105 protein-coding genes (2 of these 105 cut by a window edge) are annotated in these 115,343 nt (G+C 47.1%); 64 read left to right on the top strand and 41 right to left on the bottom strand.

All coding sequences use genetic code 11. The annotated features are described in order from the left end of the window. Nucleotides 1-926, bottom strand: partial view of a hypothetical protein gene (locus MKY66_RS28405; RefSeq protein WP_076216787.1) — the 5' portion only. It extends 367 nt beyond the left edge of the window; only the first 926 of its 1,293 coding nucleotides appear in the window; its start codon is at nt 924-926; its stop codon lies off the left edge, out of view. A 383-nt stretch (nt 927-1,309) separates the two neighbouring features. Here MKY66_RS28405 and MKY66_RS28400 point away from each other — a divergent pair, with 383 nt between their 5' ends. The 4 genes from MKY66_RS28400 to cydC are packed head-to-tail and all read left to right on the top strand — an operon-like array spanning nt 1,310 to nt 7,582. Continuing rightward, nucleotides 1,310-2,725 (top strand): cytochrome ubiquinol oxidase subunit I, encoded by a 1,416-nt coding sequence (locus tag MKY66_RS28400; RefSeq protein ID WP_076216786.1) that lies wholly within the window; start codon nt 1,310-1,312, stop codon nt 2,723-2,725. Continuing rightward, on the top strand, nt 2,670-3,725 hold the full coding sequence (gene cydB, locus MKY66_RS28395; RefSeq protein ID WP_244898245.1) for a cytochrome d ubiquinol oxidase subunit II: 1,056 nt from the start codon (nt 2,670-2,672) through the stop codon (nt 3,723-3,725). Before MKY66_RS28400 ends, cydB begins: the two co-directional genes overlap by 56 nt. Before the next feature lies 1 nt (nt 3,726). Then, nucleotides 3,727-5,643: a thiol reductant ABC exporter subunit CydD gene (gene cydD / locus MKY66_RS28390; protein ID WP_076216785.1), complete on the top strand. Its 1,917-nt coding sequence runs from the start codon at nt 3,727-3,729 to the stop codon at nt 5,641-5,643. Nucleotide 5,644: 1 nt separating this feature from the next. Continuing rightward, nucleotides 5,645-7,582 carry a thiol reductant ABC exporter subunit CydC gene (gene cydC / locus MKY66_RS28385; RefSeq protein WP_083657394.1) on the top strand — a complete coding sequence of 646 codons (1,938 nt, stop codon included), beginning with the start codon at nt 5,645-5,647 and terminating at the stop codon, nt 7,580-7,582. A 394-nt stretch (nt 7,583-7,976) separates the two neighbouring features. Here the strand turns inward: cydC and MKY66_RS28380 are convergent, their stop codons facing one another. Further along, on the bottom strand, nt 7,977-9,008 hold the full coding sequence (locus MKY66_RS28380; RefSeq protein ID WP_076216818.1) for a LacI family DNA-binding transcriptional regulator: 1,032 nt from the start codon (nt 9,006-9,008) through the stop codon (nt 7,977-7,979). 490 nt (nt 9,009-9,498) lie between these two features. On the opposite strand from MKY66_RS28380, the gene MKY66_RS28375 reads away from it, so the two are divergent. From MKY66_RS28375 to MKY66_RS28350, 6 genes are all read left to right on the top strand, one after another. Further along, nucleotides 9,499-10,842, top strand: coding sequence for an extracellular solute-binding protein (locus MKY66_RS28375; RefSeq protein WP_076216784.1), 1,344 nt, complete (start codon nt 9,499-9,501; stop codon nt 10,840-10,842). Between the two features lie 138 nt (nt 10,843-10,980). Continuing rightward, nucleotides 10,981-11,874, top strand: a complete 894-nt coding sequence (locus MKY66_RS28370; RefSeq protein ID WP_076216783.1) for a sugar ABC transporter permease — start codon at nt 10,981-10,983, stop codon at nt 11,872-11,874. Further along, entirely contained in the window at nt 11,874-12,692 is an 819-nt protein-coding gene (locus tag MKY66_RS28365; protein ID WP_076216782.1) for a carbohydrate ABC transporter permease, read from the top strand. The genes MKY66_RS28370 and MKY66_RS28365 overlap by 1 nt, the downstream gene beginning before the upstream one ends. 153 nt (nt 12,693-12,845) lie before the next feature. Beyond that, nucleotides 12,846-13,535, top strand: a complete 690-nt coding sequence (locus MKY66_RS28360; RefSeq protein WP_339180709.1) for a helix-turn-helix domain-containing protein — start codon at nt 12,846-12,848, stop codon at nt 13,533-13,535. Nucleotides 13,536-13,663: 128 nt separating this feature from the next. Continuing rightward, nucleotides 13,664-13,900 (top strand): IS3 family transposase, encoded by a 237-nt coding sequence (locus MKY66_RS28355; protein ID WP_339806508.1) that lies wholly within the window; start codon nt 13,664-13,666, stop codon nt 13,898-13,900. Next, nucleotides 13,872-14,411, top strand: a complete 540-nt coding sequence (locus MKY66_RS28350) for an IS3 family transposase (RefSeq protein ID WP_339806506.1) — start codon at nt 13,872-13,874, stop codon at nt 14,409-14,411. The genes MKY66_RS28355 and MKY66_RS28350 overlap by 29 nt, the downstream gene beginning before the upstream one ends. A 134-nt stretch (nt 14,412-14,545) precedes the next feature. On the opposite strand, the gene MKY66_RS28345 is transcribed toward MKY66_RS28350, so the two are convergent. From MKY66_RS28345 to MKY66_RS28335, 3 genes are all read right to left on the bottom strand, one after another. Further along, nucleotides 14,546-15,505, bottom strand: coding sequence for an MraY family glycosyltransferase (locus MKY66_RS28345; RefSeq protein ID WP_036613004.1), 960 nt, complete (start codon nt 15,503-15,505; stop codon nt 14,546-14,548). Nucleotides 15,506-15,623: 118 nt separating this feature from the next. Next, the gene (locus MKY66_RS28340) at nt 15,624-16,439 is read right to left on the bottom strand and encodes a hypothetical protein (protein ID WP_076209650.1); all 816 of its coding nucleotides are present in this window, start codon (nt 16,437-16,439) and stop codon (nt 15,624-15,626) included. A 68-nt stretch (nt 16,440-16,507) separates the two neighbouring features. Next, nucleotides 16,508-16,825, bottom strand: coding sequence for a metalloregulator ArsR/SmtB family transcription factor (locus MKY66_RS28335; RefSeq protein ID WP_076209651.1), 318 nt, complete (start codon nt 16,823-16,825; stop codon nt 16,508-16,510). 162 nt (nt 16,826-16,987) lie between these two features. Here MKY66_RS28335 and MKY66_RS28330 point away from each other — a divergent pair, with 162 nt between their 5' ends. Both MKY66_RS28330 and MKY66_RS28325 read left to right on the top strand, forming a co-directional pair. Further along, on the top strand, nt 16,988-17,368 hold the full coding sequence (locus tag MKY66_RS28330; protein WP_076209652.1) for a nuclear transport factor 2 family protein: 381 nt from the start codon (nt 16,988-16,990) through the stop codon (nt 17,366-17,368). A 138-nt stretch (nt 17,369-17,506) separates the two neighbouring features. Further along, nucleotides 17,507-17,764 carry a hypothetical protein gene (locus MKY66_RS28325; protein WP_339806504.1) on the top strand — a complete coding sequence of 86 codons (258 nt, stop codon included), beginning with the start codon at nt 17,507-17,509 and terminating at the stop codon, nt 17,762-17,764. Between the two features lie 387 nt (nt 17,765-18,151). Here MKY66_RS28325 and gntK read toward each other — a convergent pair whose 3' ends face one another. From gntK to MKY66_RS28305, 4 genes are all read right to left on the bottom strand, one after another. Continuing rightward, complete coding sequence (gene gntK, locus MKY66_RS28320) at nt 18,152-19,702, bottom strand: gluconokinase (protein ID WP_076209654.1); 1,551 nt, start codon at nt 19,700-19,702, stop codon at nt 18,152-18,154. 265 nt (nt 19,703-19,967) lie between these two features. Continuing rightward, complete coding sequence (locus tag MKY66_RS28315) at nt 19,968-20,795, bottom strand: carbohydrate ABC transporter permease (RefSeq protein WP_036612996.1); 828 nt, start codon at nt 20,793-20,795, stop codon at nt 19,968-19,970. A gap of 20 nt (nt 20,796-20,815) precedes the next feature. Continuing rightward, nucleotides 20,816-21,694: a sugar ABC transporter permease gene (locus MKY66_RS28310; protein WP_143760291.1), complete on the bottom strand. Its 879-nt coding sequence runs from the start codon at nt 21,692-21,694 to the stop codon at nt 20,816-20,818. A 116-nt stretch (nt 21,695-21,810) separates the two neighbouring features. Continuing rightward, nucleotides 21,811-23,046 carry an ABC transporter substrate-binding protein gene (locus MKY66_RS28305; protein WP_305956051.1) on the bottom strand — a complete coding sequence of 412 codons (1,236 nt, stop codon included), beginning with the start codon at nt 23,044-23,046 and terminating at the stop codon, nt 21,811-21,813. A gap of 362 nt (nt 23,047-23,408) precedes the next feature. Between MKY66_RS28305 and MKY66_RS28300 the strand changes: the two genes are divergently transcribed. From MKY66_RS28300 to MKY66_RS28280, 5 genes are all read left to right on the top strand, one after another. Beyond that, nucleotides 23,409-24,176 (top strand): GTP cyclohydrolase II, encoded by a 768-nt coding sequence (locus tag MKY66_RS28300; protein WP_076209656.1) that lies wholly within the window; start codon nt 23,409-23,411, stop codon nt 24,174-24,176. Nucleotides 24,177-24,367: 191 nt separating this feature from the next. After that, a complete protein-coding gene (locus tag MKY66_RS28295; protein ID WP_076209657.1) occupies nt 24,368-24,937 on the top strand; it encodes a glycerol-3-phosphate responsive antiterminator in 570 nt (189 codons plus the stop codon). 28 nt (nt 24,938-24,965) lie between these two features. After that, complete coding sequence (gene glpK / locus MKY66_RS28290; RefSeq protein WP_076209658.1) at nt 24,966-26,453, top strand: glycerol kinase GlpK; 1,488 nt, start codon at nt 24,966-24,968, stop codon at nt 26,451-26,453. 399 nt (nt 26,454-26,852) lie between these two features. Further along, a complete protein-coding gene (locus tag MKY66_RS28285) occupies nt 26,853-28,511 on the top strand; it encodes an FAD-dependent oxidoreductase (RefSeq protein WP_076209659.1) in 1,659 nt (552 codons plus the stop codon). A 68-nt stretch (nt 28,512-28,579) separates the two neighbouring features. After that, on the top strand, nt 28,580-29,584 hold the full coding sequence (locus MKY66_RS28280; protein ID WP_076209660.1) for a Gfo/Idh/MocA family oxidoreductase: 1,005 nt from the start codon (nt 28,580-28,582) through the stop codon (nt 29,582-29,584). Between the two features lie 104 nt (nt 29,585-29,688). Here MKY66_RS28280 and MKY66_RS28275 read toward each other — a convergent pair whose 3' ends face one another. Continuing rightward, nucleotides 29,689-29,988 carry a helix-turn-helix domain-containing protein gene (locus MKY66_RS28275; protein WP_026081419.1) on the bottom strand — a complete coding sequence of 100 codons (300 nt, stop codon included), beginning with the start codon at nt 29,986-29,988 and terminating at the stop codon, nt 29,689-29,691. A 422-nt stretch (nt 29,989-30,410) separates the two neighbouring features. Here MKY66_RS28275 and MKY66_RS28270 point away from each other — a divergent pair, with 422 nt between their 5' ends. Continuing rightward, a complete protein-coding gene (locus tag MKY66_RS28270) occupies nt 30,411-30,791 on the top strand; it encodes a DoxX family protein (protein WP_076209661.1) in 381 nt (126 codons plus the stop codon). Between the two features lie 47 nt (nt 30,792-30,838). Here the strand turns inward: MKY66_RS28270 and MKY66_RS28265 are convergent, their stop codons facing one another. From MKY66_RS28265 to MKY66_RS28245, 5 genes are all read right to left on the bottom strand, one after another. Beyond that, entirely contained in the window at nt 30,839-31,678 is an 840-nt protein-coding gene (locus tag MKY66_RS28265) for a DNA alkylation repair protein (protein WP_256704152.1), read from the bottom strand. Between the two features lie 77 nt (nt 31,679-31,755). After that, complete coding sequence (locus MKY66_RS28260; RefSeq protein ID WP_076209662.1) at nt 31,756-32,451, bottom strand: Crp/Fnr family transcriptional regulator; 696 nt, start codon at nt 32,449-32,451, stop codon at nt 31,756-31,758. 126 nt (nt 32,452-32,577) lie between these two features. Further along, nucleotides 32,578-33,096: an AbrB/MazE/SpoVT family DNA-binding domain-containing protein gene (locus MKY66_RS28255; protein WP_076209663.1), complete on the bottom strand. Its 519-nt coding sequence runs from the start codon at nt 33,094-33,096 to the stop codon at nt 32,578-32,580. Between the two features lie 104 nt (nt 33,097-33,200). Further along, nucleotides 33,201-33,881, bottom strand: coding sequence for an LrgB family protein (locus tag MKY66_RS28250; protein WP_076209664.1), 681 nt, complete (start codon nt 33,879-33,881; stop codon nt 33,201-33,203). Next, nucleotides 33,878-34,249, bottom strand: coding sequence for a CidA/LrgA family holin-like protein (locus MKY66_RS28245; protein WP_017691758.1), 372 nt, complete (start codon nt 34,247-34,249; stop codon nt 33,878-33,880). The genes MKY66_RS28250 and MKY66_RS28245 overlap by 4 nt, the downstream gene beginning before the upstream one ends. A gap of 161 nt (nt 34,250-34,410) precedes the next feature. On the opposite strand from MKY66_RS28245, the gene MKY66_RS28240 reads away from it, so the two are divergent. The 5 genes from MKY66_RS28240 to MKY66_RS28220 all read left to right on the top strand — a co-directional run bounded on the left by MKY66_RS28240 (nt 34,411) and on the right by MKY66_RS28220 (nt 38,442). Then, nucleotides 34,411-35,295: a LysR family transcriptional regulator gene (locus MKY66_RS28240; RefSeq protein WP_047840818.1), complete on the top strand. Its 885-nt coding sequence runs from the start codon at nt 34,411-34,413 to the stop codon at nt 35,293-35,295. A 112-nt stretch (nt 35,296-35,407) separates the two neighbouring features. Next, the gene (locus MKY66_RS28235; RefSeq protein ID WP_076209665.1) at nt 35,408-36,265 is read left to right on the top strand and encodes a carbon-nitrogen hydrolase family protein; all 858 of its coding nucleotides are present in this window, start codon (nt 35,408-35,410) and stop codon (nt 36,263-36,265) included. Nucleotides 36,266-36,337: 72 nt separating this feature from the next. Further along, entirely contained in the window at nt 36,338-37,012 is a 675-nt protein-coding gene (locus MKY66_RS28230) for a GNAT family N-acetyltransferase (RefSeq protein WP_076209666.1), read from the top strand. Between the two features lie 44 nt (nt 37,013-37,056). After that, the gene (locus tag MKY66_RS28225; RefSeq protein WP_076209667.1) at nt 37,057-37,728 is read left to right on the top strand and encodes a GNAT family acetyltransferase; all 672 of its coding nucleotides are present in this window, start codon (nt 37,057-37,059) and stop codon (nt 37,726-37,728) included. Nucleotides 37,729-37,881: 153 nt separating this feature from the next. Then, nucleotides 37,882-38,442 carry a hypothetical protein gene (locus MKY66_RS28220; protein ID WP_076209668.1) on the top strand — a complete coding sequence of 187 codons (561 nt, stop codon included), beginning with the start codon at nt 37,882-37,884 and terminating at the stop codon, nt 38,440-38,442. A gap of 96 nt (nt 38,443-38,538) precedes the next feature. Here the strand turns inward: MKY66_RS28220 and MKY66_RS28215 are convergent, their stop codons facing one another. Then, nucleotides 38,539-40,521, bottom strand: coding sequence for an LTA synthase family protein (locus MKY66_RS28215; protein WP_256704153.1), 1,983 nt, complete (start codon nt 40,519-40,521; stop codon nt 38,539-38,541). 171 nt (nt 40,522-40,692) lie between these two features. Then, complete coding sequence (locus MKY66_RS28210) at nt 40,693-41,190, bottom strand: antibiotic biosynthesis monooxygenase (protein ID WP_076209669.1); 498 nt, start codon at nt 41,188-41,190, stop codon at nt 40,693-40,695. 136 nt (nt 41,191-41,326) lie between these two features. Here MKY66_RS28210 and MKY66_RS28205 point away from each other — a divergent pair, with 136 nt between their 5' ends. From MKY66_RS28205 to MKY66_RS28195, 3 genes are all read left to right on the top strand, one after another. Further along, entirely contained in the window at nt 41,327-43,636 is a 2,310-nt protein-coding gene (locus MKY66_RS28205; protein WP_076209670.1) for an ATP-dependent DNA helicase, read from the top strand. Between the two features lie 204 nt (nt 43,637-43,840). Next, nucleotides 43,841-45,322, top strand: coding sequence for an alpha-amylase (locus MKY66_RS28200; RefSeq protein ID WP_076209671.1), 1,482 nt, complete (start codon nt 43,841-43,843; stop codon nt 45,320-45,322). A gap of 397 nt (nt 45,323-45,719) precedes the next feature. Beyond that, nucleotides 45,720-46,352, top strand: a complete 633-nt coding sequence (locus MKY66_RS28195; protein WP_076209672.1) for a hypothetical protein — start codon at nt 45,720-45,722, stop codon at nt 46,350-46,352. 182 nt (nt 46,353-46,534) lie between these two features. Here the strand turns inward: MKY66_RS28195 and MKY66_RS28190 are convergent, their stop codons facing one another. Continuing rightward, the gene (locus MKY66_RS28190; protein ID WP_076209673.1) at nt 46,535-47,278 is read right to left on the bottom strand and encodes an MBL fold metallo-hydrolase; all 744 of its coding nucleotides are present in this window, start codon (nt 47,276-47,278) and stop codon (nt 46,535-46,537) included. Between the two features lie 203 nt (nt 47,279-47,481). On the opposite strand from MKY66_RS28190, the gene uxaC reads away from it, so the two are divergent. The 5 genes from uxaC to MKY66_RS28165 all read left to right on the top strand — a co-directional run bounded on the left by uxaC (nt 47,482) and on the right by MKY66_RS28165 (nt 54,350). Beyond that, a complete protein-coding gene (gene uxaC, locus MKY66_RS28185; RefSeq protein ID WP_076209674.1) occupies nt 47,482-48,924 on the top strand; it encodes a glucuronate isomerase in 1,443 nt (480 codons plus the stop codon). A gap of 402 nt (nt 48,925-49,326) precedes the next feature. Further along, nucleotides 49,327-49,869 carry a MarR family transcriptional regulator gene (locus tag MKY66_RS28180; RefSeq protein ID WP_076209675.1) on the top strand — a complete coding sequence of 181 codons (543 nt, stop codon included), beginning with the start codon at nt 49,327-49,329 and terminating at the stop codon, nt 49,867-49,869. Continuing rightward, a complete protein-coding gene (locus MKY66_RS28175; RefSeq protein WP_076209676.1) occupies nt 49,866-51,593 on the top strand; it encodes an ABC transporter ATP-binding protein in 1,728 nt (575 codons plus the stop codon). Before MKY66_RS28180 ends, MKY66_RS28175 begins: the two co-directional genes overlap by 4 nt. Further along, nucleotides 51,590-53,470 (top strand): ABC transporter ATP-binding protein, encoded by a 1,881-nt coding sequence (locus MKY66_RS28170; RefSeq protein WP_076209677.1) that lies wholly within the window; start codon nt 51,590-51,592, stop codon nt 53,468-53,470. Before MKY66_RS28175 ends, MKY66_RS28170 begins: the two co-directional genes overlap by 4 nt. A 361-nt stretch (nt 53,471-53,831) precedes the next feature. Next, on the top strand, nt 53,832-54,350 hold the full coding sequence (locus MKY66_RS28165; RefSeq protein WP_076209678.1) for a hypothetical protein: 519 nt from the start codon (nt 53,832-53,834) through the stop codon (nt 54,348-54,350). 57 nt (nt 54,351-54,407) lie between these two features. On the opposite strand, the gene MKY66_RS28160 is transcribed toward MKY66_RS28165, so the two are convergent. Then, nucleotides 54,408-55,001 carry a hypothetical protein gene (locus MKY66_RS28160; protein WP_076209679.1) on the bottom strand — a complete coding sequence of 198 codons (594 nt, stop codon included), beginning with the start codon at nt 54,999-55,001 and terminating at the stop codon, nt 54,408-54,410. A gap of 316 nt (nt 55,002-55,317) precedes the next feature. On the opposite strand from MKY66_RS28160, the gene MKY66_RS28155 reads away from it, so the two are divergent. Next, a complete protein-coding gene (locus MKY66_RS28155; protein ID WP_076209680.1) occupies nt 55,318-56,214 on the top strand; it encodes a diacylglycerol kinase family protein in 897 nt (298 codons plus the stop codon). Between the two features lie 40 nt (nt 56,215-56,254). Here the strand turns inward: MKY66_RS28155 and MKY66_RS28150 are convergent, their stop codons facing one another. Further along, the gene (locus MKY66_RS28150) at nt 56,255-56,845 is read right to left on the bottom strand and encodes a GNAT family protein (RefSeq protein WP_076209681.1); all 591 of its coding nucleotides are present in this window, start codon (nt 56,843-56,845) and stop codon (nt 56,255-56,257) included. Nucleotides 56,846-57,173: 328 nt separating this feature from the next. Between MKY66_RS28150 and MKY66_RS28145 the strand changes: the two genes are divergently transcribed. Further along, nucleotides 57,174-57,971 carry a hypothetical protein gene (locus MKY66_RS28145; protein ID WP_076209682.1) on the top strand — a complete coding sequence of 266 codons (798 nt, stop codon included), beginning with the start codon at nt 57,174-57,176 and terminating at the stop codon, nt 57,969-57,971. A gap of 157 nt (nt 57,972-58,128) precedes the next feature. On the opposite strand, the gene MKY66_RS28140 is transcribed toward MKY66_RS28145, so the two are convergent. Next, nucleotides 58,129-58,755 (bottom strand): TetR/AcrR family transcriptional regulator, encoded by a 627-nt coding sequence (locus MKY66_RS28140; protein WP_076209683.1) that lies wholly within the window; start codon nt 58,753-58,755, stop codon nt 58,129-58,131. Between the two features lie 178 nt (nt 58,756-58,933). Between MKY66_RS28140 and MKY66_RS28135 the strand changes: the two genes are divergently transcribed. Together MKY66_RS28135 and MKY66_RS28130 are read left to right on the top strand one after the other, a co-directional pair. Further along, nucleotides 58,934-61,165, top strand: coding sequence for an MMPL family transporter (locus MKY66_RS28135; protein ID WP_076209684.1), 2,232 nt, complete (start codon nt 58,934-58,936; stop codon nt 61,163-61,165). Nucleotides 61,166-61,433: 268 nt separating this feature from the next. Further along, nucleotides 61,434-62,387 carry a nucleoside hydrolase gene (locus MKY66_RS28130; RefSeq protein ID WP_017691781.1) on the top strand — a complete coding sequence of 318 codons (954 nt, stop codon included), beginning with the start codon at nt 61,434-61,436 and terminating at the stop codon, nt 62,385-62,387. 239 nt (nt 62,388-62,626) lie between these two features. Here the strand turns inward: MKY66_RS28130 and MKY66_RS28125 are convergent, their stop codons facing one another. From MKY66_RS28125 to MKY66_RS28115, 3 genes are all read right to left on the bottom strand, one after another. Then, complete coding sequence (locus MKY66_RS28125) at nt 62,627-64,345, bottom strand: methyl-accepting chemotaxis protein (protein ID WP_076209685.1); 1,719 nt, start codon at nt 64,343-64,345, stop codon at nt 62,627-62,629. A gap of 274 nt (nt 64,346-64,619) precedes the next feature. After that, nucleotides 64,620-64,787, bottom strand: a complete 168-nt coding sequence (locus MKY66_RS28120; protein ID WP_339806490.1) for a DUF3105 domain-containing protein — start codon at nt 64,785-64,787, stop codon at nt 64,620-64,622. Nucleotides 64,788-64,885: 98 nt separating this feature from the next. Further along, nucleotides 64,886-65,803 (bottom strand): hypothetical protein, encoded by a 918-nt coding sequence (locus MKY66_RS28115; protein ID WP_076209686.1) that lies wholly within the window; start codon nt 65,801-65,803, stop codon nt 64,886-64,888. A gap of 374 nt (nt 65,804-66,177) precedes the next feature. Between MKY66_RS28115 and MKY66_RS28110 the strand changes: the two genes are divergently transcribed. The 8 genes from MKY66_RS28110 (at nt 66,178) to MKY66_RS28075 (ending at nt 74,885) form a co-directional block, all read left to right on the top strand. Continuing rightward, complete coding sequence (locus tag MKY66_RS28110) at nt 66,178-66,522, top strand: Na-translocating system protein MpsC family protein (protein ID WP_017691786.1); 345 nt, start codon at nt 66,178-66,180, stop codon at nt 66,520-66,522. A 249-nt stretch (nt 66,523-66,771) separates the two neighbouring features. Further along, complete coding sequence (locus MKY66_RS28105; RefSeq protein WP_076209880.1) at nt 66,772-67,842, top strand: ABC transporter substrate-binding protein; 1,071 nt, start codon at nt 66,772-66,774, stop codon at nt 67,840-67,842. 305 nt (nt 67,843-68,147) lie between these two features. Next, entirely contained in the window at nt 68,148-69,086 is a 939-nt protein-coding gene (locus MKY66_RS28100) for a nucleoside hydrolase (protein WP_076209688.1), read from the top strand. 220 nt (nt 69,087-69,306) lie between these two features. After that, nucleotides 69,307-70,128: an ABC transporter permease gene (locus tag MKY66_RS28095; RefSeq protein ID WP_036612869.1), complete on the top strand. Its 822-nt coding sequence runs from the start codon at nt 69,307-69,309 to the stop codon at nt 70,126-70,128. A gap of 4 nt (nt 70,129-70,132) precedes the next feature. Next, complete coding sequence (locus MKY66_RS28090) at nt 70,133-70,924, top strand: ABC transporter permease (RefSeq protein ID WP_017691790.1); 792 nt, start codon at nt 70,133-70,135, stop codon at nt 70,922-70,924. Nucleotides 70,925-70,942: 18 nt separating this feature from the next. Continuing rightward, the gene (locus MKY66_RS28085) at nt 70,943-72,001 is read left to right on the top strand and encodes an ABC transporter ATP-binding protein (RefSeq protein WP_076209689.1); all 1,059 of its coding nucleotides are present in this window, start codon (nt 70,943-70,945) and stop codon (nt 71,999-72,001) included. A 176-nt stretch (nt 72,002-72,177) separates the two neighbouring features. After that, a complete protein-coding gene (locus MKY66_RS28080; protein WP_076209690.1) occupies nt 72,178-73,920 on the top strand; it encodes an adenine deaminase C-terminal domain-containing protein in 1,743 nt (580 codons plus the stop codon). A 227-nt stretch (nt 73,921-74,147) separates the two neighbouring features. Continuing rightward, nucleotides 74,148-74,885 (top strand): HAD family hydrolase, encoded by a 738-nt coding sequence (locus MKY66_RS28075; protein WP_076209691.1) that lies wholly within the window; start codon nt 74,148-74,150, stop codon nt 74,883-74,885. Between the two features lie 70 nt (nt 74,886-74,955). Here MKY66_RS28075 and MKY66_RS28070 read toward each other — a convergent pair whose 3' ends face one another. Continuing rightward, entirely contained in the window at nt 74,956-75,306 is a 351-nt protein-coding gene (locus tag MKY66_RS28070; protein WP_076209692.1) for a cupin, read from the bottom strand. A gap of 360 nt (nt 75,307-75,666) precedes the next feature. Between MKY66_RS28070 and MKY66_RS28065 the strand changes: the two genes are divergently transcribed. Together MKY66_RS28065 and MKY66_RS28060 are read left to right on the top strand one after the other, a co-directional pair. Continuing rightward, nucleotides 75,667-76,146: a Dps family protein gene (locus MKY66_RS28065; RefSeq protein ID WP_179088500.1), complete on the top strand. Its 480-nt coding sequence runs from the start codon at nt 75,667-75,669 to the stop codon at nt 76,144-76,146. Nucleotides 76,147-76,273: 127 nt separating this feature from the next. Next, nucleotides 76,274-77,485 carry a nitric oxide synthase oxygenase gene (locus tag MKY66_RS28060; protein ID WP_076209693.1) on the top strand — a complete coding sequence of 404 codons (1,212 nt, stop codon included), beginning with the start codon at nt 76,274-76,276 and terminating at the stop codon, nt 77,483-77,485. Between the two features lie 49 nt (nt 77,486-77,534). Here MKY66_RS28060 and MKY66_RS28055 read toward each other — a convergent pair whose 3' ends face one another. Continuing rightward, nucleotides 77,535-78,893 (bottom strand): MFS transporter, encoded by a 1,359-nt coding sequence (locus MKY66_RS28055; protein WP_076209694.1) that lies wholly within the window; start codon nt 78,891-78,893, stop codon nt 77,535-77,537. 255 nt (nt 78,894-79,148) lie between these two features. On the opposite strand from MKY66_RS28055, the gene MKY66_RS28050 reads away from it, so the two are divergent. From MKY66_RS28050 to MKY66_RS28035, 4 genes are read left to right on the top strand one after another with little or no spacing between them, the layout of a single operon-like run. After that, nucleotides 79,149-80,258: an ABC transporter ATP-binding protein gene (locus tag MKY66_RS28050; RefSeq protein ID WP_036612848.1), complete on the top strand. Its 1,110-nt coding sequence runs from the start codon at nt 79,149-79,151 to the stop codon at nt 80,256-80,258. Continuing rightward, nucleotides 80,248-81,081, top strand: coding sequence for an ABC transporter permease (locus tag MKY66_RS28045; RefSeq protein WP_017691799.1), 834 nt, complete (start codon nt 80,248-80,250; stop codon nt 81,079-81,081). The genes MKY66_RS28050 and MKY66_RS28045 overlap by 11 nt, the downstream gene beginning before the upstream one ends. Next, on the top strand, nt 81,056-81,865 hold the full coding sequence (locus MKY66_RS28040; RefSeq protein WP_062836831.1) for an ABC transporter permease: 810 nt from the start codon (nt 81,056-81,058) through the stop codon (nt 81,863-81,865). The genes MKY66_RS28045 and MKY66_RS28040 overlap by 26 nt, the downstream gene beginning before the upstream one ends. Beyond that, on the top strand, nt 81,862-82,935 hold the full coding sequence (locus tag MKY66_RS28035; RefSeq protein WP_076209695.1) for an ABC transporter substrate-binding protein: 1,074 nt from the start codon (nt 81,862-81,864) through the stop codon (nt 82,933-82,935). The genes MKY66_RS28040 and MKY66_RS28035 overlap by 4 nt, the downstream gene beginning before the upstream one ends. A gap of 326 nt (nt 82,936-83,261) precedes the next feature. Here MKY66_RS28035 and MKY66_RS28030 read toward each other — a convergent pair whose 3' ends face one another. The 6 genes from MKY66_RS28030 to MKY66_RS28005 all read right to left on the bottom strand — a co-directional run bounded on the left by MKY66_RS28030 (nt 83,262) and on the right by MKY66_RS28005 (nt 88,691). Beyond that, the gene (locus MKY66_RS28030) at nt 83,262-83,762 is read right to left on the bottom strand and encodes a hypothetical protein (protein WP_036667859.1); all 501 of its coding nucleotides are present in this window, start codon (nt 83,760-83,762) and stop codon (nt 83,262-83,264) included. A gap of 251 nt (nt 83,763-84,013) precedes the next feature. Further along, on the bottom strand, nt 84,014-84,994 hold the full coding sequence (locus MKY66_RS28025; RefSeq protein WP_143760284.1) for an Abi family protein: 981 nt from the start codon (nt 84,992-84,994) through the stop codon (nt 84,014-84,016). 88 nt (nt 84,995-85,082) lie between these two features. Continuing rightward, complete coding sequence (locus MKY66_RS28020) at nt 85,083-86,084, bottom strand: cation diffusion facilitator family transporter (RefSeq protein WP_100528301.1); 1,002 nt, start codon at nt 86,082-86,084, stop codon at nt 85,083-85,085. 246 nt (nt 86,085-86,330) lie between these two features. Continuing rightward, on the bottom strand, nt 86,331-86,825 hold the full coding sequence (locus tag MKY66_RS28015; protein ID WP_256704154.1) for an SMI1/KNR4 family protein: 495 nt from the start codon (nt 86,823-86,825) through the stop codon (nt 86,331-86,333). Nucleotides 86,826-87,246: 421 nt separating this feature from the next. Continuing rightward, nucleotides 87,247-88,017: a class III extradiol ring-cleavage dioxygenase gene (locus tag MKY66_RS28010; protein WP_076209696.1), complete on the bottom strand. Its 771-nt coding sequence runs from the start codon at nt 88,015-88,017 to the stop codon at nt 87,247-87,249. After that, on the bottom strand, nt 88,017-88,691 hold the full coding sequence (locus MKY66_RS28005; protein WP_076209697.1) for an alpha/beta hydrolase-fold protein: 675 nt from the start codon (nt 88,689-88,691) through the stop codon (nt 88,017-88,019). The genes MKY66_RS28010 and MKY66_RS28005 overlap by 1 nt, the downstream gene beginning before the upstream one ends. 229 nt (nt 88,692-88,920) lie before the next feature. Between MKY66_RS28005 and MKY66_RS28000 the strand changes: the two genes are divergently transcribed. Continuing rightward, nucleotides 88,921-89,286, top strand: a complete 366-nt coding sequence (locus MKY66_RS28000; RefSeq protein WP_076209698.1) for a glyoxalase superfamily protein — start codon at nt 88,921-88,923, stop codon at nt 89,284-89,286. A 67-nt stretch (nt 89,287-89,353) separates the two neighbouring features. Next, the gene (locus MKY66_RS27995) at nt 89,354-89,893 is read left to right on the top strand and encodes an XRE family transcriptional regulator (RefSeq protein WP_076209699.1); all 540 of its coding nucleotides are present in this window, start codon (nt 89,354-89,356) and stop codon (nt 89,891-89,893) included. A gap of 292 nt (nt 89,894-90,185) precedes the next feature. Here the strand turns inward: MKY66_RS27995 and MKY66_RS27990 are convergent, their stop codons facing one another. From MKY66_RS27990 to MKY66_RS27970, 5 genes are all read right to left on the bottom strand, one after another. After that, nucleotides 90,186-90,905, bottom strand: coding sequence for a 3-ketoacyl-ACP reductase (locus MKY66_RS27990; protein ID WP_076209700.1), 720 nt, complete (start codon nt 90,903-90,905; stop codon nt 90,186-90,188). A 77-nt stretch (nt 90,906-90,982) separates the two neighbouring features. Then, nucleotides 90,983-91,882, bottom strand: a complete 900-nt coding sequence (locus MKY66_RS27985) for a DUF4097 family beta strand repeat-containing protein (RefSeq protein ID WP_076209701.1) — start codon at nt 91,880-91,882, stop codon at nt 90,983-90,985. Beyond that, on the bottom strand, nt 91,879-92,472 hold the full coding sequence (locus tag MKY66_RS27980; protein WP_076209702.1) for a DUF1700 domain-containing protein: 594 nt from the start codon (nt 92,470-92,472) through the stop codon (nt 91,879-91,881). Before MKY66_RS27980 ends, MKY66_RS27985 begins: the two co-directional genes overlap by 4 nt. Then, nucleotides 92,465-92,794, bottom strand: a complete 330-nt coding sequence (locus tag MKY66_RS27975; protein WP_036667851.1) for a PadR family transcriptional regulator — start codon at nt 92,792-92,794, stop codon at nt 92,465-92,467. The genes MKY66_RS27980 and MKY66_RS27975 overlap by 8 nt, the downstream gene beginning before the upstream one ends. Before the next feature lie 298 nt (nt 92,795-93,092). After that, nucleotides 93,093-94,637: an FAD-dependent oxidoreductase gene (locus MKY66_RS27970; RefSeq protein ID WP_076209703.1), complete on the bottom strand. Its 1,545-nt coding sequence runs from the start codon at nt 94,635-94,637 to the stop codon at nt 93,093-93,095. A 369-nt stretch (nt 94,638-95,006) separates the two neighbouring features. Here MKY66_RS27970 and MKY66_RS27965 point away from each other — a divergent pair, with 369 nt between their 5' ends. Beyond that, nucleotides 95,007-97,829, top strand: a complete 2,823-nt coding sequence (locus MKY66_RS27965) for a glycoside hydrolase family 3 C-terminal domain-containing protein (RefSeq protein WP_076209704.1) — start codon at nt 95,007-95,009, stop codon at nt 97,827-97,829. 152 nt (nt 97,830-97,981) lie between these two features. Here the strand turns inward: MKY66_RS27965 and MKY66_RS27960 are convergent, their stop codons facing one another. The 3 genes from MKY66_RS27960 to MKY66_RS27950 all read right to left on the bottom strand — a co-directional run bounded on the left by MKY66_RS27960 (nt 97,982) and on the right by MKY66_RS27950 (nt 101,505). Beyond that, nucleotides 97,982-98,821 carry a methyl-accepting chemotaxis protein gene (locus tag MKY66_RS27960; protein WP_076209705.1) on the bottom strand — a complete coding sequence of 280 codons (840 nt, stop codon included), beginning with the start codon at nt 98,819-98,821 and terminating at the stop codon, nt 97,982-97,984. A gap of 216 nt (nt 98,822-99,037) precedes the next feature. Further along, nucleotides 99,038-99,547: an anaerobic ribonucleoside-triphosphate reductase activating protein gene (gene nrdG / locus MKY66_RS27955; protein WP_076209706.1), complete on the bottom strand. Its 510-nt coding sequence runs from the start codon at nt 99,545-99,547 to the stop codon at nt 99,038-99,040. Then, a complete protein-coding gene (locus MKY66_RS27950) occupies nt 99,544-101,505 on the bottom strand; it encodes an anaerobic ribonucleoside triphosphate reductase (RefSeq protein ID WP_076209707.1) in 1,962 nt (653 codons plus the stop codon). The genes nrdG and MKY66_RS27950 overlap by 4 nt, the downstream gene beginning before the upstream one ends. 481 nt (nt 101,506-101,986) lie before the next feature. Between MKY66_RS27950 and MKY66_RS27945 the strand changes: the two genes are divergently transcribed. After that, on the top strand, nt 101,987-103,624 hold the full coding sequence (locus MKY66_RS27945; RefSeq protein WP_076209708.1) for a histidine kinase dimerization/phospho-acceptor domain-containing protein: 1,638 nt from the start codon (nt 101,987-101,989) through the stop codon (nt 103,622-103,624). Nucleotides 103,625-103,780: 156 nt separating this feature from the next. After that, nucleotides 103,781-104,719, top strand: a complete 939-nt coding sequence (locus tag MKY66_RS27940) for an aldo/keto reductase family protein (protein WP_076209709.1) — start codon at nt 103,781-103,783, stop codon at nt 104,717-104,719. Nucleotides 104,720-104,862: 143 nt separating this feature from the next. On the opposite strand, the gene MKY66_RS27935 is transcribed toward MKY66_RS27940, so the two are convergent. Further along, nucleotides 104,863-105,975: a diguanylate cyclase gene (locus MKY66_RS27935; protein ID WP_076209710.1), complete on the bottom strand. Its 1,113-nt coding sequence runs from the start codon at nt 105,973-105,975 to the stop codon at nt 104,863-104,865. Nucleotides 105,976-106,247: 272 nt separating this feature from the next. Here MKY66_RS27935 and MKY66_RS27930 point away from each other — a divergent pair, with 272 nt between their 5' ends. The 10 genes from MKY66_RS27930 to MKY66_RS27885 form a co-directional block, all read left to right on the top strand. Continuing rightward, nucleotides 106,248-106,643, top strand: a complete 396-nt coding sequence (locus MKY66_RS27930) for a transcriptional repressor (protein ID WP_036612807.1) — start codon at nt 106,248-106,250, stop codon at nt 106,641-106,643. Then, the gene (locus MKY66_RS27925; RefSeq protein ID WP_036612804.1) at nt 106,619-107,425 is read left to right on the top strand and encodes a winged-helix domain-containing protein; all 807 of its coding nucleotides are present in this window, start codon (nt 106,619-106,621) and stop codon (nt 107,423-107,425) included. The genes MKY66_RS27930 and MKY66_RS27925 overlap by 25 nt, the downstream gene beginning before the upstream one ends. A gap of 274 nt (nt 107,426-107,699) precedes the next feature. Continuing rightward, on the top strand, nt 107,700-109,163 hold the full coding sequence (locus MKY66_RS27920) for a catalase (RefSeq protein ID WP_076209711.1): 1,464 nt from the start codon (nt 107,700-107,702) through the stop codon (nt 109,161-109,163). Nucleotides 109,164-109,372: 209 nt separating this feature from the next. Beyond that, the gene (locus MKY66_RS27915) at nt 109,373-109,789 is read left to right on the top strand and encodes a BlaI/MecI/CopY family transcriptional regulator (protein WP_076209712.1); all 417 of its coding nucleotides are present in this window, start codon (nt 109,373-109,375) and stop codon (nt 109,787-109,789) included. 25 nt (nt 109,790-109,814) lie between these two features. Further along, nucleotides 109,815-110,651 carry a M56 family metallopeptidase gene (locus MKY66_RS27910; RefSeq protein ID WP_339806473.1) on the top strand — a complete coding sequence of 279 codons (837 nt, stop codon included), beginning with the start codon at nt 109,815-109,817 and terminating at the stop codon, nt 110,649-110,651. 49 nt (nt 110,652-110,700) lie between these two features. Further along, nucleotides 110,701-111,114, top strand: a complete 414-nt coding sequence (locus MKY66_RS27905; protein ID WP_076209884.1) for a DoxX family protein — start codon at nt 110,701-110,703, stop codon at nt 111,112-111,114. A 303-nt stretch (nt 111,115-111,417) separates the two neighbouring features. Then, a complete protein-coding gene (locus MKY66_RS27900; protein WP_076209714.1) occupies nt 111,418-112,119 on the top strand; it encodes a pirin family protein in 702 nt (233 codons plus the stop codon). A 44-nt stretch (nt 112,120-112,163) separates the two neighbouring features. Continuing rightward, nucleotides 112,164-112,499 carry a hypothetical protein gene (locus MKY66_RS27895; RefSeq protein ID WP_076209715.1) on the top strand — a complete coding sequence of 112 codons (336 nt, stop codon included), beginning with the start codon at nt 112,164-112,166 and terminating at the stop codon, nt 112,497-112,499. A gap of 174 nt (nt 112,500-112,673) precedes the next feature. Then, nucleotides 112,674-114,266, top strand: a complete 1,593-nt coding sequence (locus tag MKY66_RS27890; protein ID WP_076209716.1) for a spore germination protein — start codon at nt 112,674-112,676, stop codon at nt 114,264-114,266. A 4-nt stretch (nt 114,267-114,270) separates the two neighbouring features. After that, nucleotides 114,271-115,343, top strand: the 5' portion of a protein-coding gene (locus MKY66_RS27885) for a Ger(x)C family spore germination protein (protein WP_076209717.1). The gene runs 127 nt beyond the window's last position; only the first 1,073 of its 1,200 coding nucleotides appear in the window; its start codon is at nt 114,271-114,273; its stop codon lies beyond the right edge, outside the window.

Below are 115,343 nucleotides of genomic sequence, written 5' to 3'. Positions count from 1 at the left end.
TCAAACCAGCGACATAACTGTTCATAATGATGCCGTTCTTGTTCATCTGCTGCACTAATTCCGTACACCCGCAGGGCGTCCTCCAACTGTCCAGCCCGGGCATGAATGGCAGACAGGAATCGATAATGGGAGATTACACAATCACTGCGACCATTCATGACCGCATGGGTGAAGGACTCTTGCAACGAATGGACGGCCCGCGGATCTTCAAGCAAGTACTCATAGGCTGCCAGCAAAAAGGATATCGTCTCATGTGCACCTGCTTTGGCTCGGAGCTGTCGGTAGAAGTCGGCACGTACACTGCATTGAAGCAGGGTGACGCTATCCGGAGTGCCTGACAGGATCTGCCACAGCGCATGCAGGAAGAGCAGTTCGTAGTCCCGGAGGGGGACTTCGAGATCATCCTTTTGCATCGTCCCCGCAGGTGCAGGGTCCTCTCCGCCCAGCCAGATGGCACGTACGCCTTGGAATAACAGCTTCATATATCGTGTTTCGGAGGATGTGCCTACCAGATCGGCGATGCCGACCAGTTTGGAAATACTGCTCTCCCATAGCGGAGATTCTGCTTCGTTTCCAGCAGGCTCAGGGAGCAGGGCAATACATAGCTCAGGCTCCAGCGAAGCCGTAGCCATTAGCCAGTAGGGATGGGCGACTACGGCTACGGTGCGAGGTTCCAGCAATAGCTGCTCGGCCTCAGGGAGGGAGATGACGGTAATGACCGGAGGTACATCTTCTGTTTGCGTCAGGCTGCTGACATAGTAGACCTCTCCCTCAATCGACAGCAGTGCAGCAATATCGGGATAGGGAAAGGATGACCAGCCTCCTTTGCGAGGGAAGAGAACATATCGGACAGGGGGCTGTGTTGTACTGGCCTTATCCAGGCTGGCTTCGGCGTCTTCACCTGGTAATGGCGCAGGTTTTTCCATGAATAGTTCACCTCACCTTGACTGTAATATGGTGCGTCATTCACTCTGCATGTACTTCATGCTTTCACTTCATATGTAAAGCTCTCACGGTACTTCGCATGATATGCCTGAGACTAACATATGGGCATTCCGTCCCAAACATGAGTATCTTCCATGAATAGATGCAGTTGGCATGCTGTGATAATAGGCTGAATTTTATCTTTTGTGTGACCAGGATCACTTTTTTTTGCTCTAGAGACGAAGATTGTGATAATTATCACATGTATAAAATAGGTAATCTGGCACAATACGTTCATCAACGTATTTGGCGGACAGACAGCGAAGGTGCAGCTTCAATGCCAAATACGCATACTGCGAAGTGAACAGAAAGAAGGGGTAACGGTATGGATCCGATTATGTTATCGCGTATCCAATATGCACTTACAACGATTTTCCATTTCTTTTTTGTCCCGCTATCCATCGGTCTTGTACTGTTGGTTGCAATCATGGAGACGTTGTACGTTGTTAAGGGTAAGGAGATCTACAAAACGATGGCCAAGTTCTGGGGCAAACTGTTCCTGATTAACTTTGCTGTCGGGGTTGTCACAGGTATTCTGCAAGAATTCCAGTTCGGCATGAACTGGTCCGAGTACTCGCGGTTTGTGGGGGACGTGTTTGGTGCGCCACTGGCTGTTGAAGCGTTACTCGCGTTTTTTATGGAGTCTACATTTATTGGGTTGTGGATATTCGGATGGGATCGTTTATCCAAAAAAGTGCATCTGGCCTGCATCTGGCTGGTGTTTGTCGGCACATTCCTGTCCGCGCTGTGGATTCTGGCAGCCAATTCATTTATGCAGCATCCTGTCGGGTTTGAGATCAACAACGGCCGAGCCGAGATGAATGATTTCTTTGCACTTATCACGAATGGTCAGCTTCTCGTCGAGTTCCCACATACAATCTTTGGGGCATTGATGACAGGGGCCTTCGTCGTAACCGGAATCAGTGCCTACAAATTGATGAAAAAGCAGGATGTGGAGATCTTCCGCAAATCGTTTAATATTGCGATCATTATCGCGCTTGTTTCTTCATTCGGCGTCGCATTCTCGGGTCACTTCCAGGCGCAATATTTGGTGGAGACACAGCCGATGAAGATGGCAGCCAGTGAGGGCACATGGACAACGACAGAAGATCCGGCACCATGGACGGTGGTTGCCTTTATCGATCCGGATAAACAGGAGAGTACGGGTGAGATCAAAATCCCTGGATTGCTCAGTTATCTGTCCTACAGCAAGTTCTCCGGTAGTGTCAAAGGCATGAAGGAGCTTCAAGCTGAGTATGAACAGACGTATGGACCGGGGGACTACATCCCGCCGGTACGGACAACATTCTGGAGTTTCCGCATTATGATCGCAGCGGGTGGTTTAATGATTGCATTGGCGCTATACGGTACGTTCCTAGCCATGCGTAAGAAGCTGGAGGTCGCTGGAAAGTGGTTTATGTGTCTGATGGTGTTCGCCATATCTTTGCCGTTTATCGCCAATACGTCAGGTTGGATTATGACCGAGGTAGGAAGACAGCCATGGACAGTATTTGGCTATATGACAACCGAAGCCGGGGTCTCGCCGAACGTATCCGCAGGAATGATCCTGTTCTCGACCATCGCTTTTACCGCTGCGTATACGGTTCTCGGAATCGTGATGGTATACCTGTTCGTACGTGAGATCAAAGCAGGACCATTTGCGGTCGAGAAACCAGAAGATCACGATGAATCGGCCGATCCGTTCGGCGTGGATGGAGGTTATTCCGTTGTCACTAAGTGAGTTGTGGTTTTTGCTGATTGCCGTATTGTTTGTTGGTTTCTTCTTTTTGGAAGGTTTTGATTTTGGTGTGGGGATGTCTACAGGTATTATTGCCAAAACGGACCGCGAACGTCGGACTCTGATCAACTCGATCGGTCCGTTCTGGGATGGTAATGAAGTATGGCTGATTACGGCGGGGGGAGCAATGTTTGCTGCCTTCCCACACTGGTATGCCACGTTGTTCAGTGGTTTTTACCTGCCACTTGTGGTGGTGTTGCTGGCCTTGATTGGCCGCGGAGTGGCTTTCGAATTCCGCAGTAAAATGAAACAGCAGCGTTGGCGCAAAACATGGGACATCATCATTGTGGTCTCCAGCGCGCTTTTACCGTTCCTGTTCGGGGTTGTTTTTGCCACTTTGATGAAAGGTCTGCCCATTGATGGGGAGATGCAGTTGCGTGCTGGATTCCTCGATATTGTTAATCCGTACACCGTGATTGGTGGCTTGAGCGTAACCCTGCTGTGTCTGGTTCATGGATTGCTGTTTGCATCACTACGAACAGTAGGTGATCTCAGAGAGCGTGCCTTGAAGACAGCGCAAAAATTGATGCTGCCGCTGGCTGCACTGCTCGCCGTTTACGCGTTAATGACGTATTTCATGACGGATGTGTTCGCCGTACGCGGCTGGGCTCTTTGGATCATGGTTGTACTTGGCGCAGTTTCGCTTGCACTTGCGGCATACTTTGTTCGTCAGAAGCGTGAAGGCTGGGCTTTTGGTATGACTGGAGCAGTGATTGCAATTGCCTTTGCCTCGGTCTTTATCGGACTGTTCCCAAGAGTGATGGTGAGTTCCTTTGGGGCGGCGTATGACCTGACTGTATACAATGCCGCATCGGGTGCGTATTCATTGAAAGTAATGACCATTGTAGCTTGCACATTGCTGCCGTTTGTTCTTGGCTATCAGATCTGGAGTTATTATATCTTCCGCAAACGTCTGAACGAGCAGCACCACCTGGAGTACTGATATGGGACGGGGACTGATGAAGCTGCCGGGCATCCGGCCGGTACTTGCGCTGGCCTCAGCGCTGGTGATGCTACAGGCGATGACGATCATTATGCAAGCCAAATGGCTGGCACAGGCCATCACGGCATTGTTTGAAGGTTCATCCGTAACGGAGCAGTATCCTGTACTGCTGCTGTTCCTGGCTTCTTTTGCCGCCCGCTACGCCCTATCCTTTTGGTTACAACTCGTGACTTCACGATATGCGGAGAAGACAGGGACTGATCTGCGCAGACAGATGGTGGAGCAGTGGTTCAGACTTGGGCCGCGTTATGCCAAGACGGAAGGCACAGGCCATCTGGTTACACTGGCACGTGAGGGAACAGCACAATACAAGACGTATCTCGAACTATTCATTCCTCGCATGCTGGGCATAGGATTCACACCGATCGTCGTTTTGCTGTATGTATTCAAGCTGGATCTGATGTCCGGGGTTATTCTGATGCTGACACTACCAATCCTGATCGTGTTCATGATTCTGATTGGCCTCGCAGCGCAGCGTAAGATAGACAGACAATTCAGATCCTACAAAGCACTCGCTAACCATTTTGTTGATACCCTGCGTGGGCTGGAGACGCTAAAGACATTGGGACAGAGCAAAACACATGAAGGGTCCATTCTGCGGGTCAGTCAGCGGTACCGGAAGGCAACGATGTCTACCCTGCGCATGGCCTTTCTTTCTTCGTTTGCCCTCGACTTCTTTACGATGTTGTCCGTTGCTTCCGTGGCGGTTGGTCTGGGATTACGTCTGACGGAGGGACATATGCTGCTTGGCCCTGCGTTGATGGTACTGATTCTGGCACCCGAATATTTCCTGCCTGTACGTATGCTCGGCGCTGATTATCATGCCACATTGGACGGTAAGGAAGCAGGAGCAGCCATTAACCAGGTGATTGAACGGGGGAAAGCTGCTGAACAGAAACAAAAAGAAGCCTATGCAAATGTTGTTGCACATCCGGTTACGGCAGAGGACGAGGCTGGATCTACACCATCATTATCTTTGGGTAAAAGGAAAGCTGCTACTTCGACCATACGCGTCGTGTTGAAAGATAAAACGGCTGCGGGGCATCGTGCTCCTGATCCTGCTTCTGTTTCTACTACTCCTGAGCTTGTTTCTTCCTCTTCCTCAGTGTTCTCTTGGAATGAGAATAGCAGATTGGCTCTAACGGATGTACAGGTACGGCATGATGATGAAGGTCCTTATTCGCTAAAGGATGTCACATTTCAGATCACGGGTCTTGGCAAAATCGGTATTATTGGCGCCAGCGGAGCAGGCAAATCGACGTTGATTGACGTATTGGCTGGATTTCAGCTGCCTACTTCAGGCCAAGTATTAGCCAACGGACAGCCTGTGACACAGGATATGCTTGAATCCTGGCGAAGACAGACGGCAGCTATCCCGCAGCATCCGTATATTTTCAGTGGAAGCCTGGCCGATAACGTTCGTTTCTATATGCCGGAGGCATCGGATGCGGAAGTGGCGAAGGCCATTAGCGCTGCCGGATTAACCAAGATACTGTCCTCATTATCCGGTGGACTGCATGAGCCCATTGGCGCTGGTGGCAGACAGCTCAGTGGTGGGCAGGAGCAACGGGTGGCGCTGGCAAGAGCTTTGCTTAGTAAACGAAACATCCTGTTGCTTGATGAACCGACAGCACATCTGGATGTGGAAACAGAGTATGAACTGAAACAGACGATGCTGCCGCTGTTTGAAGGAAAACTTGTATTTTTGGCTACCCATCGTCTGCATTGGATGCCACATATGGATCGGATTATTGTTATGGACGGCGGTACGGTGGCAGAGACGGGAACACATCAGGAATTGCTCGCAAGGCAAGGTGTATATTATCAGATGATTCAGGCCCAGATGGAGGCGATATAAAATGAAGTCCGGATATGAACATATGGAGACCGTTCGTAACGGAAAAGAAAAAAATAGCTGGATCGCTCCGTATGTGGCACAGTACCGCTGGAGATTCATCGCAGTCATTGCGCTGGGCACATGCGCTGCCTTGTGTGCGGTACTGCTGCTGTTCACCTCCGGATTTCTGATCTCCAAGTCTGCGCTGCGTCCTGAAAATATTCTGATGGTGTATGTACCTATTGTTGGTGTACGTGCATTTGGGATATTCCGCGCTGTCTTTCGATATATCGAGCGATTGGCAGGACATGATGCCGTACTGCGGGTGTTGGCCGATCAACGGGTGAAGTTATATCGCATTCTGGAGCCACAGGCCCTGTTCCTGCGGTCTCGCATGCAGACCGGAGATGTACTCGGAGCACTGGCCGATGATGTGGAGCGGTTGCAGGATATTTATCTGCGTACAGTCTTCCCTGCGGTTACGGCGCTCGTGATGTACGGTGGGGCTGTGATTGCTTTTGGCAGTGTTGATCTGGGATTTGCGGTGTGGATGGGCTTGTATATGTTATTTCTCGTTGCCGTGTTACCTGCGATCTCGCTGAAAGTGACGTGGAAATGGCGTATACGGCTAAAAAAGGAAAACAGCAGGTTGTATACCCGTCTGACTGACGGTGTGCTTGGACTGGGAGATTGGCTTGCAAGTGGACGAGCGGCCGAATTTGTTCAGCAGCAGGAAGAGGCAGAAGAACAGGTCGACGCGGTTCGTCGCAAGTTGCGGCGCTGGACACGCTGGCGTGATCTGATGGCCCAGTGCGTCATTGGCCTGATGGTATTATCGGTTACGTTATGGGCCGGGAACGCCGCTTCTGTCGGGCACTTACCTGCCGTGATGATTGCTGCTTTTGTACTGGTGTTATTTCCACTTACGGAATCACTTCTGCCTGTAGGGGATGCTGTGGAGCATCTTCCACAGTACCGGGAATCGCTGGATCGCTTGAAACAGCTCGAAGGGAAAGAGCATCTTCCGTTGCAGAATGGAGCCGGTGATGCGGATGGAACGGGCGACTTGATCTCTGTAGTAAATAACGGCAACGTGATGGCTGGACAGCCATCCGAGTCCTTGCCAGCTGCGAATGTTATCCCGGACAGACGAATTCGTCTTCGCATTCCACCCAAACTCAGAGCAGACATCGAGATTAATCGCGTAAGTTACCGTTATGCAGCAGATAATTCCTACGCTGTACAGGACGTATCCCTTCATCTGCCACAAGGCAAACGATTGGCTATTCTTGGACGAAGCGGCGGCGGCAAATCGACATTGTTGAAGCTGATTCAGGGGGTATTACTTCCGTCTGCGGGGAAAGTTCATATTAATAATATGCCTGTGCAGATCCTGGGTGAGAGTGTCACTGATGTCATCGCAGTGTTGAATCAGAGTCCTCACCTGTTCGACACCACGGTAGCCAATAATTTGCGGATTGGTCGTCCACATGCAACAGATGAGGAGATTCGTCAGGTGGCCGCCCAAGTAGGGTTATCCGGTCTGATCGAATCCTTGCCGCTGGGATATGATACACCGATGCTGGAGACGGGGCTGCGTTTCTCTGGTGGGGAAAGGCAACGGATCGCTCTGGCCCGGGTACTGCTTCGGGAGACACCTGTTATTATATTGGATGAACCAACCGTAGGGCTTGATCCGGTGACGGAACGCGAACTGATGCGGACTATCCTGGACAGCTTGCAAGGCAAAACGATGATCTGGGTCACCCATCACCTGATTGGTGCGGAACAGATGGATGAACTTATTTTTATGGAAAATGGAAAGATTGCCATGCAGGGTTCTCACGAACAATTGCTGGCTGGGGAAGAGCGATACCGCCGTCTCATCGAACTTGATCGGCCGGGGTGGTCTGACTTGCAGACAGTAAAGGGCAAGCTGCCTACTGCCGCTTCCAGATAGCAGGAACTTCTCGGCAAATGGAAGCGAATAGCGTGTCTCAAGTTCATTAAAAACAAAATAACACAAACAAGGGATGTCCCCTGTCATATTCATGACTTATGGGACATCCCCTTTTCGCTTCCTGGTGTGGACTCTATATAAATTGAACTAAAGAATATTTACACTTGCCACTCCGATGACAGAACAACCTTCTGATCGCTGTTATCCCCAGATTTTTTATATTCGGCTTTACAAAGGAGAAAATCTGGTGATAAAGGCGAACGCTCCGCTTCTTCAGGTTATTTCTGTCCTCTACGTTCTCGTGTAAATGTTTAGTTCAATTTATATAGTATTAAAAATCGCTATGTCTATGATGTGAATTGATCTGCAGCAGCCAGTCCCAAGGACTTAACGCTCAGATTTCCTGTGCCAGCAGTATGGCTGTGCCACAGGATTGACGCACAACCAGTTCCGGCTCAACTTTAATGCAACGATTATCCATTTGTTTGTTCATCAGATCAAACAGAATCATGGCAGCAAGACGTCCAATTTTGTCCGTATCCTGCTTGACGGTTGTTAGCGGTGGATCGGTATAACGGCAGGCTTCGATATCGTCACAACCTGCCACAGCTATATCTTCTGGAATGCGTAACCCCACTTCCTTAAAGGCGCGAATAGCTCCAAAGGCAAGTAGATCTGTGGCTGCAAACACGGCACGTGGCAGAGTCTTGCAGGCGAGCATTTTCTTGGCCGCTTCGTATCCATCCGCTGCGGCATAATCTTTGCTGTATACAACCCACTCGGGCTTTTCATCAAGACTAAACTGATTTAGTGAACGTTTGAAAGCCATCTCTCTCTGTTGCATCACAAGAGAGGCGCGCTCCAGCCCGATAAAACCAACATCTCGATAACCGTTCATATAAAATTGTTCTACAACTTTGGTTGAGATCTTATCGTTATCGGACATGATGTAACAGGAGCTTTGTCCTGTTAGCTCGATATCTATTCCGATACAAGGAATCGGGCTGGCATCCAGGTCGAATATGCTGCTCTCGACCTCATCCCCCGCAATAATAATACAGCCATCCACTTGAAAATACTTGGATCTCGCCAAGTAGTCCTCACCCTGATCCAGAAACTTCTCATTCGAGAAGAAGAGTAGATCGTATCCAAGCAAGCCAATTTGTTTCTTAAACGCATTGATAACCTGTACGAAGAAAGGGTGACTGAAATCGACGTTTAGCTTCCCTGCAAACACAACGCCAACGAGGCTGGATTTTTTGGTTGCCAGTGTTTTGGCTGAAGAAGATGGACGATAGCCTGTCTCTTCCATAATTTTAAGCACACGCTGGCGCGTTTCCTCGCTAATATCTGGATAGTTATTGATAATTTTGGACACCGTGGCTACAGACACGCCGGCTAAACTCGCTATCGTTTTGATATTCATAAACATCCCTCGGATTCCTAAACTGGTTTCGTAAACTGGGGCTGTATCGGTTTTTTCGCTTTCTTGCAAGTATTCTATGCTACATAGACCGGAGAGTCAACAGCAGAGAGAGGGTTTCACACTTGAAATGATATGCATCCATCGGTTTGAAGTGATCAAGGATGTTTGTTGCGAAAATAAAGACGAAATTTAGCTCGTAATCTTAATTCTTTTACAGATTTTGAGTCCATTTAAAGGAATACTGGGTTATCTGGGGCTGTATATGAAATTATGTCATGTGCTGTGTTTCGTAACTTTCGTAACTATCGTAAAGTTTACCTTGATTTCAACGTATACAGCAATAAATAAAGCTTTTATCAAGCGGTTTGGAGCATGGAAATCAAAAAAACAAAATGACTATTTACAAAATAAAGATCTGAAGTCATAATAAGGGTGGAATTAACGAAACTATTTTCGTAGATTTAATTCAAAAATTTGGGGGACAACGAAAATGAGGAAAATGACGTTAGCCATTGTACTTGTAACCGCTTTATTATGTGTGCTCGCCGCTTGTAGTAACAGCTCTTCGGAATCAGAAGGAACTCAGGCTACAGACAGCAGCAAAAAAGTTACCTTGAAGATCATTCACTGGCAGCAAGAGAATATTAACAACTACATCAAAGCGTTTAATACGAAATTTGAAGCGAAATATCCGGACGTAAAGGTGGAGTATACTACCGTTCCGGCAGACGCGACTTACGATCAGTTGATGCAAACACGGATGAACGCCGGAAGTAATGGGGATGTGGATATCATTCCACTCAAATCAAGCTTTGTAGGCGCTCCGCAGGAATGGTCCAGTGGTGCTGCTGATCCGATGTGGAAGCAATGGATCGATGCCGGGTTAATCAGTGATCTGTCCGATCAATCTTTTATCAACAACTACAATGAATCGGATGTACAGAACGCAATGACATATAACGATAAGGTGTACGGTGTAAACATGGGCAAGGTGGCATTCACAGGACTGTTCTACAATAAGGAACTCTTCGCAAAATATAATCTGGAAATCCCTACAACCTGGGATGAATTGCAACATGTTATCAAAGTGTTCAAAGACAATGGTGTCGAAGCGCTGGGTCTGGCGGGTAAAGATGTATGGCCAATAGGTCTTGCGGTGCAAGGGCTTCAGGCCTCTATTCATGAAGATCAGCTTGCTTATATCAAAGGTCTATGGACTGGTGAAACTAAGCTGACTGATCCGGTTCAACTTGAAGTCTTGCAGAAATCTCAGGATCTGATGAACAATGCAATGCCTGGTTTCATGGGTATTGACTACGGAACATTGCCCAGTTTGTTCGCTACAGGCAAGGTGGCTATGATTGCTGACGGCACTTGGGATGCAACAACAATTCAAACGGCCAACCCTGATCTGAAGTTTGGATATTTCCCAATTCCAGGTAGCAATGATGCAGCCAAGAACAAAAATCTGGCGGGTAAATACGATATGACCTGGATGGTGGTGGATAACTCACCGAACAAGGATTACGCAATGAAATGGCTTGATATGTTATCGGAGAAAGAGAACTACACGGAATTTGTGAATGCAGCCGGCTTCCTGCCTACACAGCCTGATGTGGAGATGACAAGTGAGTTTATCCAAGGCATTCAGCCTTACCTGGAGGACTTTAAACTTTCTTGGGATCAATTATTCATTAACCGACAAAATGTAGGGCAGTACATTTCTGAGGCCAGCGTTCACGCAGAGATGCTCAAGCCAGCCGGACCGATTGCAACACCGGAAGAGCTTGCGGGTAAATCCCAAGCGGACTGGGATGCTGCTGCTCCAAAGTAATTCATAATCATTCATATTCATGGCACAAGTTGGCCGCATGCGCCGGAATAGCGCTCGGGTCTGAGCCTTCAGGCCAGACAAGGCTGTTATTCCGGTTTTCTTATGTCTTGGTTTTACCCCATGAAAGGTGTGAGGACGATGTATCCGTTTGGGAAAGGTAAGGCAAGACTGATTCCTTATCTGTATTTGAGCATTCCGTTGTTACTTTATGTTGTGTTTGGCTTCGGTCCATCACTTGTGACGATACTGTTTTCGTTTACAGATGCTACTGGTGTTCGGGGCCAGGAATGGAACTTTATCGGCTTTGAAAACTATAAAACATTTTTTGGTGCATCCAATGCTGGAGACCGAATGGATGCTATTGGGCGATCCTTATACTTTGCGTTTGCTGTTGTGATCATACAAAATGCAGTGGGTTTGTTTATAGCGATTTTGATCAATAAAAAGCTTAGAGGCGATAAATTATATCGCGCGGTATTCTTTTTGCCAGTGGTGCTGGGGGTTACTGTGTCTGGACTCATTTGGCAACTCGTTGCAAATCCGCTGGGCGGACCGGCCCAGTCCTTTCTGAATTTCTTGGGTACCAGTTCCAACTTTTTTGGCGATTATAATATCGCCTTTGAACTGATTATTTTTGTTCAAATCTGGATGTACATGGGTTACTCCATGACGATTTTTCTTGCAGGTCTACAGTCCATTCCGAGCGATCTGTATGAGGCGGGTTACATGGATGGTGCTTCGGGGTGGAAAGCATTTACGAACATTACATTCCCCATGATTGCTCCTGCATTCACGGTTAACATGCTCTTGTCTATCATAGGGGCATTGCAAACCTTTGATATTATCTATGTACTTACAGGCGGCAAGTTCAATACAACGACGCTTGCGTTTGATGTTTATGCTACAGCATTTGGCACAGGAACGGCTGATTACGGTTTGGCTTCTGCTGTCGCGATGATTCAGTTCCTCTTTGTATTTACCATATCGATGGTCGCTTTATTTTACCTTCGCAGAAGAGAGGTGGAAGCGTAATGAAACAGAGCCAAACGTCCAGAATGGTCAGCTATGTCATCGTTCTGCTCATGCTTGCGATGTACGTTTTCCCTCTGTTCTATCTGTTCAATGTATCCATGAAGACACAGACAGAGTATCTGCTCGATCCTGTAGCTCTTACCGAAGGGATCCGGCTTGAGAACTTTTCCGAAGCATGGAACAAAGGGAACTTCTCTCAGTATATGTGGAACAGTGTGCTCTATACAGGGATGTCCACCCTGCTGACGTTGATTTTATCTATATTTGCTGCATTCCCGCTCGCACGCAGATATGTTAAATTCAGCACACTCATTTATATTTTCTTTCTGATTTCCATGTACCTTCCCAACCCGCTCATTCCGCAGTTTTCCCTGATCAACAATCTGGGTCTTTACAACACCCAAATTGGGTACATCTTATTGAAGACGACAGGTACGGGCATTGCCTTTCTCATGTTTGTGGGTTATATCAAATCAATATCGCGTGAACTGGATGAGGCCTCTGCCATGGACGGGTGCGGGTATACAAGGTATCTGTTCACCATCCTTGTTCCGTTAATGAAACCGATCCTGGCAACAGGTATTATTCTTACCGCGATTGGTGTATGGAACGATATTATCGGGCCGACCATTTATTTATCTGATCCGAATTATCAGCCGGTAACCAAAGGACTCTTTACATTTTATGGACAGTACATGAACAACTGGCCGCTGCTCGCCTGTGGCATTCTGATTGTTACCTTGCCACTGGTTGTCCTGTATGTTGCTTTGCAACGTTTCATTGTTGGAGGTGCTATGGCAGGGGCTGTTAAATCGTAAGTTAGAATCACTCCGCTTTAACTGAAACGAAAAAAGGCAAGCGATCCAAAAAAATATCATAAGAAAGCCACCCTCAACGCAATGATATGCTCCCATCACAGGAGACAGTAGAAAAAACAAAACTCTACTTCTACCATGATGGGAGTTTTTGTAATGTCCAAAAGAAGCCCGGTTTCATATGAAATCAAGATTCAGGTTGTAAGGCGTTGCCTGCAACATGAATCCAACCCCAACCATGAGGCAAAGCAACTGGGGGTCCATAAAAACACGGTTACCGATTGGATAAGAAAATACAAGGTAGATGGAGAAGAAGGATTAAGAGAATCGAGGGGATGGAAATCTTACTCCAAGGAGCTAAAGCTATCTGCCATTCAAGATGTACGCTCTGGCGAATACTCTGTACGAGCGGTGGTGAAAAAGTACCATATTTCGAGTAAATCTGTGTTAGAGAGCTGGATTTCCAAGTATACTGAAGGGGTGAAAATGAAACCAACTCGGAACAGGATTGGATCCCCTCATATGAATAAAGGACGGAAAACGACTTACGAGGAACGTATTGAAATTGTACAATTCGCCATCGCCCATGATTTAGATTACCAGAAAGCCATCGACAAGTACGGTGTCTCTTACCAGCAAGTGTACGCATGGGTTCGTAAATATCAAGCGAGTGGTCATGAAGCTTTAAAAGACCTCCGAGGTCGTAAAAAGCCGCTAGAAGAGCTAGACGAACAGGAACGGCTAAAGCTTCGGATCAAGGAACTCGAGGCACGAAATGAGCATTTAGAAATGGAGAATGCACTCGCAAAAAAGTTGGCAGAGATCCGGCGAAGAAATACACGTTAACCTTTGTTCGACATGCAGACATCTATCAAGCGATTACAGAGCTGCATGCCGAGAAAGGGTATGCGGTCACCAAGCTCTGTGAGCTAGCAGGAATCGCCCGATCTGCCTATTATAAGTGGCTGAAATGGATGCCATCCGACAGGGAACTTGAAAACCTTGCACTAGCCAAGGAAGTCAAACTTCGCTATGACAAACGAAACGGGATACTCGGTTATCGCCAAATGCGTACTCAGTTGAATCGTAAGCTTAAAAAAAGGTACAACCGTAAACGGTATTACCGCATCATGCGAGCCCTTGAATTAAAGGCAGTGATTCGCAAAAAAGCGGCCAAATTACGTGAAAGCTCCAACCCTTCATATCGCTGAGAATGTCATGAACCGAAAATTCCAAGCGGAGGTCGCCAACCAAAAGTGGTGCACCGATGTAACAGAGTTAAAATACGGAAATGGCCGTAAGGCCTATCTGAGTGCCATTATTGACGGTTATGACAACTCTATTGTTTCATGGGTGCTCAGCCACTCCAATAACAATGAGCTTGTCATGAACACAGTAAAGAAAGCTTATAAAAGAAACCCGAATGCTACGCCGCTCTTGCACAGTGATCGCGGCTTTCAATATACTTCGCTGGAATACAAACAACTTCAAAAGAGATACAAGTTTACAAAAAGTATGTCTCGTGTAAGCCGGTGTTTGGACAACCAACCCATTGAACGATTCTGGGGTACCTTTAAAGCAGAAAGCTTTTATCTGGAGAAGTACGATACGTATGACAGTCTCCTTCGTAGCGTAAGAACGTATATCCATTATTACAATAATTTTCGATACACGGAACGACTAAACGGCTTATCCCCAAACGAATATCGACGAGCAGTTTAATTAAGAAAAATAATCCCCTCAATATAACCGAGGGGATATTGAATACTAATGATTTTGTTTTTTTAGTCTGTCTACTTGACAGGGAGCACTTCACAATGAAGGTGGCTTCTATTATTTTCATCGTTATTTTGGTTTTACAACTCCACTAACATCAGAATAATGGAGGATAGACACAGACATGTGCTGACTAGATACAGCACACCCACCACCTGATTTTGATTCAAACCGGCACGCAGCAACCGATAATGGGCTTGACTTGCATCGGCCTGGTAGATCGCTTTACCTTGAATGAAACGTTTGATAACGACAAAGATGTTGTCGAAGATCGGTACACCCAGCGCCAGAATCGGAATGAAGATGGACAACATGGTTGCTTGTTTGAATGCACCATCCAGAGCGATAACCGCCAGAATGAAGCCAAGGAACGTAGCGCCTGCATCACCCATGAACACTTTGGCAGGAGCTTTGTTGTACTTCAGATAACCAATCGTCACACCGACCAGAATGATCGACATGAGTGCGGAATCACTTTGACCTTTGGCAAGCGCCACGATGAACAGGGTAATCGCCGAGATGGCCGATAATCCGCCAGCCAGTCCGTCCATGCCGTCCGAAAAGTTAATGACGGTTGTCACCCCGAAGATCCATAGGATCGTGAGAATGAATTGCAGCCAGATTGGAAGCATGACATATTCCGCGTTGAAGGGATTCACGAATCCGGTGAACGCAATGCCAGAAGCAAATACGAGTACTGCCGCGGAGACCTGTACAAGCATTTTGGGCAGAGCAGGAAAATCTTTGCCTTTTGTTTTGTACCAGTCGTCGACGGTACCAATCGTTAGCAGAAGCATACCACCAGCGACAAGAGCCGCTGTTTCCCATGTGATTTCTTTCGTCAGAGCAATGTATGTCAGGAAAAATCCAGTAAATATCGCGTAACTCGCCGTGAGCGGGATAGGTTGCCTGTGTAGCTTACGCTCCACATCTTCCCGAGGCTTGTCCACAAAATCGAGCCGGTGAGCCAATCGACCAAGCGGTGGAATAAGCAGAACCACGACAGCAAAAGACACTATAAAAGCCAGTATGTATACCATAAACTCGCTTGTTTCACTCCCATCTACCAATTTCCCCTTATTATACGAGTTAAACAGGAAATCTGTCGATGTCATTATTGTAACCAGACGTACGCAAAGGTGAGCAAAAGTTCAGGTTTTATTGCATGTGAGGAAGATAGGAGCCGAAATAATGTTTTACGGCTTCTGTATGATATCCATCATCACCTTGCCAGGTTGCTGCAAAGACAAAATCACTGGAACCACCTTTGCGTTTTCTCGGTTTATCTCCAGGAACCAGTATGCCGGCTGCCGCCCAGATTTCCAGCAGGGCATCTCGCTCCTGTTTGTTGGAAGGGAAGAGATCCTTCCACTTCTTCTCGAGGGAGCGTGCACTGTCCTTGGGGTCTTCTGTCTGAGCTGCTTCAAGCAGGTTGACCAGGATGGCTTGGTCTTCAGGGGTTACTTCGTAGTTTGTATCGTTGTCCTGAAGCAGTAATTCCAGATCCATCAGGCAATAGATAAGCCAGCCATGACGCACGCCGCCCCACTTGATCCGTTCAAAGTTCAGGACGTTTAAGTCGACGTTGGAATATTCCTTGTCTGACTGCAAACGCAGGAAGTTACAATCTCCACAGGCACTGGTGTTAGGGTGAAGGGCAGGGCGTTCCGCATAGGTGTGTAAAGGCATGTTCGATGTTAAAGCCCAGCTGGATAATGCACTGCGCAGATAGACTTTTTTGGTGGACAGACTATGTAAAAATGCCGAAATCACCCGTTCTTTAAACGAGTCATCCTGATGCATGTCGTACAGACGCTGGACGATCTCGTCATGCGTGATCGTGAGTGGATCGAACATAACACCTTTGCTTTTGGCATATTCAAATTCATCTCCAGAGAAGGGTAGAGAGGTTGTTTTCCAGCCTCCACCTCCCCAGAACGTGCTCAGCAGTATCTTTGCCGCCTTTTTGTCCATTGGTCAGCCTCCTTTATGGGAATTGCGATCATCATGAAAGTGATTTGTTTATCCCAAACCTGCTTACTTTAATGTACGTATTCCTCGGTTGTATTCAGAATCATGTCGACGAGGCCTGGAAAACGTACGTTTAATTCTTCCTTTCGTAGGGAATAAAAGTGCTGTTTACCTTCAATGCGCGGCTGGATCACGCCAGCTTCACGTAAAATTTTGATGTGATGGGACAACGTGGATTTGGAAATATGGTCTACTTCGAAGGCGGAGCAGTTTTTCTCGCCAGAACTGGCCAGACAGTGTGCAATTTTCATGCGGATCGGATCACCCAATGCATTGCAGACCGTGGTCAGCTTCAGTTCCGAAGCCATAGGTATCGTTGGAGTTCTCATATCTATGACGTTAGCATATTCGGCTTTCTCTTTCAATGTTTGAAAAATTTCGAACTATACCTTGCGGGGAGTATAAGAAGTATGATACATTTCTTTTCAATAGTTCGAAAATATTCGAACTGAAAGATTGGAAAACGGCTTTTTATTTCAGGAGGAATATATATGAGTACCACTACACTGTTGAACAACTATTTCCGTTTATTTGATGCTTCACGCACAGACGAGCGCGCCATGCAGGATTTGTTGTCCCTGTTTACACCTGACGCAGAGATTGTGCTTAACGGCACCAGTCGAACAGGATTCGATGGTTTCATGAAGGCTTTCTACGAATACAATAAGGATGTAAAACATATGTGGGACGCGTGGGTGCAACAACCTGACGGCAGCTACCAAACGAACTGGGCAGTGTGTGGACAAGCGGCAGACGGAACGGTATATGCCAAAGCAGGCATTGATATCGCTCGTGTAAATGATGCGGGCCAGATTGTGTATCTGGAGAATGTACAGGCCGATCAGAATGCGTTCAGCAAGTATAATCAGTAATTAAAATCTAGGATTTCAGTTCTATAGTTGTTAGAAATCTGAATCAATAAAAGATAGGAAACCTTAACTCCACCGCTTTTTCATGCTGTGGGGGTTTTGTTATACCCAACATGCTCAATCATTCTTTTTAGGGTAGGATTGGAGGCTGATGATCTCGTTAAGCTAATAGATAGCAAGACACCATATACTCGAGACATCGATGCGGAGTTGGGATTTTCTTTTATTTTCAAAGACATCCAATTGGCTTTGTGGAGACCTAGCGTGATGACCGAAGAAATGATGAATTCAGTTGAGTTTCTGACCGAGTTTACGCCAGAGAATCAGGAACTGGAAAAGAGATTTTTCTATTTTAGGACGGTTGCTGTGGCGGCCCCTGGATACTTTAATAGAACATAAAGGGAAGCTCCAAGTATGATGAGAGATAAATTTGATCCAATCTAAATAGAATTTATATAGTCTGTGCATGAAAAAAAGCCCATTCCCATATGGACATAACCATGGCGGGGTGGGTCTCTTTAACTTACGATATCTCGTATTAATTCTAACGAACTGTACACACGCTATTGGAGGGTATTTGGAGAAAATAATTTTCTAACGAATTACAGACACGTTAATATGCTACATGTTCAGATATTTTGCAGGTTTTTGCCCATGTAATCCGATATAAGGTGTCTCAGGTTCGTTAAATTTTGAAAACATGCTAAAAGCTTCAAATAAGACGTCTACGAGCGTATTCCATGTTCAACGTTTTGACCCTCCGACGTGTAACATCCCACGCCTTCCCTACCCTTGCATCGTCTTATTCTGAAAAGCGGCGATATCCGCATACTCCTCTTCAAACTTACGGGAGATGCGGATGAAGATCGGCAGCAGTTCACGGTACACGCGAACACTGTCCGGGTCTGGTTGGTGCCGATGCGTTGATCCGATCATGCCGGAGACGGCGCTCAGGGAATCGATGCGGCCAAGAGCGTACAAGCCCAGTACGGCTGCGCCGAGACAGGAGCTTTCAATACTTTCGGGGATGATGACATCCTGATCGAAAATATCGGCCATCATCTGGCGCCACAATTCAGAGCGGGCGAAGCCGCCAGTCGCCTGAATTTTTTTCGGCCGACCGATCTTTTCTTCAATCGCCAGCATGACCGTGTACAGGTTAAACAACACACCCTCAAGTGCAGCGCGAATCATATGTTCCTTCTTATGATGCAGCGTCAGGCCGAAGAACGAGCCGCGTGCGTTCGGATTCCAGAGCGGAGCCCGCTCACCTGTCATGTACGGATGGAACAAGAGACCTTCCGAACCGGGAGGTACGTTCTCAGCAACACGAGTGAGCACTTCATACGGATCGATGCCAAGTCGTTTCGCGGTCTCGACCTCAGAAGCTGCAAACTCGTCCCGAATCCAACGGAAAATAACACCGCCATTGTTAACCGGTCCGCCAATGACCCAGGCATCCTCCGTGAGCGCATAACAGAAGAAGCGTCCTTTTGGATCGGTGACCGGTTTGTCTACGACTGTACGAATCGCTCCACTGGTACCAATGGTCACGGCCACAACGCCCGGATCAATGGCGTTCACGCCCAGATTAGAGAGCACACCATCACTTGCTCCGATGACAAATGGTGTGGTGACCGCAATGCCCATCTCCTTGGCGTACTCCGGGTGCAATCCATGTTTCAGCACATGTGTGGTTGGGACCAATCGGGACAGGTGTTCCGGCGTAATGCCCGCCACATGCAGCGCTTCTGCATCCCAGTCGAGTTTTTCCAGATTCATGAGTCCGGTGGCTGAGGCCATCGAGTGGTCGATGACGTATTCAGAGAATAATTTATAGAAAACATATTCTTTCATGGATATGAATTTGTGCGTCTGTCTAAACAATTCAGGCTGATCCCGGGTGAGCCACATGATCTTGGTGATAGGGGACATCGGATGAATCGGCGTACCTGTTCTCAGATAGATTTCGTGACCATTCATCTCCGATTTGAGTACTTCCGTCCACTCGGCACTGCGATTATCTGCCCAAGTCATGGCCCGCATCAGCGGTTTGCCGTGTTGATCGACTGGCAGAATGCTGTGCATGGCCGAACTGAAGGATACAAACAGGATATCCTCTGGTTTAACCTCCGCTTTGGAAGTGGCCTGTTTAACGGAATCGATGACTGCTTTGAAAATATCTTCCGCATCCTGCTCCGCAATCGCAGGTGTGGGGGTGTGCAGCGGATAGTCGGCGCTGCCTTGAGCCACAATGGTTCCGTTCTGTTCAAACAAGACGGCCTTGGTGGAGGTCGTGCCGATATCTACGCCGATCATATAGGGTGAAGAAGCCATTTTGTCATCCCTCTTTCTTGAATATATAAGTGAATGATTGCTGTTACACGTTAACACTTCGGGTACAGAAAGCCTTCCGATCGCGTAAATGCGAAGCATATGCTTTCGAAGTAGCTTTCCTCTGGAAAGCTTTTAATTCCATTTCTTCAGGCCCTTTCTGTCCCCTCCGCGCACGTGGTGCTATTCATCCAACTTATATGGCATCTGTTATTTCATCTATAGATAAGAATATCAGACTTGAGGGATGGATCAAAATGCCACAATCTTAGTCCTTCACTGCTCCTGCCGCGATATCCGAGATAAACTGTCGGCTAATGAACAGGAACATAACGATGAGCGGAATGACGGCAAGCAACGTACCCGCGATAACCATGGCATAGTCTGTGTTATACAGTCCGTTTAATTGAGACAACGCAATCTGCAACGTATATTTGCGTTCATCCGTCAGGACGATCAAAGGCCACAGATAATCATTCCATACCCCGATAAAGGTGAACGCGCCGAGGAAAGCAAAGGCAGGTCGCAGAATTGGCAGCGCCACGTTCCAATAGAGTCGGAAGAAATTACAGCCGTCGATGCGGCCTGCATCCAGCAGATCGTTCGGAATCGACTCTGTGGCATATTGGCGAATCCAGAAGATGCCGAAGGCGTTCACCATGCCCGGAATAATAAGGGCTTTGAAGGAACCGACCCAACCGAACGTTGCCATCAGTACGAAGGAAGGCACCAGCGACAGCTGGGAAGGTACCATCATGGTTGCGAGCAGCAAGATGAAGAGCCACTTTTTGCCGGGAAATTCAAACTTCGCAAACGCAAACCCCGCCAGTGAGTCAAAAAACAGTACAAGTATGGTCACGAGGCCCGACACAAACAACGTATTCAGAAAAGCTCCCCAGAAGTCAATCTGCTGTAACACCCGCGTAATATTATTCCACAATTCGCCCCCGAACCAGAGCTGGGGTGGAAACTTGTAGATATCGGACGTTGTCCGGGTAGACATTACAATCAGCCAATAGAACGGGAACATGGATATGAGCATGCCCCCGATAAGACCGGTATACAACACCAGCGATTTGAGGTGTTTGGTCGCCATGTGAGCTCCCCCTTATCACATCAGGATGATTTGCCTTGAACAAGCTTCCAGTTCACAATCGAGAACAGGGCGATAATGAGGAACATGCCCCAACCAACGGCAGCACCATATCCGAAGTAATTGTTAATGAAGGATTCACGGTAGAGGTAGAGTACAATCGTCATGCCTGCTGCACCAGCGCCGCCATCATTACCTACCAATACTTGAGGCTCGGTGAACAGTTGCATACCCCCGATCGTTGATGTAATGACCGTAAAGAGGATCACTGGACGCAACATCGGAATTGTAATTCGGAAAAAGGACTGTATCGCTGATGCACCGTCAATCTTGGCCGCTTCGTATAATGTCTGCGGAATACTCTGAAGTCCGGCCAGATAGATGACGGCGTTATATCCGGTCCAGCGCCAGACTACCATGGAGGAGATTGCGACTTTGATGCCCCATGGTGCATTAAGCCACTCCACTACCGGTAGCCCGATCGACTGCAACAGATAATTGAGAAAGCCATAATTGTTGGCAAATAAAGCACCGAAGATGATGGCCACCGCCACGATGGACGTAACGTTTGGCAGGAAATAACCGACCCGAAATAATGTACGGAACTTCACAAATGGTGCATGCAGCAAAAAGGCAATAATCAGGGCAAAGAAGAGCATCGGAATCGTCGAATAGATCCAGATCATGAACGTGTTGCCCACGGCTTGCCAGAACTCGGCATCGGTCAGCATGTATTTGAAGTTGTTGAACCCGTTAAACGTCATGACACCGATGCCATCCCATTTATGAAAAGCCAGATAGAGTGAGAATCCGATTGGGAACAGCCCAAATACCGCAAACAGAATATAAAACGGCGATATCGCGACATAAAGTGCACGATGCTCCCACATCCTGGACCACAGTGACTTCTGCCGATCCAGATCAGGTCTTGCATTTCCGGGATCGGGAGTAAGACGAGGTTCAGTTACAGCCATATGAATTCCTCCTTTGCGGATAACGAAACCACACGTTCTTCAGGTTAACGCTGCAATTCCCGCTCGACGCGGTGTACTGTATCTGTCCAGACCTGCTGTGGATCGGCATTTTGCTTCGCGACATCATTCAGCCGTCGAGTGATAATGTTGTGTACGGATGGATATCTTTCGCCAAAGAAAGCATTCGGCACATCCTGTGCCGATTCGGCAAATACAGGCCCTGTCGCCTGTCCACCGAAGAAAGGTTCTTTTTCTTTCATGGCAGGATCATCAAACACACCTGGTGCAGAAGGGAACAGGTTCAGTGTCTGATATTGCTCCAGTTGATTTTCGGGACTTTGCAGCCAGCGAACCAGTTCGAAGGCTTCCTGAGGATGTTCACTCGACTTCAGGATGGACAGGAATGATCCCCCGTTGTTGCCATCTCCCCCTGGTGCCCGAGCGACCCGCCATTTCCCGGAGGTGTCCGGAGCGGCTTCCTGAAGAACTTGTTTCATCCAGACAGCGCCCACGAAAGAGGCGATTTCGCCATTATTCATCGCGGCGTTCCAGCTTGGAGTCCAGCCATCTGCATTGGCTAGCAGTCCCTTCTCTTTGAAAGCAACGGCCGTATCCCAGCTCTTGCCCACAATAGGGGAATCCATGCCGATAAAGGACCCGTCCGGCCGGAAATAACGCTCCGCAGACTGCGATATGACTTGATTGTAAACGGTTGCAATATTGTCGGTTAGAAAAACCTTGCCTCCGAATTTTTCCTTGAGCTGTTCTCCGGCAGCAGCATATGCATCCCAGCTGTTGATCTGGCGTGTAACGTCTTCGGGATCAGATGGCAATCCGGCCTCCTTGAACAGATCTTCTCGGTAGAAGAGGGCAGTTGGTCCGGTATCCATCGGGAACCCGATCATCTGTCCACTTGGCGTAACGCCTTGCTTCCATTTCCACGGCAGATATTGGTCTTCAATATCTCCTGCGCCGAGATCATACAGATTATAGAAACGGTCCTCACTGGGGAATAGCTCCATGATCCAGTCGTTCAATGCTACAATGTCTGGTTCACCTGAGCGTGCAGCGAGTGTTGTTTTGAGTTTTGCTTTGAAATCACCGCCGATTTTCTGAGCTGTCAGTTCGATATTGGGGAACTTTTCCTTAGCCCTGGCAATCAACTTATCATCGATGGAACGATTCCAGTACCATAATGTAAGCGCTACCTTTTTGTTGTTCGCTGAATCGTCCTGTCCGGGCCAGATGGAGCATCCGCTTATGAGCAGGACGCAGACCATCAGTATGGCTGTCCAGCATGTTCTTTTCCGGCGGATCATGTGTATTACCCCCTCATCGTTAAGTTCGAGGCATGAAGTGCTTTGGACTACAACATTAGTGTATGAGCAGTTTATAAACTCATACCCAATATTCCCGAAATGAAACACATATTTGTGTCCGTTGCGTAACATAAATTGGGTAGTTACTTTAAAAATAAAAGTTACTTGACACATTATAATTTTTATTCTAAACTAACTTACATAAAGTAACTAATGATGATGAGAATAATATAGATACGTACTATATAACATCCAAGTGATCCAATTTCACGCTGGATGCGAATCAATCAACATACAAGTTGGCCTAAACAGGAGGAACGACAATGATCAATTCACATATTATTCAACTGCTTGCCCCCAAAATTCAGACTTTTCCGAGTGGAAAAGAGTTCATATACCTGGTGGGACCAATCAAACTCCCGGTTAACCTCGATGGGGAGACCAAGACATTCCAGTGGTACAGCTGGATGAAATCGGACAAAGCGATGGAGAGCGGCGAGTTAATCGAATCTCTTGCTGAGGCTGAACTGGCAGAGCGTCAACAATCCAGTGTTCTGGTGTACGGTGACTTTGCCGACGCACAAGAAGCGCTGATTCGGATGCATAGCATCTGTCATACAGGCGACATCTTTGGCAGCAAACGCTGTGATTGTGGCTTCCAATTGGAGCAATCCATGAAAATGATCGCCGCTCACGGAGCGGGCGCACTGTTCTACCTTGCCAACCATGAAGGACGTGGCATTGGTCTGTTCAGCAAAGCCATGGCGTACATTTTGCAAGAAGAAGGTCTGGATACGGTAGATGCGAACTTACAGCTCGGATTCACGGACGATGCTCGTAATTATGACGATGCGATTGCTGTGCTGCGTGCACTTCGCTCCGCACCGGTTACATTGATCACCAACAATCCACGGAAGCTGGCTGCTTTGCAGGAAGCGGGATTAAATGTGGGTGGACGTGTGCCACTATGGGGAGATCGCTCTGCTTTTAACGAGAAGTATCTGCAAACGAAAGTGAACCGTTCCGGTCATTTGGCAGAAAGTGATGGTTGGGCTGGGGCAGAGACGCTGCTTCCGCATGCGCAGGGTTAATCATTATTAATAGACGTAATCGATTAGTGGATTAGTCGTTGTAGTACTCTCCGTTATGGAGAAGTACAGCAGCGGCTTTTTTGTATGGATACTAGCATAGCGTTCAGATTTTCCTGATTCACGGAAGGCTTGCCGTTCGTACAGTACGGATTATACAATATAGGCATCTGATGAATGCGGGAGGAACCAAGGTGCCATTTGAGGGACAACGTATATTGCCGGCTGCAAAGAGCATGAAGCAGTTTGAAGCGATGATTGAAGGCCCTTATACCTATGGGGTGATGCTGGAAACGCATATTGCACAGCTTCAGAGTGTAATGGACGAGGCGCGGCGGTATGACAAAAAGATACTTTTGCATGCAGATCTGGTCCAAGGATTGAAGAATGATGAGTATGCGGCAGAGTATCTGTGTCAGCACATTCGCCCGGCAGGACTGATCTCTACAAGGGCAAGTGTAATTCAAAAGGCGAAGCAGAAAGGCATTACAGCGATTCAACGTATTTTTCTGCTGGATACCCATGCACTGGAGAAAAGTTATCTGTTGCTGGCCAAAACCCAACCTGATTATATTGAAGTATTACCTGGCGTCATTCCGCATATTATTGCGGAAGTATCTGTGCGTACAGGGATACCCATTATTGCAGGGGGATTGATCCGTTCACCGGAAGAGGTTGAACTTGCGCTTGGCGTCGGGGCTACGACAGTGACCACATCCAACGTAGATCTGATCCGACACTTCGGGAAATCGCTTACACCGTAAAAAGAACCCACAACTGGAGGTTGTCTGTATGGAAAAATATATATTGGCTCTGGATCAGGGAACAACAAGCTCCCGAGCTATTCTATTTAACCACGGCGGGGAGATTGTGCACATTGCTCAACAGGAATTCCCCCAATATTTCCCCAAGCCGGGTTGGGTAGAGCAGAATGCCAACGAAATCTGGAGTTCCATTCTTGCCGTGATGGCTTCATGTCTGGCAGAGAGCGGAATCAAACCAGTCCAGATTGCCGGGATTGGAATTACCAATCAACGTGAGACCGTTGTTGTATGGGACAAAGAAACAGGCAGACCCATCTATAATGCAGTGGTATGGCAATCGAGACAGACCGCAGATATCTGTGAAGAATTGAAGACGCAGGGTCTCGGGGACCTTTTCCGACGTAAAACAGGATTATTGATCGATCCCTACTTCTCGGGAACGAAGGTCAAATGGATTCTGGATCATGTCGCTGGTGCCCGAGAGCGGGCAGAGAAGGGTGAACTGCTGTTTGGCACGATTGATAGCTGGCTGATCTGGAAACTGAGCGGGGGTACACATGTCACGGATATATCCAATGCCTCACGTACCCTGCTCTATAACATCTATGATCTGCAATGGGATGACGAATTGTTGGATATCCTCGACATTCCCAAGGCTATGCTACCAGAAGTGCGAGGTTCATCCGAGGTGTATGCACACACAACAGACTATCATTTCTTCGGTCATCGGATTCCGATTGCGGGAGCGGCAGGAGATCAACAGGCAGCGATGTTTGGTCAGGGCTGTTACACCAAGGGTAGTATGAAAAATACATATGGTACCGGTTGTTTCATGCTTATGAACACGGGAGAGAACCCGGTACAATCCAATCACGGACTGATTACAACGATTGCCTGGGGGATGAATGGCAAGGTTGAATATGCGCTCGAAGGCAGCATTTTTGTTGCAGGTTCAGCGGTTCAGTGGCTGCGTGACGGATTAAGGATGCTTCGCTCTTCAAAAGATAGCGAGGATTACGCCTCACGTGTGCCTTCGACAGACGGTGTTTATATGGTACCTGCATTTGTGGGACTGGGCAGTCCGTATTGGGATAGTGAGGTTAAGGGTGCGGTGTTTGGCCTGACACGAGGCACGACAAAGGAACACTTTATCCGTGCTACGCTTGAGGCGTTGGCGTATCAGACCAAAGATGTACTGGAGGCAATGGAATCCGACTCGGGTATTCCCGTGCATGCTCTGCGTGTGGATGGAGGAGCGGCGGCCAATGATTTTCTCATGCAGTTCCAGAGTGATATTCTGGGCATTCCTGTCGAACGCCCAACGGTGAATGAAACGACTGCATTGGGTGCGGCTTATCTGGCAGGGTTGGCGGTTGGATATTGGACGAGTGCGGATGAATTGACCGATCATGAAAATACGGAGCGTGTCTTCCAGCCTGTTATGGCTGAGCAACAACGAACAGAACTATATGCAGGCTGGAAGCGTGCAGTGAATGCAGCAATGGCTTTTAAATAAAAGAAATGAAATGAATGTTTCTTGGTGTGGGTATTTGTACTTTTTAACTAAACATATGTTATAAATGATATTTACTGGTGGAAAATGATGCATGATTTACAGGGTTATTCTTCCTGGAGGAGGCAAAATATATACCCACTATAAGGAAAAAAACAAGGTTAGTGGATTCATTTGAAATTCCATCCTTTGGCAGAACAACTTTTTGAATTTTTTTTGAATAATGTGTCATTTCAGGACTTCACGCCGTCAAAAATCTGTGATAGGATAAAGGCACAAGTTAAAAAATGATGTCTGGAGATCGGGAGGGACCACGTGCCGCTCAGCAATTGCTGAGCGAATGACGTGGTCCTTTTTTTGTTTTTTACGGAAATATTAAGGGGATAAATGGGAGGTTCAAGAATGACAGAGACGTTCTCGTCAGCACACCGGACCGAATATTTGCAAAATATGGCGAATGCACATTTTGACGTATTAATTATTGGCGGCGGGATTACAGGCGCAGGGATTGCATTGGACGCGGCTTCCCGTGGATTGAAGACAGCGCTTGTAGAAATGCAGGATTTTGCAGCAGGTACATCCAGTCGTTCGACCAAGCTTGTCCATGGCGGATTGCGTTATTTGAAGCAATATGAAGTGAAGATGGTTGCTGAGGTAGGACGGGAGCGGGCTGTAGTTTATGAGAATGGGCCACATGTGACCACACCGGAACCGATGTTGTTACCGATCTATACGGCTGGCACGTTCGGCCGCTTCAGCACATCCATTGGACTGATGGTGTATGACCGGCTCGCCGGGGTGAAGCGCAGTGAACGGCGCCAAATGTTGAATGCTGGAGCGGTGTCAGACAGTGAACCTTTATTACGCAAACAGGGGTTGTTGGGTGGTGGACTCTATGTGGAGTACCGGACTGATGATGCCAGGCTCACCATAGAAGTTATGAAAGAAGCTGTCAAACGTGGGGCACAGGCAGTGAACTACGTCAAGGCGAAAGGTTTCCTGAAGGAGAATGGCAAGATTACAGGTATTGAAGCTACGGATCAGATCGGTGGTCAGACCTATACGCTGAAAGCAAGCAAGGTGATCAACGCTTCCGGCCCATGGGTGGATGGGCTGCGGGAATTGGACGGTTCGCGCAAGGGGAAAACGCTGCAGATGACCAAAGGTATTCATTTGGTCTTTGATGGTGAACGATTCCCATTAAGACAGGCTGTCTATTTTGATACACCAGATGGTCGAATGGTGTTTGCTGTCCCACGTGATGGCAAAACCTATGTAGGAACGACAGACACCGTATATCAGGACGATCCTGCACACCCCCAAATTTCCGACTCCGACCGTGATTATGTCATTAATGCAGTTAATGGCATGTTTCCAGATGTACACATTGGTACCGAGGACGTGGAATCCGGATGGGCGGGTGTACGTCCACTAATTCATGAGGAAGGCAAGAATCCTTCCGAAATTTCACGTAAAGATGAAGTCTGGGTATCCGAATCCAATCTTATTACGATTGCCGGGGGCAAGTTAACCGGATACCGTAAAATGGCCGAGATGGTTGTTGATCTGGTCGCACGCCAGATGGAGCAGGAGAGTGGGCATTCCATAGGCCCTTGTGTAACGAAGAAGATGCCCATCTCCGGCGGTGATGTAGGGGGATCGGCTGGATTTGTATCGTATGCGGAGCGCAAGATCAAGGACGGTGTTGCTCTCGGGCTTGCCCGACCTGCTGCGGAGCGGCTGGTTCGCACGTATGGTTCCAATGTGGAGGCACTGTATGAGCGAATGCCCGATCCACGCACCAAGTCCGAGCTTCATGGCATGCCACAGGAGCTATTGCTGATGCTGCGTTACGCGATTGATGAAGAGATGGCTGTAACCCCGTCTGACTTTTTGGTACGAAGAACAGGTGATTTATTCTTCCGTATTGACGAAGTTCGTCGCTATAAAGCAGCAGTTATCTCGTATATGGCAGGTCGTTTGAACTGGTCTGAAGAGGAAGAGGTTAAACATACACAGGAACTGGATCAGCTGTTGCTGGAAACATCCGGCAAAATCTGAGGCAGGATTTCAAGATCGAGAGTCGAATGGAACATGTAAGCGTGTAACATAGAGAGGGGATTACATCCATGACATTACAGATCGGAATCATTGGAACAGGCTGGTTCAGTAAGGTACACGCGGATATTCTCGCACGGATGGAAGGTGTTCGTGTTGCGAGTGTCTGTGGAACATCGCTCGAAAAGGCAGAGGCTATGGCCTCCGTTTATGATGCTGTTGGTTACGGGGAACTTGAACATATGCTGGATGGTGAGAAGCTGGATGCGGTGTATATCTGTGTGCCTCCGATGTCCCACGGATCGATTGAGTCCGAATTAATCCGTCGCGGTATTCCATTCCTGGTGGAGAAACCTTTGAGCACCGGAATGGATGTTCCGCGTCAGGTGTTGGATCAGGTACAGAAGAGCGGTTTGTTAACCTCTGTCGGTTACCATTTCCGTTATCAGGAGGCTGCTCAAGTACTACAGCAAGCAATGAAAGAACAGACGGTCGGCATGGCTCTTGGCCGCTGGATGGGCGGAATGCCAGGGGTCGCCTGGTGGCGGCGTCAGGACGGTTCAGGAGGACAATTCGTAGAGCAAACTACACATATTGTAGACTTGCTTCGGTATTGTGCAGGAGAAGTTACGGAGGTATATGCTGTAGCAGCTCAGCGAAGCATGCATGAGAAGCATGAACATGTGAGCGTTGCTGATGTGGCGAATGTGACGCTCAAGCTGGAAAGTGGAGCGATTGCCAGTATCGCCAATACATGTCTGTTGCCAGACGGAGAGGGCGGTGCTGGGCTCCAGTTCTACACGGATGCAGGTGTGTGGGATTGGACGCCAGAACGTTTGCTTCTGCCAAGTGCGGCAACACATGCGATGGCAGGTCTGGAGATTCCGGCAGGACATAATCCATACGAGCGTGAGAATGAAGCGTTCATTCATGCCCTGCGTACGGGAGACCGTTCACGAATTCTGTCCGATTATGCGGATGCCTGCCGTACACAGGAGATTACGACGGCGGCGCTGGCATCGGCAGATTCCGGTCTGCCTGTACAGCTTCAGCCTTCAAAACATCTCTCTCATTAAAAGGTTGAAGGTAATATAAATACGCCTGAATCAGGGAATGATCCGCAGATCAGCCTGATTCAGGCGTATTTGTGTTGAGTAGAGATTATTGAGCAGCAATTCAACTACTCGGATTTCTGCTGTTTCAACCAGTCCGATGACCAACTGTAGATCTGATCAATGACAGGTTCAATGGCTCTGCCTTTCGGTGTCAATTCATACTCTACACGGGGAGGTATCTCGGGAAACATGTGCCGGGTTACGATACCTTCCGTCTCCATTTCCTTCAGTCGCTCCGATAAAAGTCGTCCACTGATCGCCATCTCTGCTTCAAGCTCCGTAAACCGCTTGGGTCCGGACAACAGTTGGTACATGATTAACAGTACCCACTTCTTGCCTATGATGTCTATGGCTTGAGTGATCATACAGGGACTTGGTGCTTTTACTTTTTTCAGCTTCAACGTGTTCACCTCGATTCATAAGTATTTTTTTCAAGTTGTATATGAAAGGACATGATTTCTGCCGCTTTAAGAATATAGGACATCCAAGTAAATGAGGGTTACTACAAAATATACTGTAACATACCTTTTGTATGTATTATACATCATACAGTGAAAAATTACTTGAAGAAATTATATTATTATTATATACTAACTTTATAAAAGTAAGTTGCTGATAAATAATACGTATAATATGAACGCGTACTATTCTGAAAATTGAACTGGGCTGAACGGTTGAAAACAGAGTGACCTTTGGGAGCTTTTACATAGATTCTTTTTTTACAATGTGCAGCAAAAATAATCATTACATAGTAGGAACATATAATTTGTTACAGGAGGATCTACATATGAACAAAATTTTGGGATATATTTTTCTGGTTATTCTTGCAGGTGTGTTTGTCATGACGGGGTTTAACAATATTAGTGGGGCAGACATGATGATTCAGACATTCGAAAGTTTCTCTTATCCGACATGGACGATGTATCTGCTGGGCGCTGCGGAGTTGCTTAGTGCTGTAGGACTGCTGATTCCACGGACTCGCATCCTGGCTTCTGGCATACTGACATTCATTCTGATTGGGGCCGTGGGAAGTCATCTGATCTATGCACAATACGCTGCTGTTCCGTTCCCGGCTGTGTTGTTGGTAGCTAACATCATTGTCCTGGTGTTAGGCATGCGCAGATTGGAAGCGGAAGAAGAAGGACAGATGGACGCGATTCAGGCGTAAGTGTTATACAGAAGATGACCACTGCCAGTAAGCGGTGGTCATCTTTTTTATGTAAGACTTCGCGTGGCACGTGTAACGATTCGCCGCGTATGTTGGGTATCCGACTGCTGAGTCCAAGTGGCACAGACCTGCCGCACCCACTCTGGATTGGTCTTGCTGGCGTCGTTCAGCCAGTTACTTACCGAATCCTGCACATACTTATGGGCATCGGATTTCACCGCGTCAAGCAAGGGAAGGGCCATCGCCGGATTTTCTTTTAACTGCTGAATATGCTTGGCCCAGACGCCACGAGGTCTGATTGACTCTATAGCAAAGCGACGGATCAGTGGATCAGGGTCAACGCTCCATGGGATTAACTGCTGCAAGGCTAAGGATAATTCGGCAGAGATGGACTCCCGTACAGCCATCCAGGCGATTTCTCTTACACCAAAGTGATGATCTGCTGCAAAGGGCCGAATATGCTCCAACTTTTCAGTCAGGTTCAGACCGGAATCCAGCCCAATGATATAAGCCGCCCAGCAGCGAACACTGTCTGAACGATGCTCTGCAATGGAACGAAAGAGATTCGTTTGTTCATTCATTGTTGGACGTTTCAACAGATCAAGCCATTGCGTGGCTATGGCCGGGATGATTTTCATGATCCGCTGCTCATCCATCTGTGTTAACTGCTCTGTAATTGCTCTGGTTTCAGCATCCATTCCCCATTCATGGGTAACCTTCTGAAAAAGAGAAACATGATCTACAGCCAGCCATTCGGTCAGATTGACCGATTCGATATGTCCTGCTTGTAGCCAATTGCGGATATGCTCAGGGATTTCCGTTGCTTTACGTGCACCTTTGCGAAGAAGAATGTCTTCAGGGATAAAGAGATCTGGCTTAGCATTCAACAGTATATTCCTCCTTGGTTGTATAGCATCATGCGTTATACAATACAACTTGCTGGAGAACAGGGATGTAAGGCATCTTACAAGTGGGCAGTGATTTTCCGGAGGGTAGTGATTTCGTCACGATGAAGGGAGACTGATTTGAATCCGGTACGAATACGGCCGGCTTTTGCCAAGTCTTGCATGACAATCGTAACCGATTCCCGTGTGGCTCCTGCCATCCAGGCAATCTCCTGATGGGTAAGCCCAAGTTGAATCCGGCAGTACTCATCTTCTTCGATCCATCCCATCTGTTCAGCCAGCCGGAAGAGGTTATGTATCACCTTTTCATGCAGGTTTCCGAGTGCGAGCGTCTGTGTCAACTCGCTCATTCGTTTGATCCGCTCGCTTAGTACGTTCATCAGTCTCATCATAAACTGTGGATGTTCAATCAGAAACTGTTCAAAACGTTGTTTGTTCATCAGGCAAATGTCACACTCCTCCATCGTTTCGATATAAACAGCACGTGTTCCGAGTGAGATTCCGTTCATTTCTCCAAACACGTTACCTTCCGTCAAAATATCGAGAGTGAACTGCTTGCCCTCCGGATTTAAAGTATATAAACGAACCTTTCCCCTTTTTACAAAATAGAAACCTTCTGTAAACGTATCCGGTGTCTGGATCTGTCTGTTTTTGGGTATGGTCGTAATAGAAGTCATCCCATCCATTTCAATCAGGTCTGCCTCGGACAAGGAGGACATGAGGTCGAATTGTGATAAATACAGAATTTTATCCATAGAACTCCTTTCCATAACAATATGAATATAAAAAAAGAAGAACCCACGAAAAACAACGGGTTCTCTTGCAGCGGGACTTCCTGATCGGAAGGTCTTCTGACTATAAATGATCCAATACCATTCTGCTTATAGTAACTTTTTTAATTGAGAGACGCGTCCTTGGCTGATGCCAAGCTTTTCCGCAATTTGCTGTTGAGCCAAACCAGGATTCTGTTCAACAATTTCTTTCATCTGTTGCAGCATGCGTGCCGTTTTCGGCCGCAGATCCGGATATTCTTGGTTGTCAGCTGTGGTCCCTTCTTCCCTAGCGGGAGATGAGACTGAGGCGGATTTGGAAGCAGGACGCTCCACGGGTGCAGGAGCCTGTTTGTTCTGAGGTACGAACCAGTCGGGAGAGTCATCCGGGTGTTTTAATTGAATTGCACAAGTCCGGCAGATGAATTGTTCTTTGAAATACATTTCCGTATCTACATCACCGCAAAAAATACATAATGTTGATTTGTACTTTCTTAAAATCAACTCTTTTCCTTCAATGAAAAACTCAAGCGGATCGCCGATATGGATTTCCATCGTATCCCGCATTTCTTTGGGAAGGACAATTCGTCCAAGACGGTCCAGAGATCTCTTCATTCCGGTTCTTTTCATCGCATCTCCCCCGCAATATTCTCAATTAAAACCTGTCCTTATTGTAAGGAAGAAAGGGCTTTAATACAACAATAATATTTCAAAAAAGTGGATAATTCCATCCATTATGGGAAAATAAGTTTAGAAAGGACGGGTGCAACGGCTAAAGTGAACAATGCAGCGAGCACCATGGAGATGCTGGAGATGGTACCGGTCAGGGAACTCAGTTCAAACGCCTTGGATGTCCCTGTGCCATGGGCACCGGTTCCAAACAGTGTGCCTCGTGCAATCTCCCCATCGATGCGCAGCATTTTGACGATCGAAGGGCCCATAATTACTCCGAGCAGACCAGTCATAATAACAAAAACAGCTGTCACTGCGGGTATGCCACCGATTGTGGCGGATACGTTCATGGCAATTGGGGTGGTAATCGATCTTGGGATCAGACTATGAATGAGACCGGAATCCAGGCGCAACCATTTGGCGAGCAGGGCAGAAGAAAGTACAGCAACCACCGAGCCGGTCATGACACTGAAGACAATCTCGGAAATATGTTTTTTGAGTACATGGAAAAAGGTATAAAGCGGTACGGCAAACGCCACGGTGGCCGGTTGGAGAAGCAGACTCAGCCATTTGCCGCCACTGCTATACGTGGTATAATCCGTTCCCGTTGCGAGCAATATGCCAACGACAAGCAGCGGCGTAATGAGCAGTGGAGACAGATATACTTTTGGCAGACTACGATACATTCGTTTGGCGACCGCATAGATACCGACGGTTAACAGCAGGCAGAGAAATCCAATCATCCGGTGTGACGCTCCTTTCGTTTCGCGATTCGTGTAGCCACCAGGCCTGTGCAGGACATGACCAGAAATGTACTAAGCAGTACGATGAATAAAATCTGCAGACCGTCATGCTCCAGCATGGGCATATAGTTCATAATGCCAACGGCTGACGGGATAAAAAATAACAATAGTTCACCGAGCAGCCAGGCAGCTCCAACTTCAATCCAGCGCAGCTTCACGACACGAGTCTGAAGCAGAATGAATAACACGACCATACCGAGTATTGAACCTGGTACAGGAAGATGGAGAGTACGGGCCAGCAGGTCCATGAGCAGTGAAAAAACCATTAAGAGCGCAACTTGTGCAATACCAAGGCCCCATTTTTTCACTTCAATCCCTCCTTGTATAATCAACGTAATCCTTTGAGTTAATATGAAAATGAAAATGATTCATTTGATATCATAAATTTTACATGGCATTCTTTCATGAGTAAAATGCATATTAAGAATGTTTACTATTCCATTTGTCTATGAGAGGTGGGGATCAACCGATGGATATCCGCCATTTGCAATATTTTCTGGAAGTTGCCCGGCAACAGAGCTTCACTAAAGCCGCCGAAGTTCTGTATATCACCCAGCCTACGATCAGCAAGACGGTCAAGAGTCTTGAAGAGGAATTAGGGATCACGCTACTGGACCGTTATGGTAAAAAAGTGGAACTAACCGATGCAGGTCATGTGTTTTTTCGGCAGGCACTGGAGATTGAAAAATCATTCCGCAGTTTGTCGTCCGAATTGGACGACCTGATGAATTTGAAGAAAGGCCATCTGCGGATCGGCTTGCCGCCAATGGTAGGATCAAGCTTTTTCCCCATGATTATTGGTGAATTTCACAAAGCCTACCCGCAGGTGACCATTCAGCTGTTCGAGGATGGTGCCAAAAAAGTGGAGGCCGATGTGATCAGTGGTGCTCTGGATATTGGCGTTGCCGTACTGCCAACGGTGGATGAGCTGTTGGATCATTTTGTGTTTGTCAAAGAGAAGCTGAACCTGCTTGTACACCCTTCACATCCGCTTGCAGGAAAAGAATCGGTTGCGCTGCATGAACTGGAAAACGATGCCTTTGTGCTGTTTCGGGAGGATTTTGCATTGCATGACCGGATTATTGTGGCTTGTCAGCATGCCGGGTTCCAACCCCGGGTGGTATATGAGAGCTCCCAGTGGGATCTGCTCAGCGCGATGGTTGCCGCCAATCTGGGGGTGGCCTTACTGCCGGAGACGATCTGTCGTGAGGTGGACCATATGCGTGTACGCATCATACCGGTAGTGGAACCGGTGATTCCATGGCAGCTTGGCATGATCTGGCGGAAGGACCGCTATCTGTCTTTTGCCACGAGAGAGTGGATCGGATTTACACAGTCAATGCTGGGTGAGTAAGGGAAGCGATCGGAAGGTTATTCTGTCATTGTAGTGCCCAGTGTAAATACTCTTTTGTTGACCCCGGATCGTTGTTACAATGGAAGCATAATCATGATGGAGGTGTACGAACATGAAACTGCGGGTATCCGCTGTACAATACCAATTACACACAATCAGCTCGTTTGAGCAGTTCGCCGCTCAGGCTGAGCATTACATACGGACAGCGAGCGAATACGGAACCGAATTTGTGCTGTTCCCGGAATTTTTCACAACACAATTAATGTCCATTGGGGACGAACAAGGCAATGCACTGACAATTGAGGATCTGCCGAACTTTACGGAGCAATATGAAAAACTGTTCACGTCACTTGCTGCCAAGTACGGTATGCACGTTATCGGGGGAACCCACGTCATTCGACGTGAGGGGAAGCTGTATAATACAGCCCACATGTTCTACCCGGATGGTCGCATCGCGCGCCAGGACAAGATTCACATTACACCAACCGAAGTGCAGGAATGGAATATGGCTCCCGGGGATGGACTTGAGGTGTTCGACACGGATAAAGGCCGTATTGCGATGCTGACCTGTTACGATATTGAGTTCCCGGAAATTGTGCGGATGGCCAAAGCCAAAGGTGCTGACGTGATCTTCTGTCCTTCATGCACGGACGATCGTCACGGATTCTACCGTGTGCGTTATACGAGTCATGCCCGCGCGGTGGAGAATCAGGTGTACGTTGTGTTAACCGGAACAGTGGGCAACCTGCCAACCGTTGATTTCATGCGTGCTAACTATGGACAGGCAGCGATTATTACACCAAATGATATTCCGTTCCCGCCACGTGGCATTCTGGCCGAGGGTGAGATTAACAACGATATGATCGTGACCGCCGATCTGGATCTGGACTTGTTGTATGAGGTACGCGAACGTGGATCGGTAACGACCTGGCGTGACCGCCGTACTGATCTGTATACCGATTGGGAGTAGCAAGTTGCTCTTAAAACCGAACGAAACGAGCAGGGAATTCATTTTGTCAGTGGAAAGGGGTGACCCGGCAACATGTATACCAAAGAAATGCTGATCACCGACCCGGAGCGAAGTGGTAAAAGGGTAAAAGCAGTCGTTCGCAATTATGTTGCATCCGACTTTGAGGAACTCATTCGCATTCAGGCGGAGAGTTTCCCTCCTCCTTATCCGGAAGAGCTGCTCTGGAGTCAGGAGCAGCTCACCAGTCATGTGCAGCATTACCCGGAGGGTGCCATCTGTATTGAAGTGGATGGAGAGTTGGCCGGATCAATGACCTCGCTACGGATGCAGTGGGACCCTGCACATCCAGCAAGTCATACCTGGGCCCAAGTAACGGATGACGGTTATATTCGTAACCACCAGAGGGATGGCAACACGCTGTATATTGTTGATCTCTGTGTTCGTCCAAAGTACCGCAAATGGGGACTGGCTCAACTTATGATGCAGGCGATGTACCACCTTGTCATCGCTCAGGGGATGGATCGGTTACTGGGTGCTGGTAGAATGCCGGGTTATCATCTGGTTGCAGACCAACTGTCTGCGCAGGAATATCTGGATCAGGTAGCAGCGGGAGAGAGACGTGACCCGGTGATCTCGTTCCTGCTTCGCTGTGGCCGCATGCCTGTTGGTGTGACCGCAGACTATCTGGACGATGAGGAATCCTGCAATTATGCTGCCCTGATGGAGTGGCGGAATCCGTTCAAATAAAAAAACAAATGAAATACATCATTCAATTGAGGGGGTATTTATTCATGGAATTTACGCGTATTACATCCATTAATGATCCATTATTTTCCCAAATGCACAAGCTGATGCAGGAGATTTTCCCGCGGGAAGAAGTGCTGGAATTCCCACTGTGGGAAGAACCACTGGAAGATCCGGGTATTCGGGTGTTCGTGGCTGTGCATGAGGGACAGGTCGTTGGAGCGACGGAGTACCGTTATTACGAGGATTGGAACGTAGCCATGACGGACTTTACGATTATTGGGCGTGAAGGTCTGGGAATTGGCAGTTTCCTGGCGAATCACCGCAAGCATGATCTGCAAAAGCTGGCTGCGGCAAACGGGAAAGAATTGTTCGGCATGTTTGCCGAAATCTATAATCCTTATCTGAGTCAGGATCACGAGTTTGGCGGAATCAAGCCAATGGACCCGTATGTGCGTCGCGAAGTTCTGTCCCATCTGGGATATCAGCGTCTGGACTTCCCATATGTTCATCCATCCTGGCAAGGTGACGGTGAAGCGGTTGGCGGCTTAGACCTGTGCTTCATGCCAGGTGATGAGTCGCTTGGTGAACTGCCAGCAAGTCTGGTGGCTGATTTCCTGAATCGATATTATGCGGTGTTACCAAACAAACCGCAAGAATGGCTTGCCATGGTAGAGCAATTGACTACTCGCAAGTCGGTTGCGCTACTGCCGTTGTAAACATATGAACGACCCGAGCCCGGACTAACAGGGTTCGGGTCATTTTTGTTATTTTTCAGAATGAACAAGATACTCTTTTCTTTTATATGGGATATGTTACCATAAATATGGAAGATATGTGTTCCTATTCATTATTATTAAGGAGGGGATTAGATGAGAAAAAGCAGAATCTTGTTGATATGGATGCTCGCTTTATTTTTAACAGCCTGCAGTTCAAGTGACGATGCTTCACTACCAGATGTACAGGAGAGGGAACGCAAGGATGCCATAAATACCGAACAAATGCGGAAGGAAAATGAACTGCTGAAAGAGCAGGTACGGAACAACCAGAAGGAAAAAGATGAAAAAGACGCAAAAGAGCAGGAAGAAGTAGAAAGTTTAAGAGAAACGCTGAACATAACGTTTAAACTGATGGCGGCGATGCAATCCAATAACTATACATATCTTGAATCGGTGTCTTCTCCGAACATAGAAATATCGCAACAGAACAATATCATTATTTCGAAACTGGAACAGGGGGATTACGAAGTACCTTTTCTGCAGGACGTTAGCCTGAACAATTTGGAGTACCGTGGATTTAATCCGCTGGATTCAGATCGTGTCATTTTACATATGGCTATAATATGGTCTGATGGAAACAGTGCATTGGATCTTTATTACATTCGTTCCGAGGAAGGTAACTGGCTCTTTGATGGTCTGCTCACTAATGGATAGGCCACTAGTCTGGTTCAGTAAAATAAATAGCGACCGTCCCTGGATGTTAAGGAGGAAGGTCGCCACATAGATGAGTTCGAGTAAAAGATTTAATGTTTACTTCGTGTCATTTCGATCCGGTAACTGGCTCAAATAACTGTTGGACAAGTGTGCAAGATCCAATGCCCGATCATATTGTTCCTTCGTTATAAACCGTGAAGAGGGTACCCCACTGTTATTGGGTGTGGTCAATGCTGGAGATTCCTCATCTCCCGAATTCTTCGGCATCTCTTCTGAAGGAACACCCGTCTGCTGTTGCTCGGCATCTTGTCTGCCCGCATCAGCTAGGGAATAATGCGTTCCGTCCCCGTATCCTTTCGCCGGTATGAAGAGAGAAGCATCGTTTAGCACGGAACCGGAAGGAAGATAATATCGTTCGGGTAGGAGATTTCCACCTTCATGCAACAAATCCTGTCCGAAGTGTAATTGGTCCTTCAGCGATACTCCGGTGAGTCCCGCAATCGTTGGCAGAATGTCCACCTGGCCTCCGATCTGCTCCAGCTGTACACCGGGAGTAGCACCCGGGGCCGAGATAATGAGTGGAATATTAATCATATCTGCTGATGTGTATTCCCGACCATACAACTCTTTCATAAGGACTTTGTCATCCCGATCCAGTGAATAGATGGGAAGTCCCAGGTGATCCCCGTACAAGACAAACAAGCTATTTTCCCATAATCCCCGTTTTTTCAATCCAGCAATCAACTGTCCAACTGCCTCATCCGCATAATGCTGTGATATCAGATAATCACCGGGCAACGTATCCTTGTAACGCTCTGGCAGCGTCAGCTTCACCTTGTTTTTAGGCAAAGTGTACGGGTGGTGGGCTGACATGGAGATGATATGGGCATAGAAGGGCTTGCCCGAAGAATGCATGGATTCCAGCTTATCCAGTGTTTTGGAATACAGTACTTCATCCGAGGCCGAAAAGGCGATAGAGTCCTGTGTACCAAAATAATCAATATCATAATACTGGTCGAATCCAAGTGCCTTGTATAACTGATCCCGATTCCAGAAACGAACATCATTTGTATGGAATGTGGCTGTTTGATATCCGTTTGCTGACATCAACTTGGGTAGACTCGGCAGAGCTTTATCCGCGTATACAGTTGTTGCTGCCCCGTTTGGCGGGGTGTAGAACGATGTGTTCACAACAAATTCTGCATCCGATGTATTTCCCTGTCCCACTTGCTGATAAAAGTTCGGAAAATACAGGCTCTGTCTAGCCAATTGATTCAGATTAGGCGTAATTTCCTGTCCATCTACCTCTAATCCAATCAGAAAGTCCTGAAACGATTCCAACTGGAGCATAATCACATTGCGTCCGCTCGCGGCACCCTGCTCCACAATCGCAGGAAGTTCGGTCGTTTGCTTCAGTTTGTCGATGTCATCCTGATCGATGTGAGCGATGGGCACAGGTTTATCAGGTCGATCCAGGATAGTATACGCCTCGTAACCGAGGATGCCCATCTGTTCTGCTTGTGTAAGCTCACTCATGCTAGCCCGATTGGGATAGATGTTGAGCATACACAGGATCATGGACAGGGTCAGAATGACCGAGGCAACCCGTCTTCTGGCACGTCGTTCAAGCGGAATGCGGTTCGGGCGTTCTGTACTCCCGAGCTTGATCCGGCGACGAATGAGTATCCCCCCAATGATCAGAACGTCTGCAAAAATAAACAAATAATAGGGGTCAAGTAAAGAGAACATACTGCTCTTGACCGAGGTCACCTGATTCACTTGTGCCAACGCGTGATAGTTAACGATTACACCATAGTATTTGTAGTACATGATGGCTGCAAAGAAAATCCCTGAGAGCAGCAAATTCATGGCAAGGTATATCCACATTCGCCGCTTGGCAGCAAACCACTCAATTAGACAGAAGCCGATCCAGATGAGCGGCAATTCAGTCAGCAGTGGTTTCCAGACAGGGATGTCATCGAAGATAACAATCCAGGCCAGTGAACTTTTGATCATCATGATAATGGTAAAGAATATAAACGGTCCGCTTAGAAATCGGGTGAGTGAACTGCGTGACAAGGTACCGCCTTCCCTTCCGAAGTTTCATTTAACAAGTATTATCCTATCTCAGCATGGCTGTGTCAAAAATGAGAGCCTTCAACAATTGACGGTAAAAAACCTCTTCCATGCAGGAAGAGGTTTGAAAAAACATGGGCTACTGCGATAAAAGACAGATGCGACCCAATTTCGTTATTCTATAGTGTACGTTGTGACGTAAGAAGGTCTGGGGAACATGGTGGGCTTCTGTGCGGTCAGCCCTTCGCTTGTACTGCGGTTGCGATGAGCGTGACTATATGCTTGGGATTCCTGCCAGCCTTTGAAGTGTTCTTCCGACTGCCAGAGTGTAAGTACGACATACGTGTCATCCTTCAGAGGACGAAGCACACGAATACCGACAAAGCCAGGCTCGTCTTCTACCTTGCGGGCACGGTTCTTAAACCGTTCTTCAAAATCGTTACGACCATCCTCTGTGACAGGGATATTGTTAAGAACAGCGTAACCACCGCCAGCCCAAGAGCCTACGGCATCGAAAGCTTCATATGCGGCTACTTTATCATCAGACTCAATATTCATCAGGCGTTCTGCGGATTCAATAGCCAGACGCACGTGCTCTTCGCTTCGCAAAGTCAGATGCGGGTATGCAGCAAGTGCATCCGGAATTGGTGAAGGAACCAAATAGATATACATAGAAGCTGCCTCCTTATTTAACTTATATACCTCAACATAGCATATGGGATTGTGCGAGTCCAATCAGCGAGTCAACTGGTTTGAGTACGTCTTTTCATGATAAAGTATAATCACTACAAACAGAACGGGTGATCGTATGACAACAATTCGGATATCGGTTAGACCTTTGGTGGAGTATGTGTACCGCAGTGGCAGCATACGTCCAGGGTTCCGGACCAATGCATCGATGCAGGAGGGAACTCGAATTCACCAACGGGTGCAGAAGGAGTACACCGAAGAGGATTTAAAAGAGATTGTGCTCGAAGCTGAGATTCAACATGGGGATCTGACTTATGTGGTGGAGGGACGATGTGATGGCCTGATCCGGTTGGAGGGTCAGTTGACGGTGGATGAGATCAAATCAACTGCGGGCAATCTGGATGATCTGGGAGAAGGTCTTCCCGTACATTGGGCACAGGCCATGATGTATGCCTATATGTACGCCGTTCAGCAAGACGAACCACGTATGCAAGTTCAGTTGACGTATGTGCATTCGGTTACCCATGAAGAAAGACGGTTTCGCCGAATGGCAGAACGACAGGAACTGGAGCAGTTTGCGGCAGAAGTGATTGCCGGTTATGCGCCATATGCAGAGATGATCGCTGCATATGAAGAAAAGCGTGATATCAGTGTGAAAGAGCTGCCGTTTCCTTTTCGCAAATACAGGGAGGGACAGCGAAAGCTGGCAGGAGCCGTTTACAAAACAATCCGTGAGGGTCAGGGATTGATGGCCAAAGCACCAACAGGCATTGGTAAAACGATGTCCGTACTGTTCCCCACGGTCAAAGCGATTGGTGAAGGCGAAGCAAGCCGATTGTTCTATCTGACCGCGAGGACGACAACACGGGTGGCGGCAGAAGAAGCTTTTGCCCGGATGCAATCGGAAGGATTGAAGATGCATGTGATCAGTCTGACCGCGAAGGACAAGATTTGTTTTAAGGAAGAAGAAGCTTGTGATACGGGGCAATGCGGCATGTGTGAAGGGTATTATGACCGTATTAACGGTGCTGTGCTGGACATGCTGGAACATGAGACGTTGATGACACGTCCGGTCATCGAGCAGTATGCGCGCAAACATCGGGTGTGTCCGTTTGAGTTTTCACTGGATGCGGCGTATGCAGCCGATGCGGTGATCTGCGATTATAACTATATTTTCGATCCGAGGATCTCTCTGAAAAGAATGTTGGAGGAGCAGAAACGCAAGACGGTGTTATTGGTGGACGAGGCACATAATCTGGTTGATCGTGGCCGAATGATGTTTTCCGCCGAGCTGGAGAAGGCTGTGTTCCTGGATGTGAAAAGAGAGTTCCAGTCGCTGGACAGCAGTGTGCCTGCTGCCAAAGCTATTGTTGACTACACTGGGGCCATTGATAAGTATCTGATTACTCTTCGAAAGAACGGTGGAGAAGAAGGAAAGATCATTCAGCAAGAAGCACCGGAGGAACTGATTGAACGGCTGGAGCCTTTTGTCATGGTCGCGGAGCAATGCCTTGTTGAAGGTGGCTCGGGGAATGCCGAGACGGATCAACTGCTGTTGGATGCCTACTTCACAGCACAGAATTTCCTGCGTATTGCCAAGCTGTATGATGAACGTTTTATTACGTATGCAGAGTGTGTTCGAAGTGAAGTGAGAGTGAAGTTATTTTGTCTCGATCCTTCGGTACTGCTTCGTCAGACGGCCAAAGGATTCCGCTCCCTCATTCATTTCTCGGCCACATTGTCACCCCTTCGCTATTATCGGGATATGCTGGGTGCAGAGGAAGAGGATTATACATTGCAGATTCCATCACCATTTCAGCGCGAACAATTGGATGTGAGACTCCTGCCCTTATCCGTGCGTTATAAGGATCGGGAGCAATCCCGGCGCCCCATTGCGGAGATGCTGCAACAGCTGGTAAGTGAATGGCCGCGCAGTAATCTGATGGTCTTCTTCCCTTCTTACCCTTATATGCGCGAGATATATGAAACCTATGCACAACTTCCGAATGAAGCGGATACGGTCATACAAAAGCAAGGTATGAACGAACTGGAACGGGAGCAGTTTCTGGATGGTTTTCAACCCAATCCTGAACGAACACGATTGGTGTTTGCCGTCATGGGTGGCGTATTCTCTGAGGGTGTCGATCTGCCGGGAGACCGTTTGAATGGCGTCGTTGTAGTAGGTGCGGGGCTGCCGCAGATTGGTCTGGAGAACAATGTGCTTCGTGATTATTATGACCGTACAGGCCGCAACGGGTTCAATTATGCCTATATTTTCCCCGGTATGAACAAGGTGCTGCAGGCAGGAGGAAGGCTGATTCGGACAGAGGAAGACAGGGGCGTGTTGGTGCTGGTCGACGATCGTTTTATCCAGGAACCGTATCGTTCCCTGCTGCCCGAGGAGTGGCGGGACTACAAGCGAATTTGAATATGATGCATCTCCACAGTAATTTTCAATGGAATCAGGCAAATGCTGAACCAAGAAGTTTAACATTTTTCTCAGATTTCTTTCCTTTATATGATTGAAGGGTAGGGTGAAAGGGTTATAACTTGGTTAGCAACGAACGAACAACGGCGATTACCCTATCCGTTCCGCGGTCCGCTTCGAAAGCAATCAAGGAGGTCGGTTATAATGAAGAGAAATCATACCATGATGCAGTTTTTTGAATGGCACCTAGCTGCAGACGGAGATCATTGGAAGCGACTGGCTGAAATGGCCCCGGAACTGAAAGCCAAAGGCATTGACTCGGTATGGGTGCCACCCGTAACCAAGGCAGTGTCCGCAGAAGATACAGGTTATGGTGTATATGATCTGTACGATCTGGGCGAATTTGATCAAAAGGGTACCGTACGAACTAAATATGGCACCAAGCAGGAATTGGTGGAGGCCGTTGCTGAGTGTCAGAAGAACGGCATAGCCGTCTATGTGGATCTGGTTATGAATCACAAGGCCGGAGCAGATGAGACGGAAGTGTTCAAAGTGATTGAGGTTGATCCGAATGATCGAACGAAGGAAATTTCTGAGCCGTTCGAAATTGAGGGCTGGACCAAATTCACATTCCCGGGCCGCGGGGATCAATACTCCTCCTTTAAGTGGAGCTCTGAACATTTCAACGGTACAGACTTTGACGCCAAGGGAGAACGAACAGGTGTATTCCGCATCGCAGGAGAGAATAAAAAATGGAATGAGAATGTCGATGATGAGTTTGGCAACTACGATTATCTGATGTTCGCCAATATAGATTATAACCACCCGGATGTTCGACGCGAGATGATCGATTGGGGAAAATGGCTGATCGATACCCTCCAGTGCGGTGGGTTCCGGCTGGATGCGATTAAACATATCAACCACGAATTCATCAAGGAGTTTGCAGCAGAGATGATCCGCAAACGCGGTCAGGATTTCTACATCGTAGGTGAGTTCTGGAATTCAAACCTGGATGCATGTCGTGAATTCCTCGATACGGTAGACTATCAGATCGACCTGTTTGACGTGTCTCTTCACTACAAGTTACATGAGGCTTCGCTTGCAGGTAGAGACTTTGATCTCTCCAAAATTTTTGATGATACCTTGGTTCAGACCCATCCTACCCATGCGGTAACTTTTGTAGATAATCATGACTCCCAACCTCATGAAGCGTTGGAATCATGGGTTGGAGACTGGTTTAAGCCGAGCGCTTATGCGTTGACCCTATTACGTCGTGACGGTTATCCGGTTGTATTTTACGGGGATTATTATGGCATTGGTGGACCTGAACCTGTGGATGGCAAAAAGGAAATTTTGGACATTCTGCTGTCAGCCCGTTGCAACAAGGCGTATGGAGAGCAGGAAGATTACTTCGATCACGCCAATACGATTGGCTGGGTACGTCGTGGCGTAGAGGAAATCGAAGGTTCCGGTTGTGCAGTGGTCATCTCCAACGGGGATGACGGTGAGAAGAGAATGTTCATCGGCGAGCATCGTGCTGGTGAAGTCTGGGTGGATCTGACAAACAGCTGTGAGGACCAGATTACCATTGAGGAAGACGGTTGGGCCACCTTCCATGTGTGCGGTGGAGGCTTGTCGGTATGGGCTCTTCCAGAGCAGAATGAGGACTGCGCTGACGCTGAGTAACGGCATGTGCCAGGCAGGATAAGAAAAGGTACACGGATTGATATGAAAACAGTATGCAGATCGTTAAACCACCTGAACAGGAGAGCATGCATGCCTGTGTTCAGGTGTTTTTTTTGCATTTCTATGTACAAGTAAAACTTCATCATAGCTAGAATATTGAAAACTCGGATTTCAACCGAATAAGCCACTCAGATTTGTTAGCTTAACGTGGGTTAAGGCTCGCCGCCATAGGCAAACGAATCACTGCCGCAAGTAAAAACATGAAATGATAAAGAAACAGTTCGGTTCCACATCTTAATACATGGTACAATAATCCAAATATGGAGTGTTATAAAACAAAATGAGAGAACGTAATAAGCGATATTTTTTGCAGAAGATGGAGAAGAGGAGGGATGGAATGAGCCCCAAAAGAGAGATGAACCGTTTCTTCCCGTTAGTCATGTACCTATGTGTAATAGCCGTGTGTCTGGGGGCTTGCAGTTTGGCACCAAACAACCAGGGGCCAGCGGGCGAACCGAAACGGACCGATGAGTATACGTTGAATTCGGAGCGGAGAGATTTAAATGAGTGGGTTAGGAGGAACCCTGAGTCCTTTCAGAAGAACTCGACAGATGGCTATACTTTGGCAGCAACGGTAGATGTGAGTAATGAATCCGGAGTTGATCGGATTACTTATGAGATTTTGGTGAATGAGGCTCGGGTGCCCATGGTTAATCTCATACAGTCCTTCACCCTCGATCCCAACATGATAAATCGAATAAATGCTGGAGAGTTATTTCATTCCAATGTGAGCAATACACACGAGATTAGTTTAGAGTTTGATAAGGAACCGCTTGGTTTGAGTCTGAGCAGAAGTTACGTCTTGAAGCCCAAGGCGGAGATCGACAGCAATATCCTCCAGCATTATGCAGATATGTATATCAAAATTTCCTATGGCCCAAATGATCAGCGAACGGAAGATTATTTTCACATCCATGCCGATCCGTCTCCAAGAACAATTGAGTATATGAAGTCATGGGAGATAGATTAGATTAATGGGAAGGCAGCATCCACCAGTTCCATATGAGGAATCTGAGTAGACGCTGCCGGTTCATCTATTTGAGATAGTAAGGTTATTACTCTTCAAAATACTGATTCATCGTATCCCACATTCGATTGAACTCACTTCGTTCCATTGAAAATGCTCCAGGCTTTTCGGGTTTGTGGTTTTACCTACTCCAATTCAAATGATTCCAGCGTGCCGACCATCTGCAGATCATGCTCGCGGTTAAACTGTTCCCGTTTGTAGGCATCGGCGTACTCGTCATGATAATGCATCAGTACGGTTTTCTGTCTCACTTCCGCGGGTAACTGCTCCAGATCCTTCAATGAGGTATGGGATTTGATCACCAGATCATGCATATGACATTCATGGAAAATCAGCTGCACATCAGCGGCAACCTGCTCCACCCGTTCCTGGTCCAGTGTACTGTCTGCACTGTAATAGAAATAGGGCTTGGCCAGCAGTCCGTTACTGACCATACCTGGCACGTGTTGTGTCCGAAAGGTCTCAAACGTCACGCCGCCCAGTTCAAATGTGCCTCCATCTGGCAGGGGAACGACATCGTAGTAATCGCTCAGGGTACGTTCACCATCCGTTGTGTAACGCATGCCGGGGGATAGAATGTTCCAGAGCGGATCTACTAATTGTTCATGGATGAACAGACGGGGTTTGCGGTCGCCTACGATCTGTGCGTAATAACCCAGCATCTGTACACCATTAATATGATCTTCATGCAAATGAGTAATGAACACATTGTGGATATCGGTCATGGCGAATCCGTATTCCTTGAGTGCTTTGGCATTTGATTCTGGAAAATCAATGACCAGATGCGTGTCTCTGAATTCAGCCAGCATACTATTGTGGGGCTGCTCCACGCTGAACATATCTCCTGTGCCGAGAAAAGTAATTTTCAATTCATTTCATCTCCTTGTGTGATCTTCAGATCAGCATCCTTGCGTTAAATCCAGTATACCTTGTTCCCGAATATATGCCTAAATCAACCTTTTTTGATAACGCTATCATTTTATATTGAACTTTGATGATAAACAGTGTAGCGTAAAGATGGGAAGTGAACCCATATGAACGTAAACTCACCTAAAGGGAGCGTGCGAGGCGAATGAAATCTTTTCTGGATGAACAATTTTTGCTGCACAATGAAACGGCGATCAAGTTATATGAGGATTATGCCAAAGACATGCCGATTATTGATTATCATTGCCACCTCAGTCCTCAGGAGATCTACGAGAACAAAACCTTTGGCAATCTTACAGAGGCTTGGTTATACGGTGATCACTATAAGTGGCGGCTCATGCGCGCAAACGGAATTGAAGAGCAATATGTGACCGGTGGTGAAGGAGTAACCGATTACGATCGTTTTCTGGCTTACGCCAAAACGGTACCCATGATGATCGGTAATCCGCTGTATGCCTGGTCTCACTTGGAATTACAGCGATATTTCGGCGTCTACGAAGTATTGAATGAGACAAGCGCACCAGCCATATGGGACAAAGTAAATGCCAAACTGAACAGTGACGGATTCGGTGCACGTGATCTGATTACCAAGTCCAATGTCACTGTTGTGTGCACAACCGATGATCCAACGGATTCTCTGGAGTATCATCTGAAAATTCAGGAAATCGAAGGCTTTGATACGGCGGTATTACCTTCTTTCCGCCCGGATAAAGGCTTGGAATTGAACCGGGATACCTTCGTGGAATGGGTGGGCAAGCTGTCGCAGGCATCTGGCACCGCCATTTCAGATTATGAATCCTTCCTTGCTGCGCTGGAGTCACGTGTGGAATTCTTCCATTCTGTAGGCGGCAGAGTCTCTGACCATGCACTTGATTATGTTCCTTACGGCGTGGCTACACGCGAAGAAGCAGCTGCCATCTTTGCAAAGGTACTTGCGGGTCAGAAGGTAACTCGTGAGGAAGAGGACAAGTACAAGACGGTAACGCTGACGTTCCTTGGCAAACTGTATGCAGAGCGAGGCTGGGTGATGCAGTTCCACATTAATGCAGCCCGTAACAACAATACACGGATGTTTGCCAAGCTTGGGCCGGATACCGGTTATGATGCCGTGAATGATACGCCGCTTTCCGCAGCGATGATTGGATTGCTCGACGCGTTGGAGCAGCAACAAGCACTGCCCAAAACGATTCTGTATTCTCTGAATCCAAGGGACAACGAAGTACTCGCAGCGATTATCGGCAGCTTCCAGGGCGGGGGCATTCCGGGTAAAATCCAGCTTGGTGCCGCCTGGTGGTTCAATGATACAAAGGATGGCATGTTAGCCCAGATGAAAGCCCTAGCGAATGTTGGTTTGCTCAGCCGCTTTGTCGGCATGCTGACCGATTCACGCAGCTTCCTGTCCTACACCCGGCATGAGTATTTCCGTCGTCTGGTCTGCAATCTCATTGGTGAATGGGCTGAACAGGGCGAAGCACCGCAGGATATGGAGCTGCTCGGTCAGATCGTACAGGGCATCGCCTACAACAATGCAAAAGAGTATTTCCCGTTTGCTTCAGTGCCAAAAACAGTCTCTGCTTCACAGTCTTAATGAGTAACAAACGAATTTAATCATGCAAGTTATGCAATATGAAGTTTCTCTAGTTTCTAATTTTCAATCGTAATTAAAAATGCTCCCATTTCTTACCCCCGGGTCATCATCCACCGGAGTATAGAATGGGAGCTTCTTTGTAAATTGAATTCATGGAATGGCACATAATAAGTATACCGGACTCCAATGACGGCAAAATGACAAAACCCAAAATCAAGCGCGTATTGGCTCTCGGTTATGGGTTTATATTGGTTATTTTTAGATGTTTGACATTCGTTTCTTGCGATAATATACTTAGTACACCTAATTAATTGTGCATCTATTTAATTGTACTACTATTTAATAGATGTCCTATGATGTTGGATGTCTACGGAATGATAAAGAAAGAAGGAGGGACCCATTATGACTGGTATAGATCCGGTCGCTCAGAAGCTTTTGTACTCCATTATGCAGTTTAATAAAGGCAAATGGAGGCAACATAAACCTCATGGGCGCAATCACAATGAAATTATGGTGCTGGGTTGCTTACTCCACGGGATGCATCCGGGAGAACAATTGAACTGGCAGGACAATCCGCCTGATTTCAATGACACGATCCACTCCAATCATCCCGGAATGAAAGTTTCGGAAATTAGCGCATTGCTACGAGTGAAGTCACCGACCATTACACCTGTTATTCGTGGCCTTGAAGATGAGGGGCTGGTCAAACGGACGATGGACCCGGAGGATCGCCGTGCTGTCCGCATCACGATTACTGAAGCAGGTCGTGAAATTATTCGGGCTGCTCACCAAGAGCGTATGGAAATATTCAATAAGTTAGTTGAGCATTTAGGTGAGCAAGACAGTACTCAGCTGGCTGAATTGTTGACCAAGGTATACACCTTTTTTGATACATTAACTTCCTTGCAAAAGGATGATTCGACAAGAGGAGATGATACGCCATGATGAAACTGTTTAGCATGCTGAAGCCATACCGAATTCCGATTATTTTTATTCTGGTTTTGGTACTGTTTCAGTCGCTTGCTGAATTGTACTTGCCCACGTTAATGGCAGATATTGTGAATTACGGCATCATTAAAGGGGATATTCCGTATATCTGGCAGATTGGTGGATGGATGTTGGTCATCGCGATTGGCGGAACAGCGTGTTCGGTGATCGCCAGTTATCTCTCATCTAGAACAGCGGGTGGATTTGCCAAACAACTGCGGAGCAGAGTATTCCGCCATGTGGAGAATTTCTCGCTCCAGGAGTTCGATAAGATGGGGACTGCTTCACTGATTACGCGTACGACGAATGACATCACGCAGGTACAGAATGTACTTACAATGATGCTGCGAATGATGATTATGGCTCCGCTCATGTGTATCGGGGGTATCTTCATGGCGGTATCTCAGGACGCCAAATTATCTACGATTTTCCTGGTCGTGCTTCCGGTACTGGGTGGAGCTATTGCGCTGATTGGTGCCAAGGGTTTACCTTTGTTCAAAACCATTCAGAAAAAGCTGGACCGTCTCAACCTGGTGCTGCGTGAGCAGTTAACAGGGATTCGGGTTGTTCGTTCCTTTAACCGTGGGGAGCATGAGAAAGTGCGCTTTAACGGGGCCAACACAGAACTGAGAGATTCATCGATCAAAGTTAATGTGCTCATGGCGACCATCATGCCTGTGATGATGCTGGTTATGAACTTTTCGATGATTGCCATCCTTTATTTTGGTGGAATGCGGATCGACAGTGGCAATATGAACATCGGTGCATTGATTGCCTTCATCCAGTATGCAATGCAAATCATGTTCTCACTGATTATGGTTTCGATGATCTTTGTTATGATCCCAAGAGCTTCAGCATCGGCAGAACGGATCAACGAAGTGCTTGATATGCAGCCGGATCTTAGCAACCCCGAACAGCCTCGTGGCATGAAATCCATGCAGGGTATGATTGAGTTTGACAATGTAACTTTCCGTTATCCGGGCGCAGAGAATCCAGCTTTGTCCGATATCTCCTTCACAGCTCGCTCAGGTGAGACAACAGCCATTATCGGCGGTACGGGTTCTGGAAAATCGACATTGCTCAGTCTTATTCCACGATTTTATGATGTGACCGAAGGCAGTGTTCGGGTAAATGGTACGGATGTGCGTGAAATTCGGCAGGAAGATCTGCGTGCCAAAATTGGCTTTGTACCACAAAAGGCAGTCCTCTTCACGGGTACGATTACGGAGAATATCCGTCACGGGAAAGATGATGCCACAATGGATGAAGTTGTTCATGCGGCCCGCACGGCTCAGGCGGAGAACTTCATTACCGAAATGAAAGAGGGATATGACAGCCTTATCGCTCAAGGTGGTAACAACGTATCTGGTGGACAAAAGCAACGTCTGTCCATCGCTCGCGCACTTGTTCGCCGTCCGGAAGTCTATATCTTTGATGACAGTTTCTCTGCTCTCGATTTCAAAACGGATGCTAAACTTCGTGCTGCGCTGAAGTCCGAAACGACAGAAGCAGCTGTGTTGATTGTTGCGCAACGCGTAAGTACAGTAATGGATGCCGATCGCATTCTGGTTATGGATGAGGGTCGAATTGTCGGTTCAGGAACACATAAAGAGCTGCTGGAGCACAATGAAGTGTATCGCGAGATTGTATCCTCCCAGCTGACAGAGGAGGAGATCGCATGAGTGAACGTACAGAACGCAAGTCGGCTCGTCCCCCTGGTGGGCCGGGTCACCCTGGAGGCGGAATGGGTATGCGGCCTCCAGTGGAGAAAGCGAAGGATTTCAAAGGCACACTGCGGCGCTTGATTCGTTATCTCCAGCCCCATAGTTCTCGTCTGTTAGGTGTGCTGGTTGCAGCCATCTTGAGTACCGTATTCAGCATCATTAGTCCAAAAGTTATGGCCGAAGGAACGGATATTCTCAGTAAAGGCGCCATTGCCATCCTTCAGGGTGTACAGGGAGCCGGGATTGATTTTCCTGCATTGATGAAAGTATTATACCTGCTTGGCGGACTCTATCTGTTCAGTGCTGCATTTATGTATGTTCAGCAATACCTGATGGCCGGTGTGGCCCAACGTGTTGTGTATGACATGCGTGAGCAGATCAGTGCGAAGGTTGGACGTCTTCCTTTGAAATATTTTGACTCCCGCACAACTGGGGAGACACTTAGCCGTGCCACGAATGACGTGGACAATATCAGTAATACACTTCAGCAAAGTTTGGCACAGTTCATTACATCTATCGTCACGATTGTCGGCGTAATTATCATGATGCTGACGATTAGTCCATGGATGACCTTGATCACGATTTTGACGTTGCCACTCAGTGTAGTTGTTGTCATGCTGGTCGCATCTCGTTCGCAAAAACACTTTGCGGGTCAACAGAAATCCCTTGGGGAACTGAATGGTCATGTCGAAGAGATGTACACGGGACACAAGGTCGTCAAAGCATTTGGACGTGAAGAACAATCCGTACAGCAATTTGAGAAGGTCAATGAAGAGCTGTATGAATCTGGCTGGAAAGCCCAGTTTATCTCCGGTATTATTATGCCGCTCATGAGTTTTGTTGGTAACCTGGGTTATGTGCTGATCTGTGTGGTTGGTGGGATTTTCGTTACACGCGGATCGATCTCTATCGGGGATATTCTGGCCTTCACACAGTATTCCCGTCAATTCACACAACCGATTAACCAGATTGCAAATATCTCCAATATCATTCAATCAACGATTGCTTCGGCAGAACGGGTATTCGAGTTGCTGGATGAAGAGGAAGAAGTTCCGGAGTCCAAACAACCCGTGCAACTACAGCAGCCTAAAGGTGCGGTTGCATTCCAAGGTGTTAATTTTGGATATAAAGAAAATGAACTGCTCATTCATAACATGAATATTGATGTAAAACCGGGACAGACGGTAGCCATTGTTGGACCAACGGGAGCCGGTAAAACCACCCTGATCAACCTGTTAATGCGTTTCTACGAAATTCAGGATGGTCGGATTACGATTGACGGTGCCGACATTAAGGACATGGAGCGTGGCAAGTTGCGCAGTCTGTTCGGCATGGTGCTTCAGGATACCTGGTTGTTCAACGGAACGATTCGGGACAACATCGCCTATGGTCGAGAAGGTTCTACGGAAGACGATGTAATCAAGGCAGCCGTTGCGGCACATGCGGATCACTTTATCCGTACACTGCCTGATGGTTATGATACGGTGCTGAATGAAGAGGCGTCGAACATCTCTCAAGGGCAGAAACAATTGCTGACCATTGCAAGAGCGATTCTGGCGAACCCCGCCATCCTCATTCTGGATGAAGCGACGAGTAGCGTGGATACACGGACCGAAGTATTTATCCAGAAAGCAATGAATGATCTGATGAAGGATCGCACGAGCTTTGTCATTGCACACCGTTTGTCTACCATTCGCGGCGCCGATCTGATCCTGGTTATGGATCATGGTAACGTGATTGAACAGGGTAATCATGATGAATTGATGGCAAGTCAGGGCTTCTACGCCGATCTGTACAATAGTCAGTTTGCGGAGCAACAACCGCAGGCGATCTAAGTTTCGAACTAGCATTTCACATGCATTTGATGTTAGGTTAGAATTTGAAATTCGACCACAATCATTGTGTGGAATGCTAGTTATATGAATTAGGAATAATACAAAAAAATCTAAAAAATGCTAATGATTTATTGTATTTCTAACCGTTTGGTGCTAAACTATATATGTAATGTTGTTGCTAATCCGTATGCAACTAAAAGATAACGGATGTGTAAATGTTGTTGCTAATCCGTATGCAACTAAAAGATAACGGATGTGTAAATGTTGTTGCTGATCCGTATGCAACTAAAAGATAACGGATGTGTAAATAGGAGGAGCAGGATTTTTCCTGCTCCTTTTTCAATTACTTGGGGGAGTACACATGGAATTTAAAGTATATAAACTAAAACAAGAATTTCACTCCATTTGTGATTGGAGAGAGTACAAAATTTCAATTAATGAACAACGACCAGGCCTGTTACTAGTTCTTGAAGATGAACAATTTCCTGATTCCTTATGTTGTATTCCTATTTCAAAGGATGATGATAAACATAATAAATACAAGCAATTAATGATTTCAAAACCTACTAATGTTCATCCTATTAAGATGAATCAGTATGACAATTACCTGTTGATTCAAAATATGTTCTATGTAAGAAAGGAATTTATTGGTGATCCATTTACAGTAAAACAAATACATATTGAAATTAAGAACTCGGCTGAACGTGAAGTCATTATGAAAAAAGTTAAAAAGATGAATGCACTTATAAAATCAGGCAAGTTACCATATTTTGTACCGCGCAAAGAAGTACATGATATACAAATAAGCTACCTTGAAAATAAACGGTATGGTTCTTTAGATATCCAAAAGGAAATACACATTACTTTAAATAATAGTTAGCAGTTCTTGTGAGATGAAGAAGCTCCTGTGCGTTCAGTCGCACAGGAGCTTTTGCGTTCATTGATCCTTAGACTCCTTCGCAGGTTCATCTGCCCCGTTGCTAGAGATCGACTTCGCTTCTACTTTCACGTCGTCGCTGTTAGCTTCCTCCAGCGCAGACGGAGCGGGTTCACCCGGAATCAATTCGCGCTGCTCAATCATGCGTTTGACGACTTCATAACAGTCATCGACATGTTTGTTACCTACATAGCGCATGGCTGTGAAGCTGAGTGCGGCAGCCAGTCCCTGTCCTGCAAACGGAACAAATTTGGCGACCGATTTGGTGGCTACGCGTACGCCGACTCTTTTCAGAACCTGTACCACCAACTCCTTGGTGATCATACGACCGATGACTTTGCTTCCGATGGACATGACGAATCCATAGATCATGGATTTGGTCTCGGGGTCCATACCGTCCAGCTGTTTTTGTGATAATCCGAATTTATTGTTAATGGCAGGCAACAGCTGCATCAGCATCCCCACATCAGCCAGTACGTCTGTACCGGGCAGCGGAACGAGTGTTGTACCGGCAGATGCGGTAGCTCTTTTGCGAACCATGGTACGGCATTCCTTGCGAACTTGCTCCAATTGTTCCAACGTTGCTGGAATCATAGGGAATCCCTCCATTCGTATATGGTATAGATATAACCGTTTTGACTCGACTTGAATGGGTTCTCACCAGCTAAATTTGCGGTCTTATGACATTAAGGTGCGGAGAAACCCTCATTCTCATGCATAAATCTGGTTAAAAAAGGAATTGGCTAGTTAGATAAAAGGGTTATATAGCTATTACGAATGAATGAGGATTAGGATGCATACCTGATTGGGAAACCTATTTGGAATCATGATGAGTGCTTAGCGAAGGGCTTGTTTACGGCTTCAACCTTTGTGGGTAAAGGTTAACAAGCATTGGAATGGAGGAAGAGGGATGGAGTTTAACAAAGCATTGTTAATTCATCATCATCATTCGGGCAAGGCCAATCGTGAGAATACAGTAGGCCTTGTGGCTGGTGTGCTGGCTCCCGCTGTCCATGAACTCGTCATTGTGCGTACGGATGAAGCTGGTGAAGGAGAGAAGCTGTGTCGTGAGCGCGGGGAAGAATTCGATGTGGTGTTTATCCTGGGCGGGGATGGCACGGTGCACGAATGCGTGAATGGGCTGGCTGATCTGCAACATCCTCCATTGATTGGCATATTGCCTGGGGGCACCTGTAATGACTTTGCGCGTTCGCTCGGGATTTCACCGGATGCAGAGACTGCGGCACAAGAAATGCTGGCAGGTCGGGTGGTGTCCATTGATGTTGGACGGGCTAATGATCGGGTGTTCACGAACTTTTTCGGCATTGGTTTGATCAGTGATGCATCGCAGAATATTAACGAAAATCTGAAAGGCGCGCTGGGTAAGCTCAGTTATTTTATCAGCACGTTGCAGACAATTAGTCATACAGAGCCGTTTCGTTACCAACTGGAGGCGGATGGGAATGAGATGGAAGGCGAAGCAGTGATGATCTATGCAGCCAACGGCCGTTTTCTGGGAACCAATGCATTACCCTTTGCACCGGATGCGTTGCAGGATGGCGAACTGGACGTGCTCATTATTCATGAGACAGGCATTCCGCTGCTGCGAGAGATGCTGTCGCACAAGCCGGAGGGAGATTGGCAACCTCAGAGTGAGAGTATTTCATACTTCAAGGCATCTACGTTAAAAGTGAAGACGGATGCCCCGATGTCAGCTGATACGGACGGCGAATTGTATATGAAAACACCCGCCGAGCTTTCGGTGTTGACGGGTCATCTGAAGTTTCTAACCGGGGAGGGTTATTAGAACCCCCGGTTTTTTGGTTTGATTTTGGCTGATCATAAACTCAATCATTCCCTGGCTGATCTTTCATATGACGTTGTCTGAACTCATCCTCCAGCATGCTCATCTGAATGGCATCATGGTATTGATGATTGTAGAACAAGACATCCCGCTTCACACCCTCGCGCTGGAATCCGAGTTTCTCGTACGTGCGAATGGCTCGCTCGTTGAAGGCGTACACCTCAAGCTCGATTCGATGCAAGTTACAGATGCCGAAGCCGTAGTCCAGCATAAGCAGCAACGCCTCGCTGCCGTAACCTTTTCCTTGATGCGCCGCCTGATCGATGGCAACCCGAATATGTGCACTGCGATTCTTGGCATGCATGTCCATCAGGACAACATCTCCGATGATCTGGTCATTTTCCTGTAAAGCAATAAGTAGCATGAGTCTGGTGTCATCTTGTGCAGCGCTCTCAACATAACGTTCGACCTGAGCGCGTGTGAAACTGTTCTGTGTTCCCGTCAGCCTACGCATCTCGGCGTCAAACAGACCGGGGAAGTATGCATCTACATCTGTAATCTCGAAGGGACGCAGATATATGCGCGACGTTTCCAGCAGACGAGGGATGCGTGGGGATAGTTTTGAATGTGACATGGTTATTTCCTCCTATAGGTTCCAGGCTAGTATTATTCATGTTATGTATCGTATTAATCAACGGAAAATAGATAATTAACAACACTTTACCATATTTTCTCATGCTTGTAGCTATAATGGTCGATATAAGTATTGTCGTGCTTGCTAAGTCGAAGAGAAACTTATTTTTGAAGATTCGTATTACTCTGCTCGAATTATATTTTTGATTTGCTGTACTGTATACATAGCTGCGTTGTAGTAAACCAGACATTCATAGTCTTAAAGAGACGTATCAGTTTACCTTAGCAGGCCGATAGATTTTATATAATAGAAATGGGGATTTAACGAAATGCGAAAGTTAGAGAATTATTTGAAGTGGTTTACTGTTTTTTTAATTTTGGCTACACCGCTGTTTACTTCACCTGGACAGGTCTTAGCAGCGAAAAAAGAAATCTATATTACTCTTTCTGGTGAGAAACACAGATATGTGGGAGAAGTCAAAAATGGTGTTCCTAATGGTAAAGGAATATCCTACTTTCCAAATGGGAAGAAGAGCTTTGAAGGTAAGTTTGTAGCGGGAATGCCTCATGAAGGAAAAAGGTATAACGCAGATGGAAAGCTGTACTCGGATATTTCTAATGGACAGGGAAAGATCTATTACCCAAATGGAAAGTTTAATTATGTTGGTAAGGTGGATAAGGAAACGTGGCTTCCCTCAGGTAAAGGTACTGAGTACGACATAAATGGAACGGTTAAATATAAGGGCGATTTTTTGAATGGTTCGTTTCATGGTCAAGGTAAGTGGTATACAGAATATGGTGAAATGTTCTATCAGGGTACGTTTAAGAATGGTTTGCCACAGGGACAAGGTAAAGCATATCAATATGGAGAAATTGCCTATGTTGGTGCATTTGATAAAGGAGTACCCACGTATTCTGGCAAAATTAAATTGTACGAAGATGGTGTAATCATCTATGATGGGCAGGCTAAAAATGGAGCTATTACCGGCAAAGGTAAAGGGTACTTAAACGGTAAGTTAGTCTATGTGGGCATGTTTAAAAACGGAAGACCAACGGGTGAAGGTAAATTCTATACGGAGAATAGTAGTGATGGCCCTAATATATCTATTTATATCACTGTCGATTAAGTAACAGGTAAGTAATTACAGGATCAATTCAAAACTTTCAGGAGCAGAGTCCTATAATCATGATTAGATTTCAACCAATAAACCATCGGTAGGTGTGTTCATTGCATCGCCCGATGGTTTTTTTTGCATAACTGCTTTTGAGATACAGCTATATATTTTAGCTCCGCTTAACCGCTCCATCCAGAAACAGCGCCACCAGTTCCTGCGCAAGTTCCTCGATGCTGTCGCCATTCATGTTGCGTACATCTTCGCGGTTCGCGAGCATCAGCAGTGACGTAAATGCATGGGCAAGCAGCATAGGGTTCACGACCCGCAAATAACCGTTGTCCATCTCCTTCTGAAAATGGGTAGCTAGTACTTCGAATATGCGAACCTCTGCTTCCCGAATCTGAGCGAGCTGCTCCGTGTCCAGATGTTTCTCGGCTTCTCGCATCATGGTCTCCGTTTCAATATGGGAATGCTGCATCTTCGCTTCAGCAACCTTAACCAGTCGTTCTTGCAACGTACCCGGTTCATCCAGACGGAGCGAAGTCTGCTGCATGCCCATCGCCATCATGCGGGTGATGGCAACGGTGAACAGGTCGGCTTTGCTGGTGAAATGATAATAGATTGATGCTTTGGTCACATTACATAACGAAGCGATCTGCTGGAGAGAGACGGGTTCATACCCGTATTCCATAAACAGATGTGACGCGGTCATCAATATGTTGGTTTGAACAGATGCTTGATCCACAGCTGTTTTGGGCCTACCCGGTGAACGGGGAATGTTTGTTTTTTTGCTCATAAGTACATACCTCTTTACGTATTTAATTGCTTGTTAGAAGTGTTCACAAAATTAGGCATTGCAAAATTAACCTTCCGGTATATATAATTAACTCGATTATACTATGACCCGTGGTTCATTACTACACCATCATATATATTAGGGCTTCATAGAAACAGAATAGGGAGATGAAGAGACAATGCAGGAAGGTTCGGGTTACGGCCGCTGGGTAGCCGGCAAACGAAGCAAATGGATTACACTGTTGGTATGGATCATTATCGCCGTTGTGCTTGGCATGGTATGGCCTGCTGTAGGTGATCGTGAAACCAATAACGCACAGGATCTGAGTGAATCCAAACCATCGATTCAGGCAGCTGCACTTGCAGAGAAGGAATTCCCTGGTGGTGAAGGATTGCCCGCACTGATCGTATGGCGTCAAGCCGGCGGTCTGACAGATGAGCAGATTGAGAACATTCAGGCATTAACGGAGCGACTGGATCAAGATCCGGTAGAACAACAACAGTCCGTTGTGCCACTCTATCAATTGCCACCACAGGCATTGAAAGGTCAGCTTTCGGAAGACGGAAGTACTTTGGTAATGCCACTTTTCTTCAATGAAGGTGCCGATTCGGAACAATTGAAGGAAGCCATTGAAGCACTTGAGCAAAAAACACAAGACATCTTCGGGGCAAATCCGTTCGATGTAGCCATTGATGATACCAATACACTGATTGCCCGTGTAACAGGACCGGTAGGAATATCCATTGATGCGAGCGGACTGTTCTCTTCCGCCGATGTATCCTTGCTGATCGCTACGGTTGTTCTGGTATTAGTCCTGTTGCTGCTGATCTACCGCTCGCCGGTATTGGCAATTATCCCGATTATTGCGGTTGGGTTCGCGTATATGGTGACAAGCCCCATACTCGGATTCATGGCAGATCAAGGCTGGATTACGGTAGACGCACAGTCGATCTCGATCATGACGGTATTGTTATTTGGAGCAGGAACAGATTATTGCTTGTTTATGATCTCCAGATACCGTCAAATTCTCTATCATGAGCCAGACAAAAAGAAAGCCATCTTCCAGGCAATTACCGGATCTTCCGGCGCCATTGCCATGAGTGGATTCACGGTTGTTGCAGCACTACTGGTGCTGTTGTTGGCTGAATACGGTGCATATCAACGCTTTGCCGTACCATTCAGTCTGTCCATCTTTATTATGTTTATTGCAAGTCTGACGCTGGTTCCGGCGCTCCTGGCGATCTTCGGTCGGGGTTCATTTTACCCGTTCGTACCGCGTACACATGAGATGGAAGTGGAACGTGCGAAGAAAAAAGGCAAACCGGCTCCGGCCCCACGCAAAATCAAGGAAAGCTGGATTGGCCGTGTTGTAATAACAAAGCCATGGACCGTTCTTGCAATTACGTTGGTATTGCTGGGAGGACTGGCGACATTCTCTACTCAGGTTAAATTCACGTATGATCTGTTGTCTTCCTTCCCGGAGGATGTACCTTCCCGCGAAGGTTTCACCGTCATCGGCGAACAATTCTCCCAAGGTGAGCTGGCTCCAGTCAAAGTGATCGTTGATGCCGAAGGCAAAGAAACTGATCTGAAGCAGCGTCTCGAAGCGCTGGATTACATTAGCAAAGTAGGCGATGCTCAGCAGGGTGCTGAGAATGCCAACATTACTGCCTTTGATGTGGAATTTAATCTGAATCCATATTCCATGGAGGCAATGCAGCATATTCCAGATCTGCGGGCTACTGCCGAACAGGCGCTTCAAGACGCTGGTGTAGCTAATGTGGACAGTCAAGTCTGGATCGATGGTCAGACGGCTGAACAGTATGACATTGAAGTAACCGGAGAACGGGATTCCAAGATCATTATTCCGGTAGTCATCGGCATGATTACATTGTTACTACTGATGTACTTGCGTTCAATCGTAGCCACAGCGTACTTGATCGCGACAGTCGTTCTATCGTACTTCTCTGCACTGGGTCTGGGTTGGATCATTATTCACTACGGACTTGGCGCAGATGCCATTCAGGGAGCGATTCCGCTGTATTCCTTCGTATTCCTCGTGGCACTGGGTGAAGACTACAACATCTTCATGATCTCTAGCATCTGGCAGAAACGCAAAACGATGCCGCTTCGTCAAGCGATTAGAGAAGGTGTTGGCGAGACAAGTTCGGTTATTACATCTGCAGGTCTGATCTTGGCAGGAACATTTGCCGTACTTGCTACTTTGCCAATTCAGGTGTTGGTGCAGTTTGGTATTATCACAGCCGTTGGTGTGATGTTGGATACCTTCCTGGTTCGTCCGTTCATGGTACCGGCGATCACCGCATTGCTGGGCAAATGGGCCTTCTGGCCAGGCAAGTATGTGCCGATTGCAGAGAAGAATGAAGAGAAACAGAACCAGTCCATGTAATGCATGGATGGGGTGAGATGGACGGCGGGGCTTCAAGCCTGCTGTCCATTTCTTTATTTTTATAACAATGAGAGTAGAGCTGTGTGTCCTCCTGAGATGGAATGGTGGAACTGTAAAATATCCGCAGGATGAGGCGTGATCCTTGTTTTCTTTGCATGGGGAAGGTTTACGTAGCCAAGGGTTATGGGACATAATAGAGAGAGCGTCGGCCTTGGGCAGACGGATGATCAACATCAATGGGACAACCAGGGGAAGGATGAAAGCAAGCATGACGAACCAACTTAATGTGTATTTCAACCATGACGGCGGCGTGGATGACCTCGTATCGCTGTTCATGCTTCTGCAAATGGACAATGTACATGTAACCGGCGTATCGGTTATTCCGGCAGACGGATATCTGGAGCCAGCAACAGATGCCAGCCGTAAAATTATCGATCGTTTTGGTACATATTCCGTAGAGGTATCCAAATCCAACTCCAGAGGGAAAAATCCATTTCCTGCGGCGTGGAGACTGCATTCCTTCTATGTAGATGCACTTCCTGTACTGAACGAGTCCGGCAAAATGGAAGCACCACTCTCTGCCGTTCCTGCACACCAGCATCTGATTGAGAAAGTGCGCAATACCGAAGGCAAAACGTTGCTTCTGTTCACAGGCCCACTGACTGACCTTGCGCGTGCACTGGACGAAGCACCAGACATTGAAGAGAAAATCGACAAGCTGGTATGGATGGGTGGTACATTCGAGCGCGGTAACGTAGAAGAGCCTGAGCATGACGGCACAGCAGAGTGGAACGTATTCTGGGACCCGGAAGCGGCTTACCGTGTATGGCAGAGTGGTATCCAGATCGATCTGGTTGCACTGGAAAGCACGAACAAAGTACCTCTGACTCCAGCCGTTCGTAACCGCTGGGCAGCAGAGCGTCGCTTCGAAGGCGTCGATTTCCTGGGTAACTGTTACGCAGGTTGTCCGCCACTGGTGTACAGTGAGACAAATTCCACATACTATCTGTGGGATGTGCTGACAACGGCTTCCGTTGGACGCGAGGACATCGTGAAGAAAAAAACCGTGAACTGTATTGTCATCCCGGATGGTCCTAGCCAGGGCCGTACGGTGGAGCAAGCAGACGGACGTCCAGTACAACTGGTGTATGATACCGATCCGGAAGCGTTCTTTACGTACATGACGGATTTGGGTAAAAAAGCTGCTCCGCAGCGCTACTAATTCAGGCAGCCTCAGGGCCTGCCATCCTTAAAGGTACAACAAAAATAAAGCCGCAGGCAGTGGTCTGGATATGGGGTTGAACCCCATGATCCCGTCCCTGCCGTGCGGCTTTTTGTTTGTGCTGATTTATATAGATTGATAACAGCGATCGGAAGGTTGTTCTGTCATCGAAGTGGCAAGTGTGAATATTCTTTAGTTCAATCTATATAGCCGATCTATATAGCAATCTAAGCTGCACGCTATATTTTAAATCGACTAATCAATCCGTTCAACTCACTGGACAATACCCGCAGAGATTCGGCGGATGCACTCATCTCATCCATGGATTGCAGCTGGCTTCCGGTAGCATGAGACACCTTCTGGATACTTGAAGAGGATTCGCGTGAGATATGTTCCATGTCCTCCACAGAAGCGGACACTTCTTCTGCACTGGCAGACAGTTGCTCGGATGCTGCGGATACTTCGTGCAGACGTTCATTCATCGTCTCAATCCCGGTATGAATGGATGTGAATGAACGGCCTGCCTCCTGAACAACAGCGAGACCGGATTGGACTGCTGATGTGCTGGCAGACATATGTTCTGACAACAGGGCGGTCTGGCGTGTCATCTCGGCGATCAGTTCGGTTACATGCTGGGACGATTGCTCTGATTCCCCCGCAAGCTTGCGAACCTCTGAGGCAACCACCGCAAACCCGCTGCCATACTCTCCTGCACGAGCCGCTTCAATACTTGCATTAAGTGCGAGCAGATTGGTCTGTGAAGCGATGCCTTTCATCAGATGTGCCACCGACTCAATTTTACCTGAGTACTGCTCCAGCTGAGAGGTGGAGGCCACCATCTGCACATTCGCTTGATGAATTTTGTCCATACTGTCAATCGCCGTGTTGATGTTGGCCTGACCTTGCACCGCATTATTGGTCGTTTCCTGTGATACATCGGCGACCATAGAAGAAGAATTCGCAATGTGCTGCATGCTGCGCGTGATCTCTTCCATGGCTACCGTAACTTCGCCCGCACGAGCTACCTGTTCAGCAGCTCCACTGGCCGTATGATTCGTATGTTCGGCAATACGCTGACTGGCTTCTGCAGTCGCCTGTGAATGTTTCGATACACCTTCTGCAGCCTGTAGCAGAGAATCGGAGCTTTGACGGATGCCAGTCATGACATCACGAGTACCTGTAACCAGATGTTTGAACTCGGAAGCGAGCTGCCCCACCTCGTCCTTGCGACTAAGTTCAACGTTGACGGTCAGGTCGCCTTTTCCTACCTGGGTGATTAACTTCTTCAACTTCACCAATGGACGGGTCAAGTAGTGGGCGAATCCATACACCAACAAGACACTCAGCAGAACAATAGCCAAGGCTGTCCAGATCATGGTCATACGGTTGCGGGACATCAGTTCATAGACCGCAGTGGAGTCCAGATCCGCACCGACCAGCCCCAGTACTTTTCCGTCAGCCCCATGGATCGGCACATAGGCTGTAATGGTAGCGCCATATTCATCCTGTGTGAGTTCGCCCCGAATAGGCTCATTCTGTTCAAAAGCTTGCAGCATTCCTTCATAGTGGGTCTCTTCTGCGGAACCGTAAGGGGAGAAGTCATCCTCTGCCACATCGGCAGCAGCCCCATCCACAACGTAGAAATATGTATTTGTTCCATTTTCTTCGCGTGTACCAAGGGTGTACAGATACTTAAGTCCATTGGCCTCGCGCAGCTGACTAAGCTGCTCACGCAATATGCCGTAATACGCTGTCTTGTCCTGTCCGGTACTGAGTGGTGCATACAGAGAGGTGTCAATTAATGCAGCTGCCCGTTCAGCCACAGCCTGTGCCTGCATCCCCATGGATTGTTCGACCAGTTGGGCCGATGAACGGTACATGGTAATGCCAAGGACCGCACCCGCGGCCAGCATCAGACAGGAAAAAAATAAAAAGATCCTCATAAACAAACTATTCATTGGTAAAAGTGTTCCCCCTTGATCTGTTGAATCAATCTTCTTTTTGTCTCTTTACTTGGTGCTTGTCGTTCTTCTTTTGGTTCGTATGTATTGTATATCAAATATACCATTTTCTACTTGAAATATCGGCATCCGGTCCATAAAGAATTAGCTCCCGAGTCAATTTGATCCGGGAGCTAGTTTCGTTTCAATCCTATATTGACCATGCTCATCAGTGGAAGAAACCTCATTGTTACTCTTTGGAAGGTCTTCATATGACTGAGTAATTACGTCATTACATCGTTCCGCCACCCTGGCGAACAGAGGCAGGAATCTTTTCAGGTCCCTGATTGATATATTTATTGATAAAAGTACCCACCTTGGCATCGTCGAATTGGTCGAGCTTCATCGTTTTGGTCCATGCGGTCACCACGACTTCACTGCGCCAGATTTCACTTTGCAAAAAGTGAATTAAAAAAAATCTGGAGATAACAGCGATCGGAAGGTTGTTCTGTCATCGAAGTAACAAGTGTAAATAATCTTTAGTTCAACTTATATAATTCACAGACGACCAAACGGCGAAAGCATTAGGCGGATCAGTCCAATGATAATCTCACCCAACAATCGATACACAATAAAGAACACGACCACATTGGCGATCAGTACGCTGTACATGCTGTCGATGGTTGCTTTGGTACGATTCAGTGGATATTGGAACAGCACCGAGTTCAGCGCAACAAAGATAATGATATACGAGACAGCAAGCAATGAGATCGCGATGGAATACGAGATGATAATAAACAGATTTGCCAGAACAAGGGATACGACAGCAGGAACAAGCAATGTACCAAACTGGGCAACCAGTGTTTTGGGACGGAAGGTTATTTTTTCAATCTTCAGAATAACGTACATCAGTGCAATAGAGGCAATCAGGATAATGACGGTGAACAACAGCGGTCTTAAAAATCCACCAATGAACAAGCCGTCCATGCCTATGCGACTAAAGGTAATTAAGAAGTATGTAGAAGAAAGAACTGCAATTAGCGCCATTGTTAGCCATCCGTTTAGTGAATGCTGGTCGCCAACGGTTTTCATCGTCTGATAAGGACGGGCCAATACACTGAGGAAATAGGACAGATACTGTTTACTTACTTCTTTGGCTTGCTGAACTTTCTCATTCTGCACAATATTATTCCACTGATTGGAGTTATTGCCTCCTACAGAAGAATGGTCATTGGTACCTGTTGATTCTCTCGCCTGTTCCTTGTGAATGGAGACGGACGGTGTGTTGGATGGAGCAGATGTCTGGGAAGAGGTAGCCTGCGTGCTGGACCAACGGGTATATTCGGGTTCGGAAGCAGCAGCAGATTCCGGGTTCGGTACAGGAGTTGGTGATGAGGTTGTTTGCGTTAGATTAGAGCCGCACCTCTCGCAAAAATGGGCATCTCCATTTTCATGATTACATACTGGACATTTCATGGGTTAAGCCTCCAATTTCTAGAAAATAAAAACATGTCAACATTGTGTCTCATTTTAACGGTTAATGACGAAGTTTGTCTATGTTTCGCAGGAATTAGTGCCCATTTAGGGAAAGCTGAAACAAAGCTACGAATCCTGTGTATTAAAGCGGAGTGTAGAAGCAACAATAGTATAGGAATGACATGCAGGCATATTAATGTAAATTCACTGTGGTATAAGCCGAATTGTTTTCTGCTGTTAATGTCTCATCGTTCGCTTTTATGTGTTATTATCATGTTAACTATATCTTTTGGGTTGCCTATAATCGTATATTTATGTATAATCAATCGTGTTAACACGTCGAATGTACGGTAGTAAGAGATGTGGGTGAGTTCATGGAACTACTGGACAGCAATGAGAGCAAGAAGAAGATGTGCCAGTATTATAACGAAATTTCGAAGGAACTGTTCGGATTTGGCACCACTCTCCTGAGAGTGACCATTGACCAGAATATTGTGACCTTCTACGCGAAGCACCGACGTTCACCGCGCTCTGATGCCCTGGAAGGGGAGGCCCCCGGCTTAAAGCTGGAAGTGGACTTCCGCATGTCTGTCTTATATAAGAAGAAATTCCGGGAGAAGCTCGAGCAACACATGGGTTTGCCAATTGAAGCTATATTGCGGGATTATGATGCGTCCACTCAGTGGGCAATCACAAATGTGATTCTGGAACAGGCCTAAGGATGGATCGGCAGGATTAATTCTTGTTGATGTATACAGCGGTTATGGCCGGATTCATGATTAGGTTCCGTACAATTTCATATGATGGCGTCTGTCTTTGGATTGATTCTGAAGCAGAAACCGATGATGTACCGGCAGCGGGTGTCGCTTTCCTTTGTTTACGAAGAAAAGTGTTCTTGTTTATACAAGAGCACTTTTCTTTTTGTTTTTTCATACACATCACACATATCAGGGGGAATCAGGATCATGATGAAAAAGTGGATTAGCGGTTTGGCAGCAGTGGCAATGACATCGGTATTACTTGCAGGTTGTGGCAGCAGTACGGAGGATGCAACAAGCGGATCAGGCAGTGGTGGAACAGCAGCTAACAAATTGGTGATCTCCACTTGGGGCTTCTCGGAAGATTTCTTCAATGAATCGGTATTTGGCCCCTTTGAAAAAGAACATAATGTAGACATCGTGCTCGAAGTCGGCAATAACGCTGAACGTCTGAACAAAATTCGTCAAGGTACATCAAATGTCGATGTTATCTACCTGTCTGATTATTATGCACAACAAGGTATCGATGAAGGTCTGTTTGAGAAAATCGACCGCTCCAAAATTCCAAATGTAAATGACATTTATGATATTGCCAAAGCACCACTTGGTGAAGATTATGGCCCGGCCTACACGGTTGGACAGCTCGGTATCGCTTATAACCCGGATCTCGTATCCAAAGAAGTGACTTCATGGAGTGACCTGTGGGACCCGGCGTTCGAAGGTAACCTGACCATTCCGAATATTACGGCAACAGCAGGCCCAATGGTTGTAGATGCAGCTTCCCGTGTAGCCGGAAATGATACGTTTAATGAAGATGCGGCATTTGCTGAACTGAAAAAACTGAGCAGCAATGTGGTGAAATTCTACAGCCAAACTTCCGAGTTCGTGAACATGTTCTCCCAAGAAGAAATTGCGGGCGGACCGATCATGGAAATGTATTTCAAAGATCTTAAAGCAGCCGTGCCTAATGCAAAGTTTGTTACACCTACCGAAGGTGCATATGCCGTGATGAACACAATCAATGTCGTGAAGGGCAGCAAAAACAAAGAGCTGGCTGAAGAGTTCATCAACTGGCAGCTCAGCCAGGATGTACAAGCGAAATCTGCCAAAGCTAAAGTCGATTCCCCGGTTAACACAAAGGTTGAACTGACTGCTGAAGAAGCAGAAGGCGTAACATACGGCGCTGAAGTTGTTGAGAAGCTGAACAAGCTGGATATGGAATTCGTGAATCAACAGGTTAAAGGATGGACAGATCGCTGGAACCGTGAGATTGCACAATAAAAACAAGTAACCGACTAAATAGTTATCTTTGATCTATATAGTTTAACTAAACTTTTTACACGAGAACGGAGAGGGCAGAAATAACGTGAAGAAGCGAAGCGTTCGCCTAAAAGCTTTCTGAAAGAAAGCTGCTTCGGAAGCACGCGCTATCCCCGGATTTTCCCCTTGAAGAAGGGATTCAAAAAAATCTGGGGATAACAGCGATCGGAAGGTTATTCTGTCATCGGAGTGGTAAGTGTAAATATTCTTTAGTTCAACTTATCATTTGCAGCAAGCAACCAATACCGTATAGGAGTTGAGAACGGATGAGTGAAGCGCAAAATCGCATCATTCTGGACGTGGACACGGGGATTGACGATGCACTGGCGATTTTGCTGGCCGTCAAAAGCCGGAAGCTGGACATCCTCGGCATCACCACAGTCTGTGGGAACGTATCACTCCAGCAGGCAACAGAGAATACGTGCAAAATTCTTGAACTCGCGGATGCACCTGAAATTCCGGTAATTGCTGGAGCGGCAGGACCCCTTACTCGCAAGTCGCATTATGAACACCGGGTACATGGACAGGATGGATTGGGCGGTGCGCTGCCTGATCCGGCCGTGTCTAAGAAAGCCGAGGAAGGTTTTGCGCCAGACTTTATCGTGGAGCAAGCCAAGCAGTATCCGGGCGAACTGACCCTGATCATGACCGCACCCTTAACGAACTTGGCCCTCGCGCTGATGAAGTGTCCTGAACTGCCTTCTTTGTTGAAGGAAGTCATCTTCATGGGTGGTGTTGTTCGCGGACATGGCAATATTACACCGACCGCCGAGTACAACACATACGCAGATCCAGAAGCAGCTCGCATCGTACTGCACGCAGGCATCGAGAAGCTTACTCAAGTCGGACTGGATGTGACGCGTCAAACATTGCTGAATGAAGCAACGATTGAGCGCCTCACAGATCCTGTAATACGTGCATACGTCGCTCAAAGCACAGAGATTTATATCAACCGATATGAACAAATGAACGGCGTCCGCGCTTGCGCGTTGCATGATCCACTAGCCGTGGGCGTAGCCCTTGCCCCTGAACTGGTAGGACGCAAATCGTATTACGTCGATGTCGAAACCGCCAGCCGCCTGTGCGATGGCCAGATGGTATGTGACTTCCAAAACCGTTTGGGTGAGCAACCCAACACCCTCGTCTGCGAAACTGTAGATGCAGAAAGCTTCCTTGAACTGTTTATCAACGCATTAAACGCGTAGCTATGATAGTTAAATTCATGTTTTACACAATAACGTAGTGACAGAAGAAAGCTGGAGAAGCGAAGCGTTCGCCTTTATCCCCGGATTTCACCTTTTAAATAAGGATCAAAAAATCTGGGGATAACAGCGATCGAAAGATTCTTCTGGCACGGAGTGAGATAGTGTAAAGTTGTGCTTTTAACGTGTGAATAAAACCATTTTAAAAGTCAGGAGTATCGCGATGAAGAAATCAGTAATCTACTGGCTATTGCTGCCGGGATTCGTGTTTTTGGCGGCATTTATGATCATTCCGATTGTCCTGACGATCGGGTCGACGTTTTTCCAAGAAAACTCCTTCACGTTTGAAGGATACATGCATTTTTTCAGAGACCCATACTTTTTGAAAATATTGCTTACGACGTTGCAAGTCAGCGTGGTCACCACCATCGTCTGTGTGGTGCTCGGATTCCCGACAGCTTATTATATTTCGCAGAAAGCGCCGCGTCGCAAAGGCATTTTGCTGGCACTGGCGATCTTCCCACTGCTGACGAGCCCGGTCGTGCGCTCGTTTAGCTGGATGATTATCCTTGGACGCAAAGGGCTGATCAATAACACCCTTGTTGGTCTGGGTATCGTGGACAAGCCGCTGGACATTCTGTACACGCCGGCAGCCATGATGATCGGTCTGACACACCTGTTCCTGCCACTGATGATTATCTCTCTGGTGGGCGTGCTGGAGAACATTGACGGTGACCTGCTCAAAGCAGCACAAAGTCTGGGTGCATCGCGCATTACGGCATTCCGCCGGGTCGTGTTCCCACTGGCTGTGCCAGGACTTGTGATCGGAGCCGTGCTTGTCTTTGTTGGAAGCCTGACGGCGTATACCACACCTGCCCTCCTTGGAGGTAAACAGCGCGTGATTGCTACGTTCCTGTATCAGAACGCCATGACTCTCAACGACTGGTATCTGGCCTCGGTTGTTGCCGCGATTATGATTGTGATTACATTTGTCGTGGTCGGTGTCATGAACAAAATGGCCAAAACTTTAAATCCGAAGGGGTAGACATATGCGGGAGAAACATATCGGGCTGGGCCTGTTCAGTCTGCTGGTCTTTATCTTTCTGCTGGGCCCGCTTCTGATCATATCGGTCACTTCGTTTGAACCGGGAACGGTACTCAAATTTCCGCCGGAAGGGTTCTCCTTCCGCTGGTATGAGAATATTTTCAACACAGGCGGATTCCTCCGCACATTCCAGACGTCCATCATCATTTCCCTGCTGGGGAACCTGTTGGCGCTGGTGCTCGGAGTTCCGGCTGCGTATGCACTCAGTCGTTACGATTTCAAAGGCAAGTCTGTGCTGAACGCACTGTTCCTGTCCCCGGTACTGATCCCGGGAATCGTGCTCGGTTTTACATTGATGAAATACCTGATCGTAATCTACCATCTGCCGATGTATCTCGGACTGTTGATCGGTCATACGATTATCATGCTTCCATTTATCATTCGGGTTATCGCATCGAGTCTGTCGAGCTTTGACTTTGCAGTGGAAGAAGCTGCGCTGAGTCTCGGCGCGGGACGGGTAAGAACGTTCTTCACAATCGTACTTCCTAACATCCGCTCAGGAATTATCGCTGCCGTGCTGATTGCCTTCTTGGAATCCTTCAACAACGTGGACATCTCGGTGTTCATGACCGGACCAGGGGTAAGCACATTACCGATTCAGATGCTGACGTATGTTGAGAATTATTTTGACCCAACGATTGCAGCGATTTCCGTGCTTTTGATGGTACTGACCGGACTCTTAATGTTCGTGATCGAACGGATCATGGGCGGATTTTCATACTTTACTAAACGTTAATTGGAGGCGCAGAACGCTATGGCATTGCTGACATTAGACCACGTATCCGTGGCATACGATAAGCAGACAATCCTGAAGGATTTTCAGTTGGAGCTGGAAAAAGGTAAACTGCTCTCCCTGCTCGGACCGAGCGGTTGCGGCAAAACAACTACGCTGCGCCTCATCGCCGGATTTCTGGAAGCATCGCAGGGCAAGTTTATGTTCGGCGGCAAGGATTATACGAAGGTTCCGGCGAACAAGCGGAACTTCGGATTTGTATTTCAGAGTTATGCGTTATTCCCGCATCTATCTGTCTATGACAACGTGGCCTTTGGCCTGCGGATGCGCAAGGTGAAAGACAAGGATATCTCTTCCCGTGTGATGCGAATCCTGGAAGTCGTTAACCTGAATGGATTTGAGAAACGTTTTCCACAAGAACTGTCCGGTGGACAGCGTCAGCGTGTAGCCATTGCTCGTGCATTGGTCATTGAACCTGACCTGCTCTTGTTCGACGAACCGCTCAGTAACCTGGATGCCAACCTGCGCCTCAACATGCGGGTGGAGATTCGCCGGATTCAGCAAGAGCTGGGCATTACAACGCTGTATGTCTCTCATGACCAGGAAGAGTGCTTCTCGATCTCGGATCAGGTAGCGATTATGAACAAAGGCGTGGTTGAGCAGCTCGACCGCCCGGAAACCATTTTCAAATATCCGGCGACTGAATTTGTAGCACGATTCATCGGGTTCCATAATTTTATTGAATTTGCGGATCGCAGCGATGCAGGTGAATTAATCACCCTGAGCGCAGGTGGACGCACATTTACAGCAACTGCGCATCCTGGAACAGCACGTCCCGGTGCACGCAAAGGTGCGATTCGCCCGGATGATCTGATCGTAAGTGGAGATATCTCTGCAGATGTGGTGAATGCTTTGCCGGGGATTATCAAAGTTAGCACCTATCTGGGACGTAGTTATCAGTATGTGATCGAGACGGAACTCGGTGACTTTACAGCAAATCAGGAGATGGAAACACCATACCTTAGCGGGCAACGTGTTAGCCTGATCTTCCCACAGGACAAGCTTGTGCTGGTGGAGTAGTCGTGAATGTAAGGAACAGTATTAAGAAATAAGAGCAGCAAAGAAGGCATTTCATTCAGTGATTCCGGACGAGGCAGTGGTACGCAATCAAGTGTAGTGCATCTGATTAAGAAGTGCAGGTTCATTGTTCAGTCCGAATCTCGGTGAAATGCTTGTGAAAAAGGAGATTATGCCCCATGCGTGCAGATCAACTGATTGTGAATGTACATGTGTATAACAGTTATTATAAACGGTTTGAAATGAACAACGTCGCTGTGTTGGGCGGCAGATTCCTGTATGTTGGACCCGGTGGACCTGAGATGATTCAGGCAGACGAAGTCATTGATGCGCGGGGAAGATACATGATTCCTGGCTTGATTGATATCCATCTGCATATCGAAAGTACCATGGTGACACCGGATACCTTCTCCCATGGTCTGATTGGCTGTGGGGTAACATCCATTGTCGCAGAACCGCATGAGATGGCAAATGTGTTCGGACTGGAAGGTGTGCAGGAGATGATGGCTGTGAGTCGGGAAACCACCGTGGATATGTTCTATGCGATCCCGAGTTCCGTTCCGGCAACCCCGATGGAGACAACAGGTGGTTCGATCGAGATTGAAGATATGGACGTACTGCTCGCCACTGGCGAGATCATCTGTCTGGGCGAGATCATGAACTATGTCGATGTCATCCGTGATCCGGAGTGTAAGACAAACCAGATTTTACAGCATATTCGCAAAAACTATCCGGATCTTGTAATCGAAGGACATACACCGAAACTGCTTGGACTTGATCTGCATCGACTGATCTACGCAGGTATCGATTCCGATCATACTCATCAGAGCATTGAGGGATTACAGGCGCGGATTGCGGCAGGTATGTTTATTGAAATTCAGGAGAAATCAATGACCCCGGAAGTCATGGAGTACCTGATTCAACATGATGTGGCGCAGCATTTCTGCTTTGTTACGGATGATGTGATGCCGGATTCACTGGTGGAGCATGGTCATCTGAATCATATCGTACGTAAAGCAATTCAGATGGGGATGCGTCCGGAAGATGCGATCTACGCCGCAACATCTACCCCTGCTACCCGGATGAAAATGACCGATCGTGGCAGCGTGGCCCCAGGCAAAGTGGCCGATTATGTGTTGTTATCCAACCTGGAGGATCTTTCTATTGATCAGGTGTACAAAAACGGCCGCAAAGCTTATGACGATTACGAACCGTATAAGCAGGAACGCATAACCGGGCAGTTTCCACCTCACTTCTATAAGAGTGTACAGTTGGAGAAGCTGGGCGTAACAGATTTTGCAATTCAGTTGTCAGACCCAAAAGTCAGCGGATCAGGTGTTGATCTCGCTGGTGAAGGTGAGCACCAATGCCGTGTCATGATGGTGAAGGATGGTTCTACTTTTGTGGAAGAACATATTGCACCGATCCAGTCTGCGGATGGCGAATTGTTATGGGAAGAAAGCGGATATGCGCAAATCGCGACCTTTGAACGTTATGGCGTGAACGGCAATCGTGCACATGGTCTGATCGGTGGAGACACCATCAAGCGTGGAGCTATTGCAACGACATACTCACATGATAATCACAACCTGCTGGTTGTAGGACGTAATCGTGAAGATATGATATTGGCAGCTAACACAGTGATTTCGAGCCAGGGTGGGTTCTGTGTGGTGGAAGACGGCAAGGTGTTGTCCCATCTGGAACTTCCCGTAGGTGGCATTTTGACGGAGGAACCACTTGCAGTGGTATCCCATCAAGTGAAGGAACTGAGAGCAGCGATGTTGTCTCTTGGGTACGTGCATTACAATCCGATCATGTCGATTAGCACGCACTCCCTTGCGGTAAGTCCCGCGCTGAAGATTACGGACCATGGCCTGATTGATGTGAATGCAGGTAAAGTTGTATCGTTGATTGTAGAATAGATTTTATTAAAAAAGAGCGTCACCCCATTTCATGACCATGAGTTGTGAAATGGGGTGTTTTTATATATAAGACTGACTATTTAATGATTCTTTGCCAGACAGAGGTCTCTGGCTATGGTTTATCCTAGAGAGGGCTGCAAAAAATCCTCTTTTGGACGGGACAAATGAATACATATATAGTAAGAAGAGAATCTTTGGACGCAAAAGCAGGAGGATAGACAACCATTATGGATAAAATGAATGATGCTAAAAACATATTTTTCGACGTGGATGATACCTTATATGATCACTTGCAGCCGCTTCGTGGCGCGTTGCAGGACGTTCTCGGCCTGCCGGATAATTTCCCTTATGATGAGGCCTATCATCGTTTTCGTTATTATAGTGACTGGCTGTCTGCTCAAGAAGATCTGTCCGCTGTGCCAGAACCGGATGCGGTGGAGCGAATGCGCCGTCGGAGGTTTGAGCTGACGATGGAGGAGTTTGGAGTATCCCTCCAATCGGGACAAGCTGAAGAACTGCAAGCACAGTATCTGAGCAGACAGTTCGAGATAGTACCTTTTGAAGGAGCATATGAACTGATAAGAAGGCTTCAGGCAGAGGGTCATACTGTCGGTCTAATCACAAACGGAGAAGGAGCACATCAGCGGCGCAAGCTTGAAGCACTGGATGTGCTCAGTCTCGTGGACGAGCATCTGGTCTTCATCTCCGGAACGACTGGTTATGCGAAGCCGGATCGCAGGTTGTTCGAATATGTGAGTAAGCAGACAGGGACTGATGCCCGTTCCAGCTATTACATCGGAGACTCGTGGCGTAATGATGTGGTAGGTGCAGTGGATGCAGGCTGGACAGTCATCTGGTTCAACCATCGGGAGGCGCTGCCGGAGTCCGATCATCAACCTCATTTTGTAGTATCGAGCTATGAAGAAATCAGTTCTATTCTGACTTTCGAACCCGTCCGAGTTTAAGGAGATTTATGTATAGAGGAGCAGTCCTGCTACCAGTGTGGTGCAGGTCTGCTTTTTTATATTATACCTTCTATAAAGGCATCAATGATGAGCTGTCTAACTCTTCGCTTTCAATTACAATTGCCATGAGTCCAGCTTCTGTTTTGGTTTCGTGCCATTCATGTTTATCCCAGAGAACCGCTTCGCCACAACGAACTTTGATGTATTCATTTGCTTCACCTCTTACCCAGCCCTCTCCGCTTACTATTAAAAGGAGTTGAGGAACCACAGCTTGGTGATAACCTACTACTCCACCCTCAGCCAAGTGCATACATCCGATATGAGCTGCTTTGTTAGTCTGCGTAATACGTGACATTACGAAATTAGAATCAAATTTGGTTATCTTTTTCCCTGACTCTTGTTTAAATTGAAATATCCTCATGTTTACCTCCGCAAAAGTGACTAAGTTAACTTTCTATAATGGTAACTATCCTTATGATGAGTATCATCCTATTTCACTAATTTATGGTTAATCTGATCAGATGAGTCTATCATAGGTCCAATCGTTTAGGAACAATTTGCTTACATTCATCATTTTGTTAGTTGTGTGTGCCAACGTTTCTATGAAGCTGTACTTCATGGAATCTTCATTTACAAGTCAGTGCAAAAGCCTTCCCAAACAGGATATGCGGTGTTATAATTAAAACAAGATTTAGATTAAGTCTAAATTAAAAGAAGTGAACCAAAGCAATTCATTATAAAATTAAAATTCTATTTTTATATTCGAGAGGGGATAAATTCCATGAGCACAATCCAAACTAGAAACAACACTTTTGCTAACAACGCCACAGCACTTCAAGAAGTTCTGAACCGTCAGATCGCAGGCTGGTCCGTACTTTACACGAAACTTCATAACTTCCACTGGTATGTCCAAGGACCACATTTCTTCACACTGCATGCCAAATTCGAAGAGTTGTACAACTTGGCTACGGCAAATATGGACGAAGTTGCAGAACGTTTGCTTGCTATTGGTGGACGTCCGGTGGCTACCATGACTGAACAGCTACGTCTTTCTCCAATTGAAGAGGCACAAGGACAGTTGTCTGCTGAGCGTATGGTAGAGTCGGTGGTTGCTGATTTGCACACGATGGTGGAAGTCATTCGTCAAGGCATTCACGAAGCAGGAGAAGCGGAAGATAACGCAACAGAAGATATGCTGATTGGATTCACCGCTGCGCTGGATAAAGAGGTCTGGATGTTAACCGCATTTCTGGGCAAATAAGCAAAGTCACCCTGCATCCTGACAACGATATGTAGAGTCCGTGAACAAAGTGTCCGTTCGCTTACAAATCCGGTGTGCTTGCCGTATAATGATGGCATTCAAGATGTACAGAATGGTGGAATGAACAATGCGGTCAGACCTGGAACAATTGCAGGAAGAAGCTGAACGGTTTATATATACATGTTATGAAGAGCTGGGCCATTCGCGTGAAGACGCAAAGGCCCGGCTTGTTGCCGTTATGGGCGAGATCGAAGTAACGGGGACCTATGTGCATACCACAGAGGAATTGGAGCAGGGTTGTAAAATGGCATGGCGTAACAGCAACCGCTGCATCGGGCGACTGTTTTGGGATAAATTGCGGATCGTGGACGCCCGTCACGCTGATACGGTAGGAACGGCAGCGGATGCTGTGATGAATCATATCCATATGGCATCCAACGGTGGCAAAGTAATCCCGATGATTACCATCCTTCCACCGGATGGGCCGAATGGAACTCCGGTACGTCTCTGGAATCATCAGCTCATTCGATATGCAGGATATGAGACGGAGCAAGGCATTATTGGAGATCCTGCTTCGGTGGAACTGACCAAGGCGGCGATGTCACTTGGCTGGCAGGGGGCAGGTAGCTCCTATGATGTGTTACCGCTCATAATTCAGGCGCAAGGACAAGCTCCAGAGTGGTATGTTATACCCGAAGAAGAGATTGTGGAAGTGATGATTGAACACCCGGAGCGAGCGGAGATTGCTGAGCTTGGCATGCGCTGGTACGGTGTGCCGATGATCACCGATATGCGACTGGAGATTGGCGGTATATCTTATCCAGCAGCTCCGTTCAATGGTTGGTATATGGGTACTGAGATTGGCGCCCGTAATCTGGCAGACATGTTCCGATATAACAAGCTGCCTGCGGTGGCGGCAGCATTTGGATTGAATACGTCGAGTGAAACGACATTGTGGAAGGACCGTGCGTTGGTAGAGCTGAATGTGGCTGTGCTGCATTCGTTCAAAAAAGCAGGCGTGAGCATTGTGGATCACCACACGGCAGCCGCGCAATTTGCTATGTTTGAACAGCGGGAGGAAAAGGCTGGACGTGAGCTAACCGGAGATTGGGTGTGGCTAATTCCGCCAGTGTCCCCGGCGACAACGCATATTTTCCACAGCTCCTATCGTAATGAGATCGTGAAGCCGAACTTTTTCCGTCAAGATCAGGCGTATACCCTGAAAGATGGCGTGGCATCTGCCGCAGAGCCGCGAAGCAGCGAGCAGCAGAATGCACAGATAGAGAATCACCAGCCACAGGCCGGAGATGCACCAATGAAATGCCCGTTTGCACATTAAATTGTGCAGGCGGGTTATTTTTTGTGATCCTTTTTTATCAAACGAAGGACTACCCCTCTTTCAATCGATACCGACTGCGCATCACGGCCTGAACTACAATGGCAGCAGCGATCAGCACCAGGTTGAACACAAACACGGCGTAAAGCGATCCAACTTCCGTAAGCAACGCAGCAACCAGTGGAGATACGATGGAGCCGATCTCGGCAGCAGAGACAATTTTGCCTATGACAGAACTTCGACTCTCGTCCGGGATATGATCACCAATATGAGCAAAGAACGAATCCATGTAACATGCACCGCCAACCCCGCCAATGAACATGCCAACGTAGACCCATAGATGGGAGGATGTGCTTAGAAATACAACAACTTCGATTCCAATGAGAAACATGCCGAGCATGCAAAGCAACAGACGATCGCCTAACCGGTCAGAGAGATGACCAACAAAGGGAGCAGCGGCAAGAGTAGAGATCCCGGAGACGGTGAAGGCGAGACTGGTGGTAAACGGGTCCCAATGCATGATGTGAGCTGCATACAGTGCAAAATAGGTGAGGAATACCGCATACGCGCTCATCTCCAAAAAATGTACCGAACCGTAGCCGATCAGCTGTTGCCGCCGGGTAAGCCTTGTATGCACCTCCTGAGTATACTTTGCATCAGAAGGTGATGAAGATAAAGGAGGCGCAGTCGATACAGTAGTATGAGGGTGGGAGTTAATTGTGCTGGGTTCTACAACAACTTCATCCGTGGAGAGCACTGAGTATCCTGAGTTGTCCAGAGGTTTTTGCTTAACGACAGCCGAAGGCTCTTCTATCAGAGGATCACTTAACGTATCCCCAGATCCATGATTAGCTCTAGCTTGTGCCGTTGTCTTCATCCCCATCGCAGCGACCACGGCCATCAGACAACATACGGTAACGAGTAAAAAAGGCACCGACAATGGCCAGTGCAGCGCGAGCCAGCCACTTATGACCGGACCGAGTACCATGCCGCCGCCCTCACTGCTGCTGATATACCCATTATACAGGCCGCGGTTGTCTACATTTCCTCCATCCCCGATGATGGAACGTACGACCACGGTAAGGCCCGTGGAAGCGAGCCCCTGTAGAAGTCGGAGCAGGCCGAATAACACCGCAGCAGTAGACAGCGCAAAGCCGCCCATACAGACAGCGAGCAGGATCAGCATGAGGATGAGAGCTTTTTTACCACCTAGTTTCTTATAAATTGCTGCTGCAGGAACGCCACCAATTACTTTCCCCACATAAAAAAGCGCAAAAATAACCCCCATCATCCAGCCGGACAGGCCGAATTCCTCAATAAACAAAGGAAATAGGGGCAGGATCATGAATCCGCCCATCTGACTTAAGAAACAAATGGTCATCAGCAAAGGCAGGTTACGACGAATTTCCAAGAGCCAAGACTCCTCTCACACATAAAATGGAATCCCTAATATGCTTTATTTTCCAAATGTATGCGTAGATATCGACATATACCCGTAATGTATGCAGGATTTATGAAAATAAGAAGAAATGACACGTGGCGTTTACATCAAAACCATTGCGGATATACCTGAATCATATATAATAGATGGGTTATCTATAAGGATGCATGAACGAAGGCGTACAGACTTAAGATGTACCTCAAGTATAAGGGGGCGATGTGAAGCATGTCAGAACAACAACCGATTATCCGCTTCGAAGCGGTGACTCAGCAATACGATCAGGATGAAGCCGTATTGAAGGCAGTCAGCTTTGAGATTGAGCGGGGTAAATTTTATACGCTTCTTGGCCCGTCAGGGTGCGGGAAAACAACGATATTGCGGCTGATTGCCGGCTTTGCGGAGCCGACACAGGGCAGTATTTATTTTAACGGTGCGCTTATCAACCGGGTGCCTGCCCACCAGAGGCAAGTGAATACCGTATTTCAGGATTATGCGTTATTTCCACATTTGAATGTATTTGAGAACGTGGCTTTTGGTTTGCGGATCAAAAAGATGAAAACGGCTGAAATTCGCAGCAAAGTGTTGGAAGCCCTCAAATTCGTCAATCTGTCCGGTTATGAGAACCGTGAAATTGGTGAAATGTCCGGTGGACAACGACAACGTGTTGCGATTGCACGCGCGATTGTGAACGAACCAGAGATTTTGCTGCTGGATGAGCCGCTCTCGGCACTCGATCTGAAGCTGCGGACCGAAATGCAGTATGAGCTGCGGGAGCTGCAACAGCGACTGGGCATTACGTTTATCTTTGTTACGCATGATCAGGAGGAAGCCTTGGCGATGTCCGACGAGATTTTTGTCCTCAATGGTGGCGTGATTCAACAAAGCGGTACACCGAATGATATCTATGATGAGCCGATTAACCGTTTTGTAGCAGACTTTATCGGAGAATCCAACATTGTATCGGGCAAAATGAAGCAGGACTTTGTGGTGGAATTCGCTGGCGCACAGCACGAGTGTGTCGATCAGGGTCTCCAGCGGGACGAGCCGGTAGAGATTGTCATTCGTCCAGAGGATCTGGAGATTACAACCGAAGACCAAGGCAAGCTCAAGGTTAATGTGGACTCCCAGTTATTCCGTGGGGTGCATTACGAGATATCTACGTACGACGATGCGGGCAATGAGTGGCTTGTTCATTCAACGAAGAAAGCCGTTGTCGGCGCACGGATAGGTCTCTATTTTGACCCGGAAGCTGTACACGTCATGCGCTTTAACGAGACCGAAGAAGAGTTCGACAAACGACTCGAAGCCTATCAAGAGGCCGCTCATGCAGACTAAGGCCAGCACACGCAATGCGTATCTGATTCCATATGTATTATGGATGGTGTTGTTTGTTGTGGCGCCGGTTCTGCTGGTCATCTATTACTCGTTCTTCGACGTCGAAGGCAACTTCACGTTTGGCAACTACGCCCGGTTCTTCACACCTGTGTACTTGCAGATGACGCTCAGTTCGTTCTGGTATGCATTTCTGATTACGGCCTTCTCGCTGTTAATCTCCTACCCGACGGCGTATATGCTGACCCGGACGAAGCACAAGCAGCTATGGTTGCTGCTGATCATTCTGCCAAGCTGGATCAATCTTTTGTTAAAAGCGTATGCCTTCATCGGCCTGTTCGGAACGTACGGTCTGACCAACTCCCTGCTTGAAGTCGTGGGGATTGGTACACAGCAGATTTTGTTCACCGACTTCAGCTTTATCTTTGTCTCGGTGTATATTTTCATTCCATTCATGATTTTGCCGATCTTCAATGCGCTGGAAGAAATGAATCCATCGTTGATCTACGCGGCGCGGGATCTGGGAGCCTCATCGTGGCTGACCTTCCGCCGGGTTATCTTTCCACTGACGATTAGTGGAGTGAAATCAGGCTGTCAGGCTGTATTTATTCCTGCGCTGTCTCTGTTCATGATTACCCGCCTCATTGCGGGGAACCGTGTAATTACGCTGGGGACAGCGATTGAACAGCATTTTCTCGTCACCCAGGACTGGGGGATGGGTTCTACGATTGCCGTCTTTTTGATTATTGCGATGGCGATTATTATGTTCCTGACTGGATCAGGCAAGAAGGAGGTGCGTAATGGGAAGAAACGGAAAGCTGTCTAACGTCTATCTAGCCGTTGTATTCGCCATACTGTACGCACCGATTGCGTATCTGATCTTCTACTCCTTCAATAGTGGCGGCCACATGCGCAGCTTCGAAGGATTCACGCTTGAATGGTACAGAGAGGTGTTCGCCGATACACGGCTGCTCATCATTGTGCTGAATACATTTATCATTGCACTACTGTCATCGGCCATCTCGACAATCCTTGGTGTAGCAGGAGCACTGGCGATCTACCATGTACGTCGCAAACGGACCAAAAATACGCTGCTGTCACTCAATAACGTGCTCATCGTTAGTCCCGATGTCATCATTGGTGCATCGTTCCTGATCTTGTTCACCATGATTGGCATCAAACTGGGCTTCACTTCGGTCTTGCTGTCTCATATTGCGTTCAGTGTACCCATTGTCGTGATCATGGTGCTGCCAAAGCTGCAAGAGATGAGCCCAACATTGATGGATGCGGCACGCGATCTGGGCGCTGGTTCCTGGCAGATTCTGACGCGTGTGGTGTTGCCATACGTGAAACCAGGTATTTTTGCCGGATTCTTCATGGCTTTGACGTACTCACTCGATGATTTTGCAGTAACATTCTTTGTCACAGGTAATGGATACTCCACACTCTCGGTAGAGATATACTCCAGAGCAAGGCAGGGCGTTTCGTTGTCCATCAATGCTTTGTCTACCCTGCTATTCCTGCTCACGGTGCTGCTGGTGGTCGGATATTACTTCATTAACCGCCGTGCAACACGGATACCTCCCGGAGGAAAGGGGCTGCGACCATGAAGCAACTGGTACGGACATTTGCACTTGTTTTTGTGGCCGCGTTTGCCCTGATGATCCTGGCTTCGTATCTGAACAAGAGTCAGGGGTATTCTGGCGGCAACACGCTGACTATCTATAACTGGGGCGATTATATCGACCCCGATCTGCTCAAGGAATTTGAGGATGAGACAGGCATTAAGGTTATCTATCAGACGTTTGATTCCAATGAAGCGATGCTGACCAAGATTGAGCAGGGGGGAACCACGTTTGATGTGGCGATCCCTTCCGAATATGCGATTAGCAAAATGAAAGAAGAAGACCTGCTCGTTCCAATTGATCACAGCAAACTGACTAACCTGAATAACATCGATCCGCGGTTCTTGGACTTGTCCTTTGATGAAGGTAACAAGTATTCCATCCCGTATTTCTGGGGAACGGTGGGGGTTGTGTACAATCCCGAACTGGTGGATGGGTTGACGTTTGATAGCTGGAACGACCTGTGGGACCCACGTCTGAAAAATCAAATCCTTCTCCTTGACGGGGCACGCGAAGTCATTGGGATGGGATTAAACAGTCTTGGGTATTCCCTGAACGATACCAACGAAGACCATTTGCAAGAAGCGCTGAAGAAGCTGTCTACACTGACGCCTAACGTCAGAGCAATTGTCGGAGACGAGATCAAGATGCTGCTTGCGAACGAGGAAGCGGCAGTTGGACTTGTATGGTCCGGGGATGCATCCGAGATTATGGATGAGAACGACAAGCTGGATTACATGGTGCCAGAAGAAGGCTCGAACCTCTGGTTCGATAACATGGTTATCCCGAAGACGGCGAGTAATATTGAAGGGGCACACCAGTTTATCAACTTCATGCTGGACCCTGATCATGCCGCTCGCAATGCGGAGTATGTCGGGTATTCCACACCGAACGCCGAGGCACTTAAGCTGCTGCCAGGGGATATCTCCGAGGATGAACGCTTCTATCCGGACGAGACCCTGACAGGTAAGCTGGAGGTCTACGATAATCTGGGTAAAAAAATGCTCTCGCATTATAACGACCTGTTCCTGGAGTTTAAAATGCACAGTAAATAACCGCCAATAACGTGTGCACAGTTCGTTAGATTCTGAAAAAAAACAAAAAGGGGTGCTGCTCGTCATATCAATTGATGACGAGCAGCACCCCTTTTTTTACCTACTTTAGAGCAATAGCGCTTGAAGTGCCATAAAAGATGATCATTAAAGATCACACGTTAACGGAGGGGACAGAAAAAACTGAAGAAGCGAAGCGCTCGCCTTTATCCCCGGATTTTCCCATTCCAGATGGGATTCAAAAAAATCCGGGGATAACAGCGATCAGAAGTTGTTCTGTCACCGCAGTGACTCAGTTAATCGCACCCCATTCATCTTATAAATTGCCACTACATGCGCTTTTTGCGACCCACCATGATCCATGCCCCACCCATAATCAGCACAATCGCCACGAACGGTTGGATAAAGCTCAAGCTGCTCAGCATCGTGCCAATCGACATCACAGCGAAGAACAGCAACGATATAACTGTTAGAATGTTGATGGGGATCAGTAACCATTTGTTCCGACCACCGAACCAATACAATTCGAACAAACCAACAGCAACAGCCAGAATGAAGCCCGGCCACATCGTACTCCAGTTGTTGAACAACATGGCGATCTGACAGACGATACCGACGGTGAGCAGCAGTCCACCAGGAACCAGCAGTCCAACCCCTCTGCCAATCATGGAGAAGTACAGCCAGTGGAAGAACAGCCCGAGCGGAATCACGAACAACGTGGGCCAGAATGTAGCGAAGATTGTACCTGGACCGAGTGAACCTCCCTGGTTCAGAATCAGGTACACGCCCAGCAAAATGAGAACAGGCGCAAGGATCGTACGTTTAGCCATAATATCTCTCCTTCTTAATACAAGATCAATTTTCCGAACGGTTGTATGTAGAGCAATACTTTCGTTACTCACAGCATACCATGAACTGGAAAAGTCTATCCTCCGTCTTTGGAGTTAAAGTGAACCTAGACCTAAGTCTAGGTACGAAAGATACTCAGTCGTTTTTTCATGCAAACAATCTGTGCCAAACGGTGGTGAACAAGTTACACAGAAAAATGTGATTTAGGCTTGCATGTTGCAAGAGAGAATTATCATTGCTTTCGTAGCAGATGCTCCCAGTTTGTAGGGAATCCCAAAAGGGATATATCAACTATAGTGTAAGCTTCGATTAATGAGGATAGCTCAGTCACCCAACTATCCCAGATTGTTCTATCCTTTATCAGGTACTTCGCATTGTAGATAGCTCCAAAAAGAAAGGCTTTGTCTAAGCCTAATAATTCATCATTTCGTGTGTATCTTATGGTAACAGGGATTCTATAATTAAAAAGTCTGCTGTAGTGAGCACATCTATTCCTAAAAACAGTTAAGACGTGGAACCAGTTCTCAAGTTCCCTATAACTTATGTTTGGAGAAGGGTAGTATTCTCGATCAATAGACTTCTTGTCAGACGTTTTTAGATTTTTATAGAGTGAGGACATCATAGAAATTGTACTGACTTCAAAAGCCGCCCAGATAGGATATCTATCTTGGTAATTCTCTCTATGATGAGCAATAAGCACTTCTTTGTGCTGTTTTTGAATGCATTTTTGCAAATCCTCCATAAAACGTTGGTGAAATTGAATTTTAGAAAAATTAGCGGCATTCGTATATCCAAGAGCACCGTACTTGTGGGCGAGCTTGTATGAAATTTGTGATCTTAAGGCAATCTCGATGTACTCGACAATCTTCATAAAGTGATTTCTAAGGGCTGCATCAAACAAATAATGCTTATACACTTTGTTGAAAGTCGTTCCTTCAATGTAGTTGTCCGAGGTATCCTGTTTAAAAGTTAAGGCATATGCAGTAAACCTGTAATAGTGAATGCGTTTCAGGATTGAAATTGCTTCTACATCATTTTCAATTGTCATTTTTCGGTTTTTAAACTTTTCGAGTTGTTCTTCATATGTAGTAGGCGCTTTCATTTCACGTAGTTTGAACATCATCTGGCAAGGAAAATACCCCCATAACGCAAAAATGTCTCGCCCTGTTCCACATGCATAAGCAGAGGTGCGGGCGAGATCTGTTACTAACAATATACGATTCGTTGACTGTTTAGTCAACAGTTAAACTTAAATTGAGCAACTACTGAATGGTAAAGCTGAGTCATCAAAACGAAGCTCGTTATTTCACTACATCTGAATGTTTCTTGCCCCAGCTGTTCACACCGTCATCCTCAATAATGGAGATGGCAGCGTCGGCGATGTCGGGGTTTGTCATCAGTTTCTCCTGAATACGGAACTTGATGTCATCCGCATCGGCAAGACTGAGTCCTTTGGTCAGTTCAATCAGACCTTCGACATGATAATAACGGCCTTCCTGAATGATACGCATCATCTGAATGTCAGCAACGTGTGTGTCTGCGAGAATAGTCTGGGACACTTTGTCCTCAATATCTTGGGGAGCCGCTACACCGATCAATCCGATCATATTATCGTAACCGACACGGAAGGCTACAGCGATCATCAGACATCCAATAATCGTTGTCACAATGCCATCGAGCAATGCAAAATTGGTCAATGCAATGACTACAACGGAGATCAAGGCGAGTGTCGCACCGAGTACTGCTACAACATCTTCGTAGAATACGAGACGGGTTGGTGGCGCAGCACGGCCTACGTTTTTGATGGCAGCAGGGACCAAGGCAAATCCGGCGGCTTTGGGTGCGCGTGCTTCTTTTAGAATTTCCTTCATGGCTTTGATCAGAATGGCCCCGTCAATGACAATGTTCAGAACAAGCACTCCGATGTTGATCCAGAGACCGCCGGTATGACCAACAGGATGCTGCAAAAGATGGATACCTTCATGGATCGTTTCATACGCCATAATGGTAACAACAATAACGGCGATCATGCAGAAAATGTTAATGACCCGTCCGAATCCGGTCGGGAAGCGGCGTGTAGGTTTTTTCTCGGACAACACACTTCCGACAAAGACAAACCCTTGGTTAATGGCATCAGCGAGTGAATGCATCGCCGAAGCGAACATGGCGCCACTGCCACTGAATAGGAAGGCTCCCCCTTTGCACACAGCAAGTACGGCATTACCTGCCATCGCTACGGCGGAGGATGTGTTTCCTTTTTTGATGAGAGACATAAAGCTCTCAGACTTCGGTTGTTCAGCCACTTCGTATGTTCCTCCCAGATCAATGTATTAGGTGTAGAAAAGGCAGTCTTATCTATACAGCATGTGCATTTCCACTAAATGTTATTATAACCGCTTTGACATATCCCAGCATTATGCAAAAAAGGTCATATCACCATGTGCAACTCAGTACTCGATAGCCTCCAAGGCACGTAAATTGCGGTTGGATTGTTCCAACAGTTCCGTAAACGTCCCAGCGACATAATATACAAAATCCGGATCATGTACTTACATAATAATCTGCCCGACGGTTCCTTGCTCTGTCGGATCAAAATCGAACATCAGATACAGTGAACCGCCTCCAAGCTTGCCAAACGTGATCCATTTCTTTTGAAAAAGGTAGGGTTTGATTCGAGGATCAAGCTCACGGATCTCTTCTTCGGTAAAATAATCATCCATGCGGTTCTCCACCAGCGTGGACTGCTCCTTTTGAATCTTCTCCAGGGATAACAGGTAAAATGGCTCGGATTCCCGTCCTTCCTCAAGACTTGGATACAACACGTGAAAGCCATATCCACTGCCGTTTTTTCGTTTGTAGAATGCACAAAAATCAGTGGGCAAACGAACACCATGTTCCTGCTCGAATGCGTCGAGCTGCTCATCCGTCACGCCTTCAAACTCGCGATATGCCTCCAAGAGCTCCCGGTTTTCCTCATCCTGTACCTTCTCCTCCAGCAACATATCCAGTTCATCCATCAATTCATATATACGCTGTTCTGGCATCCAATTCCCTCCGTATGAGCTATTCAGATAATATGGTGAGTGATAAGCGAGCAAACTGTGCCTGATTTCACCTCATATTATAGTTATAATCCGGAAAAGCACACAAGAAACTAGAGTTTTGTCTTACATGCTCCGATGGTCTCATCATTTAAAGGCGGTAACAACAAATAAAGCGTGAGTAACAGGGGCATTCCCTGTAACTCACGCTAGTTATTTATCTACTTTATAAATGAAACTAATCTTTTACACGAAAACGTAGAGGGCAGAAATAACCTGAAGAAGCGAAGTGTTCGCCTTTATCCCCAGATTTTCACCTTTATATAAAGTAAATAAAAAAATCTGGGGATAACAGCGATCGGAAGGTTGTTCTGTCATCGGAGTAACGAGTGTAAATACTTTAGTTCGTTTTACATCGTCCTCTTTATTCAAACTTCCAACAGGACAAGCTCAGATTGCCATACTGATAGGCTTTGAACAGGAGCGATGCCTGCTTGTTCTGATCTCCCGCACCCATGGCGAGTAACAGCGGTACAAAATGCTCCGGCGTAGGCACGGCGGCTTGAGCTGAAGGTGCCAGTTTATCATAGGAGAAGAGAGACTCCGTATCCCAACTCACCAGCTTGTCATGTAACCAGTTGTCGAACTCCGATGCCCACGGGTCAACGCCGTCACTTTCCCAGTTCAATCGACGTAGATTGTGGACGGTTCCGCCGCTGCCAATGACGAGAATGTCTTGCTCACGCAAGGAAGCGAGCGCTTGTCCGACCTGATATTGCTGCTCACCTGTCAGATAGCGATTCACGGACAAGGCGACTACGGGAATATCCGCATCTGGGTAGAGCAGGCGCAGAACGACCCAAGCGCCGTGATCCAGGCCACGAACGTCATCCGTTTGTACCGGAATCCCGGCTTCTGTGAATAAACGCTCCACCTCGGCTGTGGTCTCTGCCTGTCCTTGAGCTGGATACTTGATCTGGTACAGCTCTGGCTGGAAACCGCCGAAATCATAAATGGTCTCATAGTTGGCTACCGAGGATACAAGCTGAGTTGTGGATTCCCAGTGAGCAGAGAACAATACAATTGCTTTGGGTTTCGGCAGTTCCTGTCCAAGTTTCTGCAAAAATTCAGTGTACACATTCTCCTCCAGTGCCAGTGATGGGGCACCGTGAGCAACAAACAGGGATGGCATCATTATGAATTCAGTCCTTTCGAGTCCTCGGTAGTCAGATTTGCATCCGTCCGAAGCCAGTGTTGAAATTGTTGATATAGATCGGGGGTCACTTGGTGCCCACCGTTGTAAGGTACATATGTGACGTGATTGGTATGTTGACGGAAGAAATTGGCGTTATATTCCCCCAGTTGCAGCGGGAATAGATGATCCTGATCCCCATGCGAGATGAACACAGACAGCTCCGAATCGGGTTGCAGCTTGTACTCGTCTTTCACAAATTGCGGGATGTACCCACTCATCGCTACAATGCCTTTAATTGCATCTCCCATAATCAGCGATAAAGTCATCGCCATAATGGCGCCCTGGCTGAATCCGGCGATATAACGCCGTGTGGGATCAATAGCATATTTGGCAGACAGATCAACAATCAATTGTTGCAGTCCCTGAACGGAGGCATCATACAATTCACGGATGGGGTTGCCAATGCTTTTAATCTGAAAATAAGCATAACCACTACCCTGAACGATAGGCCCACGGATGGCAACAATAATAAAATCAGACTGCATAGGCTCCATTAAACGAAGCATATCCTGTTCATCTGACCCCATGCCATGTAAGGCGAAAATGACAGGATAACGTTGATCTGGATTGTAATGAGACGGTAATCGGACTTCATGTATATAAGGAGAATTCATTGAAAACACCACCTGAAGAGGAATGAGTTAAATATATCTTTTCTGACAATAAAGTTCACCAATATGAAATAAATATTCTTATTTATGAACAAAATTTATCATGGTTTCATTGTAGGGTCAATACTTTTTTTGTATGATGAATATATGTTGTTTATAAAAAATCTTGAATGGTTCTACAATAAATGCCGCTGCGCATGGTTCATATCTTATTCCCGAGGACGTGATCAGGATGTTAAAGAGTATCGTGCCTATTTTGAGAATATTTGATGAAAATAAAGCTAGAGAGTTTTACCTTGAATACCTCGGTTTCCAATTGGATTGGGAACATCGATTTGAGCAAGATATGCCCTTATATATGCAGATTTCACTCGATTCCATCGTGATTCATTTATCCGAACATCATGGAGATTGTACACCTGGAGCTGCCTTGCGCGTGGAAACAGATAACTTGGATACATTCCATGGTGCACTTCGTCAGAAAGAGTACAAAAATGCGAGACCCGGTATAGAGGAGACCCCATGGCAATCAAGAGAAATGACCGTGACAGATCCGTTTGGCAATCGGATTATATTTGTTGAGACAAGCGCCGAATAGATAACCTGAAGTAGCTAAGCTTACGTCTGGTGTCTTATATAGATCAATAGAAGGGGAGGGACGCAATATGGATATTGGCTTGGCTATTCGTACGATCCGCAAACAGAAACAGATTACGATCATGCAGATGTGCGAGGGAACCGGTTTGTCCAAAGGTTTTATCAGCAACGTGGAAAACAACAAAACGTCACCTTCCATTGCTACGCTTGAAAGTATTGCGGATTATCTGGAAGTGCCACTTCCTTATTTGCTGCTGACACCGGAGCAACGGATGAATGTGGTACGTAAGAACGAGCGCAAGGAGACGACAGCCGGAAGCGGACAGATCAAAGTGCAGCAGCTTACAGCCAAAGGTGCAATGCGTATGTCCATTGTGGAGTTACCGCCGGGTGCTTCGACCGGGGTGAGCAAACATGCCGGAGAGGAAAGCCATCTGGTGTTGCAGGGCAAGATTCGTGCGGAGCAATGCGAAGATGTGGAAATTCTTGAAGTGGGTGATTCGTTTACCTGGAATGCGATCGTGCCCCATGAAGTGACCAATATCGGTGAGGAGCCTGCGGTGGTGCTCATTGCGGTGTCCAAAGAATTGGGTCTGGATCATTTGTAAAATACAAAAAGGACGGCTCCCAAGTCATGAACATGCGAACCTGCATACATGTACAATGGGAAACGTCCTTTTATATTTCTAACGAACTGAGCGAGCCCTATTAGATGATTCTAAGCAGATCTCGAGATGTAACGAATCTCAGACGCTTTATTTCACTGCTGTGTGTGTAATTTGGCTACATTCCACAGACTTCTGGCGAAATAACGTCGCAGAGATTCGTTACGTTTCTCATTTCCTGCAAAAGAGCACAATAAGGTGCGAGAGATTCCGTAGAATGATCAGCAGCCTCTGTCTATTGCGGATTAGTCGTCCAGATGCCTGCTGCTTTGACAAAGACACGGTCGGACAGCTTGAGCGTTGCGAGTGCAAGTTCAGCTACATCTTCCGCTTGCATCATGCGATCTTCGTCGCCAATTTTCAGTCCGGCATTGGTCGCAAGCTCCGTATTAACGGTGCTTGGAGTCAGTGCTGTCACACGAATGTTGGACTTACGCACTTCCTGCATCAGAGATTCGGTCATGCCGAGTAGTGCAAACTTGGATGCACAGTATGCCGAACCTGTAGCGAATCCGCGTTCACCTGCAGTGGAAGCAATATTGATAATGCTGCCGCTACTTTCCTTGATCATGCTCGGAAGGACAGCGCGTGTAACGTAATATGTACCCATAACGTTCACCTGCAGGATGCGCTCCCACTCTTCCGGCTCCATCTCCATGAACGTCCCGAACTTTCCGATCCCCGCATTATTGATAAGGATATCCACCGCACCGAGTTCCATCTCGATGGCTGCTACAGCGGCTTCCGCCTGCGTGCGATCCGAGATATCTGCTACAGCACTGGTTACTTTTACACCGTATTCTTGACTAAGTGACTGTTGCAGAGCCTGAAGATCGGAAGCGGTACGTGCAATAAGGCCAAGGTGCACACCTTCTTTGGCAAGTGCCTCAGCAATCGCACGTCCGATACCTTTACCAGCACCTGTGATGATCGCTGTTTTATTTTTAAGTTCCATGTGGGTAATTCCTCCTTAGAATTGGACTGGCATCTGATTATACTATATTACCCACAGTTCGGAAATTTGCTTCATCACTATTTGGTAATCTCGATGCTGCCAGAAGAAGTACGGGCCTTGATCACTTCCCGGCTCACCATTGGCGATTCAGGTACATCTACACTTCCGGAAGTAGCCTTAGCGTCATAGATTCCGTCAAAATCAGGTGCAGCTTGAATGAAAATATCTCCTGATGTTCCAGACGCATTAATCGGGGCAGGATGGGACTGTTCAATATGAATGCTACCCGAAGTGAATTGAACATCGGCTGCACCGTTTAATTCAGTGATCTCAATATCTCCTGATTTAATCTTACTGTTCACTTGACCGGCAATCTGATCTGCCGTGAAGCTTCCGGATGTCTGTTTCACGGTCATGTCTCCATTGATCATGGAAGCGTTAATGTCACCCGAAGTTAGAACCAATTCAATATTGGGCGCCTTGATGTTTTCCAGACGTATGGAACCTGAGGTGGTGTTCAGCTCAAGCTGATTGGCATTTAAACCTGTCAGATCCCAGTCACTTGAAGAAGAATCCAGCTTAACCTCATTTAATTGGTGTCCTTCGGGCAGGGCCACAGTTATTGTGGAGTCTTGATCATTCCAATACAGGGTGAAAAATTGTAATCGTTCACGTTCTGTCTGAGACAGTTGGAATGTGCCGTTGGATAAAGTGGCTTGTTCGAAGCTTTTGACTACGGCAGAGTCCCATTTGCCATCCACTTCGATATAACCATTCGAATCCGGGCTTACAACAAATTCAATATCTGCACTGAAATTAGCATTCATGATAATGTTCTGCAATTCATCTGCTTTGAAATCCCATCGTTTAGAATAATGCTCCCGTTCATCCCCGAACTGAACGCCATAGATGGATGTACCAAGTAAACCTATTCCGATACATATCACGGCGAGTGCAAGCCATTTTTTGGTACTCATGCGGAAACATCTCCTTTCATCGTGTTTTTATTCCATCTAATATATTGAAGAGTGACGATTTTGAAGGCTCTAAAGACATACTTCGATGTGATAGCAAACAAAATGCCGACACCGAAAGCGCCAATCGCAACGAAAATTTCCGGTTTATCGAGTTGCCCCAGGAATACAAAGTCCACAACTGCTGCCACAGGAGCCAATACCAGCAAGGAAAGGCTGGCAATAACAAGCCATACCGACCACATCATGAGACCAAGAGGAATGCCAAGAATCAGATTCAGGAATAACAGGCCGATGGCTGTGAAAAATTTGCGAGTGGCTCTGGTGCTGTTTCTAGGTGACCGCATTTCGCGATACGTCGGTGCATAGAACGCATCTGAACCCGGCGTATGAATGTCATAACGATCACCGAGTGCTTCCTTGGCGATCTCTTCCGGGTGTCCCAGTTCCCGAGCAATCTCTTCTTCCAGCCGGCCTTCTCGTAGTCCAAGCTCGAAATGTTGATCATAGTCGGCGAGCAACTCAGCCCTTTCGAACGGGTCCATCGGCCGTAGATGAACTTCCATGGCTTTCATAAATTGTTGTCTATTCATTAGGGATTCCTTCCTCAATCAGATTTGCGACATTGCGCACAAATTCATTCCATTCTGTTGTCAGTGCCGTCATGTAATCGCGACCTGTATCGGATAGTCGGTAATACTTGCGCGGCGGTCCTTCGCTTGATTCTTGCAGGTAGGTGGTGCAGTAACCGTCATTCACAAGCCGGCGAAGCAAGGGATACAGTGCACCTTCAGCAACTTCGATATGTTTGGAGACCGCCTGAGCCAGTTCGTAGCCATACCGATCCTGGCGGTTAATTAATACCAGGACGCACAGCTCCAATACTCCTTTTTTGAACTGGATGTTCACATTCACACAGGTTCCTCCTTCGTAGCTTCATTTATAGCTAGTGTATATTGTTCAGTAGTGGTGAAGTCATCATAGCATCCAGTACTGTTTAATGCAAGGTAGTGACTTTAAAATAGTTCCGTATCACGATTTATCGATCATAAGTTCGTTTAATGCGAATACTTAGCCGAGGCTGTCTGTTTAGCTATATAATTCAGCATACGCAAAAACCGGATCGGTTGCTTCCGTCTGAAGGCGGATTCCGATCCGGTCTGTGAGATGAACTTTGGTTTCTTTGGTTTACAGGTGAATCGCTAAATGTCGGTTATTCTTGTGCATCCAGAACTTTAAGGTCTTCCACAGCAGGGCCCTCAATCACATGGCCTGCATAATTGAAGCGGGAACCATGGCATGGGCAATCCCACGAACGCTCGCCCTCGTTCCATTCGACTTCGCACCCCAGATGGGTGCAGGTGGTATCCACGAGAAACAGCTTGCCACTGGTGTCTTTGTAGGCACCAGCCCGTTTGCCATTATGTCGAACGACAGCTCCTTCGTCTTCACCAATATCGCTAACATTTTTGTGCACAATGCCTACTTTACCGGAGATTAATTCCTTGGCTACATTCATATTTTCCACAATAAAGTGTTTCATGCCAGGATCAGCCTTGAATCTTGCCGGATCGAATATGGCAGCATGAGGGTTGTCACGTCCAGTGATGCGATCCGCAAGAATGTGTCCTGCCATTGTACCAGTCGTCATACCCCATTTGGCAAACCCGGTCGCCACATAGACACGTTCATGTCTTCCGGTAATCGGTCCGATGTAGGGCACCTTGTCGATAGAGATCAGATCCTGGGCTGACCAGCGAAAAGGGATGTTGCGGATGCCAAATGTCTCCGCTGCGAACTGCTCGAGTCGTTCATAATGACCGAAGGTGCAGATGCCTTGTCCGGTTTTGTGATTTTCGCCGCCAAAGAGGATAAGTTCCTTACCGTCATGTAAGACGGTACGCAAGGAGCGGGACGGTGTATCGTCCGAGATGTACATGCCGCCGGCATAGGGTTTCTCCGGTTCGACTAATACGGCGTAGGATCGTTCCGCATGTAACCGCGTGAAATAGAATCCGGGATCATAGACAGGGAAATGAGAAGCTACAACAACATGTTCTGCTGTTACAGATGGGCCATCGCCATAGGTTCGTACATGCAGAGAAGCATCTTCCTCTACATCTGTAACTGTCGTATGCTCATAGATCTGTACCCCTTGTTTCACAGCGGAATCGAGCAAGTAGTGGAGGTAGGCCAGCGGATCATATCGTGCCTGACCCGGCATGCGAATACCTGCCCTTGCGGGAACAGGAATAGGGAGTGGGTCTACCCACTCACCAGGGATGTTGAGTTTGCCATAGGCGGTCAGCTCGATCTCCAGTTTTTTGATGTTTTCCTCTGATTGAATGTAGACGTAGGCATCTTCCTCTGCCCACTGGCAATCAATCTGTTTTTCCTTCACCAGATTGCGCATCCACTTCGCGGCATCGGCATTACCTTCATAGTACATTCGAGCCTGTTCTTGTCCGAAATGATGCATAATTTCATCAAATATGACACCGTGTTGTGCAGATACCTTGGCAGTGGTATGACCGGTCGTGCCATCCAACACTTTTCCAGCCTCCAGCACGACTACACGCATACCCGTCTGTGCCAGCAGATAAGCGGTGGTAATGCCTGCAATACCGGCACCGATAATGGCCACATCAGCGGTAATATCTTCTGTCAGTTTCGGATAGCTATCGAATTCATGCGTAGCACGCCACAGTGATTCGGGGACCGGGGGCAGACCCGTCTTGGGCTGCTGATTGTCGCTCATTTTTTTTCCTCCTTGATTATCTTCAATCTATCGAATGGGATGTTGTTCAGCGCACATCGTTGTACTCTTATTCATGATTGCCAGACTATGCCAGGAAAAAACGGTGTTGTTTAGATTTTGCAGAGGTGATGTTCACAATTTCCTGCATAGAACCTCTGTTTTTTTTGTTAAACATGCTATATGATAGGATTACCGAAATCGTTTTAGGTTTTGAAAAGGGGACCAGGTTTTACACCTGTAAACGTTGATTGTATAAGGATTAATCTATCTATTGGAAGAAAGATTTCATCCGAATTAACCCCCGTTTTTTCTTGATATATGTATTCGCTATCATTTTAATTAACTACCGATAACCAAAGGAGATTCTATATGACCACCAACCAAACGAAATATCCGTTTCAAGATACAGCACTAGAGTTAGACACCCGTGTGAGGGACCTTGTATCCCGCTTGACGGAAGATGAAAAAATTGAATCCATGCTGCAATATCAACCGGCAGTAGACCGTTTGGGTGTGCCTGCATACAAACACGGAACAGAAGCTGCCCACGGCTTGGCCTGGCTTGGAGAAGCAACATCTTTCCCACAACCGGTGGGGCTGGCATGCACATGGGATGCGGATTTGATGAAGGAGATTGGCTCCGTGCTTGGAGACGAGGCACGTGTATTTTATAAACGCAATCCGGCAGTGAACGGTCTTACCCTGTGGGCACCTACAGTAGATATGGAACGTGACCCGCGCTGGGGACGGAATGAAGAGGCGTATGGTGAAGATCCGGAACTGACAGCCGAGCTGACAACAGCATTGGTCAAAGGAATTCAGGGCGACCATCCGAAGTATTACAAAGCGGTCGCTACCTTGAAGCATTTTCTTGCGAATAATAACGAAGTGGATCGCGGAAGCGGTTCGTCCAGCATTGATCCGCGCAACATGCGTGAATATTATCTGAAAGCGTTCGAGAAGCCATTTAAAGAAGGCGGCGCACAGTCCATGATGACAGCGTACAACTCCATTAATGGTACGCCAGCGTTGTTGCATCCTTTTGTGAACGAGATTGTCAAAGGCGAATGGGGCATGGATGGTTTCGTTGTCAGTGATGCAGGCGATGTAATGGGCATCATGAATGATCATAAATACTATGATTCCCACACACCAGGTACGGTAGAGTCCGTTAAAGCTGGAATTGATAGCATCACCGATGATGCTGAGCTGTCCAAACAGGCACTACGTGAAGGATTGGAACAAGGTACGCTCACGATGGATGACATCGATAAGGCGTTGTTCAATACGTTCCGTGTGCGTTTCCGTCTAGGCGAGTTCGATCCGGAAGAGGGCAATCCGTACGCTGCTATTGGTGAAGAGTCCATGATGACGGAGAAAGCAAAAGAACTGTCGCTCAGAGCCGCAAGAGAACAAGTGGTATTGCTCAAAAACGACAAAGGAACGCTCCCGCTGGACAAAACAAAAGCTGGTAAAGTGGCTGTGATTGGTCAATTGGGCGGAACCGTCTATCGTGACTGGTATGCAGGCACCATGCCTTATAACGTATCCCCGCTTGAAGCGATCTGTGGCAAAGTAGGCAGCGATAAAGTATCATTCAAGGATGGTAATGATCGTATTACGTTAACTTCCATAGCCAATGGGAAGAAAATTGGACTGGCAGAAGGTGAGAAATCACCTGTGATTGCTTCGGGAGAAGCGGAGACGTTCATGGTTTCCGACTGGGGCTTCGGAAGTTATACATTACAGGCGGAAAGCAACGGCAAATATCTGACCACAGATGAAGAGACCGTAACGGCTTCCGCTGATGAAGTGTACGGCTGGTTCGTGAAGGAAGTATTCCACCTGTTGCCACAACAGGACGGAAGTGTAGGTCTGACCACTTGGAATGGCAAAACGGTGACTGCACCTAATGGTGGAAACGATGCATTCGTAGTGTCCGAAGAACTGAAAACCTTTGGTGCCACAGAGACGTTCAAGCAGGATGTGTTTGTGAACGGACTTGAAGAAGCGGTAGCAGCGGCTAAGGCTGCGGAAACGGCGATTGTCTTTGTTGGTAATAATCCCCTTGTAAATGGTAAAGAAGAGATTGACCGTCCAAGTCTGGATCTCGCCGAATCCCAGCAACGTCTGGTTGAGGCGGTCTATGCCGCGAACCCGAACACGGTAGTTGTCATCGTGGGTAGTTATCCGTTCACATCGAATTGGGTTCAGGAGAACATCCCGGCGGTATTGTATACTTCACACGCAGGACAGGAACTGGGTAACGCAGTAGCAGACGTACTCTATGGCGACTATGCGCCTGCAGGCCGTTTGAACATGACATGGGTACAATCAGCAGATCAACTGACCGACATCAAGGATTACGATATCATTCAATCCGGTCGGACATATCAATATTTTGAAGGTAATGTATTGTATCCGTTTGGACATGGTCTGACGTATGCAACGTTTAAATACAGCAATTTGGAACTTAGCCCAGCTCAAGTGGGTACAGAGGGCAACGTTACGGTAACTGTAGATGTGACCAATACCGGTACAATCGCCAGTGACGAAGTTGTACAGTTGTACGTTCGTGCAGGCAAATCGCGGGTGAAACGTCCACTCAAAACGTTAAAAGGATTCCGTCGTCTTCATGTCGAAGCGGGAGCTACAGCGAAAGTCAGCTTCACCTTGCCTGTTCAGGAACTGGCAATCTGGGATGTAACTCGTGATCGGTATGTCGTGGAAAGTGGAACTTACTCCATCATGGTTGCCAAGTCATCCTCTGATGTTCAGCTGGTTGCAGACCTGACGGTAGAAGGAGAGATAATCCCTGCTCGTAATCTGGCTGTGGCTACTCGTGCAGAGAATTATGATGCTTACCTGGGTGTTGATCTGGATGAGAGCAAAGAGGGCGGAAGTGCTGTCCGTGTAGTTGGAGAGCAAGGATGGATTGCCTTCAAGGATGCCGATCTAGGTAATGGGGCAGCAACAATTGAAGCTCGTGTATCCGCGGAACAAGCAGGCGCTGTGTTGGAAGTGCGACTCGGCTCTTCGGAGGGTACGCTAGCAGGACGTGTGGAACTGGCACAGGGCGAAGCCCAACAGTGGTCTACCGTGGAGGCGCAACTTACAGGTGCAGCAGGTACGCAGGATATATATATTGTGCTGTCCGCAGGCGTGCGCATCAGTCACTTTGAGATTCGTTAAGTCAAATAACTCATGAAAAAGCCTCCGAATGCATTCGGAGGCTTTTGTTGGTCTATACACTGGTTGGATCAGGATGCTTCTTCCTGTCCAACTCTTTTATCCTGAGCGGTAACACTAGAATTATACAAAATGCTTTGCCATCGCACGTATTTTTATTTTCCGTCAAACGTAATCATTTTTTGCACAAATTGCTTCAATTGTTTGTTGGTTTCATTCAGTTGCTCAATTGTGCTCATGAAATTGTTTACGAGTTCAGCCTGCTCTTGGGAGCTTGCAGTGATCTCACCAAGTTCATTCTCCATGCCTTGAATGGATTGCCGAACTGAGAGAAGAGAATCTTCAATACGGGCCGTCGCTTCTTTGGTATCCACAGACAGTTTGCGAATTTCTTTGGCAACAACGCCAAAACCTGCACCTGCTTCCCCTACACGAGCAGCTTCAATGGCTGCATTCAAGCCGAGCAGATTGGTTTGTTCGGAGATTTCACGAATGAAGCTGGCGACTTGGGTTACATTTCCTGATTTCTGTACGGCTTGTTTGGAATTATTCCGGATCTCTTCAGTTGTGGCACTGAGTTCCTCGGAGTGTGCAGCTACATGCTGTACACTGTCAATTAACTGGTTGGTCAGATTTTCGGTAGCATCCATGAGCTGTTGCAACTGGTCCTGGTCATCCATACTGTAGAGCAGGTTAAACAGGGCGATGATTTCACCTTGTTCGTTTTTAATGGGAATGAAAGCCACATCAAAAGGAACACCGAACAAATCTTTAGGATAGTGATCGAATCGTTTGACGGTACCGCCGTTGAGATCAGCAAAATTTCGATTTCCATCCAATAGAGGGTCGCCGGGTTGATAATTCAGTTGTTTTAACGATTCCCCTGCTGAGAAATATAGGAATTTTTCACGATCAATCACGGAGAGGGTTACATCCTGACGAATCGTATCTCGAAAGAAAGGCATACATGTAATTAATGCTTGAACAATATCCATATAAAAGATGATTCCTCCCTGATTACCTTATGTAAACGGTTAAATTTTAAATACTAACTTAATAACTACCTATATTATATATCGTCATGCAATAGAGAAGAAAATAGAGAGAATGGATAAAACCTATTTCTTAAAGAAGACCGCTATACGCCAACAAGACACGAGTCCACTGGGGACCCGTGCCTTAATAATTGGTGAGGGGAGTAAAACCAATGTTTACCGCATACTGAGCTGCATTGTAACGATGGTTCGAGTGGCTAGTGTTGCACGGACATCAATCAAACGCTGATTCCGGCTACCCCGGAAGGGAAGGGAGACATCACGCTCCGCTTCAACGTATCGACCGTCAATAATCACATCGCACAACCGGGCAAGCTCCGCTCTCGCAGGGTCGGTAATCAGTTCTTCATATTCAAATCCCGTGTAGGCCCATACCGTCAGATCAGGACGTGCAGCGCGGAGCTGTTGAACCCAAGACGTACATTCTGCTGCCGAGAAAAAGGGATCACCACCACACAACGTAACGCCATCCAGCAATGGATGGGTCGTCACTTCATGCAGAATCTGCTGCTGCCGCTCCTCTGTAAAGGGCTCCCCCGCTCGAAAGCTCCATGAATCCGGACTGAAGCAGCCCGGACAGGCGTGACGACATCCGCTGATGAACAACACAGCACGCAGGCCGGTCCCTTCATTCACCGATTCCGGGATGTAACCATATAGATTCACCGGTGTTTCACCCGATCCCGCACTTCAGCTTGTTTCGCAGCATTGAAGCGTACTTTGTAATCCCCGGTCAGATAGCCCGTTACGCGGCGTAACCGCTGGAAGTGTACATGGTTCTCATGGGCTTCACAGCCTGGGCATACATCCCCGATGACGCCTTCATAACCACATGCAGGACAGCGATCAATCGGGTGATTAATGGAGAAATATCCGATATCCTGTGCCAGTGCATATTGCACGATCCGCAGGAAAGCTGCGGTGTTGGCTCGAACGTTCCCGTCAAGCTCCACATAGGAGATTGCACCCGCATTACATAACGTATGGAACGGGGCCTCCAGTTCAATCTTCCGATAAGCTGGAAGAGTATGGTATACCGGGATATGGAATGAGTTCGTATAATACTCCCGATCATTAACTCCAGGAATGAGGCCATAACGCTCTCTGTCAATCTTTGTGAATTTGCCGGACAACCCTTCAGCAGGTGTGGCAAACAGGGTGATATTCAGGTTATGCTGCTCGCTCATCCGGTCACAGAACTCTCTCATGGTCCGAATAATGTTCAGTGCTTCACGATGTACATGAGTGTCCTGCCCATGATGGCGCCCATAGAGAGCTGTCATACATTCTGCGAGACCGATAAAACCAAGAGATAATGTTCCATGCTTTAAAAGCTCGGCAACCGGCTCGTTCGGGCCAAGCTGTTCTCCACCTTCCCATACACCCTCCCGCATCATGAAGTCCGATGCCTTGGCAGGCTGCAATGTCTGAATTCGGTAGCGGTGCAGCAGGCCGGAAGCGGCATTATGCATAACTGACTCCAAAGCAGTATAGAATCCGGTTCGGTCAGCGACAGCTCTTGCACCTTGGCAAATACCAAACCGGATGCCGAGCTTCACGAGGTTAATGGTGTTGAAGGACAGATTACCTTTACCACTTTGACGATTGCGACCAAACCGGTCAGCCAGTGTACGTGTGCGGCATCCCATTGTTGCAATGATCGTATCCGGATCTTCCCGATGATAGTAGGGCAGATTGAAAGAGGCATCCACATTGACAAAGTTAGGATACATCCGCCGGGATGAACAGGTGACTGCGAGCCGGAACAGATCATAGTTCGGCTCTCCTTGAGCCTGATTGATCCCCTGTTTACATTGGAAAATATGTTGAGGGAACACGGGAGTCTCCCCGTTGCCCAGGCCACGAATGGTTGCTTCCAGCAACGAGCGTGATACCAACCGTCCTTCCGCAGAAGTACATAATCCATAGTTCAGTGAAGTAAATGGAATCTGACCACCCGCCCGGCTGCTCATCGTATTCAGGTTATGAATCAGTGATTCAGCAGCTTGTCCTGTCTCCAATTCAGTCTCTTCATAGGCGAAGGCATATGCCCGCGGACATTGATTCTTCGCTTCGATGCTATCCAGATGAAGCTGTTCATCCCCGATCAGAACATTTTCATCAAAGAGCCGTTGCCCTTTGCGGTAGTGTTTGCGGAACGATCGCTGTACATAAGGGGCCAAATCCCAGTCAATCTTATTGGCCGATACACCGCCATATTGACTGTTCTGCTGGGATTGGAAGATGATCGCAACCAGAGCCATTGCAGACATGATCGTCTGAGGTGTGCGAACCGATCCGTTGCCTGTATTGAAACCCGCAGCAAGAAGACGGTCAAACGGGATAAAGATGCAGTTGGTCGTTCCGAGTGCATACTGATCCAGATCGTGCACGTACAGATCCCCGTTCTCCACAGCTTGAGCAAGCTCTTCCGGCAGCACATGACGCAGAGCATGCCACTTGGCGGTCTCCGAACCGAGTCTGCTCATCTTGCCGCTGAAGGAGTCTCCGTTCAGATTGGCATTTTCCCTCAGCGTATCGGCGTCTTCTGCGCCAATAATTCGTCTTCCCAGGTCGGATAATAGATCGGATGCCGGTGGAGTGGCATACTCAAGCATGTTCATGTAAGGTTCCTCCTAAAATGATTGAATATCATTCAATTTCCGTATAACACTATATGTAGATTCGTCTTATCCATTTATAAACTATATGTGGTTTTTTGGGTGTGATAATGGTCACATAGTTTACAGGACAAAGCGGACTTTCCTTTAATTGCTGTGGATAAAGGTTCCCGAAGTTTGAGTAGAAGCGTATAATTTCTAGTTATCCTGCAAGGATAATATCCGAAGTCGGACAAGATGGACCTTGATCAATCTGAAAAGGCGTTTTGCCATAGTTTTTCGTTTGTTAATCCATCCGTTTAAGAACTGTTTTAACCGCAAATGGGCAATAAACAGGAAGTATGATTCTCTTATACAGCTACGGTGTTAATCATATAAGTATAGATTGTGACAGCTATTCGGATTTTTTGATGAACCCTTGTACGTGATTACACAATTATGATCTACAGATTGGATAGTGCAGCTAAGATAAAAGGGGTGGATCATGGGGACGGCAGAAGGCATTACGAGAGGCTTCTATGAAGATATACAGGAAGCTGCGGCCCATATTGTAGACGTACTAAGTGGTATATTGAAGGTCAATACCATCTTTGTTGCTACGAATGACGGTTTGACGAATGTCATTCTGGAGGCGTTCAATCGCAAGGAAGAATTGATTGTAAAAGGTAGCGAACTTCCATTTGAAGATTCTTACTGCAGCTTGGTATTAAAAGATAAACATGAGAACCTTACAATCCAGAATACATGTGAACATCCGATGACAAGATTCATGGATGTCACGAGCGGGCTCGGCAATCGTTTCTTCGTGGGCGTGCCTATCATGCGAAGATCTGGCGAAACATTCGGGACCATCTGTCTGATGGATAATCCTGATTATGTAATCAGTGAAACCGACATGAAGACGCTGAAGGCGATGGCTGTATTCCTTGGCTATGTTGTGGACCTGGAGAGCACACTGCATCTTCAGGAGCGTAAACTGAGTGATTCGGAACAAATGCAAGAGCAGCTCCAGGCAGAGAAAGAACGAGCTGAATCGGAGGCCATGACCAAATCACAGATGCTCAAGCTGATGAGTCATGAGATTCGCAATCCGTTGAATGGCATTCTGGGACTGACTGATCTGATACGTACACCGGATATGCCTGAGGAGCAGTCAGAATATGTGAATATGATTGAGACGAGCGGCAATATTCTACTTTCTTTGTTGAACAATATGATGAATTTCAACATCAATGAGACAGGTAAAACGGTTATACATGATGATCCATTCGATCTGGTAGGTACAATCGAGAATACGGTCTATCTTTATGCGGGAATTGCGGCTGGCAAGAACATTGAGCTGGGATTAAATCTGGAGCTGAATGTGTCGCAAGTATTCGTTGGTGATGAGATCAAGATCGGACAGTTGCTTGCACATGTCATTCAATACGCTCTCGATTCAACGCGTGAGGGCTCCGTCCTGATCACGGCAGTGGTGAACGGAGAAGACACCGAAGAGACCGGTACACTTCTGCTCAAGGTGAATTACAGAGGTCAGACGTTATCGGATAAGAAGATGCAAACCTTTAACAGCCAAGAAGAGAAGTTGAATATCCAAAAACTGATTGGAAGCAATCTGGGTCTGGCTGTAAGCCAGAATCTTGCCATTCTCATGCATGGCCATATTCAGGTGAGCAGTGTGAAGGAAAATGAGACGGAATTCAACATATCCCTTCCGTTACGCAGATACTGGGAGTTACCTCAACTCGCAAGTGTTCAGCAGCGGTTAAAAGGGAAAAAGGTGTTACTTGCCAAGGACCCTGACATTTTGCAAGGCGTCTCTTCCCTGATGCGTAGGTGGGAGATGGATGTACACATGACCTCGAATTTGACATTAGCGCATGATTGGATCAACAAAGGATTCATGCCTGATGTAGCCGTTGTGGATATGGGATTACTGGAAGGCGGCGCGGTCAATTTTGTACAAGAACTGAAACAGCGACTGGAGGATCTGCCCGTCATTGTTCTTGTTCCTTATGGTATACACATTGAATTGCATGAAGCAGAAGCCTTTGATGCTGTCCTGACGAAGCCAGTCAGACAGGCTGATCTGTTGAATGCATTGAGTATTACTTTGCCTTAAATCATGATCAGAAGACAAATCTTTATTCGGCGCACCTGTTATAGGTGCGTCTCTTTTCATTTTCCATTTTCTGAGGCAAAGCCCTTTTATTCCGAGCTGGTTACGTTACAATAGAAAGTGAACTTCATCTTTATAACCAACAGAGGAGGATGTACATTGGATTATCGCAGATTAGGTGGAAGCGGACTGAAAGTAAGCGAGATCAGCCTGGGAAGCTGGCTGACGTACGGAGGGTATGTGGAACGTGAAAATGCGGTGAAATCAATTGAAACTGCATTTGATGAAGGCATTAACTTTTTTGATACTGCCAATGTATATGAACGGGGTGCAGCAGAAGAACTGCTTGGACAGACGCTCAAAGCGTACTCCCGTGACTCTTATGTACTTGCAACCAAAGTATTTGGCAAAATGGGTGATGGTCCGAATGACCAGGGGTTGTCTCGCAAACATATCAAGGAGCAATGTGAAGCCAGCTTGAAGCGCCTGGGCGTTGAATATGTGGATATCTATTACTGCCATCGTTATCATACCGAAACACCAATTGAAGAAACACTCCGCGCTCTTGATGATCTGGTACGTCAAGGCAAAGTGTTATATGTAGGCGTCAGCCAGTGGACTGCAGCTCAGATGGAAGATGCGCTAGGTACAGCAGATCGTCTGCTCCTCGATCATATCGTGGTCAATCAGCCGGTGTACAACATGTTTGACCGTTATATTGAAAATGAGATTATCCCGCTCGGCGAGCGTAAAGGCATCGGACAAGTTGTATACTCCCCGCTTGCTCAAGGTCTATTGACCGGGAAATATACGTCCGTTTCCGATATCCCGGAGAATAGCCGTGCTGCCAAGCTAGGATGGGACGAAGGAAAGATCAGTGCGGATCGCATCGGGAAAGTTCGTCAGCTGATTGAAGTGGCGGACAAGCTGGATCTGAAGGTTGGCCAACTGGCCCTTGCCTGGATTCTGCGCCAGAACAATGTATCCAGTGCACTTGTAGGGGCGAGTCGTCCTGAGCAGGTAAAAGAGAACGCGGCTGCATCTGGCGTGAAGCTGGATGCTGCCATTATCGAGGAGATTGAGAGCATCCTTGCTTGATCTCCTGTCAGCACAAAAGCTGAGATGATATGTGATGACCATAAAAAAAAGGGATGTCCTGTGCGCCTGAATAGGCGAACGAGATATCCCTCTTTTTATGGAGAACGGTGAAAGGTTAGTTTATTTACCGGTTAGATATTACTTTAAAGTGTAAGAGGCAAGGAACGTAAAGTTAAGGCACACACACGGTTACGCCCTGTATTCTTCGCTTCATATAATGCACGATCGGCCTGTTCGTAGAAATCGTCATCGTCATGATCATCACAATGATCGGGATACACGGCTACACCAATGGAGATGGTTAGACGTGTCGTGTGCCCGTCAGGTAGAGCAAAATGGTATTTCTCTACAGCCTGTCGTATAGATTCGGCGGTAGCCACGGCCTGACGGTGTCCACAGTCGAGCAAGAGAATGGCGAATTCTTCCCCACCGTTTCGTGACACGATATCAGCAGAACGTGCATGCTCAACGAGCAGTTGTCCAAGTTGCTTCAGGACCGCATCGCCGGCGGAATGACCATAGGTGTCGTTCACCTTTTTGAATCGGTCAATATCGATGGCCAGCAAGGACAGCTTTTGTTGGTAATCCCGAGCATGCTGAAGCTCGAATTGAAGTGATTTTTCGAACTGTCTTCGATTGCTCAGGTTGGTAAGATGATCGGTAGATGCTCTTCTTTCCAATAAAAATAACATTTCATTGGATTTATTAATGAATTCTGCGATGAAATAGATAAATAATCCACCGAGAAAAGAAATGGTCATTTGTAACGGATATACCTTCATTAATGAATTCATGCTGTCGGTGTTCAACATAAGGATGATAAAGATTAATGTAATGCCGAGCAGATTCATCGTAATAATTTTGGTCAGTCTGGACCAGGAAGCATAGGCGAAGTATACACCGGACAGTCCGATCAGAGTCATGACAAATCCTGCATCTATGGCAGAGGATGATATGCCAAACATCAGAATACGAAGGACCGAGATCATGAGTCCCGCAACGACCGAAGCCAGTCCTCCCAGATATACCGCTGCGGTAACGATGGCCAGATGCCGTAGATCAACAATCGTAGTCTCGTTCAGAGGGAAAGAATAGTTCATGAGTACTGTGCCATATATACCGAATAATAACCCGCCGATCAACTGAACACGTAACGAGGGAAAAGGCAATCGGATACTATAGAACTTGGCTATGATTCCGGACACATACATAAACGTAATCATGACACAGATATTAATGAAAAAAGTGCTAAACAACCGACATCCCCCCTTTTTACGCACATCTCTATATTTTATCTGAAAAGTGGTGCTGTAGCGAACCATATTATCCCAAATTTATGAGGCGATTGCTGGGAAATATGTTTTATTTGCATATACAGGATGTTGGAGTGATATTGACTTCAATATACAATAAGATTTATACTTAATCTAAATCAAAATTTTTTCCTTCTTTTTGGGAAGACCATCATAAGTAGAAGATCAGTGTCTGATTTCATATAAAATGGATCAATAATAAAGGAGAAATGGTTGTGAGAACTTTAAATCTGACGATACAACGGCAAGCGGTATATGATGTGGTGCGCCATTCAGAGGATCACCCGACAGCTGCAGATGTCATGAATCGACTCGTGGAACAAGGATATAATCTGGCCTATGGTACAGTGTATAATTCTCTTCGTTATCTAACGGACAAAGAATTGATACGGGAGCTTAAACTCGGAGAGACAGCAAGCCGGTACGATGCCCGTATGGATGATCATCAGCATATTATGTGTGAAGTGTGCGGCAAAGTGGACGAGGTGATGACGGAGGTTCCTCCACAATGGATGAAACAGGTAGCTGAAGAAACCGGATATGCAATCGATCATGCTCATGTGGTCTTTGGAGGTGTCTGCGGGGAATGCAGAAACAAACGGATCAAGTAAAAATAAAACTGCCTGGCCGCCGTTTACCCCTTAGGGTTAAACCCGCCTTGTCCGATTCAACACCTCTTGTGGACAATTGTCCTGTCACACGGCGTGTTATTCTGATCAGCCCGATGCCGGGGCAGGTTCATGAACTGGTAAAAGCCTTAACGGATAGCTGCTTTGATGTACTGGTCTTTCATCGCTGGGAACCGGATCTGCATGAGCGTCTTGTCTTTGATCTGTTGATCTATGATCTGTCTGTTGCCGGAACGATCGATGCATTTGCCGGCATTAGCAGCCGATTGAATCGTGAGGCTGAGCATACAACCCCTTGTTTGTATCTGGTTGGTGAGAAGATGATCGGCAGCGCAAGTGGACCGATGCTTCAGGAGGAATTGCTGGTATGGCCTGCACGCCCGCAGGAAGCACTTTACCGGGTGCAGCGCATGATTGGCAACAGTCCTGCTTTGCCCAACCGTGGTTTTTTGCCTGAGGAAGGACACCGTATCGGATTTAAAGATCTGTGGCTTGATCGTGAACGGATGAGTGTACAGCGCGATAATAACCGAATTCATCTAACCAAGACCGAATATGATCTGTTACTCAAGCTGATTGATGCCAAAGGTGCAGTCATTTCCCGTGAGGAAATGCTCAGCGATATCTGGGAGACTGATTTTACAGGTGGAAGTAACGTTGTCGATGTTCATATCAAAAGCTTGCGCAAAAAATTGGGCGATAATGCGTCTTCGCCGCAATATATTGTCACTGTAAGAGGAGTGGGCTACCGCCTGGCGGATTAGTCCGCTTTTTTTTGCCTAATGTTATCGTTCACCTCAACCTAATGGATATAGTAAATCCGGATCACTTCCTTAAAAGCATGTTCATAGTTCATTCATGAAGTGTTGAAGAACCTCATCTTAATCTCATGTGAACCTCATGCAAGAGCAGAGAGGGACATGTTAGAATCAATTTAACAGTTAGATCAAGTCTAAATGTATATTTAATCCGAAGCCGAATATGATTTTAATAGTAGATATATAACAGCCGTGAGACCCATTAGAGGAGGACGACATGATGACAGAACGTATGACTACGAATCAGGGAGCACCTGTAGGTGACAACCAGAATTCTCGCACAGCAGGTAGAAGAGGGCCAACACTGCTTGAAGACTACCATCTCATTGAGAAAATAGCCCACTTTGACCGAGAACGTATTCCCGAAAGAGTCGTACATGCGAGAGGTGCCGGAGCCCATGGTGTATTCACACTGGAGCAAAGTATGAAGGCTTATACAACAGCGGACTTCCTGCAAGATCCGGGTACCGAGACGGATGTGCTGGTTCGTTTTTCAACTGTTATTCACGGTACGGGATCACCAGAGACTGCACGAGATCCGCGTGGATTTGCCGTCAAATTCTACACACGTGAAGGCAACTATGATATCGTGGGCAACCATCTGCCCGTCTTCTTCATTCGTGATGCCATGAAGTTCCCTGACATGGTTCACTCCCTGAAGCCAGCTCCGGATACCAACATTCAGGACCCAGCTCGCTATTGGGACTTTATGACTCTCTCGCCGGAATCAACGCATATGATGACCTGGTTATTCTCTGACCTGGGTACACCGGCAAGTTATCGGGAGATGGATGGATTCGGCGTACATGCTTTCAAATGGATCAATGCACAGGGACAGGTCCACTATGTGAAGTATAAGTGGGAGTCTGCCCAAGGGGTCCGAGGCTTCTCTCGTCAGGAAGCTGCCGAAGTACAGGGCCAGGACTTTAACCATGCTACCCGTGATCTGCGTGAACATATCAAGAACGGGCAATACCCGCAGTGGAAGCTTCAGGTGCAACTGTTGAAGCCTGAACAGATGGATGATTTTGCTTTTGATCCACTCGACCCTACGAAGACCTGGCCTGAGGATGTACTCCCGTTCCATACGGTAGGAACCATGACCCTGAATCGTAATCCGCAAAACTTCTTTGCTGAAGTGGAGCAGGCTGCGTTTTCTCCTAGTGCAGTTGTGCCTGGAATTGAGCCTTCCGAAGATAAATTACTGCAAGGACGCTTATTCTCCTACCCAGATACACAGCGGCACCGGCTTGGAACGAACTATTTGCAAATTCCGGTGAATTGCCCGTACGCACCCGTTCGTAATCATCAGCGTGATGGACTCATGAATGTGAATCAGGACCCATCCCCGGTGAACTATGAACCCAACAGTTCCGGGAACAGCCCGCAGGAAGATCCGGCATACCGGGACAGTCAGGTTCCGTTGCAAGGGCACGTTACAAGAGAGAAAATCGAGAAGACGGATGATTATACGCAGGCAGGGGAGCTATTCCGTTCATTCACTCCTGTAGAGCAGCAGCATTTGCTGGATAATCTGATCAATGACCTTAAGGGCGTATCTGTTGATATTCAGATGCGTGCCCTGTGCCACTTCTTCCGGGCGGATGGACAGCTTGGCGGACGTTTGGCTCATGGACTCGGTGTGGATATTTCTGCACATATGCCGTCACAGGATGGAAAATAAAGTGCAGTTTGAACTTGTACTCACAACATCATACTGACTGATATTCGTTGAAGACCGGGAAAACCGTGAACGTGCGGAATTTCCCGGTCTTTAACCTTTTTTACTGAAATGGAAAACAAATTTACAAATCATTTACATAAAATAGCTGACATAGAGGTTGACTTCTCATTTGTTGGCACTACAATGGGTAGTGTGAGGGGTGTCAGAAAATGAGAATACACAATTTCAAAGTGGGTGAGCGTGGGCTCAACCGATTTTTCGGTCCGCTGGAGGCCAAGATCATGGACATTTTATGGGCTCGTCCTGGCAGCAGCATCCGTGAAGTGCAGACCGCACTTGAACAAGACAAAGACGTCAATTTTAATACAGTCATGACCGTGATGAACCGGCTCGTAGACAAGGGACTTCTCGAAAAGTCGCAAAAGGGCAGAACATCTTTGTACCAACCGGTACAGAGCAAGGAGGAGTTTATGAACGACCAATCCAAGGAATTGTCACATGAGTTGGTGGATGAATTCGGAGCTTTGGCATTGAATCATATGCTGGATGCGCTGGATGAAGCAGATGCGGGTCTGATTGAACGCTTGGAACAGAAGATCAAACAATGGAAAAAGGATACCGATTAAGATGTGGAAGACCCGCTCGAAACTTTTGTTTACCGTCGGGTTTGGCATTCCGTTACTCGTGTTCATGCAGATGTTCATGTACGCGATGTACAAAATTTTTGGCTGGGATATCCCGTTTAACCTGCTCTGGCTCTGCAATCATTGGATGAGTCGACTGGGTTGGTTATCCGTGGGACATTTTCTGCTGGCACTGGTATTGCTGACATTTGCGGGAACAGGTTGGTTGCTAATGGTGCGTATGATGAAAACCAGAGCAGCCGTACGTAAGCTCCGCTCCATGGAGGTGCGTGCATTGTCTCGCGAACTGGAGTCCAAGTATCACCATCTCGGACAGCCAGGATTCATTGTAGTGGACAAGCATTCTCCGGTTGCATTTACAATTGGTCTATGGAGACCTTGCATCGTACTCTCCACGGGGCTTCTGAAGATGCTGGATGCAGAAGAGGAGACAGCAGTTGTGTACCACGAAGTCCATCATCTGTGGCACCGTGACCCACTGAAAACAACACTGTTATCGGTATTTGCAATCATGATGCCGTATATTCCCGTATTGAAGCATACTTCGAAACATTACAATATCGTTAGAGAAATTCTGGCAGACAATGAGGCTATTGAGCGTACAGGCAATGTGGCAGGCATTGGCAGTGCTTTGCTCAAGCTGCTCCGTGCTTGTCCTGAACCTTGGGGGGCCACAGAACTGACCGTTCAATCCTCATTTGCGGATACGTCGGTGAATGTCCGAATTTCACGTCTGCTGGACCCGGAACAGGACGTCACGCTGAGATTGCCACGTTACGCCGTTCTGATGTCGGCTACTGTTTTTCTATTGCTGTCTATCTTGTTTGTTTGGTCGATCGGATAGATTAATTGGGCTAAAGTGAAGTCGAATATAATGAGGAAGGAAGATGAACATGAATAATAAAAGTGTAGAGATTGGATTACTTTTCTCAAGGATTATGATCGGTTTGATCTTTGTATTGCACGGATGGAGTAAATTCGAAGGTGGAATCAGCGGTACGGTAGGTTTTTTCGAAAGTATTGGAATTCCCGGATTTCTTGCATCCGTTGTAGCCATCATTGAGTTGGTAGGTGGTGCAGCGATGATTCTGGGTCTGGGAACACGTGTGTTTGCTGCCCTGTTTGCCATCGTGATGGTTGGCGTTCTGTTTACAGCCAAAGTGGGTGAGCCGTTCCTGAGTGGTACGGAGTTAGATTACCTGCTGCTGGCGGGTTCCCTGACACTGCTCTTCACAGGAAGCCGCTTCCTGGCCGTGGATTATCTGTTCTCCAGACAGGGGAACGCTCGCCAGAATGTGAGTGCTTGAATGGACTAACGATTGCTACAAATAATGAAGTGCAGGAATAGTCCTGTAATGAGGTTCTTTATTGGCCAGGCCGGTTCGGAAATTGATTTGCGAACCGGGCTGATCAGTAGAGAACTTTTTTTCTAAATATAGGAAAGTATATCATCTCGTCTCGTCATTCTTTATCTATATTTCTTCGGAATGAAACAGGCTGAGCCGCCAGAGGACGGCGACAGCCGTTTCACCTTGTTTGGACGACATGCCTTTGGTTTGGTACAATGAGAATAAGTATGCTACTAAGAAAAAATAAGGAGGATGCATTTTATGATTAACGTCATTCCATCCGATGCCCGCTCCAGCTTCGATCGAGGCTGGCTCCGTGGTAGTCACAGCTTTTCTTTCGGAGAATACCAAGACCCGGAGAATACGGCGTTTGGACCGATGCGGGTAGCGAACGACGATGTGATCGCGCCTGGTCGCGGTTTTGGAGCTCACCCACATAGTGATATGGAGATTGTATCGATCGTACTGAACGGCAAGTTGCGACATGAAGATAACCTTGGGAATGTAGCCGTTACAGGCTTTGGCGGTATCCAGCGGATGTCAGCAGGCAGTGGCATGATTCATACCGAACATAATGCATCCGATACCGAAGAAGTACGTTTGCTTCAGCTCTGGTTCATGCCACAGACCAAAGGGTTGGAGCCCTCCTATGAGACGACATCATTTGATTCAGCGGCATTGGCAGGAGCACTCGTGCCGATTGTATCCCCAGATGGGGGACCAAGAGTTGCGACCATTCATCAGGATATGACGATCTACCTTGGCCGATTAGCCAAAGAAGAAACGTTAACCTTTAATCAGGATTCGGGCCGTCGTATGTACATTTTCTCCATCGAAGGCAAGCTGGGATTGGATGGAGAGTACCTGTTGAACGAAGGCGACACGGCTCGTGTGGAACAGCGGGATTCAATCGAACTGCAAGGAAATGAAGATACGTTCTATATGATTATTGATTTGCCGTAGATGGCTGATGGAATGAACTCCAAGATGAAGGAGGATATACACGTATGGCGCAACAGGAATGGTTTATGGTTAAACATGCGGTGACCGGACGAGGATTAGCTAATAGCAAAACAGATTCGTTGTCCTATCGCTTCCAACAGGAGGGGACAGGCTTCATATTTACCGTTACGGGTCTGGACGAGCAGATGGTGGAACAGATTATGGAGCTTAGACAGGAACTGAACGTATTTCGCTTCGTCCAACGCAAGGACCAGCCCCTTTTGAAACACTGGTACTATGTAGATGGTGAACGGGTTGTGTACGACAGGGAGAGTCATACGCTAAGCATCTATGCGAAGTCGGAGATTCGTTATGTGCCTGAAGATTATTTTGCAGATTAACTTATAAGTAACGATAGAACTTGGAACATCCCAGAGGTCTCTGTTAATACAGAGGCCTCTTTTGCTGTCTGAAAACTCAGAGGATTTTATCGTAATTTTGCAAAAAAGACCACATAATTCCCTGCTGTCTGGCACAAGCTACCTTGTATAAAAACAAGAACGGAGGGGCGGCATATGGCGGACAAAACATCTGGGAAGGACAAGTCCCGGCAATCGGGAAGAACTTCAGAAAAAAAACATATCCCTTTGGGACTGCCGTCCCCGCCTTTTCTGCGGCAGCCGATTAGTGCAGTACATGAAACTCAGATTCAAGCGGTAAAGGAGATATTCTCCGATTGCTCGGATGTGGTTTTTCGCAACGTCATGATTACGCCTGAAGTGAAAGGACTTCTCGTCTATATTGAAGGCATTGTTAATTCGGCTGATATCCAGGAACACATGCTGCGTCCGATTATTCGTGGGCTGGTGCAGCAGCGCACAGATGAACCCAATGTTCCGCTGGACGATACAACTGTTGAGCTGACCCAGGTAAAGCGAGTGGATACCTGGGCTGCTGCGACAGAAGGTGTCCTTGCATCCTCCGCACTTCTGGTGATCGATGGAAGTAACAAAGCCTGGATGTTCAATGTCAAAGGCGGCGTCAGACGTGGTGTAGAGGAACCGCAGACAGAATCCGTGATTCGGGGGCCGCGGGAGGGATTTACCGAAACGCTTCGTGTGAATACGGCCTTATTGCGGTTCAAGCTGAAAACACCTTCTCTCAAGATGGTGAGTATGACCCTTGGCACAGACACCAAGACAGATATTGTGCTGACCTACCTGGATGGTATTGCTGATCCAAAAACGATTCAAGATGCCAAGAAACGTCTGGAAAAAATCAATATTGACGGCATCCTGGAGACGGGATATATCGAGGAATTGATTGAAGACCATCCCTATTCTCCTTTCCCTCAGATGCACTACTCGGAGCGTCCGGATACTGTTGCAGGCAATCTGTTGGAGGGACGCTTTGCCATTATGGTAGATGGTACCCCCTTTGCGCTGATTGCTCCAGTCACGATGTGGCAGATGCTTCAGGCAAGTGAGGATTACTATGAACGATTCTTTATCAGTAATCTGTTGCGCTGGATTCGCTTTTTGTTCGTAGCCATTGCGTTATTCCTGCCAGCGCTATACATCGCTATTACGACATTTCATCAGGACATGCTGCCAACCACATTGATACTGAGTATCGCGGGGGCACGGGAAGCTATTCCTTTTCCGGCACTGGTCGAAGCTCTCATCATGGAGCTATCCTTCGAAGCACTTCGTGAAGCAGGAGTCAGGTTACCGAAAACAGTTGGGCAGGCCGTCAGTATCCTGGGTGCACTTGTAATTGGGCAGGCGGCCGTCCAGGCAGGGATTGTATCTGCACCGATGGTTATTATCGTATCCATGACAGGTATTGCTTCCTTTACGATTCCACGGTTTAACTTTGCGATTACCGTTCGTTTATTGCGTTTTCCAATCATGTTACTGGCTGGCATGTTCGGACTGTATGGTATCGTGATCGGTCTGGTCCTGATATCGGTGCATCTGACCCAGATGACCTCATTTGGTGTGCCGTATCTGTCGGGTCTTAGCCCATACAGCAAAACAGATACCAAGGATATTCTCATTCGTGTACCTTGGTGGAAAATGATCAATCGTCCATCTACGGTTCACCGGGATCAGAAGCGGATGGCAGAGAAGATCAATGGTTCGCCTGAAGCAGAAGAGGGGTGGTAAACACATGCAGTTCATTCTGAAGTATCGCGCAGTGGCTGTACTGCTGTTATGTACCGTTCTAATCTCCGGCTGTTGGGATCGCGAAGAGATTAATGATGTAGCCTTTGTAATTGGAATCGCGATTGATAAGGAGAAGGATAACTACAGGACCAGCTTGCAGGTTGCGCTTCCTGGACAATCCGGTTCTTCGGGGAGTGAAGGAGGCGGAGGAGGTACCAGTGGTGATAAATCCTGGTTCATGTTATCCAATACAGCCAAGACCTTTCGTGGAACTTCGCTCGAAGGACAGAAGGCATTATCACGCAGACTGTATTACGCCCATCGTCGTACCTTGTTAATTGGGGAGGATCTGGCAAGGGAAGGTGTGGCTCCCATGCTGGATTTGTTAACACGTTACCCACTCAACCGATTCTCGGCACTGCCGGTGATCACCAAAGGTGAAGCTTACAAAGTATTGGATACTGATGCACCCATAGAGAAATTTCCTTCTGAAATGGTGCGGGAATTATGCTTTCTGAATATGCGCAACCCCCGCTCGCTTAAGACATTTATAGATTCCATTTTGGATGAAGGTGTAGATCCTTTTCTGCCCATCGCCTCAGTTGCAGACAATGTACCGAAGACCTGGAAGGATTCCAAGACAAATATCAAGCTGGATGGATTGGCTGTATTTAAGAAAGATAAACTGGTAGGCATGATTGAGAAAGCGCCAGCCGATGCGCTGATTCTGGCTATGGGCGAAGCGAATGCCCCGGAAGTGATGGTCAAAGCTCCAAGAGGGGAAGGAGATATATTCCTTAAGCTGAACGAAAATAATTCTTCCCTTCATCCCAGTGTCAATAATGAGAAGGTCAAGGTGACCATTCAAATGTATGCCAAGGGCGTTATCGTGGATAACGAATCGAATTACGGTGACCGAAGTGAGAAAGAGATTTTGAAGTTAAATGAAGGTGTTCATGAAAAGTTGAAATCAGACATTGAGGAAGGTATCCGGTTGGTGCAGCATAAATATAACGCTGATATCCTTGGAATCGGACGATCGATCCATCAACACTTACCGGCAGAGTGGGACAAAAT

The sequence above is a fragment of the Paenibacillus sp. FSL R5-0766 genome (assembly GCF_037971845.1).
In the GTDB taxonomy this organism is placed as follows: Bacteria; Bacillota; Bacilli; order Paenibacillales; family Paenibacillaceae; genus Paenibacillus.
This window is presented reverse-complemented; position numbering and strand designations above follow the sequence as displayed.

Excerpts from the sequence above, each read along its gene's own strand:
- MKY66_RS28400 (WP_076216786.1), top strand. The coding sequence starts at position 1,310 with ATGGATCCGATTATGTTATCGCGTATCCAATATGCACTTACAACGATT.
- cydB (WP_244898245.1), top strand. The coding sequence starts at position 2,670 with ATGAATCGGCCGATCCGTTCGGCGTGGATGGAGGTTATTCCGTTGTCA.
- cydD (WP_076216785.1), top strand. The coding sequence starts at position 3,727 with ATGGGACGGGGACTGATGAAGCTGCCGGGCATCCGGCCGGTACTTGCG.
- cydC (WP_083657394.1), top strand. The coding sequence starts at position 5,645 with ATGAAGTCCGGATATGAACATATGGAGACCGTTCGTAACGGAAAAGAA.
- MKY66_RS28380 (WP_076216818.1), bottom strand. The coding sequence starts at position 9,008 with ATGAATATCAAAACGATAGCGAGTTTAGCCGGCGTGTCTGTAGCCACG.
- MKY66_RS28375 (WP_076216784.1), top strand. The coding sequence starts at position 9,499 with ATGAGGAAAATGACGTTAGCCATTGTACTTGTAACCGCTTTATTATGT.
- MKY66_RS28370 (WP_076216783.1), top strand. The coding sequence starts at position 10,981 with ATGTATCCGTTTGGGAAAGGTAAGGCAAGACTGATTCCTTATCTGTAT.
- MKY66_RS28365 (WP_076216782.1), top strand. The coding sequence starts at position 11,874 with ATGAAACAGAGCCAAACGTCCAGAATGGTCAGCTATGTCATCGTTCTG.
- MKY66_RS28360 (WP_339180709.1), top strand. The coding sequence starts at position 12,846 with ATGTCCAAAAGAAGCCCGGTTTCATATGAAATCAAGATTCAGGTTGTA.
- MKY66_RS28355 (WP_339806508.1), top strand. The coding sequence starts at position 13,664 with ATGCCATCCGACAGGGAACTTGAAAACCTTGCACTAGCCAAGGAAGTC.
- MKY66_RS28345 (WP_036613004.1), bottom strand. The coding sequence starts at position 15,505 with ATGGTATACATACTGGCTTTTATAGTGTCTTTTGCTGTCGTGGTTCTG.
- MKY66_RS28340 (WP_076209650.1), bottom strand. The coding sequence starts at position 16,439 with ATGGACAAAAAGGCGGCAAAGATACTGCTGAGCACGTTCTGGGGAGGT.
- MKY66_RS28335 (WP_076209651.1), bottom strand. The coding sequence starts at position 16,825 with ATGAGAACTCCAACGATACCTATGGCTTCGGAACTGAAGCTGACCACG.
- MKY66_RS28330 (WP_076209652.1), top strand. The coding sequence starts at position 16,988 with ATGAGTACCACTACACTGTTGAACAACTATTTCCGTTTATTTGATGCT.
- gntK (WP_076209654.1), bottom strand. The coding sequence starts at position 19,702 with ATGGCTTCTTCACCCTATATGATCGGCGTAGATATCGGCACGACCTCC.
- MKY66_RS28315 (WP_036612996.1), bottom strand. The coding sequence starts at position 20,795 with ATGGCGACCAAACACCTCAAATCGCTGGTGTTGTATACCGGTCTTATC.
- MKY66_RS28305 (WP_305956051.1), bottom strand. The coding sequence starts at position 23,046 with ATGGTCTGCGTCCTGCTCATAAGCGGATGCTCCATCTGGCCCGGACAG.
- MKY66_RS28300 (WP_076209656.1), top strand. The coding sequence starts at position 23,409 with ATGATCAATTCACATATTATTCAACTGCTTGCCCCCAAAATTCAGACT.
- glpK (WP_076209658.1), top strand. The coding sequence starts at position 24,966 with ATGGAAAAATATATATTGGCTCTGGATCAGGGAACAACAAGCTCCCGA.
- MKY66_RS28285 (WP_076209659.1), top strand. The coding sequence starts at position 26,853 with ATGACAGAGACGTTCTCGTCAGCACACCGGACCGAATATTTGCAAAAT.
- MKY66_RS28280 (WP_076209660.1), top strand. The coding sequence starts at position 28,580 with ATGACATTACAGATCGGAATCATTGGAACAGGCTGGTTCAGTAAGGTA.
- MKY66_RS28275 (WP_026081419.1), bottom strand. The coding sequence starts at position 29,988 with ATGATCACTCAAGCCATAGACATCATAGGCAAGAAGTGGGTACTGTTA.
- MKY66_RS28270 (WP_076209661.1), top strand. The coding sequence starts at position 30,411 with ATGAACAAAATTTTGGGATATATTTTTCTGGTTATTCTTGCAGGTGTG.
- MKY66_RS28260 (WP_076209662.1), bottom strand. The coding sequence starts at position 32,451 with ATGGATAAAATTCTGTATTTATCACAATTCGACCTCATGTCCTCCTTG.
- MKY66_RS28255 (WP_076209663.1), bottom strand. The coding sequence starts at position 33,096 with ATGAAAAGAACCGGAATGAAGAGATCTCTGGACCGTCTTGGACGAATT.
- MKY66_RS28250 (WP_076209664.1), bottom strand. The coding sequence starts at position 33,881 with ATGATTGGATTTCTCTGCCTGCTGTTAACCGTCGGTATCTATGCGGTC.
- MKY66_RS28240 (WP_047840818.1), top strand. The coding sequence starts at position 34,411 with ATGGATATCCGCCATTTGCAATATTTTCTGGAAGTTGCCCGGCAACAG.
- MKY66_RS28235 (WP_076209665.1), top strand. The coding sequence starts at position 35,408 with ATGAAACTGCGGGTATCCGCTGTACAATACCAATTACACACAATCAGC.
- MKY66_RS28230 (WP_076209666.1), top strand. The coding sequence starts at position 36,338 with ATGTATACCAAAGAAATGCTGATCACCGACCCGGAGCGAAGTGGTAAA.
- MKY66_RS28225 (WP_076209667.1), top strand. The coding sequence starts at position 37,057 with ATGGAATTTACGCGTATTACATCCATTAATGATCCATTATTTTCCCAA.
- MKY66_RS28220 (WP_076209668.1), top strand. The coding sequence starts at position 37,882 with ATGAGAAAAAGCAGAATCTTGTTGATATGGATGCTCGCTTTATTTTTA.
- MKY66_RS28210 (WP_076209669.1), bottom strand. The coding sequence starts at position 41,190 with ATGTATATCTATTTGGTTCCTTCACCAATTCCGGATGCACTTGCTGCA.
- MKY66_RS28205 (WP_076209670.1), top strand. The coding sequence starts at position 41,327 with ATGACAACAATTCGGATATCGGTTAGACCTTTGGTGGAGTATGTGTAC.
- MKY66_RS28200 (WP_076209671.1), top strand. The coding sequence starts at position 43,841 with ATGAAGAGAAATCATACCATGATGCAGTTTTTTGAATGGCACCTAGCT.
- MKY66_RS28195 (WP_076209672.1), top strand. The coding sequence starts at position 45,720 with ATGAGCCCCAAAAGAGAGATGAACCGTTTCTTCCCGTTAGTCATGTAC.
- uxaC (WP_076209674.1), top strand. The coding sequence starts at position 47,482 with ATGAAATCTTTTCTGGATGAACAATTTTTGCTGCACAATGAAACGGCG.
- MKY66_RS28180 (WP_076209675.1), top strand. The coding sequence starts at position 49,327 with ATGACTGGTATAGATCCGGTCGCTCAGAAGCTTTTGTACTCCATTATG.
- MKY66_RS28175 (WP_076209676.1), top strand. The coding sequence starts at position 49,866 with ATGATGAAACTGTTTAGCATGCTGAAGCCATACCGAATTCCGATTATT.
- MKY66_RS28170 (WP_076209677.1), top strand. The coding sequence starts at position 51,590 with ATGAGTGAACGTACAGAACGCAAGTCGGCTCGTCCCCCTGGTGGGCCG.
- MKY66_RS28165 (WP_076209678.1), top strand. The coding sequence starts at position 53,832 with ATGGAATTTAAAGTATATAAACTAAAACAAGAATTTCACTCCATTTGT.
- MKY66_RS28160 (WP_076209679.1), bottom strand. The coding sequence starts at position 55,001 with ATGATTCCAGCAACGTTGGAACAATTGGAGCAAGTTCGCAAGGAATGC.
- MKY66_RS28155 (WP_076209680.1), top strand. The coding sequence starts at position 55,318 with ATGGAGTTTAACAAAGCATTGTTAATTCATCATCATCATTCGGGCAAG.
- MKY66_RS28150 (WP_076209681.1), bottom strand. The coding sequence starts at position 56,845 with ATGTCACATTCAAAACTATCCCCACGCATCCCTCGTCTGCTGGAAACG.
- MKY66_RS28145 (WP_076209682.1), top strand. The coding sequence starts at position 57,174 with ATGCGAAAGTTAGAGAATTATTTGAAGTGGTTTACTGTTTTTTTAATT.
- MKY66_RS28140 (WP_076209683.1), bottom strand. The coding sequence starts at position 58,755 with ATGAGCAAAAAAACAAACATTCCCCGTTCACCGGGTAGGCCCAAAACA.
- MKY66_RS28135 (WP_076209684.1), top strand. The coding sequence starts at position 58,934 with ATGCAGGAAGGTTCGGGTTACGGCCGCTGGGTAGCCGGCAAACGAAGC.
- MKY66_RS28130 (WP_017691781.1), top strand. The coding sequence starts at position 61,434 with ATGACGAACCAACTTAATGTGTATTTCAACCATGACGGCGGCGTGGAT.
- MKY66_RS28125 (WP_076209685.1), bottom strand. The coding sequence starts at position 64,345 with ATGAATAGTTTGTTTATGAGGATCTTTTTATTTTTTTCCTGTCTGATG.
- MKY66_RS28115 (WP_076209686.1), bottom strand. The coding sequence starts at position 65,803 with ATGAAATGTCCAGTATGTAATCATGAAAATGGAGATGCCCATTTTTGC.
- MKY66_RS28110 (WP_017691786.1), top strand. The coding sequence starts at position 66,178 with ATGGAACTACTGGACAGCAATGAGAGCAAGAAGAAGATGTGCCAGTAT.
- MKY66_RS28105 (WP_076209880.1), top strand. The coding sequence starts at position 66,772 with ATGAAAAAGTGGATTAGCGGTTTGGCAGCAGTGGCAATGACATCGGTA.
- MKY66_RS28100 (WP_076209688.1), top strand. The coding sequence starts at position 68,148 with ATGAGTGAAGCGCAAAATCGCATCATTCTGGACGTGGACACGGGGATT.
- MKY66_RS28095 (WP_036612869.1), top strand. The coding sequence starts at position 69,307 with ATGAAGAAATCAGTAATCTACTGGCTATTGCTGCCGGGATTCGTGTTT.
- MKY66_RS28090 (WP_017691790.1), top strand. The coding sequence starts at position 70,133 with ATGCGGGAGAAACATATCGGGCTGGGCCTGTTCAGTCTGCTGGTCTTT.
- MKY66_RS28085 (WP_076209689.1), top strand. The coding sequence starts at position 70,943 with ATGGCATTGCTGACATTAGACCACGTATCCGTGGCATACGATAAGCAG.
- MKY66_RS28080 (WP_076209690.1), top strand. The coding sequence starts at position 72,178 with ATGCGTGCAGATCAACTGATTGTGAATGTACATGTGTATAACAGTTAT.
- MKY66_RS28075 (WP_076209691.1), top strand. The coding sequence starts at position 74,148 with ATGGATAAAATGAATGATGCTAAAAACATATTTTTCGACGTGGATGAT.
- MKY66_RS28070 (WP_076209692.1), bottom strand. The coding sequence starts at position 75,306 with ATGAGGATATTTCAATTTAAACAAGAGTCAGGGAAAAAGATAACCAAA.
- MKY66_RS28065 (WP_179088500.1), top strand. The coding sequence starts at position 75,667 with ATGAGCACAATCCAAACTAGAAACAACACTTTTGCTAACAACGCCACA.
- MKY66_RS28060 (WP_076209693.1), top strand. The coding sequence starts at position 76,274 with ATGCGGTCAGACCTGGAACAATTGCAGGAAGAAGCTGAACGGTTTATA.
- MKY66_RS28050 (WP_036612848.1), top strand. The coding sequence starts at position 79,149 with ATGTCAGAACAACAACCGATTATCCGCTTCGAAGCGGTGACTCAGCAA.
- MKY66_RS28045 (WP_017691799.1), top strand. The coding sequence starts at position 80,248 with ATGCAGACTAAGGCCAGCACACGCAATGCGTATCTGATTCCATATGTA.
- MKY66_RS28040 (WP_062836831.1), top strand. The coding sequence starts at position 81,056 with ATGGGAAGAAACGGAAAGCTGTCTAACGTCTATCTAGCCGTTGTATTC.
- MKY66_RS28035 (WP_076209695.1), top strand. The coding sequence starts at position 81,862 with ATGAAGCAACTGGTACGGACATTTGCACTTGTTTTTGTGGCCGCGTTT.
- MKY66_RS28030 (WP_036667859.1), bottom strand. The coding sequence starts at position 83,762 with ATGGCTAAACGTACGATCCTTGCGCCTGTTCTCATTTTGCTGGGCGTG.
- MKY66_RS28015 (WP_256704154.1), bottom strand. The coding sequence starts at position 86,825 with ATGCCAGAACAGCGTATATATGAATTGATGGATGAACTGGATATGTTG.
- MKY66_RS28010 (WP_076209696.1), bottom strand. The coding sequence starts at position 88,017 with ATGATGCCATCCCTGTTTGTTGCTCACGGTGCCCCATCACTGGCACTG.
- MKY66_RS28005 (WP_076209697.1), bottom strand. The coding sequence starts at position 88,691 with ATGAATTCTCCTTATATACATGAAGTCCGATTACCGTCTCATTACAAT.
- MKY66_RS28000 (WP_076209698.1), top strand. The coding sequence starts at position 88,921 with ATGTTAAAGAGTATCGTGCCTATTTTGAGAATATTTGATGAAAATAAA.
- MKY66_RS27995 (WP_076209699.1), top strand. The coding sequence starts at position 89,354 with ATGGATATTGGCTTGGCTATTCGTACGATCCGCAAACAGAAACAGATT.
- MKY66_RS27990 (WP_076209700.1), bottom strand. The coding sequence starts at position 90,905 with ATGGAACTTAAAAATAAAACAGCGATCATCACAGGTGCTGGTAAAGGT.
- MKY66_RS27985 (WP_076209701.1), bottom strand. The coding sequence starts at position 91,882 with ATGAGTACCAAAAAATGGCTTGCACTCGCCGTGATATGTATCGGAATA.
- MKY66_RS27980 (WP_076209702.1), bottom strand. The coding sequence starts at position 92,472 with ATGAATAGACAACAATTTATGAAAGCCATGGAAGTTCATCTACGGCCG.
- MKY66_RS27970 (WP_076209703.1), bottom strand. The coding sequence starts at position 94,637 with ATGAGCGACAATCAGCAGCCCAAGACGGGTCTGCCCCCGGTCCCCGAA.
- MKY66_RS27965 (WP_076209704.1), top strand. The coding sequence starts at position 95,007 with ATGACCACCAACCAAACGAAATATCCGTTTCAAGATACAGCACTAGAG.
- MKY66_RS27960 (WP_076209705.1), bottom strand. The coding sequence starts at position 98,821 with ATGGATATTGTTCAAGCATTAATTACATGTATGCCTTTCTTTCGAGAT.
- MKY66_RS27950 (WP_076209707.1), bottom strand. The coding sequence starts at position 101,505 with ATGAACATGCTTGAGTATGCCACTCCACCGGCATCCGATCTATTATCC.
- MKY66_RS27945 (WP_076209708.1), top strand. The coding sequence starts at position 101,987 with ATGGGGACGGCAGAAGGCATTACGAGAGGCTTCTATGAAGATATACAG.
- MKY66_RS27925 (WP_036612804.1), top strand. The coding sequence starts at position 106,619 with ATGCAGAAACAAACGGATCAAGTAAAAATAAAACTGCCTGGCCGCCGT.
- MKY66_RS27920 (WP_076209711.1), top strand. The coding sequence starts at position 107,700 with ATGACAGAACGTATGACTACGAATCAGGGAGCACCTGTAGGTGACAAC.
- MKY66_RS27915 (WP_076209712.1), top strand. The coding sequence starts at position 109,373 with ATGAGAATACACAATTTCAAAGTGGGTGAGCGTGGGCTCAACCGATTT.
- MKY66_RS27905 (WP_076209884.1), top strand. The coding sequence starts at position 110,701 with ATGAATAATAAAAGTGTAGAGATTGGATTACTTTTCTCAAGGATTATG.
- MKY66_RS27900 (WP_076209714.1), top strand. The coding sequence starts at position 111,418 with ATGATTAACGTCATTCCATCCGATGCCCGCTCCAGCTTCGATCGAGGC.
- MKY66_RS27895 (WP_076209715.1), top strand. The coding sequence starts at position 112,164 with ATGGCGCAACAGGAATGGTTTATGGTTAAACATGCGGTGACCGGACGA.
- MKY66_RS27890 (WP_076209716.1), top strand. The coding sequence starts at position 112,674 with ATGGCGGACAAAACATCTGGGAAGGACAAGTCCCGGCAATCGGGAAGA.